General features: G+C 59.7%; 102 protein-coding genes and 1 pseudogene (2 of these 103 running past the window's edge). 23 read left to right on the top strand and 80 right to left on the bottom strand.

The genetic code is table 11. The features are described from left to right. Together AB4N80_RS25720 and greB are read left to right on the top strand one after the other, a co-directional pair. Nucleotides 1-2,166, top strand: partial view of an ABC transporter permease gene (locus AB4N80_RS25720; RefSeq protein WP_460079502.1) — the 3' portion only. It extends 339 nt beyond the left edge of the window; only the last 2,166 of its 2,505 coding nucleotides appear in the window; the start codon falls outside the window, past its left edge; its stop codon occupies nucleotides 2,164-2,166. 34 nt (nucleotides 2,167-2,200) lie between these two features. Next, a complete protein-coding gene (gene greB / locus AB4N80_RS25725; protein WP_003199337.1) occupies nucleotides 2,201-2,698 on the top strand; it encodes a transcription elongation factor GreB in 498 nt (165 codons plus the stop codon). 7 nt (nucleotides 2,699-2,705) lie between these two features. Here the strand turns inward: greB and AB4N80_RS25730 are convergent, their stop codons facing one another. The 4 genes from AB4N80_RS25730 to AB4N80_RS25745 all read right to left on the bottom strand — a co-directional run bounded on the left by AB4N80_RS25730 (nucleotide 2,706) and on the right by AB4N80_RS25745 (nucleotide 6,201). Beyond that, nucleotides 2,706-3,014, bottom strand: a complete 309-nt coding sequence (locus tag AB4N80_RS25730) for a class I SAM-dependent methyltransferase (RefSeq protein WP_122568553.1) — start codon at nucleotides 3,012-3,014, stop codon at nucleotides 2,706-2,708. Nucleotides 3,015-3,803: 789 nt separating this feature from the next. Next, a complete protein-coding gene (locus AB4N80_RS25735; protein WP_163006873.1) occupies nucleotides 3,804-3,968 on the bottom strand; it encodes a hypothetical protein in 165 nt (54 codons plus the stop codon). Nucleotides 3,969-4,243: 275 nt separating this feature from the next. Beyond that, nucleotides 4,244-4,678 carry a DoxX family protein gene (locus AB4N80_RS25740; RefSeq protein WP_305483037.1) on the bottom strand — a complete coding sequence of 145 codons (435 nt, stop codon included), beginning with the start codon at nucleotides 4,676-4,678 and terminating at the stop codon, nucleotides 4,244-4,246. A 101-nt stretch (nucleotides 4,679-4,779) separates the two neighbouring features. Further along, a complete protein-coding gene (locus AB4N80_RS25745; RefSeq protein ID WP_122568914.1) occupies nucleotides 4,780-6,201 on the bottom strand; it encodes an MltF family protein in 1,422 nt (473 codons plus the stop codon). Between the two features lie 235 nt (nucleotides 6,202-6,436). Here AB4N80_RS25745 and AB4N80_RS25750 point away from each other — a divergent pair, with 235 nt between their 5' ends. The 3 genes from AB4N80_RS25750 to AB4N80_RS25760 all read left to right on the top strand — a co-directional run bounded on the left by AB4N80_RS25750 (nucleotide 6,437) and on the right by AB4N80_RS25760 (nucleotide 9,653). Next, nucleotides 6,437-7,246: a TatD family hydrolase gene (locus AB4N80_RS25750; protein ID WP_354336110.1), complete on the top strand. Its 810-nt coding sequence runs from the start codon at nucleotides 6,437-6,439 to the stop codon at nucleotides 7,244-7,246. A gap of 279 nt (nucleotides 7,247-7,525) precedes the next feature. Then, nucleotides 7,526-9,007 carry a methyl-accepting chemotaxis protein gene (locus AB4N80_RS25755; RefSeq protein ID WP_354336112.1) on the top strand — a complete coding sequence of 494 codons (1,482 nt, stop codon included), beginning with the start codon at nucleotides 7,526-7,528 and terminating at the stop codon, nucleotides 9,005-9,007. Between the two features lie 271 nt (nucleotides 9,008-9,278). Next, complete coding sequence (locus AB4N80_RS25760; protein ID WP_122568918.1) at nucleotides 9,279-9,653, top strand: terminase; 375 nt, start codon at nucleotides 9,279-9,281, stop codon at nucleotides 9,651-9,653. A gap of 8 nt (nucleotides 9,654-9,661) precedes the next feature. Here AB4N80_RS25760 and AB4N80_RS25765 read toward each other — a convergent pair whose 3' ends face one another. The 3 genes from AB4N80_RS25765 to AB4N80_RS25775 all read right to left on the bottom strand — a co-directional run bounded on the left by AB4N80_RS25765 (nucleotide 9,662) and on the right by AB4N80_RS25775 (nucleotide 11,876). Further along, a complete protein-coding gene (locus AB4N80_RS25765) occupies nucleotides 9,662-10,459 on the bottom strand; it encodes an acyl-CoA thioesterase (protein ID WP_305483036.1) in 798 nt (265 codons plus the stop codon). Nucleotides 10,460-10,718: 259 nt separating this feature from the next. Next, nucleotides 10,719-11,480: a CHAD domain-containing protein gene (locus AB4N80_RS25770; protein ID WP_122568920.1), complete on the bottom strand. Its 762-nt coding sequence runs from the start codon at nucleotides 11,478-11,480 to the stop codon at nucleotides 10,719-10,721. Nucleotides 11,481-11,585: 105 nt separating this feature from the next. Beyond that, entirely contained in the window at nucleotides 11,586-11,876 is a 291-nt protein-coding gene (locus AB4N80_RS25775; protein WP_122568921.1) for a hypothetical protein, read from the bottom strand. Nucleotides 11,877-12,083: 207 nt separating this feature from the next. Between AB4N80_RS25775 and AB4N80_RS25780 the strand changes: the two genes are divergently transcribed. Continuing rightward, complete coding sequence (locus AB4N80_RS25780) at nucleotides 12,084-13,121, top strand: patatin-like phospholipase family protein (protein ID WP_060738563.1); 1,038 nt, start codon at nucleotides 12,084-12,086, stop codon at nucleotides 13,119-13,121. A 181-nt stretch (nucleotides 13,122-13,302) separates the two neighbouring features. Here the strand turns inward: AB4N80_RS25780 and AB4N80_RS25785 are convergent, their stop codons facing one another. The 6 genes from AB4N80_RS25785 to kdpF all read right to left on the bottom strand — a co-directional run bounded on the left by AB4N80_RS25785 (nucleotide 13,303) and on the right by kdpF (nucleotide 21,404). Then, entirely contained in the window at nucleotides 13,303-14,001 is a 699-nt protein-coding gene (locus AB4N80_RS25785; protein ID WP_122568922.1) for a response regulator, read from the bottom strand. A 78-nt stretch (nucleotides 14,002-14,079) separates the two neighbouring features. Beyond that, a complete protein-coding gene (locus tag AB4N80_RS25790) occupies nucleotides 14,080-16,731 on the bottom strand; it encodes a DUF4118 domain-containing protein (protein ID WP_122568923.1) in 2,652 nt (883 codons plus the stop codon). 131 nt (nucleotides 16,732-16,862) lie between these two features. Further along, complete coding sequence (gene kdpC, locus AB4N80_RS25795) at nucleotides 16,863-17,408, bottom strand: potassium-transporting ATPase subunit KdpC (protein ID WP_354336116.1); 546 nt, start codon at nucleotides 17,406-17,408, stop codon at nucleotides 16,863-16,865. 138 nt (nucleotides 17,409-17,546) lie between these two features. After that, a complete protein-coding gene (kdpB, locus tag AB4N80_RS25800) occupies nucleotides 17,547-19,601 on the bottom strand; it encodes a potassium-transporting ATPase subunit KdpB (protein WP_305483034.1) in 2,055 nt (684 codons plus the stop codon). A 10-nt stretch (nucleotides 19,602-19,611) separates the two neighbouring features. Next, nucleotides 19,612-21,306 (bottom strand): potassium-transporting ATPase subunit KdpA, encoded by a 1,695-nt coding sequence (kdpA, locus tag AB4N80_RS25805; RefSeq protein ID WP_460079514.1) that lies wholly within the window; start codon nucleotides 21,304-21,306, stop codon nucleotides 19,612-19,614. 8 nt (nucleotides 21,307-21,314) lie between these two features. Beyond that, nucleotides 21,315-21,404: a K(+)-transporting ATPase subunit F gene (gene kdpF, locus AB4N80_RS25810; protein ID WP_003218754.1), complete on the bottom strand. Its 90-nt coding sequence runs from the start codon at nucleotides 21,402-21,404 to the stop codon at nucleotides 21,315-21,317. Between the two features lie 417 nt (nucleotides 21,405-21,821). On the opposite strand from kdpF, the gene eat reads away from it, so the two are divergent. Both eat and AB4N80_RS25820 read left to right on the top strand, forming a co-directional pair. Then, complete coding sequence (eat, locus tag AB4N80_RS25815; RefSeq protein WP_122568926.1) at nucleotides 21,822-23,186, top strand: ethanolamine permease; 1,365 nt, start codon at nucleotides 21,822-21,824, stop codon at nucleotides 23,184-23,186. A 120-nt stretch (nucleotides 23,187-23,306) separates the two neighbouring features. Continuing rightward, the gene (locus AB4N80_RS25820; RefSeq protein WP_003183831.1) at nucleotides 23,307-23,474 is read left to right on the top strand and encodes a DUF2897 family protein; all 168 of its coding nucleotides are present in this window, start codon (nucleotides 23,307-23,309) and stop codon (nucleotides 23,472-23,474) included. A 182-nt stretch (nucleotides 23,475-23,656) separates the two neighbouring features. Here AB4N80_RS25820 and AB4N80_RS25825 read toward each other — a convergent pair whose 3' ends face one another. The 27 genes and pseudogenes from AB4N80_RS25825 to mtnA all read right to left on the bottom strand — a co-directional run bounded on the left by AB4N80_RS25825 (nucleotide 23,657) and on the right by mtnA (nucleotide 56,848). Then, complete coding sequence (locus AB4N80_RS25825; RefSeq protein WP_305470303.1) at nucleotides 23,657-24,508, bottom strand: urea carboxylase-associated family protein; 852 nt, start codon at nucleotides 24,506-24,508, stop codon at nucleotides 23,657-23,659. Nucleotides 24,509-24,523: 15 nt separating this feature from the next. Next, nucleotides 24,524-25,174, bottom strand: a complete 651-nt coding sequence (locus tag AB4N80_RS25830; protein ID WP_460079517.1) for a GntR family transcriptional regulator — start codon at nucleotides 25,172-25,174, stop codon at nucleotides 24,524-24,526. A 153-nt stretch (nucleotides 25,175-25,327) separates the two neighbouring features. Beyond that, nucleotides 25,328-25,663, bottom strand: coding sequence for a ComEA family DNA-binding protein (locus AB4N80_RS25835; protein WP_460079520.1), 336 nt, complete (start codon nucleotides 25,661-25,663; stop codon nucleotides 25,328-25,330). A gap of 113 nt (nucleotides 25,664-25,776) precedes the next feature. Beyond that, complete coding sequence (locus AB4N80_RS25840) at nucleotides 25,777-27,771, bottom strand: polysaccharide biosynthesis protein (RefSeq protein WP_460083164.1); 1,995 nt, start codon at nucleotides 27,769-27,771, stop codon at nucleotides 25,777-25,779. A gap of 107 nt (nucleotides 27,772-27,878) precedes the next feature. After that, nucleotides 27,879-28,901 (bottom strand): MraY family glycosyltransferase, encoded by a 1,023-nt coding sequence (locus AB4N80_RS25845; RefSeq protein WP_460079523.1) that lies wholly within the window; start codon nucleotides 28,899-28,901, stop codon nucleotides 27,879-27,881. Continuing rightward, nucleotides 28,898-29,869: a UDP-glucose 4-epimerase family protein gene (locus AB4N80_RS25850; protein ID WP_460079525.1), complete on the bottom strand. Its 972-nt coding sequence runs from the start codon at nucleotides 29,867-29,869 to the stop codon at nucleotides 28,898-28,900. The genes AB4N80_RS25845 and AB4N80_RS25850 overlap by 4 nt, the downstream gene beginning before the upstream one ends. Nucleotides 29,870-29,979: 110 nt before the next feature. Then, nucleotides 29,980-31,088, bottom strand: a pseudogene (locus AB4N80_RS25855) (glycosyltransferase family 4 protein). Further along, nucleotides 31,085-31,720 carry an acetyltransferase gene (locus tag AB4N80_RS25860; RefSeq protein WP_460079528.1) on the bottom strand — a complete coding sequence of 212 codons (636 nt, stop codon included), beginning with the start codon at nucleotides 31,718-31,720 and terminating at the stop codon, nucleotides 31,085-31,087. The pseudogene AB4N80_RS25855 and the gene AB4N80_RS25860 overlap by 4 nt, the downstream one beginning before the upstream one ends. A 14-nt stretch (nucleotides 31,721-31,734) precedes the next feature. Next, nucleotides 31,735-33,363 carry a glycosyltransferase gene (locus AB4N80_RS25865; protein ID WP_460090363.1) on the bottom strand — a complete coding sequence of 543 codons (1,629 nt, stop codon included), beginning with the start codon at nucleotides 33,361-33,363 and terminating at the stop codon, nucleotides 31,735-31,737. Then, nucleotides 33,360-35,543 (bottom strand): glycosyltransferase, encoded by a 2,184-nt coding sequence (locus AB4N80_RS25870; protein WP_460079534.1) that lies wholly within the window; start codon nucleotides 35,541-35,543, stop codon nucleotides 33,360-33,362. Before AB4N80_RS25870 ends, AB4N80_RS25865 begins: the two co-directional genes overlap by 4 nt. 98 nt (nucleotides 35,544-35,641) lie before the next feature. Continuing rightward, a complete protein-coding gene (locus AB4N80_RS25875) occupies nucleotides 35,642-36,394 on the bottom strand; it encodes an ABC transporter ATP-binding protein (RefSeq protein WP_460079537.1) in 753 nt (250 codons plus the stop codon). Beyond that, a complete protein-coding gene (locus tag AB4N80_RS25880; RefSeq protein ID WP_460090361.1) occupies nucleotides 36,391-37,074 on the bottom strand; it encodes an ABC transporter permease in 684 nt (227 codons plus the stop codon). Before AB4N80_RS25880 ends, AB4N80_RS25875 begins: the two co-directional genes overlap by 4 nt. A 207-nt stretch (nucleotides 37,075-37,281) precedes the next feature. Next, nucleotides 37,282-38,367, bottom strand: coding sequence for a DegT/DnrJ/EryC1/StrS family aminotransferase (locus AB4N80_RS25885; protein ID WP_460079542.1), 1,086 nt, complete (start codon nucleotides 38,365-38,367; stop codon nucleotides 37,282-37,284). Between the two features lie 11 nt (nucleotides 38,368-38,378). Next, nucleotides 38,379-39,473 (bottom strand): GDP-mannose 4,6-dehydratase, encoded by a 1,095-nt coding sequence (gmd, locus tag AB4N80_RS25890; protein ID WP_460079547.1) that lies wholly within the window; start codon nucleotides 39,471-39,473, stop codon nucleotides 38,379-38,381. 97 nt (nucleotides 39,474-39,570) lie between these two features. Then, on the bottom strand, nucleotides 39,571-40,944 hold the full coding sequence (locus tag AB4N80_RS25895) for a phosphohexomutase domain-containing protein (RefSeq protein ID WP_460079550.1): 1,374 nt from the start codon (nucleotides 40,942-40,944) through the stop codon (nucleotides 39,571-39,573). Between the two features lie 149 nt (nucleotides 40,945-41,093). Next, nucleotides 41,094-42,536: a mannose-1-phosphate guanylyltransferase/mannose-6-phosphate isomerase gene (locus AB4N80_RS25900; RefSeq protein WP_460079553.1), complete on the bottom strand. Its 1,443-nt coding sequence runs from the start codon at nucleotides 42,534-42,536 to the stop codon at nucleotides 41,094-41,096. 584 nt (nucleotides 42,537-43,120) lie between these two features. Continuing rightward, nucleotides 43,121-43,360 carry a lipopolysaccharide assembly protein LapA domain-containing protein gene (locus AB4N80_RS25905; protein ID WP_460079555.1) on the bottom strand — a complete coding sequence of 80 codons (240 nt, stop codon included), beginning with the start codon at nucleotides 43,358-43,360 and terminating at the stop codon, nucleotides 43,121-43,123. A 24-nt stretch (nucleotides 43,361-43,384) separates the two neighbouring features. After that, nucleotides 43,385-43,681: an integration host factor subunit beta gene (gene ihfB / locus AB4N80_RS25910; protein WP_460079557.1), complete on the bottom strand. Its 297-nt coding sequence runs from the start codon at nucleotides 43,679-43,681 to the stop codon at nucleotides 43,385-43,387. Between the two features lie 146 nt (nucleotides 43,682-43,827). Then, complete coding sequence (locus AB4N80_RS25915; RefSeq protein WP_460079560.1) at nucleotides 43,828-44,106, bottom strand: hypothetical protein; 279 nt, start codon at nucleotides 44,104-44,106, stop codon at nucleotides 43,828-43,830. A 225-nt stretch (nucleotides 44,107-44,331) separates the two neighbouring features. Continuing rightward, nucleotides 44,332-46,023, bottom strand: coding sequence for a 30S ribosomal protein S1 (gene rpsA, locus AB4N80_RS25920; protein WP_053120388.1), 1,692 nt, complete (start codon nucleotides 46,021-46,023; stop codon nucleotides 44,332-44,334). A 119-nt stretch (nucleotides 46,024-46,142) separates the two neighbouring features. Then, nucleotides 46,143-46,832: a (d)CMP kinase gene (gene cmk, locus AB4N80_RS25925; RefSeq protein WP_122568957.1), complete on the bottom strand. Its 690-nt coding sequence runs from the start codon at nucleotides 46,830-46,832 to the stop codon at nucleotides 46,143-46,145. Continuing rightward, nucleotides 46,829-49,036, bottom strand: coding sequence for a bifunctional prephenate dehydrogenase/3-phosphoshikimate 1-carboxyvinyltransferase (locus AB4N80_RS25930; RefSeq protein WP_122568958.1), 2,208 nt, complete (start codon nucleotides 49,034-49,036; stop codon nucleotides 46,829-46,831). Before AB4N80_RS25930 ends, cmk begins: the two co-directional genes overlap by 4 nt. A 28-nt stretch (nucleotides 49,037-49,064) precedes the next feature. Further along, complete coding sequence (gene hisC / locus AB4N80_RS25935) at nucleotides 49,065-50,177, bottom strand: histidinol-phosphate transaminase (RefSeq protein ID WP_122568959.1); 1,113 nt, start codon at nucleotides 50,175-50,177, stop codon at nucleotides 49,065-49,067. Nucleotides 50,178-50,190: 13 nt separating this feature from the next. Then, nucleotides 50,191-51,285, bottom strand: a complete 1,095-nt coding sequence (gene pheA, locus AB4N80_RS25940; protein ID WP_003199233.1) for a prephenate dehydratase — start codon at nucleotides 51,283-51,285, stop codon at nucleotides 50,191-50,193. Continuing rightward, nucleotides 51,285-52,370: a 3-phosphoserine/phosphohydroxythreonine transaminase gene (gene serC, locus AB4N80_RS25945; RefSeq protein ID WP_122568960.1), complete on the bottom strand. Its 1,086-nt coding sequence runs from the start codon at nucleotides 52,368-52,370 to the stop codon at nucleotides 51,285-51,287. The genes pheA and serC overlap by 1 nt, the downstream gene beginning before the upstream one ends. A 289-nt stretch (nucleotides 52,371-52,659) precedes the next feature. Beyond that, nucleotides 52,660-55,323 (bottom strand): DNA gyrase subunit A, encoded by a 2,664-nt coding sequence (gene gyrA, locus AB4N80_RS25950; RefSeq protein WP_305470278.1) that lies wholly within the window; start codon nucleotides 55,321-55,323, stop codon nucleotides 52,660-52,662. Between the two features lie 448 nt (nucleotides 55,324-55,771). Continuing rightward, on the bottom strand, nucleotides 55,772-56,848 hold the full coding sequence (gene mtnA / locus AB4N80_RS25955; protein WP_354336136.1) for an S-methyl-5-thioribose-1-phosphate isomerase: 1,077 nt from the start codon (nucleotides 56,846-56,848) through the stop codon (nucleotides 55,772-55,774). A 106-nt stretch (nucleotides 56,849-56,954) separates the two neighbouring features. Between mtnA and AB4N80_RS25960 the strand changes: the two genes are divergently transcribed. The 5 genes from AB4N80_RS25960 to AB4N80_RS25980 all read left to right on the top strand — a co-directional run bounded on the left by AB4N80_RS25960 (nucleotide 56,955) and on the right by AB4N80_RS25980 (nucleotide 61,966). Further along, nucleotides 56,955-58,286, top strand: coding sequence for a TRZ/ATZ family hydrolase (locus tag AB4N80_RS25960; RefSeq protein ID WP_122568963.1), 1,332 nt, complete (start codon nucleotides 56,955-56,957; stop codon nucleotides 58,284-58,286). Between the two features lie 63 nt (nucleotides 58,287-58,349). Next, nucleotides 58,350-59,048 (top strand): bifunctional 2-polyprenyl-6-hydroxyphenol methylase/3-demethylubiquinol 3-O-methyltransferase UbiG, encoded by a 699-nt coding sequence (gene ubiG / locus AB4N80_RS25965; RefSeq protein ID WP_060738595.1) that lies wholly within the window; start codon nucleotides 58,350-58,352, stop codon nucleotides 59,046-59,048. A 4-nt stretch (nucleotides 59,049-59,052) separates the two neighbouring features. Next, nucleotides 59,053-59,724, top strand: a complete 672-nt coding sequence (gene mupP, locus AB4N80_RS25970) for an N-acetylmuramic acid 6-phosphate phosphatase MupP (RefSeq protein WP_122568964.1) — start codon at nucleotides 59,053-59,055, stop codon at nucleotides 59,722-59,724. Nucleotides 59,725-59,944: 220 nt separating this feature from the next. Next, nucleotides 59,945-60,685, top strand: coding sequence for a YciK family oxidoreductase (locus AB4N80_RS25975; RefSeq protein ID WP_122568965.1), 741 nt, complete (start codon nucleotides 59,945-59,947; stop codon nucleotides 60,683-60,685). 354 nt (nucleotides 60,686-61,039) lie between these two features. Beyond that, nucleotides 61,040-61,966, top strand: a complete 927-nt coding sequence (locus AB4N80_RS25980; protein WP_122568966.1) for a GGDEF domain-containing protein — start codon at nucleotides 61,040-61,042, stop codon at nucleotides 61,964-61,966. Nucleotides 61,967-62,247: 281 nt separating this feature from the next. Here the strand turns inward: AB4N80_RS25980 and AB4N80_RS25985 are convergent, their stop codons facing one another. The 7 genes from AB4N80_RS25985 to AB4N80_RS26015 form a co-directional block, all read right to left on the bottom strand. Further along, nucleotides 62,248-63,018, bottom strand: coding sequence for a TenA family transcriptional regulator (locus AB4N80_RS25985; RefSeq protein ID WP_436278734.1), 771 nt, complete (start codon nucleotides 63,016-63,018; stop codon nucleotides 62,248-62,250). A 77-nt stretch (nucleotides 63,019-63,095) separates the two neighbouring features. Then, a complete protein-coding gene (locus tag AB4N80_RS25990; protein ID WP_122568968.1) occupies nucleotides 63,096-65,555 on the bottom strand; it encodes an EAL domain-containing protein in 2,460 nt (819 codons plus the stop codon). Between the two features lie 190 nt (nucleotides 65,556-65,745). Further along, nucleotides 65,746-67,572, bottom strand: a complete 1,827-nt coding sequence (locus AB4N80_RS25995) for an ABC transporter ATP-binding protein (RefSeq protein WP_305470274.1) — start codon at nucleotides 67,570-67,572, stop codon at nucleotides 65,746-65,748. After that, entirely contained in the window at nucleotides 67,565-68,167 is a 603-nt protein-coding gene (locus tag AB4N80_RS26000) for a DsbA family protein (RefSeq protein ID WP_174553541.1), read from the bottom strand. Before AB4N80_RS26000 ends, AB4N80_RS25995 begins: the two co-directional genes overlap by 8 nt. A gap of 36 nt (nucleotides 68,168-68,203) precedes the next feature. Continuing rightward, complete coding sequence (trhO, locus tag AB4N80_RS26005) at nucleotides 68,204-69,145, bottom strand: oxygen-dependent tRNA uridine(34) hydroxylase TrhO (protein ID WP_122568971.1); 942 nt, start codon at nucleotides 69,143-69,145, stop codon at nucleotides 68,204-68,206. Between the two features lie 317 nt (nucleotides 69,146-69,462). After that, nucleotides 69,463-69,762, bottom strand: a complete 300-nt coding sequence (locus tag AB4N80_RS26010) for a BolA family protein (protein WP_305470273.1) — start codon at nucleotides 69,760-69,762, stop codon at nucleotides 69,463-69,465. Between the two features lie 12 nt (nucleotides 69,763-69,774). After that, nucleotides 69,775-70,296 carry a DUF2059 domain-containing protein gene (locus AB4N80_RS26015; protein ID WP_122568974.1) on the bottom strand — a complete coding sequence of 174 codons (522 nt, stop codon included), beginning with the start codon at nucleotides 70,294-70,296 and terminating at the stop codon, nucleotides 69,775-69,777. A 202-nt stretch (nucleotides 70,297-70,498) separates the two neighbouring features. Between AB4N80_RS26015 and AB4N80_RS26020 the strand changes: the two genes are divergently transcribed. Further along, nucleotides 70,499-71,893 (top strand): class II fumarate hydratase, encoded by a 1,395-nt coding sequence (locus tag AB4N80_RS26020; RefSeq protein WP_354336140.1) that lies wholly within the window; start codon nucleotides 70,499-70,501, stop codon nucleotides 71,891-71,893. Nucleotides 71,894-72,037: 144 nt separating this feature from the next. Here AB4N80_RS26020 and AB4N80_RS26025 read toward each other — a convergent pair whose 3' ends face one another. Further along, nucleotides 72,038-73,000 carry a DMT family transporter gene (locus tag AB4N80_RS26025; RefSeq protein ID WP_176688396.1) on the bottom strand — a complete coding sequence of 321 codons (963 nt, stop codon included), beginning with the start codon at nucleotides 72,998-73,000 and terminating at the stop codon, nucleotides 72,038-72,040. 191 nt (nucleotides 73,001-73,191) lie between these two features. Between AB4N80_RS26025 and AB4N80_RS26030 the strand changes: the two genes are divergently transcribed. Next, nucleotides 73,192-73,389, top strand: coding sequence for a DUF6316 family protein (locus AB4N80_RS26030; protein ID WP_122568977.1), 198 nt, complete (start codon nucleotides 73,192-73,194; stop codon nucleotides 73,387-73,389). Nucleotides 73,390-73,589: 200 nt separating this feature from the next. On the opposite strand, the gene AB4N80_RS26035 is transcribed toward AB4N80_RS26030, so the two are convergent. Then, the gene (locus tag AB4N80_RS26035; protein WP_122568978.1) at nucleotides 73,590-74,774 is read right to left on the bottom strand and encodes a thiolase family protein; all 1,185 of its coding nucleotides are present in this window, start codon (nucleotides 74,772-74,774) and stop codon (nucleotides 73,590-73,592) included. A gap of 103 nt (nucleotides 74,775-74,877) precedes the next feature. Next, nucleotides 74,878-76,392, bottom strand: coding sequence for a polyphosphate:AMP phosphotransferase (gene pap / locus AB4N80_RS26040; protein ID WP_122568979.1), 1,515 nt, complete (start codon nucleotides 76,390-76,392; stop codon nucleotides 74,878-74,880). Nucleotides 76,393-76,543: 151 nt separating this feature from the next. Between pap and mnmC the strand changes: the two genes are divergently transcribed. The 5 genes from mnmC (at nucleotide 76,544) to AB4N80_RS26065 (ending at nucleotide 84,130) form a co-directional block, all read left to right on the top strand. Beyond that, on the top strand, nucleotides 76,544-78,526 hold the full coding sequence (gene mnmC, locus AB4N80_RS26045) for a bifunctional tRNA (5-methylaminomethyl-2-thiouridine)(34)-methyltransferase MnmC2/FAD-dependent 5-carboxymethylaminomethyl-2-thiouridine(34) oxidoreductase MnmC1 (RefSeq protein ID WP_354336143.1): 1,983 nt from the start codon (nucleotides 76,544-76,546) through the stop codon (nucleotides 78,524-78,526). 281 nt (nucleotides 78,527-78,807) lie between these two features. Next, the gene (locus AB4N80_RS26050; protein ID WP_122568981.1) at nucleotides 78,808-80,580 is read left to right on the top strand and encodes an N-acetylglutaminylglutamine amidotransferase; all 1,773 of its coding nucleotides are present in this window, start codon (nucleotides 78,808-78,810) and stop codon (nucleotides 80,578-80,580) included. 3 nt (nucleotides 80,581-80,583) lie between these two features. Continuing rightward, nucleotides 80,584-82,329: an N-acetylglutaminylglutamine synthetase gene (gene ngg, locus AB4N80_RS26055; protein ID WP_122568982.1), complete on the top strand. Its 1,746-nt coding sequence runs from the start codon at nucleotides 80,584-80,586 to the stop codon at nucleotides 82,327-82,329. A gap of 200 nt (nucleotides 82,330-82,529) precedes the next feature. Continuing rightward, nucleotides 82,530-83,720: an osmoprotectant NAGGN system M42 family peptidase gene (locus AB4N80_RS26060; RefSeq protein ID WP_060738614.1), complete on the top strand. Its 1,191-nt coding sequence runs from the start codon at nucleotides 82,530-82,532 to the stop codon at nucleotides 83,718-83,720. Nucleotides 83,721-83,902: 182 nt separating this feature from the next. Continuing rightward, complete coding sequence (locus tag AB4N80_RS26065) at nucleotides 83,903-84,130, top strand: YheU family protein (protein WP_003199186.1); 228 nt, start codon at nucleotides 83,903-83,905, stop codon at nucleotides 84,128-84,130. Here the strand turns inward: AB4N80_RS26065 and csrA are convergent. The 3 genes from csrA to AB4N80_RS26080 all read right to left on the bottom strand — a co-directional run bounded on the left by csrA (nucleotide 84,119) and on the right by AB4N80_RS26080 (nucleotide 85,676). Beyond that, a complete protein-coding gene (csrA, locus tag AB4N80_RS26070) occupies nucleotides 84,119-84,319 on the bottom strand; it encodes a carbon storage regulator CsrA (RefSeq protein WP_060738615.1) in 201 nt (66 codons plus the stop codon). The two genes, AB4N80_RS26065 and csrA, sit on opposite strands and share 12 nt — an antisense overlap. 151 nt (nucleotides 84,320-84,470) lie before the next feature. Further along, on the bottom strand, nucleotides 84,471-84,803 hold the full coding sequence (locus AB4N80_RS26075; RefSeq protein WP_122569070.1) for a YnfA family protein: 333 nt from the start codon (nucleotides 84,801-84,803) through the stop codon (nucleotides 84,471-84,473). A gap of 57 nt (nucleotides 84,804-84,860) precedes the next feature. After that, nucleotides 84,861-85,676 carry an SDR family oxidoreductase gene (locus tag AB4N80_RS26080; RefSeq protein ID WP_122568983.1) on the bottom strand — a complete coding sequence of 272 codons (816 nt, stop codon included), beginning with the start codon at nucleotides 85,674-85,676 and terminating at the stop codon, nucleotides 84,861-84,863. 229 nt (nucleotides 85,677-85,905) lie between these two features. Between AB4N80_RS26080 and AB4N80_RS26085 the strand changes: the two genes are divergently transcribed. Next, nucleotides 85,906-86,058, top strand: a complete 153-nt coding sequence (locus AB4N80_RS26085) for a DUF3309 family protein (RefSeq protein WP_003183939.1) — start codon at nucleotides 85,906-85,908, stop codon at nucleotides 86,056-86,058. Between the two features lie 62 nt (nucleotides 86,059-86,120). Here AB4N80_RS26085 and AB4N80_RS26090 read toward each other — a convergent pair whose 3' ends face one another. The 11 genes from AB4N80_RS26090 to ccmA form a co-directional block, all read right to left on the bottom strand. After that, a complete protein-coding gene (locus AB4N80_RS26090; RefSeq protein WP_122568984.1) occupies nucleotides 86,121-88,214 on the bottom strand; it encodes an LTA synthase family protein in 2,094 nt (697 codons plus the stop codon). Nucleotides 88,215-88,599: 385 nt separating this feature from the next. Further along, nucleotides 88,600-89,007, bottom strand: a complete 408-nt coding sequence (locus AB4N80_RS26095) for a hypothetical protein (protein WP_460079587.1) — start codon at nucleotides 89,005-89,007, stop codon at nucleotides 88,600-88,602. Between the two features lie 14 nt (nucleotides 89,008-89,021). Then, a complete protein-coding gene (ccmI, locus tag AB4N80_RS26100) occupies nucleotides 89,022-90,224 on the bottom strand; it encodes a c-type cytochrome biogenesis protein CcmI (protein ID WP_122568986.1) in 1,203 nt (400 codons plus the stop codon). Beyond that, complete coding sequence (locus AB4N80_RS26105; protein WP_122568987.1) at nucleotides 90,217-90,690, bottom strand: cytochrome c-type biogenesis protein; 474 nt, start codon at nucleotides 90,688-90,690, stop codon at nucleotides 90,217-90,219. Before AB4N80_RS26105 ends, ccmI begins: the two co-directional genes overlap by 8 nt. Beyond that, complete coding sequence (locus AB4N80_RS26110; protein ID WP_072408483.1) at nucleotides 90,687-91,223, bottom strand: DsbE family thiol:disulfide interchange protein; 537 nt, start codon at nucleotides 91,221-91,223, stop codon at nucleotides 90,687-90,689. The genes AB4N80_RS26105 and AB4N80_RS26110 overlap by 4 nt, the downstream gene beginning before the upstream one ends. After that, the gene (locus AB4N80_RS26115) at nucleotides 91,220-93,208 is read right to left on the bottom strand and encodes a heme lyase CcmF/NrfE family subunit (RefSeq protein WP_122568988.1); all 1,989 of its coding nucleotides are present in this window, start codon (nucleotides 93,206-93,208) and stop codon (nucleotides 91,220-91,222) included. The genes AB4N80_RS26110 and AB4N80_RS26115 overlap by 4 nt, the downstream gene beginning before the upstream one ends. A gap of 3 nt (nucleotides 93,209-93,211) precedes the next feature. After that, the gene (gene ccmE / locus AB4N80_RS26120; protein ID WP_057448504.1) at nucleotides 93,212-93,667 is read right to left on the bottom strand and encodes a cytochrome c maturation protein CcmE; all 456 of its coding nucleotides are present in this window, start codon (nucleotides 93,665-93,667) and stop codon (nucleotides 93,212-93,214) included. Further along, on the bottom strand, nucleotides 93,664-93,840 hold the full coding sequence (gene ccmD, locus AB4N80_RS26125) for a heme exporter protein CcmD (RefSeq protein WP_122568989.1): 177 nt from the start codon (nucleotides 93,838-93,840) through the stop codon (nucleotides 93,664-93,666). Before ccmD ends, ccmE begins: the two co-directional genes overlap by 4 nt. After that, nucleotides 93,837-94,592: a heme ABC transporter permease gene (locus AB4N80_RS26130; RefSeq protein WP_122568990.1), complete on the bottom strand. Its 756-nt coding sequence runs from the start codon at nucleotides 94,590-94,592 to the stop codon at nucleotides 93,837-93,839. Before AB4N80_RS26130 ends, ccmD begins: the two co-directional genes overlap by 4 nt. Nucleotides 94,593-94,686: 94 nt before the next feature. Beyond that, nucleotides 94,687-95,355 (bottom strand): heme exporter protein CcmB, encoded by a 669-nt coding sequence (ccmB, locus tag AB4N80_RS26135; RefSeq protein ID WP_003183957.1) that lies wholly within the window; start codon nucleotides 95,353-95,355, stop codon nucleotides 94,687-94,689. Continuing rightward, nucleotides 95,352-95,987 carry a cytochrome c biogenesis heme-transporting ATPase CcmA gene (gene ccmA, locus AB4N80_RS26140; protein ID WP_122568991.1) on the bottom strand — a complete coding sequence of 212 codons (636 nt, stop codon included), beginning with the start codon at nucleotides 95,985-95,987 and terminating at the stop codon, nucleotides 95,352-95,354. Before ccmA ends, ccmB begins: the two co-directional genes overlap by 4 nt. A gap of 199 nt (nucleotides 95,988-96,186) precedes the next feature. On the opposite strand from ccmA, the gene fliK reads away from it, so the two are divergent. Continuing rightward, nucleotides 96,187-97,758: a flagellar hook-length control protein FliK gene (gene fliK, locus AB4N80_RS26145; RefSeq protein ID WP_460079597.1), complete on the top strand. Its 1,572-nt coding sequence runs from the start codon at nucleotides 96,187-96,189 to the stop codon at nucleotides 97,756-97,758. Next, complete coding sequence (locus AB4N80_RS26150; protein WP_122568993.1) at nucleotides 97,755-98,084, top strand: EscU/YscU/HrcU family type III secretion system export apparatus switch protein; 330 nt, start codon at nucleotides 97,755-97,757, stop codon at nucleotides 98,082-98,084. The genes fliK and AB4N80_RS26150 overlap by 4 nt, the downstream gene beginning before the upstream one ends. A gap of 748 nt (nucleotides 98,085-98,832) precedes the next feature. On the opposite strand, the gene AB4N80_RS26155 is transcribed toward AB4N80_RS26150, so the two are convergent. The 16 genes from AB4N80_RS26155 to flhB all read right to left on the bottom strand — a co-directional run. Further along, nucleotides 98,833-99,228 carry a DUF2802 domain-containing protein gene (locus AB4N80_RS26155; protein ID WP_003183966.1) on the bottom strand — a complete coding sequence of 132 codons (396 nt, stop codon included), beginning with the start codon at nucleotides 99,226-99,228 and terminating at the stop codon, nucleotides 98,833-98,835. Between the two features lies 1 nt (nucleotide 99,229). Further along, a complete protein-coding gene (locus AB4N80_RS26160; RefSeq protein ID WP_003199144.1) occupies nucleotides 99,230-99,715 on the bottom strand; it encodes a chemotaxis protein CheW in 486 nt (161 codons plus the stop codon). A gap of 72 nt (nucleotides 99,716-99,787) precedes the next feature. Next, nucleotides 99,788-100,663: a CheW domain-containing protein gene (locus tag AB4N80_RS26165; protein ID WP_122568994.1), complete on the bottom strand. Its 876-nt coding sequence runs from the start codon at nucleotides 100,661-100,663 to the stop codon at nucleotides 99,788-99,790. A 96-nt stretch (nucleotides 100,664-100,759) separates the two neighbouring features. Continuing rightward, a complete protein-coding gene (locus tag AB4N80_RS26170; protein ID WP_122568995.1) occupies nucleotides 100,760-101,551 on the bottom strand; it encodes a ParA family protein in 792 nt (263 codons plus the stop codon). Between the two features lie 49 nt (nucleotides 101,552-101,600). Next, on the bottom strand, nucleotides 101,601-102,485 hold the full coding sequence (gene motD, locus AB4N80_RS26175) for a flagellar motor protein MotD (protein WP_122568996.1): 885 nt from the start codon (nucleotides 102,483-102,485) through the stop codon (nucleotides 101,601-101,603). A gap of 15 nt (nucleotides 102,486-102,500) precedes the next feature. Continuing rightward, nucleotides 102,501-103,241 carry a flagellar motor protein gene (locus tag AB4N80_RS26180; protein ID WP_122568997.1) on the bottom strand — a complete coding sequence of 247 codons (741 nt, stop codon included), beginning with the start codon at nucleotides 103,239-103,241 and terminating at the stop codon, nucleotides 102,501-102,503. Next, on the bottom strand, nucleotides 103,241-104,368 hold the full coding sequence (locus AB4N80_RS26185) for a protein-glutamate methylesterase/protein-glutamine glutaminase (protein WP_122568998.1): 1,128 nt from the start codon (nucleotides 104,366-104,368) through the stop codon (nucleotides 103,241-103,243). Before AB4N80_RS26185 ends, AB4N80_RS26180 begins: the two co-directional genes overlap by 1 nt. A 48-nt stretch (nucleotides 104,369-104,416) precedes the next feature. Beyond that, nucleotides 104,417-106,663 carry a chemotaxis protein CheA gene (locus AB4N80_RS26190; protein ID WP_122568999.1) on the bottom strand — a complete coding sequence of 749 codons (2,247 nt, stop codon included), beginning with the start codon at nucleotides 106,661-106,663 and terminating at the stop codon, nucleotides 104,417-104,419. 30 nt (nucleotides 106,664-106,693) lie between these two features. Further along, the gene (locus AB4N80_RS26195; RefSeq protein WP_060738635.1) at nucleotides 106,694-107,479 is read right to left on the bottom strand and encodes a protein phosphatase CheZ; all 786 of its coding nucleotides are present in this window, start codon (nucleotides 107,477-107,479) and stop codon (nucleotides 106,694-106,696) included. Nucleotides 107,480-107,497: 18 nt separating this feature from the next. Next, entirely contained in the window at nucleotides 107,498-107,869 is a 372-nt protein-coding gene (locus AB4N80_RS26200; RefSeq protein ID WP_064378627.1) for a chemotaxis response regulator CheY, read from the bottom strand. Between the two features lie 166 nt (nucleotides 107,870-108,035). Beyond that, complete coding sequence (gene fliA, locus AB4N80_RS26205) at nucleotides 108,036-108,779, bottom strand: RNA polymerase sigma factor FliA (RefSeq protein WP_003184000.1); 744 nt, start codon at nucleotides 108,777-108,779, stop codon at nucleotides 108,036-108,038. After that, a complete protein-coding gene (fleN, locus tag AB4N80_RS26210; protein WP_003184001.1) occupies nucleotides 108,776-109,606 on the bottom strand; it encodes a flagellar synthesis regulator FleN in 831 nt (276 codons plus the stop codon). Before fleN ends, fliA begins: the two co-directional genes overlap by 4 nt. A 115-nt stretch (nucleotides 109,607-109,721) precedes the next feature. Continuing rightward, on the bottom strand, nucleotides 109,722-111,071 hold the full coding sequence (gene flhF, locus AB4N80_RS26215) for a flagellar biosynthesis protein FlhF (RefSeq protein WP_122569000.1): 1,350 nt from the start codon (nucleotides 111,069-111,071) through the stop codon (nucleotides 109,722-109,724). An 11-nt stretch (nucleotides 111,072-111,082) separates the two neighbouring features. Beyond that, nucleotides 111,083-113,212: a flagellar biosynthesis protein FlhA gene (gene flhA, locus AB4N80_RS26220; RefSeq protein ID WP_122569071.1), complete on the bottom strand. Its 2,130-nt coding sequence runs from the start codon at nucleotides 113,210-113,212 to the stop codon at nucleotides 111,083-111,085. A 609-nt stretch (nucleotides 113,213-113,821) separates the two neighbouring features. After that, the gene (locus AB4N80_RS26225) at nucleotides 113,822-114,505 is read right to left on the bottom strand and encodes a hypothetical protein (protein ID WP_122569002.1); all 684 of its coding nucleotides are present in this window, start codon (nucleotides 114,503-114,505) and stop codon (nucleotides 113,822-113,824) included. 176 nt (nucleotides 114,506-114,681) lie between these two features. After that, a protein-coding gene (gene flhB, locus AB4N80_RS26230; RefSeq protein ID WP_122569003.1) for a flagellar biosynthesis protein FlhB crosses the window boundary here: on the bottom strand, nucleotides 114,682-115,343 show its 3' portion. 475 nt of this gene lie beyond the right edge of the window; only the last 662 of its 1,137 coding nucleotides appear in the window; the start codon falls outside the window, past its right edge; it ends in the stop codon at nucleotides 114,682-114,684.

Here is a 115,343-nt window from a genome sequence, read left to right on the forward strand (position 1 = left end):
GATGACAACTACCCTCTGCGCGGAGAGCTGAAAAGCACCCCCGCCCCATTCGCGCCGGAAGAAACCGGCGGACGTCCGAACCCTGGCGAGGCCTGGGTCGAGGCACGCCTGCTGACGGCACTGGACCTGAAGATCGGCGACAGCATCGACGTTGGCAACCAGACCCTGCGGTTGGCCCGAGTGCTGACGTATGAGCCGGATCGCGCCGGCAACTTCTACAGCCTCACCCCGCGAGTGCTGATCAACCTCAAGGACCTGGAGGCCACCGGCGTGGTGCAACCGGGCAGCCGTGTCAGCTATCGCGACCTGTGGCGCGGCCCGGCGCCGGCCCTGCAGACCTATCGCGATCTGGTCAAGCCTGGCCTTGAACCCAACCAGCGCCTGCAGGATGCCCGCGACGGCAACCGCCAGATCGGCGGCGCACTGGGCAAGGCCGAGCGCTACCTGAACATGGCCAGCCTGGTGGCGGTGCTCCTGTCCGGTGTCGCTGTCGCGCTCTCGGCCAACCGCTTTGCCACTCGACGCTTCGATGCCAGTGCGCTGCTGCGTTGCCTGGGCCTGTCACGCCGAGAAACCATGGTGCTGTTCAGTCTGCAATTGACGGTGCTGGGCCTGCTCGCCAGTATCAGTGGTGCCCTGCTCGGCTGGGTCGCCCAACTGGGTCTGTTCGCCCTGCTGCATGACTTGCTGCCGACCACCGTTCCGCCGGGCGGCCTGCTGCCGGCGATTGCCGGGATCGGCACCGGGCTGGTGGCGCTGGCGGGGTTCGCCCTGCCGCCACTGGCTGCGCTGGGGCGAGTGCCGCCATTGCGCGTGCTGCGCCGGGACATGCTGCCGATCCCCTCCAGTTCCTGGGTGATCTACGGTGCGGCACTGGGTGCCTTGGGCCTGATCATGTGGCGCCTGAGCCTGGACCTGGTCCTGACCTTCGCCTTGTTGGGTGGTGGCGTCGTTGCCGCGCTGGTGCTCGGCGGCTTGTTGTTGCTGCTGCTCCAGAGCCTGCGTCGCCTGCTGGCCCGCGCCGCCCTGCCCTGGCGACTGGGCCTCGGCCAACTGCTGCGCCATCCGTTGGCGGCGGCCGGCCAGGCCCTGGCGTTCGGCCTGATCCTGCTGTCCATGGCATTGATCGCGCTGCTGCGCGGTGAATTGCTGGACACCTGGCAAAACCAGTTGCCCAAAAACGCGCCGAACTATTTCGCCCTGAACATCCTGCCCAACGACAAGCAGGCCTTCACCGACAAGCTGCTGGCACTGTCGGCGCAATCGGCCCCGCTCTACCCTGTGGTCCCCGGACGTCTGATCAGCATCAATGGCGAACCGGCCAAGGAGTTCGTCACCAAGGATTCAGCGGGTGACCGGGCGCTACAACGCGACCTGAGCCTGACCTGGGCCGCGGACCTGCCGGCGGGCAACGTCGTCACCGCCGGGACCTGGTGGCCGCAGCAACCTCCGGACGATGTCCCGGGGGTTTCGGTGGAAGGCAAAGTGGCCGAGAACCTCAAGATCAAGTTGGGCGACCGCCTGGTCTTCAATGTCGGCGGCGTCAACCGTGAAGCGAAGGTCACCAGCCTGCGGGAAATCAACTGGGACAATTTCCAGCCCAACTTCTTCATGATCTTCCAGCCCGGCACACTGAAGGACTTACCGGCGACCTACCTCACCAGCTTCTACCTGGCGCCGGGCCACGACCAACAGATCGTCGACCTGTCCCGGGACTTTCCGGCGGTGACGATCCTGCAAGTCGAGGCCCTGCTCGAACAACTGCGCAGCATCCTGGCCCAGGTGACCCTGGCCGTGGAATACGTGTTGCTGTTTGTGCTGGCGGCGGGGATGGCGGTGCTGTTTTCCGGCCTGCAGGCGACCCTCGACGAACGGATTCGCCAAGGCGCGCTGTTGCGCGCACTGGGCGCCGAACGGCCCCTGCTGGTCAAGGCCCGGCGCATCGAGTTCGGCCTGCTGGGCGCGGTCAGTGGCCTGCTCGCGGCCCTGGGTTCAGAGCTGGTGAGCCTGGTGCTTTACCGGTACGCCTTCGACCTGCCCTGGCATCCGCATCCATGGCTGTTGGTATTGCCGCTGCTGGGGGCTTTGTTGATCGGCGCAGCCGGGGTGTTCGGCACCCGTCGGGCGCTCAACGCCAGCCCGCTGACAGTATTGCGCGAGGGTTGATAGACTCCCGGCTTCGCTATCACAAGAAGTTGCCATGAGCCGTTATCGCCCACCCCGCACTGCCGGCACCGCGCTGATCACCCCCGAGGGTGAAGCGCGGATGCGTGCTGAATTCCATGAGCTGTGGCACGTGCGCCGTCCCCAGGTGACCCAGGCGGTCAGCGAGGCGGCGGCCCAGGGTGATCGTTCGGAAAATGCCGAATACACCTATGGCAAGAAAATGCTGCGGGAAATCGACAGTCGCGTGCGCTTCCTCACCAAGCGCCTTGAGGCGCTCAAAGTGGTCAGTGAAAAACCCAGCGATCCGAACAAGGTGTATTTCGGTGCCTGGGTCACGGTCGAAGATGAGGACGGCAAGGAATCACGCTACCGCATCGTCGGCCCGGACGAGCTGGACCTGAAACAGAACCTGATCAGCATCGACTCGCCGTTGGCCAGGGCACTGATCGGCAAGGCCCTGGACGCCGAGGTCAGCGTCCAGACGCCCACAGGCGAGAAACGGGTCTACATCGTCGACATCGCGTATCCGTAATCGCGCCTCAGCGGCGCGTGATCAAGCCTTGCCGTGCGACACGGGTCAGGTGCCGGATTATTTCAGGAGCGTCCGCTGCGCTGGGGGACTGGATGACAGCCAGGTCGAAGCTGTCATTGGCAAAACGCGCCAGTGACTCACCGTCTTCGACAAACTGGATCAGGAATGCAGCAGGCCCGTGGTTGCGACGCGGCCAGCCGTCGAGGTAACGCAAGAGTGTTGGCTGGTGAGTGCCGCCCAGGAGAATTTTCGGGTTGCGTTGCACAAGGTTCGCCGTGATTGGCGCAAGACGTACAAGGGGACTGGGTGCGTTCATTGTGTCGTGTCTCTGCCTCAAAAGTCTGCATGGCAGGTGAGAGGCAACACCGAACCAGCGCTTTAGCGGTATTTCGAAGCCGTGTCTTTTCGGCTTCTATCGGCGACTTGATGAGTCACCTGGCGCCCCGCAAGTAGCTGTTTAAATCGGCGCATGAGCGGCATCCTAGAGAAGCTGACTGGCCAGTGTCAAGAATCACTTCCCATAAAAAAGGCCGCGCAAGACGGTAATGCTGTTTTCTGATTATCTGTTCCGAGAGGTGTGAGTTGGTGTGTATATCCGTTATTTAGGTAACGGCTACTTAGGGTTCCGCTCTTACAGCGGGTCACTTTTGGAAAAGCGCCAAAAGTAACCAAAAGCGCTTTGCCCCACCACTCGGTGCCTCGCTTAGGCTCGGCATGCCCGAACGAAGGCATTGCTCCGTGGGCCCGCCGCGAAGGGCCATCCATGGCCCAGCGCGGCTATCCCGGCATCCATGCCGGGATGCCCACTGCGCAATGCCTGCGTTCGGCCAGCGTGGTTTAACGGGGCGTCCAGATCAAAAGCAAAGCAAAAGCGGGGCTCATGCCGGCATCTATGTGGCTGAACCACCGCCATCGCGAGCAAGCTCGCTCCCACACTGGATCTCCGGTGAACACAAATTTATGTCCGACACAGAACCACTGTGGGAGCGAGCTTGCTCGCGAAGAGGCCGGCACATCCAACATCTTCATTGGCTGACACTCCGCTTTCGCGAGCAAGCCCGCTCCCACAGGAGAAATGCGGTTTCACCCAGAACCAGGTCGGCTATCAGGCCGCCTCGCGGTGGACGTTGATCTCGGGCGCCCCGTTAACCACGCTGGCTGAACGAAGGTGTTGCGTAGTGGGCACCTCGGCATGGATGCCGAGGTAGCCGCGCTGGGCCATGGATGGCCCTTCGCGACGGCCCACGGAGCAATGCCTTCGTTCAGGCATACCGAGCCTAGGCGAGGCTCCGAGTGGTGGGGCAGAAGCGTTTTGGTTACTTTTGACTGGGCCGGCTTCCGGGCTCTTCAAAAAGTGACCCGCTGTAAAAGCGGAACCCTAAGTAGCCGTTACGCAAAAAATGGATATACACACCAAAGCAACCCGTCACCGAACACTCTCAAAAAAACCAAAAAAAACGGCGCTTCCCATTTCTGAAAGAAGCACCGTTTTTCCTAAGTGAACAGCTTTACGTACAAGACAAGCCTCAGGTTCAAATCGAGCAATCAACCTGCGATGGCGCGATCGACCGACAGCTTGCCCGCCCCTTCGATCAGCACGGCAATACTGCCCGCCAGCAACGCCAGGGCGAACTCATAACCATTGTTGGCCATGAACAAGCCGTTACCGATGTGCACGGAGAAAATCGCCACCAGCGACACAAGCGCCAGGCCCAGCGCCGCAGGACGCGCCAGCAGACCGATGATCAGCGCCAGCCCAGCGAAAAACTCGGTACCGCCCGCCAATGTCGCCATCACATAGCCCGGGGTCAGGCCGATGCTTTCCATCCACTGCGCCGTGCCTGCCAGGCCGTAGCCACCGAACAGGCCAAAGAGTTTCTGCGCGCCATGGGCGGCAAATATGACACCGACGGCGATGCGCAGGACAGTCAAGCCATAGCCGGCGCGGGTGAACAGGACTTTGTTGATGAAAGTGCTCATAAGGTCATTCCTTGGGAGTAGTAGGGAGTTGGCCGCTATATTAATCAATAAAATTCATGTTAAAAGCGGAAAAAATCCGTAATACCAATCAATTTATTCGATCACTTACGCAATGCAACCTTTTGCTCCTTCGGTTCCAAGGACTCCCGTTCACGATCAAATGCCAGGTAGTACTTATTCACACTATTAACATAGCTGACGGCGCCCATTCCCACCTGCTCCATGGCAATACGCTCAACCTGGAAAAACCATTGGTTGGGGTTCAGTCCCCGCCGCCGGGCCTCGGCTCGCATGCCTTGGACGCGCTCGGGGCCCATGTTGTAGGCCGCCAGGACGAAGGCCATGCGTTCGCGCTCATTGAGCTTGGGGCTGGCAAAGAACTTGCGGCGGATGAGGGCCAGGTACTTGGCGCCGGCCTGCACATTGGCGTCCAGGTTCTGGATGTTATTGACCCCGACCCGCTGGGCCGCCGCCGGGGTGATCTGCATCAGGCCGGTGGGGCCTGAGCCGCTCCGGGCATTGGGTTGCAGGGCTGACTCCTTGAAGGCCAGGGCCGCCAGGTTGAGCCAATCCATGCCCTGGGCATCGGCGTGTTTTTGCAGCACCGGGCGCAGTTTTTCCAGGCGTTGGCGATTGGCCCGGGCCAGCGGATAGTGGACCTGGTACAAACGCCGATAGATACGCAGGAAGGCCGCGTCCTGGTTGGAGGGCACCTTATAGGTCGCCAGGAATCGGTCGATGCTCGCCCGCAGCATGGCGGCGTCACGGCGAACGAACCAATACTCGTCACCCGGTTCGCCAATCAACACCTGACGGTCGAAGCGCAGTTTGGGCAGGATCTTGCCCCAGCGCTCGGCGATGGGTTGCTCGACGATGGTCAAATGGAAAATCCCGCCCTGGACCATCTCCAGGACATCCTCCACAGCCAGGGAGGGATCGACCCATTCGACCTTCACCGGCGGCAACTTGAGCAGCGCCAGCTTCTGGTTGATCTGGCTCACGGCATCCCCCGCCGCACTGCCATTGGGCAGGGCCAGGGTCTTGCCGGAAAGTTGCTCCACGCGCGTGTAGCGCTTCTCGCCCTTGATGCCCACCAACAGCAAAGGCACGTCGGTACGGATCGGATTGCTGGCGCTGACGGCATGGCCGGCCTGGGGCTCGAGCAGCTCACCCGGTGCGACGAGGTCGCCCTCCCCGCGCTGCAAGGCACCGAGCAGTTGGTCCTTGGCTTTGGGAATGATCTTGAGGGTGATTTCCTGGCCGTCACGGGCGTGGCCGTTGAGGTATTGCTCGAAGGCGCGCAACCGATGGTATTCGACGCCAATGGGTTGCCCCTGGACTTCACCGGAGCTGTTGCGGCTCTGGTTGACCAGCACCTTCAACACACGGCTGCCGCGGATCTGCGCCAGGTCGCGCACCGTGCCCGGCGCCACGGCCTGCACCGGCCCGGGCAGCCGCGCTTCGGCCGGCATCGGCAACAGCAGCGAACAACACAACAGTAACAATACCTGGGGACGTGTCATCCACTCTCCGGAAGGAATACTGCCGACCGCCTCCGTGAAAAACGAGGCTGAGTCGACAGAAACAGAGCGCCTGAGACGCTGAAAAAGTGCGGAAGACTGGCACAGTGATGGCTGTTATACCAACCCGATGTGTCTCGCGGCCTTAACAGACAGCCTCAACTCGTTGTAGTTCTTGGCTTTTCTTATAAATCTACAGCTCTGATATGCTTTCCGGCCTTTGGGCCGAGGTAGCACCATGCAACTCATCGATATCGGCGTCAACCTGACCAACCCCAGTTTCGCCGACAAACACCAGGCGGTGCTTGAGCGCGCCTATGCATCCGGGGTCTGCCAACTGGTCTTGACCGGCACCAGCATCGAGGGCAGTGAACAGGCCCTGCAATTGTGCCAACAGCTCGACGACACTGGAGAACGGCTGTTTTCCACCGCCGGCATTCACCCTCACAGCGCCAGCGAGTGGACAGCCGACAGCGCCCGGCACCTCAAGGATCTGCTGATGCACAGCCGCGTGCGTGCGGTGGGGGAATGCGGACTGGATTTCAACCGCGACTTCTCTCCACGTCCCCAGCAGGAAAAGGTCCTGGAGGAACACCTCGCCCTGGCGGTTCAGTTGCAATTACCGGTCTTCCTGCATGAACGCGACGCCGACCAGCGCTTGCTGGACATCCTTCGGGAATTTCGCGATCACTTGCCAGCGGCCGTGGTGCACTGCTTCACCGGTGAAAAAAAGGCGCTGTTCAGCTACCTCGATCTCGACCTGCATATTGGTATCACCGGCTGGATCTGCGACGAACGCCGGGGCACGCACCTGCACCCGTTGGTGCGCGAAATACCCTGTGGTCGGCTGATGCTCGAAAGCGACGCGCCGTACCTGCTGCCCCGCACGCTACGGCCAAAACCCAAGAATGGGCGCAACGAGCCGGCCTACCTGACGGAGGTTCTGCGTGAAGTGGCCTTGCACCGGGGCGAAACCCAGGAGGATCTGGCAGCTCACAGCAGCGCCTGCGCCCGGGCGTTTTTTGGATTGCCCGTCATTTCCGAATAAACACACATGCCCTGTGGGAGCGGGCTTGCTCGCGAATGCGTTGAGTCAGTCACTGTTGTATTTGCTGATCCACCGCATTCGCGAGCAAGCCCGCTCCCACAAGGGATCTGGTTGTCTGTGGGTCCACACCAAAAACCAGGATCGGTGTTATCCGTTTGCTCCCATCAAAACCTCGAGATCGACGTTGTCTGTTGACCCACATCAAAATCCCGGCGCCTGAATAGCGGCAGAATAATGGCACCTTGCCAATGCTGTTTCCGCTATCAGAGAAAACCTTCCATGGGTGCCTGGCTTAGCAATATCTCGTTGAAATACAAATTCTGGGCGGTCAATGCGGTCGCCTTTATCACCACCTTGCTGCTGGTGCTCTACGCCGTGCATCTCGAACAGCAGGCGCGCAACCACGCAGCCCAGGCGAACGCCCAGGCCCAGGCACAGGTGCTCGATGCCTGGCCTGTCGGACAACCTTTGCCCAAGGCCGACAACCTCTTGGCGTTCCAGCGCGACCAGATCCCGATGCTCCACGAACAACCGTTGTCTTCGCTGGTGCAGGCCGAGGGCTGGGTCGAACTCGATGCAGGGCCGCTGCTGGGCGACAATCCGCTGGTGGGCGCCCAAGTGATCCGTCGAGGTGACGGCCAGCAAATCGCGGTGCTGGCCCATGGTGCAAGCCTGGGCCAAGTGTTCGGTGAACGCTTCAGCCAATACGCCGTGGCGGTATTCGTGTTGATGCTGGCGATGTTGGGCGCGTCGCAGCTGTTGATCCGCTTTTTGCTCAGCCAACTCAACACCCTTAAAGACGTGATGCTGCATGTGGAAAAAACCGGTGATTTGTCCGCCCGCGTGCCCCTGGCCTGCAAGGACGAGGTGGGCCAGATGGCGGCAGCGTTCAACGCCATGCAGGCCGGTTATCAACGGGTGGTCGACACCGTAGCCAGCACTGCCCGGCAGTTGGACAGTGGTGCGGCGCGCCTGGCGTCGAGCATGAACGATGTGCGCCACGGCATGCTCGGCCAGCAAAGCGAAACCGATCAGGCAGCCACGGCGATCAACGAGATGTCTGCCACTGTCTATCACATCGCCCAGCACGCCGGCGCCACCCGCGACCTGTCGAAAACCGCCGACACCCTGGCCGGCAACGGCCACGAAGTGGTCGGCCGGGTGCAGCAGTCGATCACCGGGTTGTCGTCGGGGGTGCAGCAGACTGCCGAAATGATCCAGCGCCTGGCCGAAGACAGTCAGAAGATCAACGGCGTGGTCAATGTGATCCACAGCATCGCCGAGCAAACCAATCTGCTGGCCCTGAACGCCGCCATCGAAGCCGCGCGGGCCGGGGAAATGGGCCGGGGGTTTGCCGTGGTGGCCGACGAGGTGCGCAACCTGGCCAAGCGGGTACAGGCCTCCACGGATGAAATCACCACCATGGTTTCGGCCTTGCAAGCCGGGACTCGGGACGCGGTGGACTTCATGCAGGAGAGTTCGCTCAAGGCCGACGATTGCGTGCAACAGGCCCGCGAGGCCGGCGACGCGCTGGCCCAGATCACCGCAGCGGTGGCGCAAATGCGCGAGAGCAACACCCAGATCGCTGTCGCGGCCGAGCAGCAAAGCCACGTCGCCGAGGAAATGAACCGGGCGGTGGTGAGTATTCGCGACGTGACCGAAAACACCGTGCGCCAGACCGTCGACTCAGCCACCACCAGCCATGAACTGGCGACGTTGGCGGGGGAGTTGAGCAAGGCGATTGGGCAGTTGAAACTGTAGAGCGCTGGCTTGCCTGACTCCCTGTGGTGAGGAAACTCCCTCTGTGGGAGCAAGGCTTGCCCGCGATGGAGGCACCTCGGTTCACCAAAGACCGTATTGCGCCTATCGCGGGCAAGCCTTGCTCCCACAACCTTGCTCCCACAAACAAGTCCCCTCGCCACAACAGCAAAACTGTATGGCCACCTATCGCCTCGATAGCCAACCGCCATTCGCCGCCCCGCCCGCCCGGACCTATCCTTGGATTATTCGGTTTCGTTCAAGGAATAGCATCATGGGCAAACGTCACCCCAATCTTCCAGCCTGGCAATGGCGCGCCTACCCCGACAATCATCGCCACCCCACCAACCTGGTGTTGCACCTGATTGCCGTGCCGCTGTTCATCATCGCGTTTCTGCTGATTGTGTCGGGGGTGTTCAGCTTGAGCCTGGGCGATGTCGCCATCGGCATCATCGGCCTGCTCGCGGCGCTCGGCTTGCAGCGTCACGGACACAGCCTGGAGGCCCAGGCCTCCGAACCGTTCAGCGATCGCAAGGATGCCGTGTCACGCCTGCTGGTGGAGCAGTTCCTGACTTTTCCACGGTTCTTTCTCAGCGGTGGCTGGTGGCGCGCCTGGCGCGATCGCCATCGTCACAACCGTAAACCTTAACCAAAGCCTTATCCGAAAATAGTGACCGTCTGCCGGCTCAGGGCGATCAAGCGGCCATCGGCACTCCAGAACTTCGCGGCGACATGGCCGTAGCCGTCCTGGGCATGCTCGATCTCGGCCAGGTACTTGCACCAGTCCAGCGTCGTGAGGTCCAGCAGCGGCTGGACGAACTCGATGGTCCACGTGAGCGTACTGCCCGGGGCCATTTGCGAGAGGTGCGGCAACAAGGCCGGGGGCCAGGCGTCCACCAAAGCCAGGATATGGCTTTCGTTCAGCGGCTCCTCCCGCACGTCACCGCGCAAGCGCACCCAGCCGCCCATGCTCCGGGATTTATTACCACTGAACGGCAAGCCGCCGACGCTCCAGCACAGCGCCAAGTGGCGCATGAACTCCGGGGTCATGCCCTTGACGTAAGGCATTTCCTGGCATTGCTCCACGCTCTTGAATTCCGGCGCGGGGTCGGCCTGCACCGCCACCACGGACGAGCGCGAAGCGCCGAAACTGCCTTGCACCACGGTCACCACTTGGCCGTTCTGCACCGCCCGTCCCAACACTTGGCTCACCGCCTTGCCTTCGCGCAACACGTCGACTTCGAAACTGACAGGCACGTCGGCTTCGACCGGGCCGACAAAGGTGATCGCCAACGAACGCACCGGGCGATCTGCCGGCACCTGGGCACGCATCGCCTCATATTGCAGCGCCGCCACCAACCCGCCAAAACTGGCCCGACCCTGGCCCCATTCAGGCGCGATAGTCACCGCACCTGGCTGCCGGCGTACAGCATCGATCAAATCGGAAAAGCGCATGACAACCTCGAAAACGGGGAAAAGGATGAAGGGATCTTAACCAGACCGGGCTGACGGCACAGGGCTTATTCCGGCCAAAGAGGCTGACAGAAAAGCCGAGGATCTTGAATTCCCCAATCCCCTGTGGGAGCGAGCTTGCTCGCGATAGCGGTGTATCAGTCAATCCGTATGCAAGCTGAACCACCGTCATAGCGAGCAAGCTCGCTCCCACAGGGGGAAGTCCCACAAGGGGAAATCCCACAGAGGGAATGGGACGGGTTCAGGCTTTTTCGAAGCAACTGGCAATCAGCTTGTCGAGCACCTTGTCGGACTTGGCCTCGGCCTTCTCCATCGTGGCGTGCCAGGTGGGCACACACGCTTGCAGATCGGTTTCTTCCTTGGCCCTGGCCAGCCATTGCCAGCAATCGTGCCAGTCGCCCAGCGCGCCCTGGGCGGACTTGAGCCGGGGCATGGCGGCCTCAGGCAGGCGGTCGAGCTCAGGGTAAGCTTCGATGGCGTAGCGCACGCGCTTGATCAGCAGGCGCAACCGGTGGCGGTCATGGGCCGGATCACGCAGGGCTTCATCGAGCTTTTTCCATTGTTTGTCCAGGCGTTTTTCGATGCGTTTGCGCAAACTCTTCAGCAGCCCCTCACGCTGGGCGGCGCGAATGAAGCGCGGGAAGGCATCGAGGATCATCAGCAACTGGGCCAGTTCGACACTCGCGGCCACGGCGGGATAGGCATCGGCCATTTGCAGTTGGCGTCGCCGCGCCGCCTCGGCCTGGCCATGTTGTTCAAGGTAAGCAGCCAACACTTCCCGGTCACGCAAAGGCGTGGTCAGGGTGCCCACCGCCGAAGCCGCCGTTTCCAGTTGTTCGACACCGGGCAACCCACGCAGTGGACGCAGCAGGCTGCGTAAACGGCGTACCGTGGTCCGTAGGTCATGCAGCGCTTCGCTGTCGGTGTGGGCATTCAAGCGGGCCTGACAGGCCAACAGGCGGACTTCCAGGCCCACTATGCGGGCCACCAGCCGATCGATCATGGACGTACTCCGTACACAGCGTTGAGCGTCAAGCCGCAAGCTACCCGTGAAAAACGATTCTGCGCCCTTCCCTTGTAGCTTGCACCTGATTGCTTGTCGCTGTCTTTATCGTCCCGCGCGGGATTCGCGGATGTAGAAACGTGCCTTCTCGGCTTTCTTGGAGCAGCCTTCGAACGCTTCGAATTGCTGCTGGGTCTTGGCACCCGTCAGCAGGGACAGGGCCTTGGAGTAGCTAACGGTGCCGGCAAAACCTTCGGCCTTGGCCAGGTCCAGTTCACGCCAGGCACTGTCGAGTTGGCTGCCGCAGCTGTCACGGTAAGCGGTTTTACCTGCGCAACCGGCCAGGGCCAAAACCATCAAAGATGCCACCAAGGGCAGGCGGATCCGGGCTTTCATCAATAACACCTCAGGTCAGGTCAACAGTCGTGCTGTTAAGACGGTGGCAACGGCGAAAAGTGCCTTGCTTGACCGCGTAAATTCAAGTGTGGGCGAGCATACGCAAATGCCGCCGCAGCGTGTCAAAAAACGACGCCTGCGCTACAAGGATTGAGCCGAGCCGTCGATAAGTGCATTGTTGAAGTCTGTTCGACAAGAGGCCGGGTCATGACAAAACGTGTCGCATTGGTATTGGGCTCGGGTGGCGCCCGGGGCTATGCCCATATCGGGGTGATCGAAGAAATCGAACGACGTGGCTACGACATTGCCTGCATCGCCGGTTGTTCCATGGGGGCTGTGGTGGGTGGGATCTATGCGGCAGGCAAGCTTGAGGAGTACCGCAACTGGATCGAAAGCCTGGATTATCTGGATGTCCTGCGCCTGGTAGACGTCAGTTTTCGCCTGGGGGCGATCCGCGGCGAGAAGGTCTTCGGGCAGATCCGCAAGATCGTCGGCGAACTCAACATTGAAGAGTTGCGCATCCCCTACACCGCCGTCGCGACCGACCTGACCAACCAGCAGGAAATCTGGTTCCAGGAAGGTTGCCTGCATCAGGCAATGCGTGCGTCGGCGGCGATTCCCAGCCTGTTCACGCCGGTGATGCAAGGCAACCGCATGCTGGTGGATGGCGGCCTGCTCAATCCCTTGCCGATCGTGCCGGTGGTGTCGAGCCATTGCGACTTGATCATCGCGGTCAACCTCAACGCCACCAACCAGAAACAGTACCGATTACCGGTGATCCCGCGCCCCGCCGCGTTCAGGCGTCGCTTCGACACCCTGGTCAGCTCCCTGGGCTCGCGCCTGCCGTTTCGCCGCAAACAGGCCGAGCAATTGCTGCTGCTGGAACAGGAAGCCTTGAAGGCCGAGGCCGCCGACATCAATCCGTGGATCGACTCGGCCGAGCCCGAAGGCCAACAACCAGCTGCCGCGCCGGAGAACGAAGGCGCGCCGAAATCCGCCACCGGCTCGTTCATCATCGATAACGTCGGCCCGGCGTCGTTGCTGGACTTGATCAACCAGAGCTTCGAAGTGATGCAGACCTCGCTGGCCCAGTACAAGATCGCCGGTTACCCGCCGGATGTGCTGATCAACGTGCCAAAACGAGTGTGCCGGTTTTTCGAGTTCTACAAGGCGCCGGAGTTGATCGCGTTGGGACGGGAGATTGCCAGCGATACCCTGGATCGGTATGAGCGTGAACAGAACTGAATGTGATCGCAGGCCTCCTGTGGCGAGGGGATTTATCCCCGTTGGGCTGCGAAGCAGCCCTAAAACCTGAACACTCGGTGTGTCAGGTAAAAATCATGCCTGAAGCTTTTTTGGGGCTGCTTCGCAGCCCAGCGGGGATAAATCCCCTCGCCACAACAGTGCTTGGCTTGGAGTTTTGTGGCTAAACAGCACCCTCCCCCAACAACCGATACCCCACCCCCGCCTCGGTCACAATGAACCGCGGCCGGGTCGGGTCGTCGGCCAGTTTCTGACGCAGGTGACCGACCACGATCCGCAAGTAATGACTGTCTTCGGTGTGGGTCGGACCCCAGATGTCCTTGAGCAATTGCTGCTGGGTGATGACCCGTCCCGGGTGCCGCGCCAGTTGCGCCAAGACCGCGTACTCCTTGCGGGTCAGGGCCACTTCGGTGTCGTCCAGCAGCACCCGTCGATAGGCCAGGTCCACCGTCAACGGGCCGAACTTCAGCGCGGCTTCCTGTGGTTCGCCGGCCGGGGCCTGGCGTAGCAAGGCGCGGATGCGGGCGAGGAATTCCTGGATGCCGAACGGCTTGGTCACGTAATCGTTGGCGCCGTTGTCCAGCGCCTCGACTTTCTGCGCTTCGCTGGCCCGCACCGAGAGCACCAGCACCGGCACCGTCGACCATTGGCGAAACTCGCGCAACACCTGCTGGCCGTCCATGTCCGGCAGGCCCAGGTCGAGCACCAGCAGATCGGGCTTGTTCAGCGCCGCCTGGGCCAGCCCTTCGGCGCCGGTGCCGGCTTCCAGCACCTTGTAGCCTTGGGAGCTCAGGCTGATGCGCAGGAATTTGCGGATCTGCGGTTCGTCATCGATGACCAAAAGGGTCGCGGTCTGGCTCATGGGGCTCGTTCGTTGCAATCAAGTGGAAAGGCAAGCAGGTGGCAAGCTGCGGGTAACAGAAGAGTATCTCAGCCAGGCTCAGGCTTCATCGTCCATGCCCGGTTGCGCCTGCAACGGCAGGTGCAACGTGATGCAGGTGCCGCGTCCGTCGAGACCTTCGGCCACACTGATGCGCCCGCCGTGGGCACCGACCATGCCCTGGCAGATCGCCAATCCCAACCCTGTGCCCTGCCCGCCTCGATCACCGCGTGCGGCGGTGTAGAACATATCGAAGATTTTCTCCCGCTCCTCTTCAGGGATCCCGGGCCCTTCGTCGGCCACGGCAAAAAACACCTCATTGTCTGTCGCCCCGGCGCTCAGCAGCAGGCGTCCTTGGGCCGGCGAGAAGCGCGCCGCGTTCTCCAACACGTTCACCAGGGCCTGTTCGATCAGCGCCGCATGGACATACAGCAGAGGCAATTCAGCGGGCACCTCGACACTGAGCGCCAGGGGTGCCAACACTGCGCGCAGGCGGTTCAGCGCGCTGCCGACGATGTCGGCCGGGGCCACCCAGTCCCGCGCCAGCTTCAGCGCACCGTGGCCCAGGCGAGTCATGTCCAGCAGGTTCTGAATGTAACGATCCAGCCGCTCGGCTTCATCGCGGGTGCCTTCGAGCAGTTCGCGACGATCGGCCAGTGGGATCGCCTCCCCCAGCGCCAGCAGGCTGTCGATGCTGCCACGCATGGCGGTCAGCGGCGTGCGCAGGTCGTGGGACACGGAAGCCAGCAAAGCGCTGCGCAGTTGTTCGGTTTCACCGTGCAGACGCGCCGCTTCCAGGTCCTGGGCCAGTTGCGCCCGGGCCAGCGCCTGGGCCAATGGCTGACTGAGGGCCGCCAGCAAACGGCGGCGCTGGCCACTCAGGGGCTGGCCTTCTTTCGGGCATACACCCAACAAGGCCAGCGGCCCGCCCTCCGCCGACAACGGCCACCACCACCAACGCCCGGAGGGCAGTGTCCCGGTGCCGGCGCCGGCCGGCTGGTCGTGCTGCCAGGACCAGTCGGCCGCCGCGCGCTCGGCCTCGGTGAAGGTCAGCGGCTCACCGCTCTCGACTTTCCAACCGCCCTGGCCGTCGCGGTTGAGCAGGCACAGTTGCAAGTCGTGCCAACCGTTGAGGTGCTGCGCGGCGGCGCTGATCACCGCCTGGCGGTCGGTGGCGGCAGTAAGTTTGCGGGACAGATCGAGCAGTTCACCGGTTTCCTGCTGGGTGTCGCGCAGGGCCTGCAACTGGCGGCGCTGGCGGGCGGCCAAGTTACCGGTCAGGGCGGCCATGAGCAGGAAAAACACCAGCGTCAGAACGTCTTCTTCGCGTTGGATGGTCAGGGAGAAATTCGGCGGGATGAACAAGAAGTCATAGGCCAGGAACGACAGCGCCGCGCAGGCCAGCGCCGGGCCGAGGCTGCTGCGTACGGCCACCAGCAACACCGCCATCAGGAACACCAGGGATATATTGGGCAACGCCAACAGCCCCGAGACTCCCCAGGCCAATGCACTGGCCGCCGCGGTCGCCAACAACGCCAGCACATAATCGAACCCGGTCTGGACGGCGCTTGAACGCACGCGGGCGGGACGCGGTTGCTCATCGCTGTCCAACACGTTGATCTCCAGGCCCCGGGCATCACGCAGTAAACGCGAAGCGAGGCCGCCGCCAAACAGCCGTCGGCGCAAACGTGGCCGGGACTGGCCCACCAGCACCAGCGTGGCGCGACGTTCGCTGGCATGTTGGATCAGCGTCCTGGCCACTTCGCCGGCCCGCAGCAGCACCACTTCACCGCCGAGGCGTTCAGCCAGTTGCTGGGCACTCTGCAAACGCTGGCGCGAGGCCTCGTCACGGGCGCTGCCGTTGTCCACGTGCACCAGGCTCCAGGGCAGATGCCGACGTTGGGCGACGCGGCTGGCATGGCGCACCAGGCGTTCAGCCTGCACGTCACCGTCCACCCCCACCAACAAGCGTCCGCGCACCGCCGGCGCAGCCTGGCCCAGTTGTCGATAGCCCTGGGTCAGGTCATTGTCGACCTGGGCGGCGGCGGTCTGCATCGCCAGCTCACGCAACGCGGTCAAATTGGTCTGGGAGAAAAACGCATCGATCGCCGCCCGGGCCTGTTCCGGCACGTAGACCTTGCCATCGCGCAGCCGCTCCAGCAGCTCACGGGGTGGCAGGTCGATCAGCAGCAGTTCATCGGCCTCCTGCAGGACCCAGTCCGGCAACGTCTCGCGCACCTGCACGCCGGTGATGCCCCGCACTTGGTCGTTAAGGCTTTCCAGATGCTGGACATTGACGGTGGTGTAGACGTCGATGCCCGCCGCGAGCAGGTCCTGGATGTCCTGCCAGCGTTTGGCATGGCGGCTGCCGGGGGCGTTGCTGTGGGCCAGTTCGTCCACCAGAACCAGGCTCGGCCGGGCGGCGAGCAGGCCGTCGAGGTCCATTTCCTCGAGCATCACGCCGCGATACTCCGAGCGCACCAACGGCTGCTGCGCCAGGCCGCCGAGCAGCGCTTCGGTTTCGCTGCGACCGTGGGTCTCCACCACCCCGGCGACGACCTTCACGCCTTGGCGCAGTTGGGTGTGAGCCGCTTGCAGCATGGCGTAGGTCTTGCCGACACCCGGGGCCGCGCCCAGAAAGACCTTGAGCCGGCCACGGCCGTTGCGGGGCAGATTGGCTAACAGTGCGTCGGCGCGGCCGGAGTCGCTCATGTTGGGGGAGTCTCTTATTCAGATTGTTCGAACACCCTGTGGGAGCGAGCTTGCTCGCGATAGCGGCAGGCCAGCCAACCTTGATGGTGACTGATGTACCCCTATCGCGAGCAAGCTCGCTCCCACAGGTTTTACAGTTTTTCCAGGGCCAGATTCAGCGCCAGCACATTCACCACCGGTGGGCCCACCAGGGGTTGCTCGGTGTTGGCATCGAGCAATTGCTGCAAGGTCGAGGCCGGCAGGTTGCGCGCGGCGGCGACACGCGCCAGTTGATAGGCAATTGCCGCCGGAGGCAAGTGCGGATCCAGCCCGCTGGCGGAGGTGGTCAGCGATGCCAGCGGCACCGGGCCCTGACCGGGCACCTGGAGTTTGCGGGCGTCATCGATCACCCGTGTGGCCAGGGCCGGATTGCTCGGGGATAAATTGCTGGCACCGCTGGCGACCGTGGCGAAGGCACCGGCCGATGGCCGTGGATGAAACCAGGCATCGCCGGTGAAATCCTGGGCGATCAGCGTCGAGCCACGGACCTTGCCGGCGGCATCGACGATCAGGCTTCCGTTAGCCTGGGCGGGAAAGGCGACTTGCGCCACGCCGGTGACTACCAGTGGGTAGGCGACACCGGTGATCAGGGTCATCAGTAATAGCAGGCTCAAGGCCGGGCGAATCAGAGTGGACATTTCAAAATCCTCGAATTGAAGTAAATCCTGGGAATCGCCTTGTGGGAGCAAAACTTGCTCGCGATGCAGACACTTCGATCCCAGGCAGACCGCGTCATCGTTCATCGCGGGCAAGCCTTGCTCCCACAAATGGTGAACTCAAACCAGGTGCAACGCCGTCAGCAACATATCGATCGCCTTGATCCCCACGAACGGCACCACGATCCCGCCCAGGCCATAGATCAACAGATTGCGCCGCAATAACGCCGCCGCGCTTGCCGCGTGCACGCGCACGCCACGCAAGGCCAAGGGAATCAACACGACGATGATCAGGGCATTGAAGACAATGGCCGACAAAATCGCACTCTGCGGGCTGCTCAGGTGCATCACGTTCAACACGCCGAGCTGTGGATAAATCGACGCGAACAGCGCCGGCAGGATCGCGAAGTACTTGGCGATGTCGTTGGCAATGGAAAAAGTGGTCAACGCCCCACGGGTCACCAACAACTCCTTGCCGATCTGCACCACATCGAGCAATTTGGTCGGGTCGCTGTCGAGGTCGACCATGTTGGCCGCCTCCCGCGCCGCCTGGGTGCCGTCGTTCATCGCCATGCCGACATCGGCCTGGGCCAAGGCCGGAGCGTCGTTGGCGCCGTCGCCGCACATAGCCACCAGCCGACCGTCATTTTGCTCGTGACGGATACGCGCCAGTTTCTTCTCCGGCGTGGCCTCCGCCAGCACGTCGTCGACACCGGCCTCGGCGGCAATCGCAGCGGCAGTCAACGGGTTGTCGCCGGTGACCATCACCGTGCGGATCCCCAGCTTGCGCAGCTCGGCAAAACGCTCACGGATGCCGGGCTTGACCACGTCCTTGAGATGGATAGCGCCGAGCAGCTTGCCATCCACGCACACCAGCAACGGCGTACCGCCGCTCTGGGCGATCTTGTCGACCTCCCGCGCCAGTGCCGATGGCAATTCATTGCGTGCAAGGCCGATGAAATCCAGCAACGAATCCACGGCCCCCTTGCGGTAGATGCGCCCCTGATAGTCGACCCCGGACAAACGGGTTTCGGCACTGAACGGCACGGCCGTCAGCGCGTCGACGCCGGGCTCGGGCAGTGAATGCAAACCTCGCAGGTACTCGACGATGGACTTGCCCTCGGCGGTGTCATCGGCCAACGAGGCAAACAGTGCGCCTTCGGCCAGTTCCTTGGCACTCACGCCGGGGGCGGCATAGACCGCCGTGCAGCGGCGATTGCCAAAGGTGATGGTGCCGGTCTTGTCCAGCATCAACACATGCACGTCCCCCGCCGCCTCGACCGCGCGACCGGATTTGGCAATCACGTTCAGGCGCACCAACCGATCCATCCCGGCGATGCCGATGGCCGACAGCAGCCCGCCGATGGTGGTGGGAATCAAGGTGACCAGCAGTGCCACCAGAAACACCAGTGGCAGGCTGGCATTGGCGAAATGGGCGAACGGTTGCAGCGTCACCACCACCATCAGGAAGATCAGCGTCAGGCCGATCAACAGGATATCCAGCGCCACCTCGTTCGGCGTTTTCTGGCGCTTGGCACCTTCCACCAAAGCGATCATGCGATCCAGAGTGGACTCGCCAGGATTGCTGGTGATGCGTATCAGCAACCAGTCGGAGACCAACCGCGTATTGCCGGTGACGGCCGAGCGATCGCCGCCGGACTCACGAATGACCGGGGCCGACTCGCCGGTGATCGCCGCCTCGTTGACCGCGGCGATGCCTTCGATCACTTCGCCATCGCCGGGAATCATGTCGCCGGCCTCGACGCGCACCACATCGCCTTTGCGCAGACGGGTGGCGGGGATGATTTCAAAGCCGCTGGCAGTCTGGCGACGTGCGTTGAGGCCTTCGCTGCCGGCCTTGAGACTGTCGGCCCGGGCCTTGCCGCGCCCTTCGGCCAAGGCTTCGGCGAAGTTGGCGAACAGCACGGTGAACCACAGCCACAACGCAATTTGCGCGGCGACGAAGGTCGGCACCGTACTGTCGGGAATGAAGCACAAGACCGTAGTGAGGATCGCGGTCAATTCCACCACCAGCATCACCGGTGCACGGTGCAGTTGGCGAGGATCGAGCTTGACGAACGCTTGCACCAACGCTGGCCGCCAGAGGGCCGACAGGTGGGTCTTCGGTTGTTCCGGCGCCTTGGCGGCGACGGTTTTGCTCATCGGCATATTCATCATCAGATCCTCAGAAGCCCATGCTCAAATGTTCGGCAATCGGCCCCAGCGCCAGGGTCGGCAGGAAGGTCAAGCCACCCACCAGCAGGATGGTCATGGTCAACAGGGTCACGAACAGCGGGCCGTGGGTGGGAAAGCTGTTCTGGCCAATCGGCGCGGTTTTCTTCAAGGCCAGGCTGCCGGCCAACGCCAGCACCGGCAGGATGTAGCCGAACCGGCCAATCAACATGCCCAGGCCCAGCATCAAGTTGTGGAAAGGTGTGTTGGCGCCGAACCCGGCGAATGCCGAACCGTTGTTCGCACCCGCCGAGGTGTAGGCGTACAACAACTGGCTGAAACCGTGGGCACCCGGGTTGCTCACCGCTGCGGCGGGCCCGGGCAGGCTGGCGGCGACGGCACCCAGCACCAACACACTGACGGGCATCACCAGCAGGGTTGCCACCAACAGTTGCACCTCGCGGGCGCCCAGCTTCTTGCCCAGGTATTCCGGGGTGCGACCGATCATCAAGCCGGCCAGGAACACGGCGATCAACACGTTCAACAGCATCCCGTAGAGCCCGGCCCCGACGCCGCCGAAGATCACCTCGCCGACCATCATGTTCACCAGCGACACCATGCCGCTGAGCGGGTTGAGGCTGTCGTGCATGGCGTTGACCGAGCCGTTGGACGCTGCCGTGGTGGTCACCGACCACAGCACCGTGGCGGTGGTGCCAAAGCGGGTTTCCTTGCCTTCCAGCGGCGCGGTCTGTTCGACGGCCGCGTCGTTCAAGGCCGGGTTGGGTTGGTATTCGGCCCACAGTGACGTGGCGCCGCCGATCAGGAACAGCGCCAGCATGCAGGCAATGATCGCGCGGCTCTGGCGCAGGTCCTTGACGTAATGACCGAAGGTGAACACCAGCGCGGCGGGGATCAGGATGATCGACGCGACCTCGAACAGGTTGCTCCAGGCCGTCGGGTTTTCGAACGGGTGCGCCGAGTTGACGCCGAAGAAACCGCCGCCGTTGGTGCCCAGTTGCTTGATCGCGATCTGGCTGGCGGCCGGCCCCAGAGGAATGACCTGGTCGGCACCCTGCAGCGTGACCCCATGCACATAGTGCGCGAAGGTTTGGGGCACGCCCTGCCAGACCAGGAATAACGCCAGCAGCAGGCACAGCGGCAACAATCCGTAGAGGGTGGCGCGAGTCATGTCGACCCAGAAGTTGCCCAGCGTTGCGGCGGACTTGCGCCCGATGCCGCGACACAACGCCACCAACACCGCCAGGCCGGTGGCGGCGCTGACGAAGTTCTGCACGGTCAGGCCGACCATCTGGCTCAGGTAGCTCAGGGACGCTTCACCGCTGTAGGACTGCCAGTTGGTGTTGGTCATGAAACTCACGGCCGTGTTGAAGGCCTGGGTCCACTCCATGCCGGGCAGTTGCTCGGTATTGAGGGGCAAATGTCCCTGCAGCAGCAAAATCGCAAACAGCAACACAAAACCCGCCAGGTTGAAGGCGAGCAAGGCCAGGGTGTATTTCTGCCAGCTCTGCTCAGCGGCGGGATCGACACCGGCCAGGCGATAGCAACCGCGCTCCAGCGGGCCGAGGATCGGCGAAAGCCAAGTGCGCTGGCCTTCCATCACCCGATAGTAAAAACGCCCCAGAAACGGTGCGGGAATCAGCACCAGGGCGAAAAAGCCGAGGATCAACCCGTAGTCATAACCGTGCATAGCCGCTCCTAGTTCCGATCGGCGCGCAACAGCGCAACCAGCAGATAGATGAACAGCGCCACTGCCAGCAGCAGCGACACCCCGTCCAGAACACTCATGGGATTTCTCCGTGATACGGCGTCGTGCCGTGTATGGAGTGATTGTCGACAGGGAGGCTGTAAAGGAACGAGATCGAGAGAGGGGTTGGGGGATAAAGAAACTGTAAAAAAGAACTTATGGCGTTGTTATGGCGGCGATCGGGAGGGCCTCTTCGCGAGCAAGCCCGCTCCCACACTGGACTTGCGGTGAGCAGTCGATTTCACGCACACCACAAATCCAGTGTGGGAGCGGGCTTGCTCGCGAAGGCGGCATCATCAGCGCCAACGCCCTCAACTGGCGCACAACAGGGGCACATCAAGCGAGGAACATCCTCGATACGACACGATTTCACCCATTACGACCGCCCCCGCCACACTGGCACGCCCACTGCACTGCCCTCCCCCAGCGCTTTTGCTATGGATCGAGGGGAGCCACCGATGAACACACAACTCAAACCTACCCTGGGCACCCTGCATTTATGGGGCATTGCCGTCGGCCTGGTGATTTCCGGCGAGTATTTCGGCTGGAGCTATGGCTGGGGCGTGGCCGGGACGCTGGGTTTCCTGGTGACCTCCTTCATGGTGGCGGCCATGTACACCTGCTTCATTTTCAGTTTCACCGAGCTGACCACCGCCATTCCCCATGCCGGAGGGCCGTTTGCCTACAGCCGTCGTGCCTTCGGCGAGAAAGGCGGGTTAATTGCAGGGCTGGCGACGCTGATAGAATTCGTCTTCGCGCCGCCGGCCATTGCCCTGGCCATCGGCGCCTACCTGAACGTGCAGTTCCCGGCCCTGGACCCGAAACACGCCGCGGTCGGCGCCTATATCGTGTTCATGGGCCTGAACATCCTCGGGGTCAAACTGGCGGCGACGTTCGAGCTGATTGTCTGCGTCTTGGCAGTGGCCGAACTGCTGGTGTTCATGGGCGTCGTGGCCCCGGCGTTCAGTTTCAGCAGCTTCGCCCTGAACGGCTGGGCCGGTTCCGATGTATTCGGCGCCCCAGCCATTGCCGGCATGTTCGCCGCGATTCCTTTCGCCATCTGGTTCTTCCTGGCCATCGAAGGCGCGGCCATGGCCGCCGAAGAAGCCAAGGACCCGAAACGCACGATTCCCAAGGCCTATATCAGCGGCATCCTGACCCTGGTGTTCCTGGCGATGGGCGTCATGTTCATGGCCGGCGGCGTCGGCGATTGGCGCACCCTGTCGAACATCAACGATCCGCTGCCCCAAGCCATGAAAACCGTGGTCGGCGAAAGCTCCGGCTGGCTGCACATGTTGGTATGGATCGGCCTGTTCGGCCTGGTGGCGAGCTTCCATGGCATCATCCTCGGCTACTCGCGGCAGTTCTTCGCCCTGGCCCGCGCCGGCTACCTGCCCGCCTCCCTGGCCAAACTGTCCCGCTTCCAGACCCCGCACCGGGCCATCATCGCCGGAGGACTGATCGGCATTGCCGCGATCTACAGCGACGGCCTGATCAACCTCGGCGGCATGACCCTAACCGCCGCGATGATCACCATGGCCGTATTCGGCGCCATCGTCATGTACATCATGAGCATGCTCAGCCTGTTCAAACTGCGCAAAACCGAACCCAACCTGGAGCGCACCTTCCGCGCACCGGGCTATCCGATCGTGCCCGGCATCGCCCTGGTGCTGGCGCTGGTGTGCCTGGTAGCGATGGCCTGGTTCAACGCGCTGATCGGGCTGATCTTCCTCGCCTTCATGGCGGTGGGCTTCGTCTACTTCATCCTCACCGCCCAACTGCGTGCAGACGCGCCCGCCGATGCAATGCTGACCGGGCTTTGAGGTGAAGCCGGCCGAACGGGCGTAGTATTGAACCACTGCGAACAACCTTCGCTCATAAGTGGTAGGTGCGATGGATCGGCGAAATGTTCGTCCGTCCATCGCCCCCTCAAGGAGAGCCCTATGCCCTGGTATGCCTGGTTGATTCTGATTGTTGCAATCGGCTCGATCGTTGGTGGTCTGATGATGCTGCGCGACACCGCCAACAAGGTCGAATTGACGGACGAACAGCGCAAGCGTGTTGCCGAGCGCAATGCGGAAATGGATGCGAAGGAGGCCAAGGATCGTTGAGCTATGACCTGTCCCGGCTACATAGTGCTTTTGTGGCGAGGGAGCTTGCTCCCGCTGGGGCGCGAAGCGGCCCTGAACCTGCTGGCGCGGAGTGTCAGGCTAATCGGGTTTTAGCCGTTGGGGCTGCTACGCAGCCCAGCGGGAGCAAGCTCCCTCGCCACAAAAAGCCCGCGCCTTCGGCTTCACTTTTCCCAATCCGCCTTGGCAATATGCAAGCCATGCAACCCCTTGTACGCCGCCCGCTCAGGCTGGCTCCAGCCTTTCAACAATGAATCCTCCAACCGATAGATCTCCACCCCCAGCGGACGACAGACGCTGAGAGGATCCTGCGCATCCGGCCCCCACATCGCCAGCGACAGATCACCACCCGGGCAAGTGGACAGTGCACACAACAGATCAATCTCGGCAAAAAATTCCAGGTAATCACCCTTCTGCGCCGGACAAGCTTTCATGAAGTACATATCGTCATGATTGAGCCCCGTGCACTGGAAAATATTCAGCACGTCATGCACATCGAACTCCGTCAGGCCGTGGGGCAACACGGCACGGGTCAGGTTCGAGTGGCAATGGTGGTGGAAATCCTCCCCGGTGAGCATCTTGTTCACATACGGATCACAGCGCGTCCCCAGCAGATCGTGCAATCGTCCGCCATGCTCGTCGATACCGTAACCGGCCAGACTGTCATCGGTGATGGTCACCAAGGGCCGCAGGAATGGCAGGTTCGACCACAACCGATCGTGGGTGCTGACATGAGCGCCCTGAAGCTGGCGTGTGCGCGCTGCCCACAGGCGTTCCCGAGGATCGTGGGCGTTCCAGACGTTGAAGTCCCCCACCTGTGGACCCACCGGGGTGGTGACGCGGAACACATGGCCAGCGGGTACGTGCCAAGCGCGACCGGTGCGGATGGGTACCTCGAACTGTTCGATCAGGGTGCGTTTGTTTTGCTGGGAGCGGATGCGGTCGTAGAAGGGTTTGTCCACCTGCAGGGCTGAACCTTTGCTGACCTGGTAGGCGGCTGGGTAGTCTTTGTACATGGCGCGGGTCCTTGATCAGTGGTGGGTGGGAGTTAGCAGTTGCAGAAGCAGATGCTCGGAATCATCGAGGTAAAGGCTCATGGCTTCGTGGGCCGCAAGCTTGTCACCTTCGGCCAGCCAATCATGGATGCACCGGTCACGGGCCAGCCACGGCGCCTGAAAACGCGCCTCATCAGGCGCTGAGCTAAACACCAGGCGCAGTTGTGCAACCACATTGGTGAAAAACTCATCAAGTAATGGACTGCGCATCAATCCGACGATGTGCTGATGAAAGGCCAGGCCATGGGTACCGACTGAACGCCAGTCCTCACGCTCGCGAGCCAAATCCGCATCTTCGAGGGCTTCGAACATCCGGTCTGATTGATACTCACGCAATGGTTGGCTACCCAAGATGGCTTGCAGCTCCAAGGTGCGACGGACCTTGAACAAATCTCGCACGTCATTCACACCTAACCTGCGGACCATCACCCCTTTGTTACGCACGTAACGGGTTAAGCCTTCCTGGCCTAGACGGTGTAGCGCCTCGCGGATGGTGTTGCGTGAGGCGTTGTAGGCCGAGACCAGGTTGTTCTCTATCAGGGCCATGCCTGGTAGCAGGCGGCCGCCGATGATGTCGGCTCGTAGCTCCAGGGTGATCTGGTCGGCGAGGGAGAGTGTGTTGGCCATAGAAGGGATATCTCAGATTGTTGAACAATCGGCTGGCTGTAGATAATCATTATTGATGCCAACAGCCGGAACGTTTACAGAGTTCGTCCAAAGTTTGCCTCCGCCAGACGGCAAAAAGGCCAGTCAATTTGACCGGCCTTCTTAATTACAAACTCAATTCACTTCCAGCTTGTCACGGTTCCTGTCCAGAATCGCCTTGCCGATCCCCTTGACCTCCAACAATTCCTCCACCGAAGAGAACGGCCCATTAGTCTCTCGATACGCAACAATTGCTTCGGCCTTGCCCTTGCCTATCCCAGACAACTCGCGCTGCAGTGTTGCAGCGTCTGCGCCGTTCAAATCCACCTTGGTACTCTGCGTTTTGGCTGGCTGCTCCAACACCTGCGACGTAGCGACAGACTCGGACTTGACCGCAGGGGCGGCGATAGCAGCAATCGAGGCGCTGGTGAGAAAGGCAAAAATCAGAGAGTAGAAATAGCCTGTACGCATAAGTGACGCTCCATGAAATCGTTAGAGAAAAGCAGCTTTTCCGAAGCTGCCTCTCAAACCTAGGCGATGATGGAGGGGTGTCAAAAATGTGTGCGTTACAGTATGTGTAACAATCAAGGGTCGAGGCGGCGCTGCTGATAGATCCAGTCGACGATTTCCCCATCCGGAGAGTAGCCACTGACTGTGCTCCTAAGCAGCTGTCGGACTCTTGCGTAATCATCGCAATCGATGGCAGCGAGCAGCTCAGACAGGCTGTTCTTGAGCACATCCCAAGGCAGATGATCTTCATTGGCACTCATGATCATCGGATGCTGCGTCGCGACGACGTTGTCGCCTATCAGCAACTCTTCGTAAAGCTTCTCGCCTGGACGCAGACCTGTGAACTTAATGGAAATGTCGCCGTGGGGGTTCTTCTCTGAACGAATACTCAAACCAGACAAGTGAATCATTTTTTCCGCCAGCTGGACGATCTTCACCGGTTCGCCCATGTCCAGCACGAACACATCGCCACCCTGCCCCATGGATCCAGCCTGAATCACTAATTGCGCGGCTTCAGGGATAGTCATGAAGTAACGGGTAATTTTCGGGTGCGTGACCGTCAATGGCCCACCGGACTTGATCTGCCTATGGAACAACGGAATCACCGAACCAGACGATCCCAATACATTGCCAAAACGCACCATGGTGAAACGGGTTTTATTGACCCGGGACACATTGGCCTTGTCGCCAAACAGTACCGGGGCGATTTCACGACTAAGGGCCTGGAGGGTCAACTCCGCCAGACGCTTGGTGCTGCCCATAATGTTAGTAGGACGTACGGCTTTATCGGTGGAGATCAACACGAAGTTGGCAACACCTGACTGCAATGCAGCCTGAGCGGTATTCAACGTGCCAATGACATTGTTGAGCACACCTTCGGCAATATTGTGTTCAACCATGGGCACATGCTTATAAGCGGCCGCGTGATAAACGGTATCCACGCGCCAGGTCTTCATCACATCGAGCAGTTTATGCGGATGACGGATGGAACCGAGAATGGGCAACAACTTGACCGACACCGACTCACGGCTGCCGCGCTGTTCCAACTCCGACAGGATGCTGTAGAGGTTGAACTCACTGTGCTCGAACAGCAGAAGCGTAGTCGGGCCAAGAGAGAAGATCTGCCGGCACAGCTCCGAACCGATCGACCCGCCAGCACCGGTGACCATCACGGTCTTGCCTTTGATACAGCGTTCAAGTAAATCAGCCTGGGCTGGCACGGCATCACGACCTAGCAAGTCAGCGATGTCCACTTCCTGAATGTCTTCGACCTTGACCCTACCGCTAGCCAGATCGGTGAAATTCGGGACACTTCGTACGTGAAGCGGGAATTCCTCCAGTAGATTGAGAATTTCCCGACGGCGTGCGCGGGTCGATGAGGGTAGGGCCAGGAGGATTTCCTGGGCGCCGGTGACATCGATCATCTGCTGGATGTGTTTGGGTTTGTAGACTTGGAGACCTGAAATGGAGCGATCAGAGATGCTAGGATCGTCGTCAATGAATGCCACTGGACGCATCACTCGTCCCATGCGCAATGCAGCAACCAATTGGTTGCCTGCCACACCTGCGCCGTAGATGGCGACTTTGGTAAGACCGTCGTCGCGGTTGGTGAACGGTACATGCTGAGCCGCGGTGAACCAGTCGCCCATGAAATATTGACGCATGCACAAGCGCAGACCACCGATGATGACGAGGCTTAGCCACCAGTAGTTGAAAACGATGGAGCGTGGTACCACCGTCTCGTGATTGCTGTACCAGTAGACAACGACAGCCAGGATAAGCGACGAAAGGCTGACAGCTTTGATAATGGCGATAAGGGCGTCGTTACCGAAATAGCGCATTACGGCACGGTACATGCCAAAACGTATGAACAAGGGAATAGCAACAATCGGAGCACAGGCGAAGAGCCAGAAATGGACTCTCAAGGGGTTGTACATATCGTCCAGGCCCAGACGCACGATAAACGCTAGCCACAGGGCGATCCAGACCAGCATGATGTCCGTAGCGACCTGAATTAACCTTTTTCGACGCCGAGGGAGCCCCACCAGATACGTTCTGATTTTCTCCATAAGCCCTTCAGACACCTTAGTCCCTCCCTCTCCGCCGCCCCTAGACCTGAACCCCAAGGGTACTCCCACGGCCACCCTAAACCAAATGACAGAATGGTAGTTTAGTTTTATACCGCTGAATCTTCCTGATTTCCGGCATTGAATTTTATGGCCACAACGACCAGTGGTACATAAGCCAAAATGACTCCCAAGGCTCCATCCAGCCCAAAACGCGTCACGCATACGGCTATTGGCAACAGCCAGAGTACATTGATCGCACCAACAGCGATGGTGACCGGTAAATGCTTACCAAAGCGACGTGAAGCAAATTGGTAGGCATGACTGCGATGCGCTTCATAGACTTTCTCTCCCCTAAACAAACGGCGAAACAGCGTAAATGTTGCATCAACGATGAATACCCCAAGCAAAATCAACCACGCCCATAGCATAGGCGCACTCTCCCATGCAGCCTGCAGAGAAAGTCCCCCCAGCACGAGGCCAAGAAATCCGCTGCCGGCGTCGCCCATGAAAATTTTCGCTGGGGGGAAATTCCAATAAAGGAAACCTGCCACGGAAGCGGCAAGCAATAACGGCGCCCAAATCAAGCCATCCAAACCCGCCAACCAATAAAGCAGACAGGCTCCCAAGCACGCACATATCGCTTCTACACTCGCAATGCCGTCGATGCCGTCCATGAAGTTGTAAAGATTAATTAACCACACTAAATAAAAAACTGTCAGTACGTGACCTGTCCAGCCCATATCGACATAGCCGCCAAATAGAGAGACTGCAGGTAAACCGCCCGTCCAGCCCAACAGCCAGGCCGCCGCCGCAAAATGCCCCAACAGACGCCAGCGTGCGGCGATATGTTCGTGGTCGTCCATAAATCCAATAACTGCGATTGTTGTGCCCGCAACGGTCATACCGAGAAGGTTGGCTAATGTAATCTCGCCCACATAGAACAAAAGACCTAACGCAAAAAGAAAAGCTACGACAATGGCAGCCCCACCACCTCGGGGCGTAGGAGCCGAGTGGGAACTTCGAGCATTGGGGACATCTATCAAGCGATTAGATAAAGCATAATTACGCAGTCGTGAAGTCAGAAAAAAAACAATACCGGCAATTACCGGAATAAACCACGCATAAGTCATAATTTTCGACAGTCCAAAAAATGCTGTGCCGTAAGATTCAAACCACGATCAAGACTGACAGGAGGAGTCCAACCCAACAACCGTCGATTTTTACTAATATCCACTTGCAAAGAGCCAAAAAGTCGCTGAGCCAAGGCTTGCTGGCCAAGCATAATTGCCACCCTGTTCATTAACCAAACCGGTACGGGCAACAGACGTGCCGGTCTTCCCAGATGCCTAGCAAGCTTACGCAATAACTCAGAAGTAGAAACATCATCGCCGTCACTCGCCAGAAATATTTGGTTGGCCGCTGCAGGATGATCAAGGCAGGTCACTACGAAATCTACAAGATTATCCAGAAAAATCAGACTACGACGATTTCGAATAGCACCAAAGGGCAGCGGAATACCTTTAGCAAGCCAGCGCATCATGCTCAGAAAATTGGCTTTTACACCGGGTCCATAAATAAGGACGGGACGAATAACCACTATTTCCATATCAGTATCTGTCGCAAGCGCCTTCAAACCCTGCTCTGCTTCAAACTTCGAGATACCATATGGATCATTGGGAGCCGGGACGGCGTCCGCAGTGTAGGGTTCCCCCGTCAATGTCACTTCTCCGTTAACCTTGATGGAACTGATAAAGATGAAGCGTTTGACTCCCGCGACGGCGGCTCGCCGAGCAAGATTCAACGTTCCCTCGACGTTCACTTTGCGAAATGCAGCAAGGGCATCAGTATCCTGTTCGTGCATCACGTGAACTCTTGCAGCGGCATGCACCACAATGTCTACGTTATTGATTACATCCCAGCTATTTTGTCCATCGATATCGGAAATCTTTACGGCCTGCACCCTCCCCTCGGGCAGATCCTCGCCAAGCACTCTGAGAGGCACAATTAGACTAAATTCCTCCATTAATGCAAGACGCTGGACAATAGCTTTCCCTAAAAAACCGGAACCACCAGTAACTAGAATAGACTTGGGGATCATCGTGGACTCGATATATGTAAAGCAGGCATAACAAAAGCAGCTGATGGTTAAATAGCCAATGAATCCTACCTAAAAGGCCACACGCCTATCATATTCGGCCCCCTTTCGATTCACTTCAATAACGAACTATACACTTCCGCATAAGAGTCAACCATTCGTTCTGCTGTAAATACCTGTTCAAAACGCAACGCTGCTCTGCGACCCATAGCTCTACTCTCCTCAGGATTTTCCCATAGTGCAATCATTGCCTGCGCCAACGCATCAGAATCACAGGGAGGTACGACCAATCCCGTCTCACCGCTAATATTTATATAGGTTGTGCCAGTACCTATCTCGCAAGAGATAAGAGGCTTGCCAAACATCGCAGCCTCAAGAAGTGAAATACCAAACGCTTCAGACCGAAGGTGAGAAGGAAAAACCAAACCATAGCACAACATCAATAACGCAGCTTTATCAACATCGGGCAAACCACCCAGAAAGTGAACATTGGAAAGACCTAATCTTTTGGCCTTAGCCTTTAACTCGGTCTCCATAGGCCCCTGCCCCAAAATAGCGATCGGAAATCGAGCGGTACAAGCCGCTTCAAGCAAATAATCCAATCCCTTGTAGTAGCGCAAAGCACCTATAAAAAGAAAAAACCGTGAGCCGAGTTTTGCTTTCCAATAGCTCAATTTTTCCGGAGAAACATCTGGATAGGTATTCCTATCTAGACCAATCGGAATAACCGATACTTTATCCTTAAATTTTTGGAGTGTCCGACTACTTTCTACGTACTTAGGCGATGAGGCAATAATACGATCTACACTGCCCAAAAAGCCGTGCATCAAAGGCTGATAAAACTTCAGAAGCATTTTCTGCTTAACAATATCCGAGTGATAACTAACAACCGTCGGCTTACGCATACGCGAAGCAAAATGAACTAGATCCATGAATGGCCATGGAAAATGATAGTTTATAATATCAGCTTCATTAGCCAACTCGGCAAAGTCATTAAAGACCGATAACGAAAAGCCAGTGGACGCCAAATGCAAATCCAGCTTTGACGTATGAGCCAAGTGCTCACCAACTTTTACGTTGCGCGCCCCCCTTGCGCACTCAGAGACAATACTTGCGCAGTAATTCCATGTTCTCTTCCTCCCTCCGCAAGCTGAAAAATAACTTGTTCAACCCCGCCCATGGTTTGCGGATAATAGGTTTTAAAGAAATGGAGAACTTTCAATTTTCTGCTTTCCCTATCACTTTTTTTGCCGGTACCCCTACATAAACTCCCGGCCTCTCTATGTCACGATGCGCGCAAGCTCCTGCGCCCAACGTTACATCATCACAAATTTTGATTCCATCGATAACAGTAGCACCAGCGCCAATGAAACAAAAACTCCCTACACGAGATCTTCCTGCTACAGCCGCTTTTATAGAAATATGAGTAAAATCATCTATGACGCACTCATGCTCAACAATGGCTCCGGTATTTACAATACATCCAACTCCCACAAAGGCCATAGGACCAACATGAGCGTGATGTGCTACAAACGTTCCAAGACCAATTTTTGCGCCAGTACCTATCGTAGCTGTTGGCGAGATGAGCGTAGCCAAAGGCCAGCCACGCCCCGTTACCCAATCACATTGCGTTTGCCGACTAAGTCCATCGCCCGAAGCCGGTATGACAGACCACCCTTCTGGCAACTCTTCATCCCAGCTTCGTAGTACAGAAAACTCACCAAAAGCTTCATTTTGGCGAGCGTTGCTGTCTATAAAGCGAAGTTGCTTTATGCCTGATGCCAAAGCAACATCAGCCACTGCACGAGCATGGCCACCAAAGCCGAGGATGAGTAAACCAGATAGAGCAGTCATATGCCTCATTCCTGTTAAGTAATTTCCAGGCTTGAAATTCTGTCCAGTAAATCAATATGTTCGTTTACAACATCCGTCCAATTACGCTGAGAGAGAACTTCATAAACCTTCTTCTGAACAGCGAGCAACTCGTCACGATTCAGAATACCCCATTGAATTCGGTCGGCGATGTCCTTAAAATCATATGGATCAAAAAAGGTTAATTTTTGCAAATCTGAGCCTACCAAGACTTCTTCGGTGACAGGGATACGAGCCATGACAACAGGCGTTGCAACAGACAGCGCCTCACTGAAAGTAAACGGGCATCCTCCTTCACTTAAGCTCGGGTTCACAGCTAAATCTGCCAACTTATAACACGCGGCCAACTCTTGAACGGTCAATCCATGCACGCAAAGAACATCATTCTCCAGATAATTATCTCGAATAAATTCCTTGACCACCGAAAAACCATCAGCATGCCCCGTCAATATCAATTTATGGCGGATAAAATTATTATTAAGAAGATATTTGTAAGCCCTTAGCAACGAAATCACATTTTTATTAGGCCGAAACTGACTAGCATAAAAAATAAATTTCGCATCATTGTTGGCAAAGGTCGATGAATATGAATAATTTGACGCCTTTTTCAACACACGTTTGAAAAGAGTTTTGCAATAATTTTTAGAGGTAATTTCTACATCCGAGAAACCATTGACAGTTACCCAGTTACTTAGATCATTAGGCGCGTGATAAACCACTGAAACATTCGAGGGTTTTACAGCATACCTTTCGACAAGCGTCTCCCATTTAACACCTTTACTATAAGTGACAAAATGGTGTCCACCATGAATTGCTGCCTCAACTCGTTCATAGACTTGAAGGAACCGCTCTCCACCTACTTCTGAAAAACCGATAGGAAAATCTGAAAGAACTACATCGGGTACACACATCAAGCGAGGAGCTTGAATTTTATTAAACTCCGGCCAAAAAGCTGTTGGGCAGTACCACGCCTTTACATCAGTCATTTTGTCAATGAGTTGCTGCATACGATCAGACTCGACTCGCTCCAACCCACGATACAAACGAAGTACAAATGCGTCCTCCTTGGGGGCACCCAAGGCTGCACGCAGGCGGTTGACATTCCTCATTGCCGGTCTTAAAGCGCGACGCAAAACAATTTTAAATTTCAACAAAATAGCATATATCGGAATAAGGATCAGCAACGGACTTAATAGAGCAATCGATAAAAATAGAGCCATCGCCTCGCCCCCCAATCGAATTACCCCGCCATAGGAGTCGAGAGAAACCAGACGATCCTCGAAATGACTTATCAGTTTCATTTTCCAAAAAAATAACTTTTTCGCAAGTCTTTGCCTAATAGTCAGACCTTTCAGTTTTTTTCTTTTTGTAACATAGGCCTCGTAAATCCGCAGGATCATAGGAGAATTTGGAGGGGAAACAACTTCAAACAAATTCTGCTGGACACCCTCACTCAGAAAAAGGTCTTGAAGCGCTTGTTTTGACCAGCTCGGACAAACCAAAGTAAACTTTACATCATCTCGTCCAGCTGCGCCCTTAAGAAATGCAGCAAGATATCTGCCTAGGCCTTCATTTCGGAGGTCCACTCCTGGAGCGTATGCCAAGTAGATTCCAAACTTTTTCATAAGCACTCCCGTACGACCTGCCAATAGACGTTCGCCAATTTTTCTACACTTTGTTCGCCTAGCACTTCACCTGGCGGCAGAATATCGCGACGTTCTAAATGTGTAAGCTCCATTTCTTTAAGCTGACTTGCCATGTGCTTTGGCTGGTCAGATTTCATCCAATTTAAATTCAGGGAGAATTGTTGATCGATTTCCCTCATGGAAGGATAATCACTGCTTAACGAAGGGATGCCCAGACCGGCAGCTTCAATAACGCTAAAAGTACCGTTATCTATTGCCCCCGCATGCCACAAAAATGCGGCGCTGGCCAACATACTTTGATAATTTCGATCCGGCAACTCACCTAAAAGCTTAATGTTTTTCTTTAACAACCTACTTTGCCCTAGCAAAGTGGCTAACGGTTTAAGATGTGGCACAGAACTTTTAAACAAATCCTTGGTATTGACACCCGTAATCCTACACTCCAATGCACCATCTAGCTCTTCATAATAAAACTTCAATGCTTTCAAAGCATTAACATGGTTCTTGTGTATTGCAGCGTTAGTTGTCCATAGAAAATAATTTGCGCTTTCGGGACGCCCACCTTTCAAGCGAGAAAAATCAGGAGCAAGCATCGGTAACTTAAATACTTTATCAGCTGTAATCCCAGCATAACTTAGAGCGTCTTGTTTAGTAAATTCAGTCGTCACCAAAATTTTTGATGCGGACCTCGCGGCATCTAAATACGATTGATCGGCACCGAATGGAAGTATTGGTACATATCGCTGAAGGTAGTCATAAATCATAAGTACCGACGGCCGCATTGGTAATAATGGTGCCTCCAGACGATCCGATACCACGAACCAAATATCGCAATCCTGAAGATGGTTTATACCATCATCGACAACCATATATCGGTTGCCTTTAGGTTCCCAGCCTTCGTGACCAGCATAACGCATAGCTCTCCGAGCCGTTGCTGCATCTAACGACTTCCAATTAAATGGACGTATTTTTATCTCATCTAAAAGATCCGTAAACTCTTCAGAGGAATAACTCTCAGGTCGATCTAAGTGGAGAAAAACAATATCAGCGGGTTCACCCGCTTCACGACTGCCATGACATAAAGCATTTGCTAATAATTTAGCGCCTCGTAGGCTTCCGCCTCTATATTCGACAGGAACAATGACTGCAATTCTCTTACGTCGAACGGGACGACTAATGCTTTCTTTTTTTACTGATTCAAGTTCTGTAAGTACTTTTTTGAATCCATTTTGCCAAGCCTGCTCGCAGTTTTTTGCTTTCATCGGCTCAAGCAAAATCAATTGGGATTCACGGATGCTCCTTATAAGCTTTTGATCGCCAACCATCAGTTGCTTTGCTTTAACTCTCGCTTCCGCAACTGTCTTGCAACGGCCAGGTAAACCTATCCCCCCCATTTTATCAAGCATACCTCCCGCCATAAATAACAAAGGCATGCCCGCGCGAATCGCCTCAAAGGGATGATAATGAATATGATTGGGTTCGGTAGAATGATAAAACATCACTCTATGCTGTCTCATATTATATTCATGTTCTTCACCAGAAACAAAGCCGAGAACATTTATATCAGGCACCGCAACAGGCTGCGCCCCACCTATCGTATACCCGATATCCGAAAAGTCACGTACGAAGTCTTTATAGATAGTTTCGAAATAGGGGGACGTACCGATTCGAGGACAAACGAAAAGAACCTTCCTAATTCCGCCCTCCCAGAGCTCGGGGGTAGCATCTCCCTTCAAACCTACAGGAAGAAAACAATCCCGACTGGCTAAAAAATTTTGCTCAGAATCTTTCAAATGCGCATAGCCCGCTCCAAACCAAAAACGCGAGCCAATAGACTTTATATTCCGAACCAGCGCTTCACCGGCCTCTTCATAAAGCAACTGCGAATAAGTATAGCCTTTCGAAAGGCCAAAAACCCGAAGTATAATGGCACCGTTGAAGTGGCGCACTGCACTATGGATTTGAAGTGGAAAGAATCCAATAATTGCAACATCAAAGTAGAGATTGGCAATTCGCCAAGCTTCCTCACTCGGACTGGAATACCAATCCTGCGCATTAAGAATATCCAATTCCGATTTCGGTATCGTTAACCCGGCATCAAAACTAGAGTCAACACTCGCTGAAAGATTCCCCTCGTCATAAGGAAAGCTTTTTGGCATGAATATCTCATTCACTCCCAACGCATTCAGCTGGTCAACTTCGAATTTTCGTAATGTGGTATGGTTAAGCAACCATAGGACTCTTAGCGTCTTCAAAATTAATCTAGTCCATTTATAGCTTTATATTCAGCTACAGCTTTATCACATGCCCCATCAAAGACCAAGACACCATGATGAAACACCAGCCCTCGGTTGCATATAGAACGTAACGCACCAAAATCGTGTGTTGCCAAAACTAAAATTTCCGCTTGCTCAATAAGGCTTGTAATACGCTCTTTGGCCTTTGCCATGAAATTTGCATCACCTGCACCAATCACCTCATCAAGAAGTAGAATATCCCCACCCACCGTAGTAGAGATCGCGAAAGCCAACCTGACTTGCATGCCCGCAGAATAGGTTTTTATCGGGTAGTCGATAAACTCACCCAGCCCTGCGAAATCAACGATTTCGTCTGCCTTTTCACGCATAAATCGAGGGGAAAGGCCTAACAACAATCCACGGTACAGGATATTTTCCCTGCCCGTCGCGTCTGGCTCAAAACCGAGACTCAAATCAAATAAAGAACGAACCTGGCCCTCAACCTTAAGAACGCCACTCGAAACCGGATAAAGCCCGGCAACTGTTTTCAGAAAGGTACTTTTTCCTGCTCCGTTGTGTCCGAGCAAGCCAACACGCTCACCACTTTTTATTTCAACGCTGATATTTTTCAGTGCGTGGATATCCGCCACATTTGAACTATTTGTTCTCCTGCTAAACACACTAGCCATCAGAGACTTTAGCGAACGCTCCTTATAGGCAACCGATGCATAATGAAGATTAACATTCTCAAGTAAAATTCGATTATTTTTCATAGATAAAAAATCACTTTCCGCTCAGCCTTGCTGCCAATGATGATAGCCAATGCGCCAAAGAAAATCGCAGTACCAATACTGAATGCGTAGTTTTGCCACGTCGGCCAGTCGCCCTGAAGCAACGGTGCACGTATCAATTGCAGCAGATGATATATCGGATTGTAATCGACCAACGCATGAAGCCCACCATTCTTGAACATTTTGGCTTCAAAATATACGGGAGAGATAAACCATAACGACTGCATCACTAACCCTAACGCATGCGGAATGTCGCGAAACCGGGTACTGACATAAGACAATAATGTAGACACAGGCCAAGCGATGAGTGCAAGAATGGGAAAGAGAGTAAATGAAGCCAACCAACTCCAACCAATATTTTGAGGAAGGACGACGGCAACCCATCCATATAGAGAGATACTGGCCAACATCAAAACAATGGCGCTACCAACCACGGTTCTAAGCGTATATATTGCCAAAGGATGGTTACATTGCTTGATATAAGCATCCGCTTGAACAAACGACAATGAACCTGCAACTGTATTAGCAGAAATATACTCCCAAACTATGATTCCGGAGAGGATATAAGGCGCATAGGTAACAATGTCTGTATTAAAAAGCTTGCTGAACACCAACGTCAACAGTAAGGTCAACCCTAGCGGTTGGATAATTGACCACGTCATCCCAAAAAAGGATCTCCTCCATCTTGATCTAAGATCAGCGAGAGAAAGGTGAATCCAAAAGTACCGCGCAGCCCAAACACGAGAAAAATAAGAAAACATCACTTCACCTGAGTAATATATTAAATTCAAAAATTCAGCCCAAACTTGATTTTCTGAATTTCACTTGGCAATCGGGGGTTGAATTCTCAACCCCCGATTGCCTGCATTTTATTCGGCGAAGTAGCCTCGAATCTCGTCAGCTACCCGCTGCACCTCTTCGCGGCTCAGTGTCGGATAACTCGGAAGGTTCATCCCTCGGGAGCTAAGGTCCTGCGCTACCGGAAAGGTTTCCTCCGTCTTGCAATGCGGCAAGTTATGAGCGGGAGCGAACAGAGGGCGTGTCTCAATGCCCTTGTTCTTCAAATGATCACGCAATGCCTGACGCTGACTCGGATCATCCAACAGTACCGAACACATCCAGTAGGAGTGACGGGTACCTGGCTGCTCTGCGTGCATCTGCAGAGGAAGCCCCTCAAGCGCTTCGCGATACCAATCCGCGACCTGCCGCTTAAGAGTGATAATTTCGTCTGCACGTTCCAACTGGGCAAGGCCGATAGCTGCGCAGATGTTGGTCATTCGATAGTTGAACGCCAGCTCGTCATGCCAGTACTCGCGAGTCTTGGACACACCCTGGCTTTTTAGGTGACAGGCTCTTTCGTGAATGTCCTTGTTTTTGGACACCACCATTCCACCTTCACCAGTGGTAATGGTCTTGTTTCCAAAAAAGCTGAATGTAGCGACGTCACCAAAAGTACCTACATGCTGACCTTTGTACAGAGAGCCAAAGGCTTCTGCACAGTCTTCAATCAGCAGAAGGTTGTGCTCTTTACACAGAGCAACGACTTCATCCATGTCACACGCCAGACCGTACAAGTGCACGACCATAACGGCTTTGGTTTTAGGCGTTATGCGGCTGCGGATATCTGGAACGCTGACGTTCCAGGTATCAGCCCGCGATTCAGCGTATACGACACTGGCCCCGGTTTGCATGATGGTGTTGACCGACGCCACGTAAGTGAGCGTTGGAACGATCACCTCATCGCCAGGCCCAAGCCCCAAAGCGGCCATTGCCAAGTGCAGGGCAACAGTACCATTGCTCACCGTGGTCGCATGCTCGGCACCGATGTATCGGGCAAACTCGCTCTCAAAGCGGGAGATAAATTCTCCGCGAGAGGAAATCCAGGTCGAATCAAGACACTGGTTTACATATTCCTTTTCGCGTCCGCCCAGAAAGGGCTGATATACCGGAATCATCACAGCCCCCTTTACTCTTGACCCTTGAAGTATTTAAAGCCGTGTTCAGCGACCAGTTTGTCACGCTTGGCTTCATTCATATCTTCACGCATCATTTCTTCTACCAACTCTTTGAAGGAGGTAGTTGGTACCCAGCCTAACTTGGCCTTGGCTTTGCTTGGGTCACCCAACAGCGTCTCTACTTCGGCTGGACGGAAATAACGCGGATCGACGGCAACGATACATTTGTTAGTGGCGATGTCGTAACCTTTCTCGTCTACACCCGTGCCTTCCCAACGAATCTCGATACCGATTTCCTTCGCTGCAACCTCAACAAACTCTCGAACCGAATGCTGCTCACCGGTCGCGATCACGAAGTCTTCCGGCGTTTCTTGTTGCAGCATAAGCCATTGCATTTCCACATAATCACGAGCATGCCCCCAGTCGCGCAGGGCATCCATATTCCCGAGGTACAGGCAATCTTGCAGGTCGACCTTGATACGTGCCAAGGCGCGAGTAATCTTGCGGGTTACGAAGGTTTCACCGCGGATGGGCGATTCGTGATTAAAGAGAATACCGTTGCAGGCATACATGCCATAAGACTCGCGGTAGTTCACAGTGATCCAGTACGCGTACATCTTGGCGACGGCATATGGGGAGCGGGGATAGAAAGGCGTGGTTTCTTTCTGGGGAATTTCCTGCACCAGACCATAAAGCTCGGAGGTGGATGCTTGGTAAAATTTGGTCTTCTTCTCGAGACCGGCAATTCGGATGGCTTCCAGAATGCGCAATGTACCCATGGCATCAGTGTCAGCAGTATATTCTGGTGATTCGAAGGAGACAGCCACGTGGCTTTGCGCACCGAGGTTGTAAACTTCATCTGGTTGTACTTCCTGCACGATGCGAATCAAGCTGCTCGAATCAGTCAGGTCGCCATAGTGCAGATTCAGATCGTAGCCTTTCTTATGGGGGTCATGATAAAGATGGTCAATACGGTGAGTATTGAACAAGGAGGCACGGCGCTTGATACCGTGAACCGAATAACCTTTCTTGAGCAGGAACTCAGCAAGGTAAGCACCATCCTGACCAGTAATCCCTGTAATCAACGCTACTTTCTTGTCGCTCATTTTCTCACCAATTAAATTAATCAATCGAACAGTGGTTCTCTACTAGAGAGTCAACTTATTGCTGTCCCTCACCTTCTCTGGAAGTGAGAACCGTTTGTCATTCCATATATCTACTGTTCAGCAATTCCTCAATTTCTTTGACTTTCAACGCTACTAGCGCTGGATTTTTTCTACTTTCCACATTTAATCTCAACAAAGGTTCTGTGTTCGAACCTCGGAGATTAAATCGCCAGTCCGGAAACTCCAGACCGACTCCATCGGTTTGATCAAGATGAGGCCCTTGAGGTAAATAATGTGCCAGGACCTCCTCCAGCGCTGCAGCCACATCATTCACTCGATAGTTGATTTCACCGCTGCATGGATAGGCGGCTACGCGCTCATCAACAAGCTGGGCTAAGTTTTTTCCCGACGCGGACATCAATGCGGTCACCAGCAACCAAGGAATCATCCCGCTGTCACAATAGGCGAAATCCCGGAAGTAATGATGAGCGCTCATCTCACCGCCGTAGATCGCATCCTCCAGACGCATGCGCTCTTTTATGAAAGCGTGACCGGTCTTGCATTGCACTGAAACACCACCGGCCAATCGAACCTGATCGATCGTGTTCCAGGTCAACCTAGGATCGTGGATGATCCTGGAGCCGGGATTGTTCTTGAGCAGCATTTCTGCCAGCAGACCAACCAGGTAATAACCTTCGATGAAACGGCCTTGCTGGTCGAAAAAGAAGCAACGATCGAAGTCCCCATCCCACGCAATCCCCAAATCGCAGCCGTTTGCCAACAACGCTTGCCGTGTCAGCGTGCGGTTCTCTGGAAGAAGAGGATTGGGCACACCGTTGGGGAAATGACCATCTGGCTCGGCGTTGATAATCACCCATTCGAATGGCAACTTGTTGACCAATTTCTGCAACACGGGGCCGGCAGCACCATTGCCCGGATCAGCGAGTATTTTCAGAGGCTTGAGATCCGCCACATTGACGTAACTCAGAAGATGCTCGATGTAGGCGGTCTTATCCAGTTCGAATCGAACTTCTCCGGGGCTCACAGCCAAGGCTCCCAAATCACCACTTTCCACTCGGTGGCGTATGGCATTGAGCCCTGTGTCGCCACTGATCGGCCGAGATTCAGACTTTACAAGCTTCATCCCGTTATAACCCTTGGGATTGTGACTGGCAGTGATCATCACTCCGCCGTCCGCCTTGAACGCATTGGTTGCAAAGTAGACTTCTTCAGTTCCGCACAACCCGATATCAATGACATTTGCGCCCGCCTCCAGCAATCCACGCTTCATCGCCTCTGCGAGCATCGGGCTTTCGAGTCGCATATCACGCCCAAGCACAATGCTTTTGCCTTGCAACTCGGTAACCATGGCCCGACCTATCCGGTAAGCCACATCTGCATTGAGATCAGACGGCACCTGACCACGAATGTCATAGGCTTTGAAACACTGGGTATTGATCGGGGTATTCATACCGCTCTCTTGCTGAGGTATGTGGAGGCAAGGCCGATTTAACGGTGCCGCGCGCTGGTCACGTTGGAAATGAATCAGAACCAGGCCGAATACAAAAAACCTGGCTGGTGGAAACCTTACTGACCTGATTAAGCAATGCCAAAGTACTGTCAACCATCGACGCGACCGTAATTATCTTCGAAACGAACGATATCGTCCTCGCCGAGATAGTCGCCACTTTGCACTTCAATCATCACCAGATCTATGACGCCCGGGTTCATCAAACGGTGCTGATGACCAGCACGAATAAAGGTGGACTCGTTGGTGTTCAACATAAATTCCTGCTGGTCGTTGATCACCTTAGCCATCCCGCTGACGACGATCCAGTGTTCGCTTCTGTGGTGGTGCATCTGCAAGGACAGTGAAGCCTTGGGTTTGACCACGATACGTTTGATCTTGAAGCGCTCGCCGTTTTCCAGGGTTGTGTAAGTCCCCCAAGGGCGATGCACGGTACGGTGGAGCAAATGAACCGTGTGACTAGCCGCTTTAAGCTGATTGACAATATGTTTAACGTCTTGGGCATGATCTTTGTGAGCGATCATCACCGCGTCCGGGGTATCAATGACCAGCAAGTCTTCAACCCCTACCAGGGCAGTCAGCCGATCTTCACTGTTTACGTAGTTGTTGCGGGAATTGTGGGACAACACCTCGCCTTCAAAACGATTGCCGTTCTCATCTGGTTCGGTCAGCTCACTGACGGCGTTCCAAGAACCGATGTCGCTCCAACCGATATCGCAAGGGATCGTCACTACTTTGGAGGAGCGCTCCATCAACGCGTAATCGATGGAGATGTTCGGAACCTCTGCAAATGTGTCAGAGTCCAGTGCCAGGCAACGATATTTGTCTGATTTGGTGAGGCGCGAATTTTCAATGGTTTTACTGACGGCCACCATCACATCCGGGGCGTGCTGGCGAAACTCCTCCAGCACAGTGCCAACTCGGAAACAGAACATCCCGGAGTTCCAATAGTAGTTGCCCGCACTGACGTAACCCTCAGCGGTTTCAAGATTGGGCTTTTCGACGAAACGCGTAACCTTCAGCCCACCCAGTAGAGGCGCATCTTTCTGCGCTTCGATATACCCAAACCCTGTTTCGGGATAGGTCGGCTGAATACCAAAGGTTACCAGCAGGCCTTCGGCAGCAAGCGTCATCGCATTGGCTACTGCAGCAGCAAACGCCTTTTCATCTTTTATCAGGTGGTCGGCCGCCAGCACGAGCATTTGGGCGTCAGGGCCATGCGTGGCTTCGAGCTGAAGCGCCGCGGCAGCGACGGCGGCAGCTGTATTACGTCCGAAAGGCTCAAGGATGAAACCTTGCGAATGTTTGAGCGTATTGACCGCACCGTACTCGTCTTCGGTCTTGAACAGGAGTTCCCGGTTGGTCACCGTGAGAACCTCTACAACACCTTCCAGACGCGACGCACGAAGGAAAGTTTTCTGGATTAGATTCTGGCCATCTGGCAGATCCATAAATGGCTTTGGATGGGCCTCTCGAGAAACGGGCCACAACCGGCTACCCACTCCGCCAGACAAAATTACGGGTATCAGTTCCATGCTCTAATCCTTAATCCCCTTTCTGGTAAATGCATTCAGAAAGCGGGCTCAGTTATGTTTCCAATCATTTTCTGCATCACCATCGATGCACATGTTGCGTGATTAGCTTCACGCCCCAACCGATCCGCCCTATCGCGTCATCGTATTTCGGCCCATCCGGTCATCGGAGGACCTCAGCAAAGAGGTATCGCGGAAAAAAAACAATGGTGGGAAACCAGCTTCAATGGTTCTAAACGAGCTGAATTTCCTATCGGTCATTTTACATGCAGCGCCGGAAATTAATACTCATGCGCCATATAGATATAGAAAATCGCTGGGAAAACATAAAGAGACGCCATCAAAACAGCATCACCCTTCTACAACACTTGCCCCAGGGTCCCGGCTTGAGCTGAGCGCTTGAAGGGTCATCTAAAACGCAAGTCTGTTGCCGGCAAAACGCAAGCGCCCTCTAAACTGACCATAGAAAATATTGGTAGCAAGAGTCTTCGCGACGTAATGAAGCGTGTGCCGCCCCGTCGAACCAGGAAGTTCGACGCACCTCAGCTTGATACAGCACTGACTGGAGCAGGTACTCGCAATAGAGATCAGACAAGACGCTTTCGCGATGCCCGTGACATACGTCCCAACAGCCAACCCAGTAACGGACCGATCAACATTCCTATCAGCAGCGCCGCAACAGTGATGACCGATACAGGCAACTGTGGCCCCGTCCACCCCAAAAACAACAAGGAAACCGGCTGCTGGTTTTCCAGGACAAAAGTTAGAATAATCAAAATCACCAGCAGTACAAACACCGCGAGCAGGACGCGCTTGAGATTACGCATGGACCATTCCTTGTGTGGTGCCCGTCAAACCCCCTCCTCCCCATCTTCATTCACGCGATCGCGAAGTTCTTTCCCCGGTTTGAAATGCGGGACGAATTTCCCGTCGAGGCTGACAGACTGACCTGTTTTTGGATTGCGGCCTACCCGTGGGGCACGGTAGTGCAGGGAGAAGCTGCCGAAACCGCGGATCTCGATACGATCGCCCGTAGCCAGGCATTGGGACATCTGCTCAAGCATGGTCTTGATAGCCAGTTCCACATCCTTGGATGAGAGCAGCCCTTGATGGGTGACAATACGTTCGATCAACTCCGACTTCGTCATATTTTTCCCTTCTTTTTCAAGCAGCTAGGAAAATCGCTTGAAAAGGTTTTAGCATGGTCGAAGGGATTTGAACAGCCCAAGTATTGACATTCTTCATCATTCACCTGCAGCTCCTCCCACCCAGATAGCGGGGGACTTTCCTCAAGCTATCGACAGATGACCAGCATCGTTCGGGTCAGATAACCTGCGGGGTTGAATCCAAAGGGGTATTGGTCCTCGTCCTTCGCATCGTCGGACCGGGTAATGACCTTGTAGCCCGCCCCCTTACACTCCCTCGCAGCCCGCTTATGGCACTTCTCCCATCCGGAACCCAGCCCAGAGCAGTCAACCTCGATACCGCTGACACCACGCACAGCGTGGGTCTTGGCGCTTGTAGAGCAAGCCGTCAGAACCAAGACAATCAACGCCAGAAAAAGCTTGTTCATTAAGATCCTTTAGGTAGAGAGCCTGGACCCATTACTTACACAAGCCGGAGCCCCTGAATAGATTATTGATCTACTTCACGAAAGAGACAGTCAGGTGGAGGAGTTGGTTTCGCATCTTGCCTAATGATCGCAAATCGGCAGCGTTTACGGGTGTCGGAAAATTCTGAAATCGCAGGCACAAAAAAGGGCGACCGAAGTCGCCCTTTTTCTATGGTCTGACAGAACTCAGTTCTGTTTTTCCATTTGTGCACGCAGCAGGTCGCCCAGAGTGGTAGGACCAGCAGCAATGTCAGCGGCTGGCTTGTCGCGCAGGCTCTGGATTGCTTCTTTCTCTTCAGCATCGTCTTTCGACTTGATGGAGAGCTGGATTACGCGGCTCTTGCGGTCAACGCTGATGATCTTGGCTTCTACTTCTTCGCCTTCTTTCAGAACGTTGCGCGCGTCTTCAACGCGGTCACGGCTGATTTCGGAGGCTTTCAGAGTCGCTTCGATATCGTCGGCCAGGGTGATGATGGCGCCTTTAGCGTCAACTTCTTTCACGATGCCCTTAACGATTGCGCCTTTGTCGTTCTCTTGAACGTACTCGGAGAACGGATCGCTTTCCAGTTGCTTGATACCCAGGGAGATACGCTCGCGCTCTGGGTCAACCGACAGGATAACGGTGTCCAGCTCGTCGCCCTTCTTGAAACGGCGTACGGCTTCTTCGCCCACTTCGTTCCAGGAGATGTCGGACAGGTGAACCAGGCCGTCGATGCCGCCGTCCAGACCAATGAAGATACCGAAATCGGTGATCGACTTGATGGTGCCGGAGATTTTATCGCCCTTGTTGAACTGGCCAGAGAAGTCTTCCCATGGGTTGGACTTGCACTGCTTGATGCCGAGGGAGATACGACGACGCTCTTCGTCGATGTCCAGAACCATGACTTCCACTTCGTCGCCGACTTGAACGACTTTCGAAGGGTGGATGTTCTTGTTGGTCCAGTCCATTTCCGAAACGTGTACCAGGCCTTCAACGCCTTCTTCCAGCTCAGCGAAGCAGCCGTAGTCGGTGAGGTTGGTAACACGAGCGGTGACGCGGGTGCCTTCTGGGTAACGGGCTTTGATAGCAACCCATGGATCTTCACCCAGTTGCTTGAGGCCCAGGGAAACACGATTGCGCTCGCGATCGTACTTCAGAACCTTGACATCGATCTCGTCGCCAACGTTGACGATTTCCGAAGGATGCTTGATACGCTTCCAGGCCATGTCGGTGATGTGCAGCAGGCCATCGACGCCACCCAGATCGACGAATGCGCCGTAATCGGTGAGGTTCTTGACGATACCCTTGACCTGTTGGCCTTCCTGCAGCGATTCCAGCAGAGCTTCACGCTCGGCGGAGTTCTCGGCTTCCAGGACACTGCGACGGGAAACGACAACGTTGTTGCGCTTCTGGTCCAGCTTGATGACCTTGAATTCCAGCTCTTTGCCTTCCAGGTGCGTGGTGTCGCGCACTGGACGGACGTCAACCAGGGAACCTGGCAGGAACGCACGGATGCCGTTAACGTCGACAGTGAAGCCGCCTTTAACCTTACCGTTGATAACGCCCTTGACCACTTCCTCAGCTGCGAAGGCCGCTTCCAGAACGATCCAGCATTCAGCACGCTTGGCTTTTTCACGGGACAGCTTGGTTTCACCAAAGCCGTCTTCAACCGAGTCCAGCGCAACGTGAACTTCGTCACCGACGTTGATGTTCAGTTCGCCAGCGTCGTTGTAGAACTGCTCAAGCGGGATCAGCGCTTCAGACTTCAGACCAGCGTGAACGGTTACCCAGCGAGCCTGGTAATCGATATCAACGATAACGCCGGTGATGATGGAGCCTGCCTGAAGGTTCAGGGTTTTCAAGCTTTCTTCAAAGAGTTCCGCAAAGCTTTCGCTCATTTTAATTCCTGTTGATTAGGGCGAAGTAAACGCCCATCTCCACACCCCAGACGGTGTGGGTTAGTTTCATATAAAAGAAGCGCCGCAGGACTATGACTGGTCCCCTGCGGAGCTTCCTGTCACCCGGCGATATCGCGAAGCGCGATCTCGCTCATGATGCGTTGCAACACCTGATCAATGGACAACTCCGTGGAATCCAGCTGTATCGCATCGGCCGCCGGCTTTAGCGGGGCTACTGCGCGCTGGGTGTCACGCTCGTCGCGTGCACGGATCTCATCTAGCAGACTCGACAGACTAACATCCTCGCCTTTGCCCTTCAACTGCAAATATCGGCGGCGCGCCCGCTCCTCGGCGCTGGCAGTGAGGAAGATCTTCAGCGGCGCGTCGGGGAACACCACCGTGCCCATGTCGCGGCCATCAGCCACCAGCCCCGGCGGCTCCTGGAATGCACGTTGGCGTTGCAGCAAGGCTTCGCGCACCGCTGGCAGCGCGGCGACCTGGGAGGCCCCGGCGCCCACGCTTTCGGTACGGATGACGTCGCTGACTTCGTCGCCTTCCAGGATGATGCGCTGGAGCTGACCGTCGGTTGCCGCAATGAACTGCACGTCCAGATGAGCCGCCAGCGCCTTGAGCAATTCTTCATTGGTCAGGTCGACGCCATGGTTGGCGGCGGCGAACGCCAGCAGACGGTACAAGGCACCCGAATCGAGCAGGTTCCAGCCCAGCTGTTTGGCCAGGATCCCGGCGACAGTGCCCTTGCCTGAACCGCTTGGGCCATCGATGGTGATGACCGGTGCCTTGATGTTCACGACTGTGCCTCTTGTGCTACTCGGATACCGACCTGCGCGCACAGCGCCAGGAAGTTCGGGAACGACGTCGCGACGTTGGCGCAATCATGGATGCGAATCGGCGCGCTGGCGCGCAAAGACGCAACACTGAAAGCCATGGCGATGCGGTGATCACCGTGACCATGGACTTCGCCGCCGCCGATCTGGCCGCCGTCGATGATGATGCCGTCCGGCGTTGGCTGGCACTTGACACCCAAGGCCAACAAGCCGTCCGCCATCACCTGGATGCGATCCGATTCCTTGACCCGCAGCTCTTCGGCGCCGGTCAGCACGGTGCGCCCTTCTGCACAGGCGGCCGCCACGAACAACACCGGGAACTCGTCGATGGCCAGCGGAACCAGCGCCTCTGGAATCTCGATACCCTTGAGTTTAGCCGCTCGTACGCGCAGGTCGGCTACGGGTTCGCCGCCAACTTCACGTTGGTTTTCCAGAGTAATGTCAGCGCCCATCAGGCGCAGGATGTCGATCACACCGGTGCGGGTCGGGTTGATGCCGACGTGCTCGAGCACCAGGTCGGAGCCTTCGGCGATCGAGGCGGCCACCAGGAAGAACGCCGACGATGAGATATCGCCCGGCACTTCGATATGGGTCGCAGTCAGCTTACTGCCAGACTCGACCGACGCCGTGGCGCCATCCACCGTGACCGGGTAGCCGAAGCCGCGCAGCATGCGCTCGGTGTGGTCGCGGGTCGGGGCAGGTTCGGTGACGGTGGTCTTGCCTTCGGCGTAGAGACCGGCCAGCAGCAGGCAGGATTTCACCTGGGCGCTGGCCATTGGCATGGTGTAGGTCAGGCCCTTGAGCTTGTTGCCACCACGGATGGTCATCGGCGGACGACCATCGGCAGCCGTCTCGATGACCGCGCCCATTTCCCGCAACGGGTTGGCGACGCGATTCATCGGGCGCTTGGACAGCGAGGCGTCACCGGTCAAGGTGCTGTCGAAGTCCTGCGCTGCCAACAAGCCGGACAACAGGCGCATCGAGGTCCCGGAGTTACCCAGGTAGATCGGCCCCGGGGCGGGCTTGAGGCCGTGCAGGCCGACACCATGGATGGTCACGCGACCGTGGTGCGGACCTTCGATGACCACCCCCATGTCGCGAAACGCTTGCAGCGTCGCCAGGGCGTCTTCGCCCTCGAGGAAACCTTCCACCTCGGTCACGCCGTCGGCCAGGGAGCCGAGCATGATCGAACGATGGGAAATCGATTTATCGCCCGGTACACGAATACGCCCACTCAGGGAGCCACCAGGTTGTGCCAGGAAAATCAGATCGTTGGAGTTCATAGCGTCCACATAGGCCCGACGGGCCAGGATTTTACTGAAATGCTCGCGGGCCACCCTGGCGCGTGTGAAAACGCCCAGCAATTGGTGCCCGTCCCCTGCATCGACCGCGTCGCGCAAGGCGTCGAGGTCGCTGCGAAATGTATCGAGTGTGCGCAAGACAGCTTCGCGGTTGGCGAGGAAGATGTCGTGCCACATGACCGGGTCGCTTCCGGCGATTCTCGTGAAATCGCGGAAACCGCCGGCAGCGTAACGGAAGATCTCAAGATTTTCATTGCGTTTGGCCAACGAATCCACCAGGCCGAACGCCAACAGGTGCGGCAGATGGCTGGTAGCCGCCAACACTTCATCGTGACGCTCTACCTGCATGTGCTCGACATCGGCGCCCAGTTCGCGCCACAAACGGTCCACCACCGCCAGCGCAGCCGGGTCGGTCTGCTCCAGCGGAGTCAATATCACTTTGTGACGACGAAACAGTTCCGCATTGGAGGCTTCCACCCCGCTCTGCTCGGAACCGGCAATCGGATGGCCGGGCACAAAGCGCGCCGGCATCCCGCCGAAAGCCTCGGTGGCGGCGCGCACGACGTTGCCCTTGGCACTACCGACGTCGGTCAGGATCGCTTGCCCCAAACTCATGGTCGCCAGGCGCGCCAGCAGTTTTTCCATGGCCAGGATCGGCACCGCCAGCTGGATCACGTCCGCGCCTTGGCAAGCAATCGCCAGGTCATCCTCGCAGCGATCGACCACACCCAGCTCCACCGCCAGCTTGCGCGACTGCGGATCCAGGTCGACACCGACCACCTCGCGGCACAGGCCGCTTTCACGCAAGCCCTTGGCAAACGAACCGCCAATCAACCCCAGGCCGACCACTACCAGGCGACCGATCATAGGGGCAACAGGTTGCAGTGAAGTGACATCAACCACGAGCCAGAACCTTGCTCAACGCCTCAAGGAAACGGCTGTTTTCCGCTGGCAGGCCGATGGTGATGCGCAGGTGGTTCGGCATGCCGTAATTGGCCACCGGACGCACAATCACACCTTCGCGCAACAGCCCCTGATACACCGGCGCGGCGACACGCCCCAGGTCGACACAGATGAAGTTGCCTTTGGATGGAATCCAGCCTAAGCCCAGCTCACGCAGCCCGGCTTCCAACTGCTCCATGCCGGCCGCGTTGAGGCGACGGCTTTCAGCCAGGTAGGCTTCATCCTGCAAGGCCGCACAGGCGGCGGCCAGGGCGAAGCTGTTGACGTTGAACGGCTGGCGCACGCGATTCAGCACATCGGCCACCACCGCGGTGGACAAGCCGTAGCCGACCCGCAGCGAAGCCAGGCCATAGGCTTTGGAGAACGTGCGCGAAACCAGCAGGTTCGGGTAGGCGGCGAGGAAATCCAGGCCATCGGGCAAATCGCTGCCTTCGGCGTATTCGATGTAGGCCTCGTCCAGCACCACCAACACGTGCGCGGGCACGTCTTGAAGGAAGTCATCCAGGGCCTGGGCATCGAACCAGGTGCCGGTCGGGTTGTTCGGGTTGGCAATGAAGACCACGCGGGTGTTGGCGTCGATAGCCGCCAACATGGCCGGCAGGTCATGCCCCCAGTCCTTGGCCGGAACCACATGGGCATCCGCGCCGACGGCCTGGGTCGCGATCGGGTAGACCGCGAACGCGTGCTCGCTGAACACCGCGTTGAGACCTGGCGCCAGGTACGCACGGGCGACCAACTCAAGAATGTCGTTGGAACCGTTGCCCAGCGTCACTTGGTTCAGCTCGACGCCACAGCGCTCGGCCAGCAGGCTCTTCAGTGCAAAGCCGTTGCCATCGGGGTAACGGGTCAGCTCGGCCAGTTCGTCGCGGATCGCCGCCAGCGCCTTGGGGCTCGCGCCCAACGGGTTTTCGTTGCTCGCCAACTTGACGATGCTGGCCGGATCCAGGTCCAGCTCACGGGCCAGTTCGTCCACGGGCTTGCCCGGGACGTAAGGCGAGAGTTGTTGCACGCCTGGCTGAGCCAGAGCGAGGAAGTTGCCACTCATTTGCTATCCGCCCTTAAAGAACTGCCTTGGGGTAGGAACCCAGCACCTTGAGTGCCACTGCTTCCTGACTGATTTTTTCCAGCACACCTTTTACCAGCGGATCGCGGTGGTGGCCGACGAAATCGATGAAGAACACGTAGGTCCATTTACCGCTGCGCGACGGACGGGTCTCGATCCGCGTCAGGTCGATACCGTTGTCATGGAACGGCACCAGCAGCTCATGGAGCGCGCCGGGCTTGTTGCTCATGGACACGATGATCGAGGTCTTGTCGTCGCCGGTTGGCGGGACTTCCTGGCTGCCGATCATCAGGAACCGCGTGGAGTTGTCCGGGCGATCCTCGATTTTTTCCGCCAGGCGCGTCAGCCCGTAGAGGCCAGCCGCCATGTCGCCGGCAATCGCCGCCGAGTTCCACTCACCCTTGACCCGCTTGGCCGCCTCGGCGTTGCTCGAGACCGCCACGCGCTCGACGTTCGGGTAATGGGCGTCCAGCCACTTGCGGCACTGGGCCAACGACTGGGCGTGGGAATAGATCCGGCTGATGCTGTCGGTCTTGGTGTTCTCGCCCACCAGCAGGTGGTGGTGGATGCGCAGCTCGACTTCGCCACAGATCACCATGTCGTGCTCGAGGAAGCTGTCCAGCGTGTGGTTGACCGCGCCTTCGGTGGAGTTCTCCACCGGCACCACGCCAAAATTCACCGCGCCGGCGGCGACTTCACGGAACACTTCGTCGATGGCCGCCATCGGCTTGCTGATCACGGCGTGACCGAAGTGCTTCATGGCGGCTGCCTGGGTAAACGTGCCTTCCGGCCCCAGGTAGGCGACTTTCAGCGGCTGCTCGAGGGCCAGGCACGACGACATGATTTCGCGGAACAAGCGCGCCATCTCTTCGTTGCCCAGCGGCCCCTTGTTGCGCTCCATGACACGCTTGAGTACCTGCGCTTCACGCTCGGGGCGATAGAACACCGGCACCTCGCCTTCAGCCAGGGAGGCCATCTTCACCCGGGCGACTTCCTGGGCGCAGCGCGCGCGCTCGCTGATCAGCTCCAGGACTTTTTCGTCCAGGGCGTCGATGCGCAGGCGCAGCGCTTTGAGTTCTTGCTCAGACATCAGCCATGTTCCTTCTCGAACTCTGCCATGTAGGCGATCAACGCATTGACGGCGTTGATGTCGACGGCGTTGTAGATGGAGGCGCGCATGCCACCGACCGAACGGTGACCCTTGAGGTTCAGCAGGCCACGCTCGTCGGCACCGGCCAGGAACGGCTTGTCGAGACGGTCGTCGGCCAGGCGGAACGGCACGTTCATCCACGAGCGATCAGTCTTGTTGATCGGGTTGCTGTAGAGGCCACTGGCGTCAATAAAGTCATACAGCGTGCGCTGCTTCACTTCGTTGAGCTTGCCGATGGCTTCGACACCGCCCTGCTCTTTCAACCATTCGAACACCAGGCCGGACAGGTACCAGGCCAGGGTCGGCGGGGTGTTGTACATCGAGCCGTTGTCGGCCGCGACCTTGTAGTTGAGCATGGTCGGGCACAGGGAACGGGCGCGACCCAGCAGGTCTTCACGAATGATGCTGACCAGGATGCCGCTTGGGCCGATGTTCTTCTGGGCACCCGCGTAGATCATGCCGAAACGGGAGATATCCACAGGGCGCGAGAGGATGTCCGAGGACATGTCGGCCACCAAGGGCACGTCGCCGGTTTCCGGGATCCAGTTGAATTCCAGGCCACCGATGGTTTCGTTCGGCGCGTAGTGCACGTACGCCGCATCCTTGGACAGTTCCCACTCGTTCTGGCCGGGAATCGCGAAGTAGTCGTAGGGCTTGGCGGTGGCCGCCACGTTGACCTGCCCGTAGCGCGAAGCTTCTTCAATGGCTTTCTGCGACCAGATGCCGGTGTCGATGTAGTCGGCCTTGCCGTTTTCCGGCAGCAGGTTCAACGGGATCTGGGCGAACTGCTGGCTGGCGCCACCTTGCAGGAACAGCACCTTGTAATTGGACGGGATGTTCAGCAGATCACGCAGGTCCTGCTCGGCCTTGGTGGCAATGGACACGAACTCATCGCTGCGATGGCTCATTTCCATGACCGACAGGCCCTTGCCGTGCCAGTCGAGAAGTTCGCCCTGGGCACGCTTCAGGACCGCCTCAGGAAGCGCCGCCGGGCCGGCACAGAAGTTATAGGCTCTCTTGCTCACATCCAATCTCGCTCTGATCTGGTGGTTCACGCAATTAATACGGTATCAGGTGGTGCGCATTGTGGACCTAGGGCGGGCGAGCAAAGGTGTGGGAGCAAGGCTTGCCCGCGATAGCAGACTGTCATCCAACATTGATGTTGACTGGTCTACCGCCATCGCGGGCAAGCCTTGCTCCCACAAGCCTTGCTCCCACACAAGCCTTGCTCTCACAAAGCTGCAATTTGATACGAAATTTCAAAAGGAACAAACAACAAGGGGGCGAATTTTCATCCGCCCCCTGCGTGTCCGCTTAGTCCTGCGGTTCTTCTTCGTCTGCGGCAGCGTCGAGCGGTTGGTCACCGACAGCGTCGTCGACATCGGCACCCAGGGTGCCGTCGAACGCCACGCCGTCCTCGCCTTCCAACTCCTCGCCTTCAACCTCCGACGGCTCCTGGACCCGCTCAAGCCCGACCAGCGTTTCGTCGCTGGCCAGTTTGATCAGCGTCACGCCTTGGGTGTTACGACCCAGGCTCGACACTTCGGCGACTCGCGTGCGCACCAGGGTGCCCTGGTCGGAGATCAACATGATCTCCTCGCCATCGAGCACCTGGACAGCACCGACCAGGCGGCCGTTACGGTCGTTGCTGACCATGGCGATCACGCCCTGGCCGCCACGCTTGTACTCAGGGAACTCGCTGATGGCCGTGCGTTTGCCATAACCACGGGCCGAAGCGGTGAGGATCTGGCTGCCTTCTTCGGGGATCAGCATGGAAATCAGCTTCTGGCCTTCCGGCAGGCGCATGCCGCGCACGCCGCGGGCGGTACGGCCCATGGCGCGAACGTCGGATTCCTTGAAGCGAGTGACCTTGCCACCGTCGGAGAACAGCATGACCTCACGCTCGCCGTCGGTGATGGCGGCGGAAATCAGCACGTCGCCTTCGTCCAGCTCCAGGGCGATCAGGCCGACGCTACGCTGGCGGCTGAAGGATTCCAGAGGGGTCTTCTTCACGGTGCCCTTGGCGGTGGCCATGAAGATGAAGTGACCTTCGGTGTATTCCTCCACCGGCAGCATGGTGGTGATGTATTCATCACTGTCCAGCGGCAGCAGGTTGACCAACGGACGACCGCGAGCCGCACGGGACGCCTCAGGGATTTCATAGGTCTTGAGCCAGTACACCTTGCCTTTGCTGGAGAACAGCAACAGCGTGGTGTGACTGTTGGCGACCAGCAGGTGAGCGATGTAGTCCTCATCCTTGACGCCGGTCGCCGACTTGCCTTTGCCGCCGCGACGCTGGGCCTGGTAGGCAGCCAGCGGCTGGGTCTTGGCGTAGCCGCCGTGGGAAATGGTCACCACGCGCTCTTCTTCCGGGATCATGTCACCCAGGGTCAGGTCCAGGCGCGCATCGAGGATTTCGGTGCGGCGCACGTCGCCGTATTCGGCGCGGATCACTTCCAGTTCTTCGCGGATCACTTCCATCAGGCGCGTGGCACTGTTGAGGATGCGGATCAGCTCACCGATCTGGTTGAGGATCTCCTGGTACTCGGCCAGCAGCTTCTCGTGCTCCAGGCCGGTCAGGCGGTGCAGGCGCAGTTCCAGGATGGCTTGCGCCTGTTCCGGGGACAGGAAGTACTTGCCTTCGCGCAGGCCGTATTGCGGATCGAGGTTCTCAGGACGGCACGAATCGGCACCAGCGCGCTCGACCATGGCCACCACCGCCGTGGACTCCCAAGGCGTGCTGATCAGCGCTTCCTTGGCTTCCGACGGCGTTGGCGAGGCCTTGATCAAGGCGATCACCGGGTCGATGTTCGACAGGGCGACGGCCTGGCCTTCGAGAATGTGACCACGCTCGCGGGCCTTGCGCAGTTCGAATACGGTACGGCGGGTGACCACTTCGCGACGGTGACGCACGAAGGCTTCCAGCAGGTCCTTGAGGTTCAGGATCCGCGGACGGCCGTCGATCAGCGCAACGATGTTGATGCCGAACACGCTTTGCAGCTGGGTCTGGGCGTAGAGGTTGTTGAGGATCACCTCAGGCACTTCGCCACGGCGCAGCTCGATCACGACGCGCATGCCGTCCTTGTCGGACTCATCACGCAGCTCGGTGATGCCTTCGAGCTTCTTCTCTTTCACCAGCTCGGCGATCTTCTCGATCAAGCGGGCCTTGTTCAGCTGGTACGGCAGTTCGGTGATGACGATCTGCTGGCGGCCGCCGACCTTGTCGATGTCTTCGACGGTCGAGCGAGCGCGCATGTAAATGCGGCCACGGCCGGTACGGTAGGCTTCGATGATGCCAGCGCGACCGTTGATGATCGCAGCGGTCGGGAAGTCCGGACCGGGGATGTATTGCATCAGCTCATCGACGGTCAGCTCGGGATTGTCGATGAGGGCCAGGCAACCGTCGATGACTTCACCGAGGTTGTGCGGCGGGATGTTGGTCGCCATGCCCACGGCGATACCGCTGGAGCCGTTGACCAGCAGGTTCGGGATACGGGTCGGCATGACCGCCGGGATCATTTCGGTGCCGTCGTAGTTCGGCACCCAGTCCACGGTTTCCTTGTGCAGGTCGGCCAGCAGTTCGTGGGCCAGCTTGGTCATGCGCACTTCGGTGTATCGCATGGCCGCGGCGTTGTCGCCGTCCACCGAACCGAAGTTGCCCTGGCCGTCTACCAGCAGATAGCGCAGGGAGAATGGCTGTGCCATACGAACGATGGTGTCGTACACGGCAGTGTCGCCGTGGGGGTGATACTTACCGATCACGTCGCCGACGACACGGGCGGATTTCTTGTACGGCTTGTTGAAGTCGTTGCCCAGCTCGCTCATCGCGAACAGCACGCGCCGGTGCACGGGCTTCAAGCCATCGCGCGCATCCGGCAGCGCCCGCCCGACGATTACGCTCATTGCGTAGTCGAGGTAGGACTGTTTCAGCTCGTCTTCGATATTGACCGGGAGGATTTCTTTGGCCAGTTCGCCCATGAGAAGCCTGATTCCTTTTTCTGGTGAAACCTCGTCACATCCAGATGGGACGAACGAAGCTCGCCGCTGCAGAACAAGTGCCGTGCAGCGACTTACGACAAATCAACGAGTTATGCCATGGATCTGCGCAGTAAAGGCCACCTCGCGAGGCAGCCCTGGAAACCGCCGGATGTTATCACAAGAGCCGCCACGCACCTATCCCCCAGATGCGCATGGTGCGTAGTTAGTTGACCGGTGACAGGCTGATATGGGACCAGAGGGGCTTAGAAGCGCTGCGGATGGAGATTCAGGGGTCAAATGCAAGGGATTTGTTGCCTTTAAGGACCTCATCGCGAGCAAGCTGACTCCCACAGGGGAATTTTTGTATGCCTGAGACTTCGGACACAACACAAATCCAGTGTGGGAGCGAGCTTGCTCGCGAAGGCGATGGATCAGACACCCCAAATCTTCAGTGCAACCGCTTACGGCACATCAACTGCGCAAGCTTCGCGGTGTCTGGACGCTCGATGATGCCCTTTTCCGTGACGATAACGTCGATCAAATCCGCCGGGGTGACATCGAAGACCGGGTTGAAGGCGTCCACCTCCAGACCGAGCCCCTTGCCGTCGATTTCCAGCAGTTCGCGCCCGTCGCACTCCTGCGCCGGAATGTCATCGCCGCTGGCCAGGCTCATGTCGATGGTCGAACTCGGCGCCACGACCATGAAGCGCACGCCATGGTGCATGGCACAGACCGCCAATTGATAAGTGCCGATCTTGTTCGCCACATCGCCATTGGCGGCGATGCAGTCGGCACCGACGATCACCCAGGTCACCCCCTTGGTCTTCATGATGTGGGCAGCGGCGGAATCGGCGTTGAGGGTCACCGGGATGCCCTCACGGGCCAGTTCCCACGCGGTCAGGCGCGAGCCTTGCAGCCACGGCCGGGTTTCGTCGGCATAGACGCGCTCCACCATGCCTTCGATATACGCCCCCCGGATGACCCCCAAGGCCGTACCGAAACCGCCGGTGGCCAGGGCGCCGGTGTTGCAATGGGTGAGGATGGCCTGGGCGTTGCCCTGGTGCTTGCGGATCAGGTCGACGCCCAACTGGGCCATGGTCAGGTTGGCTTCGCGATCACTTTCGTGGATCGCGATGGCTTCGGCCTCAAGCACCGCCAACGGCTCGGCCTGTTCTTTCAAGCGCCCCAGCCGGTCGCGCATCCGATCCAGCGCCCAGAAAAGATTCGCCGCCGTCGGCCGGGCCTCACTCAGCAAGGCAAAGTCGGCTTCCAGGGCCGCTTGCCATTCGCCGCCCTCGGCGATCCTGGCCCGCGCCGCCAGCACCACGCCATACGCCGCACTGATGCCGATGACCGGCGCGCCGCGCACGGCCATCGAGCCAATGGCCTCGGCCACATCGGCGACACGGGTGCAGGCGATCCAGTTCTCCTCGAACGGCAAGATACGCTGGTCCAGCAGGTACAGGACGCCATCACGCCAATCGATGGCCTTCACCTTCTCCGCAGCCAATAGTCGATCGCGCATCCTTCACCCCGTACTCATGAACAAAAGCCGCCGATTATAGCGATCCCTCCGCGAAGACGCTCGGGTATACTTCGCCATCCTTTATACCCCATGGAACCGTTCCACGATGCCCAAGCCTGCCGTTGCGCTCGACTTATTATTGCTGCCGACCTGGTTGGTGCCTGTCGAACCCGCCGGTGTAGTGCTCAAGGACCATGGCCTGGGCATTCGCGACGGTTGCATCGTGTTCATCGGTCCCCGGGCAGAAGCCCTGAAGTGTGACGCCACCGAAGTCCGTGAGCTCCCCGGCATGCTGCTCAGCCCCGGCCTGATAAACGCCCACGGCCACGCGGCCATGACCCTGTTTCGCGGCCTGGCCGACGACCTGCCCTTGATGACCTGGCTGGAACAGCACATCTGGCCGGCTGAAGCCAAATGGGTCGATGAAGATTTCGTCCGCGATGGCACCGACCTGGCAATCGCCGAGCAGATCAAGGGCGGCATCACCTGCTTCTCCGACATGTATTTCTACCCCAAGGTCGCCAGCGAGCGCGTGCACGACAGCGGGATTCGTGCGCAAATCGCCATTCCGATCCTCGATTTCCCGATTCCCGGTGCCGCCAGCGCCGACGACGCCATTCGTCAGGGCATCGAATTATTTGGCGATCTCAAGCACCACCCACGGATCAAAGTCGCATTCGGTCCGCACGCGCCCTACACGGTGGGCGATGAGAACCTGGAGAAAATTCGCGTAATCGCCGAGGAACTGGACGCGGCTATTCATATGCATGTTCACGAAACCGCCTTCGAAGTGCAGCAGGCTGTGGATAACACCGCTGAGCGACCCATGGCTCGCCTCGGGCGCCTTGGCCTGCTGGGGCCACGCTTCCAGGCCGTGCACATGACTCAAATCAGCGACGAAGACCAGGCCTTGCTGGTAGAAAGCAATTGCAGCGTGATCCACTGTCCGGAATCGAACCTGAAGCTGGCCAGCGGTTTCTGCCCGGTGGAACGCCTGTGGCAGGCCGGCGTCAATGTCGCCCTCGGCACCGACGGTGCGGCGAGCAACAACGACTTGGACCTGCTCGGCGAAACCCGCACCGCCGCCCTGCTGGCCAAGGCCGTCGCAGGTTCGGCCACGGCCCTGGATGCCCATCGGGCGCTGCGCATGGCCACGCTCAACGGCGCCCGGGCGCTGGGCATCGAAGCGACCGTCGGCTCCCTGGAAGTCGGCAAGGCCGCCGACCTGGTGGCCTTTGACCTGTCGGGCCTGGCCCAGCAGCCGATCTACGACCCGGTGTCGCAGTTGATCTACGCCACTGGCCGCGATTGCGTCAAACACCTGTGGGTAGGCGGCAAGCCATTACTGGAAGATGGCCGACTGACCCGCATGGACGAACCGACACTGATCGCCACGGCCCAGGCCTGGGGTCGCCGCATCAGCGGCCATAACGAATAACCGCGCCCCTTGAGCCACGGCTCGGGGCACCTGATTTTTCAAGCTTTTCGAGGATCTGCACATATGAGCAACGTCGACCACGCCGAAATCGCCAAATTCGAAGCCCTGGCCCATCGCTGGTGGGACCGTGAAAGCGAATTCAAACCGCTGCACGACATCAACCCGCTGCGGGTCAACTGGATTGACGAGCGGGTCAATCTGGCCGGCAAGAAGGTCCTCGACGTCGGTTGCGGCGGCGGCATCCTCAGTGAAGCCATGGCCCAGCGCGGCGCGACGGTTATGGGCATCGACATGGGCGAAGCGCCGCTGGCGGTGGCGCAGCTGCATCAGCTGGAATCGGGCGTCAGCGTGGAATACCGGCAGATCACCGCCGAAGCCCTGGCCGAAGAAATGCCCGGCCAATTCGACGTGGTCACCTGCCTGGAAATGCTCGAACACGTGCCGGACCCGTCCTCGGTCATCCGCGCTTGCTTTAGCATGGTCAAGCCGGGCGGCCAAGTGTTCTTCTCCACCATCAACCGCAACCCGAAGGCCTACCTGTTCGCCATCATCGGTGCCGAATACATCATGAAGCTGTTGCCACGGGGCACCCACGACTTCAAGAAATTCATCCGCCCTTCCGAACTGGGCGCCTGGAGCCGTGCGGCCGGGCTGACCGTCAAGGACATCATTGGCCTGACCTACAACCCGCTGACCAAGCACTACAAGCTGGCCGCCGACGTTGACGTCAACTACATGATCCAGACCCTGCGCGAGGAGTAAGTCGATGCGTCTCAAAGCGGTTCTCTTCGACATGGACGGCACGCTGCTCGACACCGCGCCGGATTTCATCGCCATCTGCCAGGCCATGCGCGCCGACCGTGGCTTGCCACCGATGAACACCCAGCACATTCGCGACGAGATTTCCGGCGGCGCCCGGGCGATGGTCGCGGTGACCTTTTCCATGGACCCGGAATCACCGGGGTTCGAGGACCTGCGCCAGGAATTCCTCGACCGCTACCTCAAGGGTTGCGCGGTCCACAGCCACCTGTTCGACGGCATGGCCGAGGTGCTGGCCGATATCGAGGCGGCCAACCTGATCTGGGGCGTGGTTACCAACAAGCCGGTGCGTTTCGCCGAACCGATCATGCAGCAACTGGGCCTGGCCGAGCGTTCGAAAGTGCTGATCTGCCCTGACCACGTGAAAAACAGCAAGCCGGACCCGGAACCGCTGACCCTGGCGTGCAAGCTGCTCGACCTGGACCCGGCCAGCGTGCTGTTCGTGGGTGATGACCTGCGGGACATCGAGTCTGGCCGTAGCGCCGGCACCAAGACCTGCGCGGTGACCTACGGCTACATTCACCCGGACGACAACCCCAGGCACTGGGGCGCGGATGCGGTGATCGACCACCCGGCGGCGCTGCGCGAGGTGCTGGATAACGCGTTGTGCGGTTGCTGAGCTGATTGTTGTGGTGAAGGGATTTATGTGGGAGCAAGGCTTGCCCGCGATGAAGGCGATGCGGTCTTTCAGAAATCGAGGCGCCTGTTTCGCGAGCAAGCTTTGCTCCCACAGCTTGCTCCCACATCACGGGGATAAATCCCTCGCCACAAAAAGCTCGTTCGCCATGAGCGCTGTGCGCCACCAACCCCGTGCCGCTTTATTTTGTTGAGGTTCTTTTATGTTTGATTATTCCGCCCGCCCCGACCTGCTCAATGGCCGGGTGATCCTGGTCACCGGTGCCGGTCGCGGGATCGGTGCCGCTGCGGCGAAAGCCTACGCCGCCCACGGTGCCACCGTGCTGCTGCTGGGCAAGACCGAAGCCAACCTGACCCAGGTCTACGATGAAATCGAAGCGGCCGGTCATCCGCAGCCGGCGGTGATCCCGTTCAACCTGGAAACCGCGCTGCCGCATCAATACGACGAACTGGCGGCGATGATCGAAACCGAGTTCGGACACCTGGACGGCTTGCTGCACAACGCCTCGATCATCGGCCCGCGTACGCCACTGGAGCAATTGTCCGGTGAAAACTTCATGCGCGTGATGCACGTCAACGTCAACGCGATGTTCATGCTCACCAGCACCTTGCTGCCCCTGCTCAAGCTGTCCAAGGATGCGTCCGTGGTGTTCACCTCCAGCAGCGTCGGCCGCAAGGGTCGGGCCTACTGGGGCGCCTATGGCGTGTCCAAGTTCGCCACCGAGGGGCTGATGCAGACCCTGGCCGACGAAGTCGATACCGTCGCCGCCGTGCGCGCCAACAGCATCAACCCCGGCGCCACCCGCACCAGCATGCGCGCCCAGGCCTATCCGGGAGAAAACCCGCTCAACAATCCGACGCCCGAAGCGATCATGCCGGTCTACCTGTACCTCATGGGCCCGGACAGCACCGGCGTCAACGGTCAGGCATTCAACGCGCAATAGTGAACCGAGGCCAGCATCGCGACGATTTACCGTCGCGATGCTGGCCTTCGTCGACGCCAAACCAGGCGAACCGCCAAGTCCACGTCGCCCCTGCTTCCGTGACTCGCTATCAATTCATTGATTTCTAATCGGTTTTTACGCAAGTGAACCGAATGGCACGACTTTCGCTCTAACCTCTTCAAACATGCCATCTTTGGCAGGTGACGGACGTTGAGACGAGACTTATGCCTGCCATGTAAAGCGGACTAAACTCAAATCAGTTGTCCTACGGGACTGAAGGACCAGTACGACGCGCAGCCCAAAGCCGCCACACCCAACCTGTCGGGACGATTTAGCTTAGGGGCTAACGCCATTATGAAAACGCCCACCCAGATCAACGCGATCGACTTCGACAGCGCCAAATTGCAGCGCCTGGGCCTCGCCCAGCCATCGCCGCTCGCGGCACGCTCCGTCAGTCTGTCGCAATTGCGCCAGCAACTGAGCCAGCAACTGCAGACCAGCCTGGAGCCACAGCGCATCCTGGGCCTGTTTTTCCGCGAAATTCAGCGACTGGTGCCCCTGGATGCGTTGGCCTATCAGCACAAAGCCAGTGACCTGCGCCTGGAATTTGGGCAACGCGGGCATCACACCCTCAGCTATAACCTGAGCCATGAAGGCGAACACCTGGGTGAACTGGTATTCCGCCGTAACCAACGTTTTACCGAGGCGGAACAGAGCGATCTCGAGTCCGTGATGTCGACGCTGTTGTATCCACTGCGCAATGCGCTGCTCTACCGCGCCGCGACCCAAAGCGCCCTGCGCGATCCGCTGACCGGTACCGGCAACCGCATCGCCATGGACCAGACCCTGATGCGGGAAATCGACATGGCCAAGCGTCATTCGCAACCCTTGTCGGTGCTGATGCTCGATATCGACCATTTCAAGCGCATCAATGACAGCCATGGTCACGGCATTGGCGACGAAGTGCTCAAGGCCGTGGCCGAGTCGATCAAGAGCCAACTGCGCAATGTGGACATGGTGTTCAGGTTCGGCGGTGAAGAATTTCTGATCCTGCTGGCCAATACCAGCCGGGATGCGGCGGCCATGGTGGGTGAACGGCTGCGTTATGCCGCCCAGGCCCAGGATTATTTCGCCGCAGGCACAAGGATCGAACTGACGGTCAGCCTGGGGTGCGCCACCCTGTTACCGGGGGAATCCTCGGAAAGCCTGCTACGCAGGGCCGACAGCGCGCTGTACGTGGCCAAGCGCGAAGGCCGCAATCGACTGGCGATGGCCGGCTGAAACAACGAGAGGATGTAAGAACACCGACATCCTTGTGGGAGCGGGCTTGCTCGCGAAAGCGGTGGGTCAGCCTATGAATATATTGAATGCACCGAAGCCTTCGCGAGCAAGCCCACTCCCACAAAGTCTTGCGGCGACCAGAAGCCAGCGCTCATCCAAAACAACTGTGGGAGCGAGCTTGCTCGCGATAGCGGCCTGGCAGTCAACCTCCCCGTCGACTGTCAGACCTCTTCGCGAGCAGGCTCGCTCCCACAGGTTGTGGCTATCTGTAGCGGTAGTAATCAGCTCCCGGCCAATGCCAGACGCTCACGGGGGGATGAAGACTTACTCACCGTCTCCGCCTGTTCCAGCTGCATGCAACGCTCCAGGAACAGATACATGTAGTCATAGCTCTTGCACACGGCCTGGCGCAGCTCCGTTTGCAGGGCCTTGCTCGGGTTCATCCCCGCCAGCGTACAGATGATTTCCAAGGCTTCCCAAGGATGGGCATCGTCGTACTGGGCATGCATCTTCAGCCATTTCATGGCGCGCTTGCGGTCTTCCTCGGCGAAAGCAGCCGCATAGACACCGTTGGAACACACCAGCGCCGACCACTCTCCCGTGGCACCCTCGATGGCATAGTTGGTCGCGGCGATGGCCACGATCAACGCGTCCGAGGAACTGGTGTGCCAGCACCAGTGGCTCAAGGCATGAAGCTCAGGCGGTACTTGCTGGGCTTGCAGGTCTTCCAGGGTCACGCCATGGGCGGCGCTCCAGTTGACCCAGTAGTCAGCATGGTTGAGTTCGACACGAATGTTGCGCATCAGCCAGCGACGCGCCATGTCCTCGCCAGGGTGGCGGGCAAAGCGGGTCTTGGTGAGGTTCTGTGCCATGTATAAAGCGAACTGTTCGACGACCGGCCAACCACCAATGAGGTAGTGGCGCATGGTCTTGGCGCTGAGCTTGTTGTCGCGCATGCGCTGATACAGTTCGTGTTCGACAACCCGGCGCTTGCTCTCGCTGCAATCGGTAATGAGCTGTTGTGCCCATTTCGGATAGCTTGTGGCGTCCATGAGCGGGCCTGTTCGGTTGAATGTGTCGATCACTGTCGGGCTCCTTTTGATTGTGATTTTTTCGGATCAACAAGAGTTCAGCGGAACGTGCCGGGGGCCTTGAATAACAACGGCTGGGGCCTGGCCGGCCGACATTGCAACGTGTCGCAGGTAAACAATTGCGGGCGTTCGATCACATACCCTTGAGCGTAGTCCACCCCTATCTCCAGCAATGCCTGCTCGATCTGGGCAGTTTCTACAAACTCGGCAATCGTGCGCTTACCCATGACGTGACCGATGTGATTGATCACTTCGACCATTGCACGGTTAATCGGGTCGTCCAGCATATCCTTTACGAAACTCCCGTCGATCTTCAGGAAGTCTACAGGTAAATGTTTCAGGTAAGCGAATGAAGACATTCCGGCGCAAAAGTCATCCAGCGAGAAATAACATCCCAAGCTCTTGAGTTCATTGATAAAGCGGATCGCACTGCCCAAATTCGAAATAGCGCTGGTCTCTGTAATTTCAAAACAAATCATTTCCGGCGGAATCGAGTAGGCGGCGAACTGTTTACGCAGGAAGTCGAGGAACGCCTGATCTCCTATAGTTGTGCCTGACAGATTAATCGCACACATCGCCATGGGTCCCTGTCGCGATTCATTCAGGCATTGGCGGATGATCTTGAAGACATTTTCCACCACCCAACGGTCCAGGGAGGTCATCAGGCCGTAGCGTTCCGCCGCGGGAATGAAGCTGTCCGGCAGGATCATGCGCCCGGCTTCGTCATGCAGGCGCAACAGGATTTCAATGTGTCCGCCACCATGATCGCCCGGGCCCAGCGCGGCGATTTCCTGGGCATACAGACAGAAGCGATTTTCCTCCAGGGCCATGTGCAAGCGCTGCACCCAGGCCATCTCACCAAAACGCAGGGACAACTCCGAGTCGTCGGCATGATAGACCTGGACCCGGTTGCGCCCCTTTTCCTTGGCCATATAACAGGCCATGTCGGCGGCCCGCAGGGACGCCTCCAGGGTCGTCGGGGTCTGGGCGATATGCACCAGGCCGATGCTCACGGTGGTCACGAACGGCCGGCCCTTCCAGACAAAGTGCAGGTTCTGCACGGTCTGGCGCAGCCCTTCGGCGATCTTTTCCGCCGCCTCCGGCGAGCAGTTCTCCAGCAGGATCCCAAACTCATCGCCGCCCAGTCGGGCCAAGGTGTCATTTTCCCGCAGCCCCGATTGCAGCAAGGCGCAAATGTGCCGCAACAATTCGTCACCCGCCGCATGGCCGCAGGTATCGTTGACCAGCTTGAACTGGTCCAGGTCGAGAAACATCAAGGCATGGCGCCCGACCTGACGAGTGAGGTTGTGCAAGGCCTGCTCGAGGCGATATTCAAATTCCCGGCGGTTGGCCAGGCCGGTCAGGGCGTCATGGGTGGCCTGCCACGACAGGTTGGCGATGTATTGCCGCTCCTGGGTCATGTCATGCAGCACCAGCACGGCGCCGCTGACTTTGCCAGCATGGCGGATCGGCGCGCCCACCAGGGTGACCGAGACGGTGCTGCCATCCAGGCGCTGGATCAGTTTCGAATGTTCGCTGGCGCCACTGAGCCGACCGCTGAGAATGTGCTCGATCAGGGTCAGGCCCTCGGCCTGGGCGTTGTCATCGAGCAAATTGAACAGCGCGGCCAAGGGTAAGCCCGTGGCGTGGTCGGCCTTCCAATGGGTCATCGCTTCGGCGGCGGGGTTCATGTAGGCGATGGCCCCCTCCACGTCGGTGGTGATTACCCCATCGCCGATGGATTGCAGGGTGATTTGCGCCCGCTCTTTCTCCACCTGCAGCGCATTGGCGAACACCTGTCGCTGGGTCAGCAACTTATGGGTCCGCAACAGCGCCAGGACGATCAATCCCAAGGCCGTGGCGAAGTTGGTCACCAGCAAAAGCCGCAGGATGAAACGCGAGCCCTCGCCCAATGCGTCACTGAATGCCTTGGCAGCCGGCGTCACGGAATCGTTGATCGCAAAGATCTGGGCCTTCCAGCCGCGGACATCCAGCTCCGATGCCTGGCCTGCGGTAATGCTGCCGTGCATCTGCCGGGCGACGTTATTGAGTTCGATCAGATAGCCGTCGCCCACCGTCCAGAGATCGATGGCCTCTTCCAGGTAACTGAAGTGACGAAAGTTCAGATAAAGCCAGATCAGGCTGGACACATCGTCCGGGTGATTGCCGCCCTTGAGGATACCGGCCCGTGCCGCGTCCAGGTCCGGCGGTTCACGGTCCAGCGCCACCCGCAGTTCGTGGCCGCCCTCGGGAACGGCGATGGCTTGCTGAAATTTGCGGAAAATCGCTTCGTCGCGGCTGTCGGCGTAGAGGTTGAGGTAATAGATGGCGTCTTTCTGGCCCTTGGACCAGAGACTCTCCCCCGCCACATAGCCGCGAACCGCGGACAGCACGTAAAGGCTGACGCCGCCCAGCAATGCCTGAAATAGCACAACGGCAATAAAGGGCCAGACGATGCCCAGCAGCCGTGGTGTTCCGAGAGTCTGCTTTTGCTTCATGAGGTCCCTTGCACAGGTATTGCCGGACGAACACCCGCCAGAATTCCGCTCCTGACTCAACAGCCTAGGCTAGTTTTCGACCCTTCGAATGAATGGATGAACAGATCGACAGACTTTGCGTGGAGTTTGGAAAAGTCGGCGGGTTTGCCTGCTTTTTTTCCGATACTAAACACAGAAAACCGCGGGAAACTCAAGGCTGCTGTATCTGTTGCAAATGACCGTAGAGACGAGCGTACAGGCCCCCCTCGGCAATCAACTGCAAATGGTCGCCGTCTTCGGCGATTTGCCCACCGTCGAACACCAATACCCGATCGGCCTGCTTCACCGCCGAGAGCCGGTGGGCGATGATCAAAGTGGTCCGCGCACTCAAAAAACGCGCCAGGGCCTGGTGAAGGTTGTACTCGGTGGCCGCGTCCAGGGCCGAGGTGGCTTCGTCGAGAATCACCACCCGTGGGTTGGCCAATACCATGCGGGCGATGGCCAGCCGTTGGCGCTGCCCGCCGGACAAACGCACCCCGGAACGCCCAACTACGCTTTCCAGGCCCTGGGGCAACGCCCGTACCGTGGCGTCGAGCTGGGCGATTTCCAATGCCCGCCAGCAGTCGTCGTCGCTGCACTCACGGCCCATGGCGAGGTTGGCCCGTACCGTGTCGTTGAACAGCGCCGGATGTTGTAACACCACTGCCACATTTTCCCGGATGGTTTCCAGGCCAATCTCCTGCTGCGTGGCGCCACCGAAACGAATGCTGCCCGACTGCGGCGTGTACAGCCCCAGTAACAACTGCACCAAGGTGCTCTTGCCGCCGCCACTGGCCCCGACGATAGCGACTTTCTCGCCCGGCGAGATGGACAGGTTCAACTGGTCGAGCACCAGTTCCTCGCCGTAACCGAAACTCAACCCCTGGATCTCGATGCCCACGGTGTCACGGCCCTTGAACGGATCGACGACGCCCGTGTATTGAGGCTCGTCAGCCCGGGCCAGCAGTTCATTGATCCGGTTCAAGGCCCCGCCGGCAGCGTAATAGGCGTACTGCAGGTTCAACAGTTGCTCGACCGGACCGATCATGAACCAGAGGTAGCTGAACACCGCCAGCATCTGGCCGATGGACAGGTCGGAAAACACCACGGTGAGCATGGCCGCCGCGCGAAAAATATCGATGCCGAACTGGAACAGCAAACCACTGGCGCGGTTCGACGCGTCGGTTTTCCACTGTGAATTCACGGCGTAATCGCGGACCTCCTTGGCACGCATCCCCAAGCGGCCAAGGAAATAACCCTGGCGGTTGCCGGCGCGCACTTCCTGGATGGCATCCAGGGTTTCGGTCAAGGCCTGGGTGAAGCGCGAGGTGCTGTCGTTCTCCAGTTTCTTCAGGTGTTTGACCCGCTTGCCCAGCTGTACCGTGGCGTAGATCACCAACGGGTTGAACAGCAGGATCAGCAGTGCCAGTTCCCAATGCATCCACACCAGAATCCCGGCAGTGCCCACCAGAGTCAGCATTGCCACCAGGAAACGGCTGAGGGTCTCGCCGATGAATTTGTCGAGGGTGTCCAAGTCAGTGACCAGGTGGGCCGCCACGGTGCCGCTGCCCAGGCTTTCGTACTCGCCCAGGGAGATTCGCTTGAGGCGTTCGATCAAGCGGATGCGAATGCGATAGACAATGTCCTTGGCCAACCTGGCGAACAACCGCGCCTGCACTACGTTGAACAGCAAGGCGCCACAGCGCAGGGTCAGAGTCGCCAGCAACATCAGCCCGATATAGCCGGCTGCGCTCTGCCACGCCGTTGGCAAGGCATGGTTCATGACTTTCAGGGCAGCATCGCCGTGGCCCAGCAGGACTTCGTCCACCAGCAATGGCAACAGCAACGGAATCGGCACGCTGCACAGCGTCGCCAGCACGGCCACGCCGTTGGCGATCCACAGGGCTTTTTTATGCTTGAGGGCCAGGCGACGGATTTCCGCCCAGCTCAACCGATCAATGCGCCGCGAGGCCGATGGGTCTGGCGGCCGCTCAGGCACAGGCCGCGCGCTCCAGCCAGCGGCCAAGCAACGGCGACAACTGGCTCAGGGGCTGGTAGCCGTTGGTCAGCAAGGCCAACTGGCCATCACGCTCGGCCAACAGCGTGGGGAACCCGGCAATGCCCAAGTCCTGTACCCAGGTGAAATCCGCCGCAGTGGCCGCATGTTGGTCGGCGCGGTCGAAGGCTGCGGCGAACTCGATGCGGGGCAGCCCGGCCTGTTCGGCCAGTTCCACCAGGACGCTGGCGTGGGTGACGTCGCGACCTTGCACATAAAAGGCCTGTTGGATCAGTTTCACCAGCTTCCAGGCCAGGTCCGGGGCCAGGCTGCGAGCCGTCACCAATGCCCGGCAGGCAGGCTCGGTGTCGTAGACGAAACCGTCCGGCAACGCGCCTTCCAGCTTGAAGGGCTGGCCGGTGGCCTGGGTCACGGCCTGCCAGTGCTCAAGAATGTAGCGCCGGGTGGTCGGCTCCAGCGCCGAACCGCTGCCGGTGCGCAAACCACCCACCACCAGGTGCAACTCCACCCCCGCGGCCTGAGCCTGCTCGACCAATGCCTCGGCCACTGGCGCAAAGCCCCAGCACCACGAACACATCGGGTCCATCACATAGAGCAGGCGTGGCGTCATGGTTCAAGCCTCGGAAGATGTCTGCTTGTAGTTGTAGCCGATCGGGTGCGGCATGTTGCGCGCCTTGGCCAACTCGATCTGCTTCTGCCGGTCGATGGCGCTGCGCCGGGTTTTCTCGCTCAGCTTATCCCAGCAATGCGGGCAACTGATGCCAGGCACGTAGTGCTCCGAAGCGCGGTCTTCTACGCTCACCGGGGTACGACAAGCATGACATTGATCGTAGTCCCCTTCGGTGAGGTCGTGGCGAACGGTCACGCGGTTATCGAACACGAAGCAGTCGCCGCGCCACTTGGTTTCTTCCTGAGGCACCTCTTCGAGGTATTTCAGGATGCCACCCTTGAGGTGATAGACCTCGTCGAAACCCTGGCCGAGCATGTAGCTGGAGGCTTTTTCACAGCGAATGCCACCGGTGCAGAACATCGCGACTTTCTTGTGCTTGGCCGGGTCGAAGTGGGCCTTGATGTACTCGGGGAACTCGCGAAAGCTGGTGGTCTTGGGGTCGATGGCGCCTTCGAAGGTGCCGATGGACACTTCGTAATCGTTGCGAGTGTCGATCAACAGCACTTCCGGGTCACTGATCAGTGCGTTCCAGTCCTGCGGCTCGACGTAAGTACCGACTTGCTTGTTCGGGTCCACGCCTTCGACGCCGAGGGTGACGATTTCTTTCTTGAGCTTGACCTTGGTGCGGTAGAACGGCTGCTCATCGCAATACGACTCTTTATGGTCGATGTCGATCATGCGCGGATCGTTCTTGAGCCAGGCCAGCAGGCCGTCGATGCCTTCGCGGGTGCCGGAAACCGTGCCGTTGATGCCTTCTTCGGCGATCAGCAACGTGCCTTTGATGCCGTTGTCGAGCATGGCCTTGAGCAGGGGCTCACGCAGCTCGACGTAATCTTCCAGGGTGACGAACTTATACAGTGCCGCCACGACAATGGGTTGTGTCATGGGTGTTTCTCCAGGTGGCTACCCTCGCAAAGGGTGAACCGGATGCGAAAAAAAACGCGCCGGGTGAGCGGCGCGTTGCGGATTCTAACAAAAAACAGGGGGTTGCAGACAGCGATTGCTGTGGGCCACAGTACTGTGAGGATCACTCTGTGGGAGCAAGGCTTGCCCGCGATAAAGTTGACGCGGTCTCTCAAAAACCGAGGTGTCTGCATCGCGAGCAAGCTTTGCTCCCACAGCGCCTGGCTCCCATAGCAGCTTTGCTCCCATAGCAGCCTTGCTCCCACAGACTCAAGGTTTTGCCATCCACAGCAGCCCGCTCAGTGCTTGCTACCACCGGCACAGGTCGGCGAAGCCGGGGCCGCGTCGATCTGCGCCCACTCTGCGGGCGTATAGGTGTGCAGCGCCAACGCATGAAATTCGCCCATCAGCTCGCCCAGCGTGCCATAGACCTTCTGGTGACGCTTGACGCGATTGAGCCCTTCGAACTGCTGGCTGACCACCACGGCCTTGAAGTGGGTCTGCAGGCCACGGCTGTGCATGTGGCTTTCATCCAGCACTTGCAAGTGCTCGGGCTGCAACAGCCCAAGCGTTGATTCGATGCGTTGTTGCATGCTCATACCGGGCTCCGCTTACGGCTTTTTCTTGGCTGGGGCAGCGGCTTTTGGCTCGAGCTCGGCCGTCATGTCCGCCAGCAGCTTGTTGACCACCGGCACCGCGCTTTCAAGCTTGGCCTGGGTCAGTTGGGCCGATTGCTGGGTCAGCTGCGGCATTTTTTCCAGGACTTTCTTGCCCAATGGCGATTGGTAGAAAGCGACCAGGTCCTTGAGCTCCGACTCGTTGAAGTTGCTGGTGTAGAGCTTGACCATGTCCGGCTTGAGCTTGTTCCAGCCGATAGCTTGATCCAGTGCGGCATTGGCCTTGGCCTGGTAGGTTTCCAGGGTGGCTTTTTTCGACGCAGGGGCCTTGGTCTGTTCAAAGCGCTGGGCAAACATCTGCTGCACTTGCATGTACACCGGAGTACCCAGTTTGTCAGCGTGCGCCAGGGTCAGGAACGCTTCGGCGCTGGCGTTGTGGCTGGCGGTATCGGCGAAAACAGGGCCGCTGGCACACACCAGAGCAACTGCGGTACAGATGGCACGAAGACGGGTCATCGAGTTTCCTTTCATTACAGGCGAGGTAGAACCCCAAGGGCGACCATTCTGCGCCTAAAAAACGCCGGGCCTCAACCCCGATGGCTGTCGGGTCCGATTGACGGGCCGAACCCACCGTTCCTGGATTGAGCGATGATTGAGGGAACCGGTGCCGCCCATCTGGGCCTAAACTGCGCATTCAGCCTTTCAGGAGTTTGACCCGATGAGCCGTATCGAAACCGACAGCCTTGGCCAGGTTGAAGTCCCGGACGACGCCTACTGGGGCGCCCAGACGCAGCGTTCCATGATCAACTTCGCCATTGGCAACGAGCGTATGCCGCTGTCGGTGTTGCACGCCTTGGCACTGATCAAGAAGGCCGCCGCGCGGGTCAATGACCGCAATGGTGACCTTCCCGCCGACATCGCCCGCCTGATTGAACAGGCCGCCGACGAAGTGCTCGACGGTCAGCACGACGAGCAGTTCCCGCTGGTGGTCTGGCAGACCGGCAGCGGGACCCAGAGCAACATGAACGTCAACGAGGTCATCGCCGGGCGCGCCAACGAACTGGCCGGCAACCCCCGCGGCGGCAAGAGCCCGGTGCACCCCAACGACCACGTCAACCGCTCGCAGAGTTCCAACGACTGCTTCCCCACCGCGATGCACATCGCCGCCGTCCAGGCCGTCCAGCAGCAATTGCTGCCGGCCATCGGCGAGTTGTCCGGCGGGCTGGCAGAATTGGCGGCGCGCCACATGAAACTGGTCAAGACCGGCCGTACCCACATGATGGATGCCACGCCGATCACCTTTGGCCAGGAATTGTCGGCGTTCATTGCCCAGCTCGATTACGCCGAACGGGCAATCCGCGCCGCGCTACCGGCGGTCTGCGAGCTGGCCCAGGGCGGCACGGCGGTGGGCACCGGGCTCAATTCACCCCATGGTTTTGGCGAAGCGATTGCCGCTGAACTGGCGGCACTCTCCGGCCTGCCCTTCGTCACCGCACCGAACAAGTTCGCGGCGTTGGCCGGTCATGAGCCCCTGACCGCCCTGTCCGGCGCGCTGAAAACCCTCGCGGTGACTCTGATGAAAATCGCCAACGACCTGCGCCTGCTGGGCTCCGGGCCACGGGCCGGGTTCGCCGAGGTGAAATTGCCGGCCAATGAACCGGGCAGTTCGATCATGCCCGGCAAGGTCAACCCGACCCAATGCGAAGCCCTGTCGATGCTGGCCTGCCAGGTCATGGGCAACGACGTGACCATCGGTTTTGCCGCCAGCCAGGGGCATTTGCAGTTGAACGTGTTCAAACCGGTGATCATCCACAACCTGCTGCAATCGATTCGCCTGTTGGCCGATGGCTGCAGCAACTTCCAGCATCACTGCATCGCCGGACTCGAGCCGGATGCCGAGCAGATGGCCGCGCATCTGGAGCGTGGGTTGATGCTGGTGACCGCGCTGAACCCGCACATCGGCTACGACAAGTCGGCGGAAATCGCCAAGAAAGCCTATGGCGAAGGGCTGACCCTGCGTGAGGCGGCGTTGCAGCTGGGGTACCTGACCGATGAAGAGTTCGATGCCTGGGTGAGGCCGGAGAATATGCTGGAGGCGGGTAGCCAGGGCTGAGCCTGCATCCCATGGAGATCAAATGTGGGAGCGAGCTTGCTCGCGATAGGGCCGGGCGACTCAACATCTTCATCGACTGTCAGGCCGCCATCGCGAGCAAGCTCGCTCCCACAATAGTTTTGTGTCAGGCAGCGCGCTGCGTTGTTAACGCTCTACCGCCAAACGCTCGCGCCGGGCCTTGAGCCCGGCGATCAACGAGGGCCCCAGGGCGACCAGCGCCGAACCCAGCACCACCAGCACCGCCCCGCCATAGCCCAGCAGGTTGATCTGCTCGGCATGGACATAATCAGGCCACCACCAGGCCGCCATCGCCACCGCGGCGAAGGTCACCAGCGGCGTGATCGCCAGGGTCGCACTGACCCGCGACGCTTCCCAATGAGCCAGGGCTTCGGCAAACGCGCCATAGGCAATCAGGGTGTTGAGGCAGCAAGCGAGCAACAACCAGCCTTGCAACGGGCTCAGTTGCAACGCCTCCAACGGATGCACCCAGGGCGTGAGCAGCAGCGCGCAGAACAGGTAGATCACCATCATCACCTGCAACGAATTCCACACCGTCAACAATTGCTTCTGGCCCAGGGCATAGAACGTCCAGACCGTCGACGCCAGCAACACCATCAGCACCCCGGCGGTGTAGTCGCTCAGGGACGTCAGCAACTCCCCCAGGCGCTGGTTGAAAAACAGCGTGAAACCGATCAGCAGCACCAGCAGGCCGATGCCCTGCCCCACGCTGAACCGCTCCTTGAACACAAACAGGCTGGCGACCAGCAACATGATCGGCCCCATCTGCACCACCAGTTGCGCCGTGCCGGGGCTCAAGCGGTTCAGACCCATCAGGTACAACACATAGTTGCCCACCAGCCCAAGCACCGCCATCGCCACCAGCCAGCCGCCGCGAGGGCCGAGCACCTTGCGACTGGGCAGGCGCCGGGTCGCCGCCAAATAAATGAACAGCAAACCGCCGGACACCAGCAAGCGAAACCAGGTCACGGTGACCGGGTCCATCACTTGCAGCACTTGCTTGAGCTTGATCGGCAGAATTCCCCAAAGCAGGGCAGTCAACAGGGCAAGGAACAAGCCGTAGACCCAGCGACCGGACGATATGTGCATGCAACCCTCGAAGCCCTAGACAAAGAACGCCCATTCTAGGCGTCAATCGCCCAGCAACACAGGAACAGTTGGGGATAAATTGACCGGGTACGGACATGGCACATGGCCGCCTATCGGTTCGCCAAGCAGCCGTCCACGCCAGCCTCTAAACTTCACTCAACCTGATCCCGTCGCCTCTTCTGGAGCCCCCCATGCTCGGCCAACGCGCCCAGGACCTCGCCCCTGCGATGGTCTTTCCCAGTGACCGGATTTGCCGGATAAACGGCGAATTTTACTTCAATACCCGGGAGGGCACCCAGGAAGGGCCGTTCGCCAGTCGCGAGGAGGCGTTGCGGGAGGTGGAAGCCTATGTACAGCGAATGCTGCAACTGACTCAGGTTGCCAGCTAAGTCAAACCCATGGCTGGCGCCGCGCTCCTGCGGCGAGGGGATTTATCTGTGGGAGCAAGGCCCTGTGGGAGCAACGCTTGCTCGCGATGCAGACACCTCGGTTTGAGAGACCGCATCAACTTCATCGCGGGCAAGCCTTGCTCCCACAGAGATAAGTCACCTCGCCACAAATAATCATCTTGCTAACTGTCAGCGCACGGTTATCTCACCGCCTCAAACAACCCCGTCGCCCCCATCCCGCCGCCCACGCACATGGTCACAATGCCGTAGCGCAGATCGCGCCGCTGCAGCTCACGCACCAGATGCCCCACCTGCCGCGAGCCAGTCATGCCGAACGGATGGCCGATGGAGATCGAGCCACCGTTGACGTTGTATTTCTGCGGATCGATTTCCAGCCGGTTGCGGCTGTACAGGCACTGGGAAGCAAACGCCTCGTTGAGTTCCCACAGGTCGATATCGGCGATCTGCAGGCCCTTGGCCTTGAGCAGCTTGGGCACCGAAAACACCGGGCCGATGCCCATTTCGTCCGGCTCGCAACCGGCAACGGTGAAGCCACGGAAAAACGCCTTGGGCTTGAGCCCCAGCGCCAGGGCTTTTTCCAGGCTCATCACCAAGGTCATCGAGGCCCCGTCGGACAACTGCGACGAATTGCCCGCCGTCACCGAACCGTCTTCGGCGAACACGGGCTTCAGGCCGGCCAGGCTTTCATAGGTGGTGTCCGGGCGGTTGCAATCGTCGCGGTCGACCACACCGTCGAGGATCTGCACGGCGCCAGTGTGCTTGTCCTCGACCCGGTACTTGACCGCCATCGGCACGATTTCGTCATCGAACAGCCCGGCCGCCTGGGCCTTGGCCGTGCGTTGCTGGCTTTGCAAGGCGTAGCGATCCTGCTCCTCGCGGCTGACCTGGTAACGGCGGGCAACGATCTCGGCCGTCTGGCCCATGGGAAAATAAATCCCGGGCACCTGCTCCTTGAGCAGCGGGTTGATCAGGTTGTCGGTGTTGACGCTTTTCATCGTCAGACTGATGGATTCCACACCGCCCGCCACGATGATGTCGCTGCAACCGGACGCGATCTGGTTGGCGGCAATGGCAATGGCTTGCAGGCCCGAGGAACAGAAGCGGTTGAGGGTCATGCCAGCGGTGCCGATGCCCAATTGCGAGAGCACCGCCACGTTGCGCCCGATGTTGTAGCCCTGGGCGCCTTCATTGGACCCGGCCCCGACGATGCAGTCCTCGACACTGGCCGGGTTGATGTCGTTGCGTGCCAGCAAGGCGTTGACGCAATGGGCCGCCATGTCATCCGGACGGGTCATGTTGAACTTGCCACGAAAGGACTTGGCCAGGCCGGTCCGTACGCTGTCGACGATCACCACTTCACGCATGGCTGTACCTCATTGTTGTAGTCGGTTGAGAGTGGATCGAGCATAGATCCACTGGATAACCGACCGCGACAATCATTCACCTCGCGTATGCGCGCCCATCGCCCTAGCGCTTCTTCTTGCGAGCCTGTCTTGCACTCCGTTCGAAAGCCGCCTCCAGCGCCTGGTTGAGGGTACGCAACACCTTGACCCGCGCCCAGCGCTTGTCGTTGGCCTCCACCAAGGTCCAGGGGGAAATCTCGGTGCTGGTGCGGTCGACCATGTCGCACACCGCAGCGCGATAGGCATCCCACTTGTCGCGGTTACGCCAATCATCCTCGGTGATCTTGAAACGCTTGAACGGGATGTCCTCGCGCTCCTGGAAACGCTCCAGCTGGGTTTCCTTGTCGATGGCCAGCCAGAACTTGACCACCACCACGCCGGCATCGGCGAGCTGTTCCTCGAAATCGTTGATTTCACCGTAGGCCCGCAGCCAGTCGGCCTGGCTGCAAAACCCCTCGACGCGCTCCACCAGCACCCGGCCGTACCAGGAGCGGTCGAACATGGTGAACTTGCCGCGCGCGGGGATATGCCGCCAGAACCGCCACATGTAGGGGTGGGCGCGTTCTTCTTCCGTGGGTGCGGCAATCGGCACGATGCTGTATTGGCGCGGGTCCAGGGCCGCCGTGACCCGCCGGATCGCCCCGCCCTTGCCCGCCGCGTCATTGCCTTCGAACACCGCCACCAAGGCATGCTGGCGCATGCGTTTGTCCCGCAACAGCCCGGCGAAGCGCGCCTGCTCGGTGATCAGTTGTTCTTCGTAGTCGGCCTTGTCCAGGCGCCGGGTCATGTCCAGGCTGTCGAGCAAGGTGATCTGGCCATCCAACTCGGGCAGCGGCGCCACGCTGACCTTCTGCGGCCTGATCTTCGACCGGTCCAGGGCCTGGCGCAAGCCGTCGAGCAGGATCCGCCCGACGGTGAGGCTGCGGTAACAACTGTCCACGCCTTCGATCACATGCCACGGCGCGTAATCACGGCTGGTGCGGCGCAGCACGCGCTCGCCGTATTTGACGAACTTGTCATAGGTCTGGGACTGCTGCCAATCCAGCGGGCTGATGCGCCAGCTGTGCAGCGGGTCATCCTTGAGCCCCTTGAGCCGGGCCTTCATCTGTTTCTTGGACAGGTGGAACCAGAACTTGAAGATCAGCGCGCCTTCATCGCAAAGCATTTTTTCCAGGCGCTCGGCCCCGGCGATCGCCTGGTCGAGCCGCGGGTCCTTGAACTCGCCATGGACCCGGCCTTGCAGCATCTGGCTGTACCAGTTGCCGAAGAAAATCCCCATGCGCCCCTTGGCCGGCAGCATCCGCCAATAGCGCCACGCGGGAGGCCGCGCCAGTTCCTCGTCGGTCTGCTGGTCGAAGGTGCGCACTTCGATCAGCCGCGGGTCCATCCACTCGTTGAGCAGCTTCACCGTCTCGCCCTTGCCCGCGCCCTCGATGCCGTTGATCAACACGATGACCGGAAACCGGCCCTGCTGCTGCAACTCGAACTGCGCTTCCAGCAGCGCTTCACGCAGGGCCGGTACTTCGGCCTCAAAGGTGTCTTTATCGATGACGTGACCGATTTCAGCGGATTCGAACATGGACAGCTCCTTCCAGGGATTGGGGCAAGACTAGCGGATTGGATGCGGCCCTGTGCAGCAGATTCCCATCAGATGCGTGGGTTGTTGCGATGGGTCAAGCATGCCGATACCGATCGGCTAGAATGCCCCCTCAGTTTTGACCGAGCCTGCCATGACGCCCATCCAGCAACACGCCCTACTCGACTGGGACGACCAGGGGCGCCCGCGCTCGCGGGTGTTCGACGATGTGTATTTTTCCGACCAGTCGGGCCTGGACGAAACCCGTTATGTGTTTCTTGAGCAGAACAACCTGGCCGAGCGTTTCGCTGCGCTGGCCGATGACGGGCGGCTGGTGATCGGCGAAACCGGGTTTGGCACCGGCCTGAATTTTCTCTGCGCCTGGCAGCTGTTCGAGCAGTGCGCCCCCGTTGGGGCGCGGCTGCATTTTGTCAGCGTCGAAAAGTACCCCTTGAGCCCCCAGGACCTGCGCCGGGCGCTGGCCTTGTGGCCACAGCTCAACCTTCAGGCCGAGCAATTGCTTGCGCAATACGTGGCGATCCATCAGGGTTTCCAGCGCCTGGTCCTCGCCAATGGACGAGTGACGCTGACCCTGTTGATCGGCGATGCCCTGGAGCAGTTGCCGCAGCTGGACGGGCAGATCGACGCCTGGTTCCTGGACGGTTTCGCACCGGCCCGAAACCCCGAGATGTGGACCGCCGAGCTGTTCGCCGAACTGGCCCGGCTGGCCGCACCCGGCGCCACCCTCAGCACCTTCACCAGCACCGGTTGGGTCCGCCGATTGCTGAACGCGGCAGGCTTCAAGATGAAACGCACACCGGGCATCGGCCACAAATGGGAAATCCTGCGCGGCGTGTTTCTTGGCTGGCCGGAGCAGACACCCGCGCCGTCCCCGGCAAAACCCTGGTACGCCCGCCCCTTGCCACCCACCGGCGAGCGCCGGGCCCTGGTGATCGGCGGCGGCCTGGCCGGCTGTGCCAGCGCCGCTAGCCTCGCCGCCCGTGGCTGGCAGGTGACGCTGCTGGAGCGCCATGCCGGGTTGGCTGAGGAAGCGTCCGGCAACCCCCAGGGCGTGCTGTACCTCAAGTTGTCGGCCCACGGCACCGCGCTGTCGCAGATGATCCTCAGCGGCTTCGGCTACACCCGCCGCGTGCTGGAGCAACTGCAACGCGGCGTCGATTGGGATGCCTGTGGCGTCTTGCAGCTGGCCTTCAACAGCAAAGAGGCCGAGCGTCAGGCGCAATTGGCCGAGGCGTTCCCGACGGATTTACTGCACACCCTGGATCAGTCCGAAGCCCAGGTTCGATCCGGCATCGGCTTGGCCTGTGGTGGCTTGTTTTATCCCGAAGGCGGTTGGGTGCATCCGCCGGCGCTGTGTCGCTGGCAAGCTTCGGGGCCGGCGATTGATGTACAACCCCATCATGACGTGCTGCACCTGCGTCGCGTCGACGGCCAATGGCAGGCGTGGGACGGCGAACGCTGCCTGGCCAGCGCTCCGGTGGCGATCCTCGCCAGTGCGGCCGAGATCAAACGCTTCGAACCGGCCGCCGACTTGCCGCTCAAGCGCATTCGCGGGCAGATCACCCGTCTGGCGCAAACCAGTCGCAGCCAGAGCCTGGCGACGGTGGTCTGCGCCGAAGGTTATGTGGCGCCGCCACGGCTGGGCGAACACACCCTGGGCGCCAGCTTCGATTTCAACAGCGACGACCTGACCCCCACCGCCGCCGAGCACGCCGGCAACCTGCAGATGCTCGAAGAGATCTCCCAAGACTTGGTGCAGCGCCTGAACGCCCACACCCTGGACCCGGAGCACCTCGAAGGCCGCGCGGCGTTCCGTTGCACTAGCCCCGATTACCTGCCTATTGTCGGGCCGTTGGCCGACCGCCAGACCTTTATCGAAGCCTATGCGGCCCTGGGCAAGGACGCCCGCCAAGTACCGGACGCCCCCTGCCCGTGGCTCGACGGTCTGTACATCAACAGTGGCCACGGTTCCCGAGGCCTGATCACCGCGCCCCTGTCAGGCGAACTGATCGCCGCCTGGCTGGACAATGAACCCCTGCCACTGCCCCGCAGCGTGGCCGAGGCCTGCCACCCGAACCGGTTTGCGTTGCGGGCATTGATTCGGGGTAAGGCCTAGCGCAGCTGGATGGCTCATCCCAAATCCAGTGGGAGCTCAGCTTGCTCGCGATGGCGATGTGTCAGCCTACCAAGATGCCAGCTGATCCACCGCCAATCGCGAGCAAGCTGAGCTCCCACAGGTTTGCCTATCTTTGAATCCCGTGGCAGACCAGCCCCATGGGCCGGCTTATAACGCATCGGTCTAAAACTCACAGCAATCCCCCCGGTCAGTTTCAGGGTGCACGCCATTTCGGCCTGCGTTGCTTGACCCCTCCCCAACGGAAAAACCGGTAAGGACTTATGTGCGGATTAGCTGGAGAGTTACGTTTTGATCAACAACCTGCGGACCTTGCGGCCGTAGAGCGAATCACCCATCACTTGGCCCCTCGCGGCCCTGATGCCTGGGGTTTTCATAGCCAGGGGCCGATTGCCCTGGGCCATCGGCGCCTGAAAATCATGGACCTGTCGGACGGCTCGGCCCAGCCGATGATCGACAACCAACTGGGCCTGTCCCTGGCCTTCAACGGCGCGATCTACAACTACCCGGAACTGCGCGCCGAGCTCGAAGCCCTGGGCTACACCTTCTATTCCGGTGGCGACACCGAAGTGCTGCTCAAGGGCTACCACGCCTGGGGCGAAGCGCTGCTGCCCAAGCTCAACGGCATGTTCGCGTTCGCCATCTGGGAGCGTGACGCCAAGCGGCTGTTCATCGCCCGTGACCGCCTCGGCGTCAAGCCGCTGTACCTCTCGCGCACTGGCCAGCGGCTACGCTTCGCCTCGGCATTGCCGGCGCTGCTCAAGGGCGGCGACATCAACCCGATGCTCGACCCGGTGGCCCTCAACCATTACCTGAATTTCCACGCGGTGGTCCCGGCGCCCCGCACCTTGCTGGCCGGTGTTGAAAAACTGCCGCCCGCCACCTGGATGCGCATCGAAGCCGACGGCACCACCGAGCAGAAAACCTGGTGGACCCTGCCCTACGGCCCTCGGGCCGACGAACAGCACCTGAACCTGGAAGACTGGATCGACCGCGTGCTCGACAGCACCCGTGAAGCCGTCGCCATTCGTCAGCGCGCCGCCGTGGATGTCGGCGTGCTGCTGTCCGGCGGCGTCGATTCAAGCATGTTGGTCGGTCTGTTGCGGGAGGTGGGCGTGGAAGACCTGTCCACGTTCTCCATCGGTTTCCAGGATGCCGGCGGCGAGCGCGGTGACGAGTTCCAGTATTCGGACCTGATCGCCAAGCACTACGACACCCGCCACCACCAACTGCGCATCGACGAAAAAGAGATCATCGAGCAACTGCCCGCGGCGTTCCGCGCCATGAGCGAGCCGATGGTCAGCCACGACTGCATCGCCTTCTACCTGCTGTCGCGGGAAGTGGCCAAGCATTGCAAAGTCGTGCAAAGCGGCCAGGGCGCCGACGAGCTGTTCGCCGGTTACCACTGGTACCCGCAGGTCGATGGCGCCAGCGATCCTTACGCGGCTTATCGCGCTGCGTTCTTCGACCGCAGCTATGAAGAATATGCCGCTACCGTGCAGCCCAACTGGCTGACGGCCAATGACGCGGCCGGCGACTTCGTCAAGGAACATTTCGCCCAGCCTGGGGCCGATGCCGCGGTAGACAAGGCCCTGCGCCTGGACAGCACCGTGATGCTGGTGGATGACCCGGTCAAGCGCGTCGACAACATGACCATGGCCTGGGGCCTGGAAGCACGCACGCCGTTCCTCGACTACCGCCTGGTGGAGCTTTCGGCCCGGGTTCCGGCGAAGTTCAAGCTGCCCGATGGTGGCAAGCAGGTGCTCAAGGAAGCCGCCCGACGGGTGATCCCCAGCGAGGTGATCGACCGCAAGAAAGGCTATTTCCCGGTGCCGGGCCTCAAGCACCTGGAAGGCGACACCCTCGCCTGGGTCCGCGAGCTGCTGCTGGATCCGAGCCAGGATCGCGGCCTGTTCAACCCGGCCATGCTCGACCGCCTGCTCACCGACCCCAACGGCCAGCTCACGCCGTTGCGCGGTTCGCGGCTGTGGCAACTGGCCGCGCTGAACCTGTGGCTCAGCGAGCAAGGAATCTGATCGATGAAACCTCATGCAACCGTTCACAATCAACGCCTCTTGCGCGGCCAGACGCCTTCTTACGAACGCCTGCAGGCACGCCTGGCCGAAGACGGCAGCGAATTGGGCGCCGACCCGATCGCGGTGCATTGCGGCTGGGGCCGACTGCTGATCGGCCACACCTTCCCGGACCCGGCGAGCCTGGCCCAGGAACTGCTCAACGAACAACCCGGTGAACGCGACATTGCCTTGTACGTGGCCGCGCCCCAGCAAGTGCTGGGGTTGGAGCCGGCGCAACTGTTCCTCGATCCGTCCGACACCTTGCGCCTGTGGTTCAGCGACTATCGCCAGTCCACCCGGGTGTTTCGCGGTTTCCGGATTCGCCGGGCCCAAAGCGAGACCGACTGGCAGGCCATCAACCAGCTCTACCAGGCCCGGGGCATGCTGCCCATCGACCCGCTGCGACTGACCCCGCGTCACGAGGGCGGGCCGGTCTACTGGCTGGCCGAAGACGACGACACCGGTACGGTGATCGGCAGCGTCATGGGCCTGAATCATCAGAAGGCCTTCAACGACCCGGAGAACGGCAGCAGCCTCTGGTGCCTGGCCGTCGACCCGCAATGCCCACGGCCCGGTGTGGGCGAAGTGCTGGTGCGTCACCTCATCGAGCATTTCATGAGCCGTGGCTTGAGTTACCTCGACCTGTCGGTGCTGCATGACAATCGCCAGGCGAAAAACCTCTACGCCAAACTCGGCTTTCGCAACCTCTCGACCTTCGCCATCAAACGCAAGAACGGCATCAACCAGCCGTTGTTCCTCGGGCCGGGACCCGAGGCGCAGTTCAATCCTTATGCGCGGATCATTGTCGAAGAAGCTCACCGTCGAGGCATCGAAGTGCAGGTGGACGATGCCGAGGCCGGCTTGTTCACCCTGGTCCATGGCAGCCGCCGGGTGCGCTGCCGCGAATCCTTGAGCGACCTGACCAGCGCCATCAGCATGACCTTGTGCCAGAACAAAAGCCTGACCCACAAGGTGTTGAAAAACGCCGGCCTGAACCTGCCGGCCCAACAGTTGGTGGGCAATGCCGATGACAATCTGGCGTTCCTCGATGAGCACGAACGGGTGGTGGTCAAGCCGCTGGACGGGGAACAGGGCCAAGGCGTGGCGGTGGATCTGCGCACCATCGAGGAAGTGCAGAGCGCCATCGAAACGGCTCGGCAGTTCGATAGCCAGGTGTTGCTGGAAAGCTTCCACGAAGGGCTGGACCTGCGCATCCTGGTGATCGGCTTTGAAGTGGTGGCAGCGGCGATCCGGCGTCCGGCGGAGGTGATCGGCGACGGTCGGCACACCATTGGCGCGTTGATCGAAGCCCAGAGCCGCCGACGGCAGGCCGCCACGGGCGGCGAAAGCAAGATCCCGATGGATGCCGAGACCCTGCGCACACTTAACGCGGCGGGCTTCGACTACGACAGCGTGCTGCCTGCCGGGGAACACCTGTTCGTCCGGCGGACGGCGAACCTGCATACCGGCGGCGTGCTGGAGGATGTCACCGCCATCCTGCATCCGACCCTCGTCGATGCGGCGGTGCGCGCCGCGCGGGCGCTGGACATTCCCATGGTCGGCCTCGACCTGCTGGTGCCAGCGGCCGATCAGCCCGAGTACGTGTTCATCGAAGCCAACGAACGCGCCGGCCTGGCCAACCACGAACCCCAGCCCACCGCCGAGCGTTTTGTGGATTTGTTGTTTCCCCATAGCCAGGCGGTGGCCTAGTAGAGATGCAGTGCCTGATCTGGCCCCATCGCGAGCAAGCTCGCTCCCACATGGGATTGCTGGTGTCTACAAATTCTGTGTTCACCGCAGGACCTCTGTGGGAGCGAGCTTGCTCGCGATGAGGCCTGTTCAGGCACCGTCACTCAACAGTCGGACACACTCATCGAAACCATCGATGTGCTCAACCATCAGGAGTTTCCATGATCAGTAAAATTCCAGAACCGGATCTCGAATACCTGCAGAAAGTCCTGCTGGAAATGCTCGCCATTCCCAGCCCGACCGGCTTTACCGACACTATCGTGCGCTACGTCGCCGAGCGGCTCGAGGAGCTGGGTATCGCGTTCGAAATGACCCGTCGCGGCACGATCCGCGCCACGCTCAAGGGCCGCAAGAGCAGCCCCGACCGGGCCGTGTCGGCACACTTGGATACCATCGGCGCCGCAGTGCGGGCCATCAAGGACAACGGGCGCCTGACCTTGGCCCCGGTGGGTTGCTGGTCCAGCCGGTTTGCCGAAGGCAGTCGGGTCAGCCTGTTCACCGACACCGGCGTGATTCGTGGCAGCGTGTTGCCATTGATGGCGTCCGGGCACGCGTTCAACACCGCAGTGGATGAAATGCCCATCAGTTGGGACCACATCGAATTGCGCCTGGACGCCTATTGCGCCACCCGTGCCGATTGCGAAACCCTGGGGGTGGGCATCGGCGATTACGTCGCTTTCGATCCCCTGCCGGAATTCACCGAAAGCGGCCACATCAGCGCCCGGCACCTGGACGACAAGGCCGGGGTCGCGGCGCTGCTGGCGGCGCTCAAGGCGATTGTCGACAGCGGCGAAGAGCTGCTGATCGATTGTCACCCGCTGTTCACCATCACCGAGGAAACCGGCAGCGGCGCCGCGGCCGCGCTGCCCTGGGACGTCAGCGAATTCGTCGGCATCGATATCGCACCCGTCGCCCCCGGCCAGCACTCGAGCGAGCATTCAGTCAGCGTGGCGATGCAGGACTCCGGAGGCCCCTACGACTATCACCTGTCGCGGCACTTGCTGAAACTGGCCAAGGAAAACGACATCTCGGCACGCCGCGACCTGTTCCGCTACTACTTCAGCGACGCGCATTCGGCCATCACCGCCGGCCACGATATCCGTACCGCCCTGCTCGCCTTCGGCTGCGACGCCACCCATGGCTACGAACGCACCCACATCGACAGTCTGGCCGCCCTCAGCCGCCTGCTCGGCGCCTACATCCTCAGCCCACCGGTATTCGCCAGCGACGCGCAACCGGCCCAAGGCTCCCTGGACCGCTTCAGTCACCAGATCGAGCACGATGCACAGATGGAAAGCGATACCCGGGTGCCGTCGGTGGATAGCCTGGTGGGGCAGCGGTCGGATAGCTGATCCAGCCTTTCACTGCCTGGAATATCGCCATCGCGAGCAAGCTCGCTCCCACAGGGCTCCACTGAAGCCGTGTGGGAGCGAGCTTGCTCGCGATGAGGCCCGGACAAACAACCGCAAAACCCAGGCTAGCCGCAAAAGCCCATTGGCCGTAGCATCGCCCCATTGTCTAGCCGAGGTACCCCATGCTCATCCCCCACGACCAACTCGAAGTCGACACGCTCACTCGCCTGATCGAGGATTTCGTGACCCGCGACGGCACCGACAACGGTGACGACACGCCCCTGGAAACGCGGGTTCTACGGGTCCGGCAAGCGCTGACCAAAGGCCAGGCGCTGATTGTCTTCGACCCCGAAAGCGAACAGTGCCAACTGATGCTCAAGCACGACGTGCCCAAGCACCTATTCGACTGAACACGCCTTGCGGGCGGCGTGGGCCTTTTTCCTCTGGATCTTTTCATAGATTTCGGAGCGATGGACATCGACGTGCCGTGGCGCTTCCACGCCAAAACGCACGGTGGTGCCGCTGACCGACAGCACACGGACGGAAATATCGTCACCGATGGAAATCAACTCACCCACAGCGCGGCTTAATACGAGCATGGTTCTTGTCCTTAAGAATGTCTGGACCCTGACCATGCCCGGCCTGCTTTCCGTTCTCAAGACACCGGCGAGAATTCAGTAAGGCCCTACAAGCAAAGTTCTTGCGACTGAAGGAAACTTCCTGCAAAACCCTGCCGGAGCGTAGGTTATTTCAGGACGCCGAGAACCGCGGGCCGAATAGAATCACGCTCGCCCCCAACACGCAAAGCGCCACGCCAACCCAGTCGGAACCCAGTGGCCGGACCCGCTCCACCACGGCCAGCCAGCCGATCGAGGCAATGATATAGATACCGCCATAGGCGGCGTAGGCGCGCCCGGCGTACGTTGCTTCGATGCGGGTCAGCAACAGGGCGAACAATGTCAGACTGAGCAACGCCGGGGCGATCCACCAGGCGCTCTTGCCCTGGCGCAGCCACATCCAGAAGGCGTAGCACCCGGCGATTTCAAACAGCGCGGCGAGAAAAAACCACAGGTAATTGAGCATGCAGATGTCCATCAGGAAGGCCGAATGGCGCCATCCTGAGGACATCGAGCAGCCAGGTCAATTCAGGTTCTGCCGGGCCTTGGCGCGCATCTTGTCGGCCATGGCAGTCATTTCGTCGTACAGCAATTGTGGGTTTTTCTGCTTGAGGGCCCACGCCATGCGCCCCTGTTCATGGGGCAGGATCAGGAACTGACCCTCGGCGACCTTCTGATAGATGTAGTCGGCAATGTCGGCGGCGCTGATCGGTGAGCTTTCCAGCAACTTGCCCACCTGGGCTTTCATGGCCGGGGTCGGGCCACGGAAGGAGTCCAGCAGATTGGTCTGGAAGAACGACGGGCACACCACGTGTATGCCGACTTCCTGCTGCGCCAGTTCCACCAGCAGGCTTTCCGACAACGCCACGACGCCCGCCTTGGCCACGTTGTAGTTGCTCATGGCCGGCCCCTGCATCAAGGCGGCCATGGAGGCGATGTTGATGATCTTGCCGCGGCTTTTTTCCAGCAGCGGCAGGAACGCCTTGCACCCCTTGACAACGCCCATCAGGTTGATCGCAATCTGCCAGTCCCAATCCTCCAGGGAGAGTTCACTGAAGAACCCGCCCGAGGCAACGCCGGCATTGTTGACGATGACATCGATGCCGCCGAGTTTTTCTTCGCAAGCCTGGGCAAACGCCGTCAATTGGCTGTAGTCGCGCACATCACAACGCTGGATGAAGCCGTCACCACCGGCAGCGCGCACCAACTTGAGCGTTTCCACAAGGCCTGGCTCGCTGACATCCGATAAGGCCAACTGCCAGCCCTCGCGGGCCCAGCGCAGCGCGATTTCGCGACCCAAGCCGGAGCCGGCGCCAGTGATCATCATGCGATTTTGCATAGCAAACAGCCTTGTTCCGGGAGAGATAGGCCGAGTGTAGCGAAGGCGCCTGCCGGACCCACGCTCCATCAGATTGCTGAATGGCAAGGGCAAACCGCAGACGCTATAAAAACTTTGAATTTTTTACCGGACGTTACGGTCGGACATATTAAGCCGCCCGGATTTAACGCATGCGTGCTGGTAGTTGGAAGTTGCATCACTCCAAAACTGACCAATAAGGAAATCTACAATGGGCACAATACTTATCATCATCCTGATCCTCCTGCTGATCGGTGGTCTTCCGGTCTTCCCGCACTCCAGAAGTTGGGGTTACGGTCCGTCCGGTATCATTGGTGTAGTGTTGGTGGTGCTGTTGGTCCTGCTATTACTGGGCAAGATATAAACCACTAAGTAAGCGCAAAAAAAAGAGGCCTTTGCAGGCCTCTTTTTTATGCTCGCCGTTTATCAGTCCGGCTTGCCGTCAACGACGCCGGCGGTGTTATCCAGCAGGCTTTTGGTCGCGGTTTGCAGGAACGATTCAAGCTTGAGTTTCATCTCGGCAGTGTCCGGTGCATCCGGGATGATTTGCGCATGGGGGTTGGTGCCCAGTTCATAGCGGTACATCTTCGGCGGCATTTCCTTTTCCTTCGGCAGGACCAGGATTTTGTCGTCGCGAATGATCGCCGTCGTCTGTTCACTGCCCGACGGCTTGATCACGCCAAAACCGGTGTCGCCTTCCGGCAGGTTCAACAGGTCCCGGCCCCAGCACTGGTTCCGTACCTGCCCACCAAGGCGACCCATGATGGTCGGCACGATGTCGACCTGGGTACCCACGGTGTGGCTGCGCTGGCCGAATTTTTCCTGGATGCCCGGGCCGATCAACAGCATCGGCACGTTGAAACGGCCCAGGTCCATTTCGGTGATCTGGCGCTCATTGCCAAAGCCATGGTCACCCACCACCACGAACAGGGTTTCCTTGAAGTAAGGCTCCTTGCGGGCTTTCTCGAAGAACTGGCCCAGCGCCCAGTCGGCGTAGCGCATGGCCGTCAAGTGTTCGTTCAGGCTGCCACGGTCGGTGACCGGCTCCACCGGCAATGGTGTCGGCAACGCATAGGGCGTGTGGTTGGACAGGGTTTGCAACAAGGCATAGAACGGCTTGCCGTTCTCCCGCGCCTTGAGCTCGATCAGGCCACGGTCGAACATGTCCTGGTCGGACACGCCCCAGGTCGGATCGGAAAACACCGGGTTCACGAAGTCGTTACGCCCGATGAAGTTGGTCATGCCCTGGCTGCTGAAGAACCCCGACTGGTTGTCCCAGGCGAAATCGCCGTTGTAGACATACACATCGTCGTAGTCACGGGCGCTGAGCAGTTGCGGCAAGCCCGACAGCTTGTGGCTGCCCTCCGGCGTCTGCATCAGGTATTCGAAACCCGGCAGGTTCGGGAAGCACGCCATGGTGGCGAACATGCCCTGGTGGGTGTGGGTGCCGTTGGAGAAGAAACGGTCGAACAGCAGGCCTTCCTTGGACAGTTTGTCCAGGTAAGGCGTGATGTTGCCCGGCGCGCCCAGGGCGCCCACCGAGTGACCGGCCATGCTTTCCATGAGGATCACGACCACGTTCTTGATCGGCAGGGTCTTGTCCGCCGGCGGCGTGTAGTCGCGGCGCACGGCGGCTGTCTCGGTGTCCACGAGTTTGTCGTCAGGCATCACCAGCATGTCACGCACGGTCTGCTGTGCCAGCGGTTGCTCGAGGGTCGCTTTCCAGATGTTGTCACGGTCTTCGGACATCCGACTCTTGGCCGCCGCCACCAGCGACAACGTGCCATTGAGGCCCAACTGGTTGGCGAAGTTCGAATCGGTGGTGTAGACGTCCCCCCAACGCAGCGGCGGACCTTGACGCAGGGTGCCACGCGCAGCGGCCACGGCCACCAGCAGGCAAACCATGAACACCGCGACACGCCCGTACCACGGCGCGATCTGCCGGGTGCCGATAGTGCCGCCACTGAACGGCCCACGGGGACGAGTGGCGCGGTCGGCGCCCTTGAACGCCAGGGCCAGGATGAGGGTGCCGCCGACCCAGGCCAGCAGGTAGCGCACCACCGGGAAACCGTACCAGAGCATGCTCATCACGGTTTTCGGGTCTTCCTTGACATACTGGAAGACCAGGCCGTTGAGGCGCTGGTGGAATTCACGATAGAAGTCCATCTCCATCAAGCCGAGGAACAGCGCGATGCTGGAGGTGACGGTCAGCCAGAAACGAAAAAAACCGCGGGCCGCCATGGCCCTTGCGCTGAACAACGCCAGCAGCAACGGGATGCAGAGGTAGACCACCAGGCGCAAGTCGAAGCGCAGGCCGTTGGCGAATGCTTCAACGAACGTCGAGGCCGGGGTGTCGAGAATCATCTCGCGGTTGTAGACCAGCAGCGCCACGCGCACCAGGCTTAACATGACCATCATCACCAGGGCACAAAGCAACGTGTAGGCCAGGTGCGATTTGACGGTCGGTTGCAGCAGGCGATGCGTAGTGCGCTGCTGACTCAGGGCGTCCGGGATTGCCATGTCGTTTAAGGACCCTATTGGAGTTAAGTGACAAAAGAGAAACAACGGCGCGCCCTCTATTGGCCAAAGCCTGGCCCGGGGCTTGCGCGAGTGCGCAAATGTTGCACGAACGGCTATGGCATTGCCATTAAATAACCGGCGGCGATATGAGCGCGGGGGATTGTCCGCAAGATTTAGTGAAAATTTCGTTCAAAGAATATCCGGAAACACAAAAAAGCCCGGCCGGTTGATGAAGTTGAGCCGAACGCCAGTGTGGCAAAAGGATTTATCTGTGGGAGCAAAGCTTGCTCGCGAAACAGGCGCCTCGATTTCTGAAAGACCGCATCGCCTTTATCGCGAGCAAGCTTTGCTCCCACGGATGCCCTCTGGCTCCAGGGGCCTGTGCTTAGTGGAATTGCCGCCCCAAGCCTGCCGGTACGCCTTCGATGGTGGTGTCTTCCCATGGGCCAGTCGGGCTGACGGAACGGCTCCAACCGTTGTTCCAGCGGTAATAGGTCCGCTGGCGATAGAACGTGTTCGTCTGGTTGTCCAGCACATAGACCCCCAGCTTGGCGTCCCAATGGCTGTTGCCCCCCGGTGGCGGGGCGAAACTGGCGGAGGTGCGCGGCAGCGGCTTGGACGGTTTGTTCGGGATGACCGGCTTGCCTGGCGGGGTGGACGGGGTCGGCTTGGTGGTCGGGGTCGACGGTGGAATGGGTGGCAGCGGCGCCGAAGGCTCCGGCGGACGCTGGACCGCACAAGCGCTCAGGCCCATGACGAGCGTGAGCAGGGTGATACGAGCGATGGCGGTCATGGTGCGAATTCCTGTTATTTGTCCGGGCTGTCGATGGTCAATTGCTGTTGCGCCGTGGTGCTGCTCGCCAGGGGCTGGCTGCGGCCGATCCACTCACCCGCGGTCGGCTGACCGGCCCGGGAGATACGCGCCATCAGTTGGACTTCGGGGAAGTTCGACAGTTTCAACTGCGGCATCATGGCGTCCGCGTCGCTCAGTTCTACCGTGACTGGCAGATCGGCCACCGTCAGGCGTTTGGCGGCCAACGGTGCCGGCGGACCGGAAACGGCGCGGGCGAAGATGAACACGCTGTCGCCCGGCTGCACCTTGGCCTTGAGGGCCGGCGCCAGGTCGACGCGGACCTTGAGCAGGGCTCCGGTCTTGGCCACCGGGGCCTGGGCGACTTTGCCGCCGCTGGCTTGCAGCTTCTCGGTGGCACGGGTAATGCCGCCCTGCAGCGCCTCACGGGATTTGTCACCTTCCGGCAGTTGCGCGAGCAAGCGCCCCCAGTAATCGATCGCGTCCTGATAGCGCTCGCCTTCAAACGCGGCGATGCCCAACAGACCGAGGCTGGTGACTTCCTTCGAATCGAGCTTCAGCGCTTCGTCGGTCAAGGCCTGGACTTTATCCGACCATTTCTTGCCATCGGCGAAATACTGCGCCTGGGCCCACTGGCCCAGCAGTTCCGGTTGGCGACCGGCGACCGCCACGGTGCGTTCGAAGATCTTCGCCGCATCCGCCGGGCGATCCTGGGCCATGTAGGTGCGGCCGAGAAAATACAGGCCCTCGGCATTATCCGGCTGCGCCGCCACCGCGCGCTCCAGGCGCAGGGTCATCTCTTCCATCGACTGCGGCGCCTGGGCGAATTCACGGGTCAGTTCGACCTTGTCACTGGCACCGAAATGCAGGTACAGCGCCAGGCCCAACACTGGCACCAGCACGGCGGCGAGCAACGGCAACGGCTTGCCCAACCGGGACTCGCGCGGCACATCGGCGCCCTCGGTGTCGGCGAGCAGCTCACGGGCGGCTTCGGCGCGACCGGTGTCCAGTTGCGCGGCGTTGAGCACGCCCTCCTCCCGCTCGGCCTGCAACTCGGCGACACGTTCCTGGTACAGCGCCACGTTAAGCGCGGTCCGGTCCTCCTCGCGTTGAGCGCGACGACCACGCAGTACAGGGATCAACAGAAAACTCAGGGCAACCAGAAGAAGCAGACCTGCGGCGAGCCAGAAATCAATCATGCTTGGTTTTATCCAACAGTTGGTCGAGGCGCTGGCGCTCTTCGACAGAAAGCGTGTCCGGGGCGGCCGTGCGCTGGACCCGGCGCCGACGGACGATCACCGCGATGAGCACGAAACCACCAAGCAACAGCCCGGCGGGGCCGAACCAGAGCAGCGCGGTCTTGGAGGACAGGGCGGGGTTGTAGCGCACGAACTCACCGTAGCGATCGACCATGAAGTCGATGATCTGCTGGTTGTCCTTGCCCTCGCCGAGCATGCGAAAGATTTCCTTGCGCAGGTCGGCGGCAATCGGGGCGTTGGAGTCGGCGATGTCCTGGTTCTGGCACTTGGGGCAGCGCAGTTCCTTGGTCAGTTCGCGAAACCGCTCGCGCTCGCCATCGTTGGCAAATTCGTAGGTGTCGATGGCGGCCTGCGCCACACCGACCAGGCTCAAACCGAGGATGGCGGCGGCTAACCAGCGCTTCATGGCTTGGCCTCGTCCACCAGGGCCTGGTACTTGGCGGCCAACTTCTCGCGCCAGACCTGTTCGTCGATCACACCGACGAACTTGTCGCGGATCACGCCCTTGGCATCGATGAAGAAGGTTTCCGGTGCGCCATAAACACCCAGGTTCAGGCCCAGGGAGCCGTCTTCGTCACGAATGTCCAATTGATACGGATTGTGGAACTCGGCCAGCCACTTCAAGGCATCGGCATTGACGTCCTTGTAATTGACGCCGTAAATCACCACGCCGTTCTGGGCCAGCTTGTTCAGCACCGGGTGCTCGACCCGGCAGGAGATGCACCAGGTGCCCCATACGTTGACCAGCGCCGGCTTGCCCAGCAGGTCGGCGCGGGTCAGGGTCTTGTCACCTTGCACCGAGGGCAGGGAAAACTCCGGGAACGGCTTGCCGATCATCGCCGAAGGCAATTCGCTCGGGTTCAAATACAGCCCCCGGTACAAAAACACCGCCATCAACAGGAACAGCGCCAGCGGCAACACCATCAACCAACGTTTCATGCAGTGGCTCCCGTCACGCCCAGGGCTTCACGCACCCGGTTTTTCACCTTGACTCGATAACGCCGATCCAGCGCCGCCAGCATCCCACCCAGGCCGGTGAGCAAGCCACCGAACCAGATCCAGCGCACGAACGGCTTGACGTGGACCCGCACCGCCCACGCGCCATCACCCAGGGATTCGCCCAGCGCCACGTAGAGGTCGCGGGTGAAACCGGCATCGATCCCGGCTTCGGTCATGACCGAGTTCTGCACGGTGTAGAGGCGTTTTTCCGGATGCAGTACGGTGATTTCCTGACCGTTGCGAATGACCCGTACGGTGCCCTTGTCGGACGTGAAATTCGGCCCCTCGAAATGTTTGGCGCCCTCGAACACGAACTGGTAGCCCCCCAGGTCCATGGACTCGCCCGGCGCCAGGCGCAGGTCACGCTCGGCGCTGTTCTGGCTGGACAGCACCACGCCCAACGCGCAGACAGCGATGCCCAGGTGAGCGATCTGCATGCCCCAGTAACTGCGGGTCAGGGTCGGCAGGCCTTTGATCAGGCCTTTGTGGCGGGTCTTGTCGAAGATGTCCCGGACACCGGCCAGCAACACCCAGGCCGCCAGCACGAACGTCGCCAGCACCGCCCAGTTGAAGTCGCCATAGGCCACGCCGGCCACCACGGCCAGGGCGGCCGTGCCCAGCAGCACCGGGGTCAACATGCCCAGCAGCCACTTGACCGGAGTGTCTTTCCAGCGCACCAGCATACCGATGGCCATCACCACCATCAGGATCGCCATCAGCGGGATGAACAACGCGTTGAAGTACGGCGGGCCGACCGACAGCTTGGCGCCGGACAGCGCATCGAGCACCAGCGGGTACAACGTCCCCAGCAGGATCATCGACGCGGCCACCACCAGCACCAGGTTGTTGCCCAGCAGCAGGGTTTCCCGTGACCAGAGGTTGAAGCCGACCTGGCTCTTGACCACCGGCGCACGCAGGGCGAACAGCGTCAGCGAACCACCGACGACGAACAGCAGGAACATCAGGATGAACACCCCACGCTCAGGGTCCGAGGCGAAGGCATGCACCGAGGTCAGCACGCCGGAACGCACCAGGAACGTTCCCAGCAGGCTCAGGGAGAACGCCGCGATGGCCAGCAGCACGGTCCAGCTCTTGAACACCCCGCGCTTTTCCGTGACGGCCAGGGAGTGGATCAGCGCCGTGCCCACCAACCAGGGCATGAACGAGGCGTTTTCCACCGGGTCCCAGAACCACCAGCCGCCCCAACCGAGTTCGTAGTAGGCCCACCACGAACCGAGGGTGATGCCGATGCCGAGGAAGGCCCAGGCGACGATGGTCCACGGGCGCGACCAGCGTGCCCACGCGGCGTCGAGGCGACCGCCAAGCAACGCAGCGATGGCGAAGGCGAAGGCCACGGAAAAACCGACGTAGCCCATGTAGAGCATCGGCGGGTGAACGATCAGGCCGATGTCTTGCAGCAATGGGTTGAGGTCGCGACCATCCATCGGCATCTGCGGCAGGATGCGCTTGAACGGGTTGGACGTGACGATCAGGAACAGCAGGAAACCGGTGCTGATCATGCCCATCACCGCCAGCACACGGGCCAGCATCACCTGAGGCAACTGCCGGGAAAACACCGAGACCGCGAAGGTCCAGCCGGCAAGGATCAACGCCCAAAGCAACAGCGAGCCTTCGTGGGCGCCCCACACGGCGCTGAACTTGTAGTACCAGGGCAAGGCGCTGTTGGAGTTGCTGGCGACGTACTCCACGGAAAAGTCGTCGGCCATGAACGCATAGGTCAGGCAACCAAAGGCGAACAGCATGAAGGCGAACTGCCCCCACGCCGCCGGCTGGGCCAGGCTCATCCACAAGCGGTCGCCGCGCCAGGCCCCGAGCAAAGGCACCACGGCCTGTACCAGGGAGAAACACAGGGCCAGGATCATCGCCAGGTGGCCCAACTCGGGAATAAAGATGCCGGTAGTCATCGATCAGCCCTCCTTCACGGGAGCGGGCGCCGACTGGCCGCTGTCTTTCAGGGCCTTGGTCACTTCCGGCGGCATGTATTTTTCGTCGTGCTTGGCCAGCACTTCGTCGGCCACCACCACGCCATCGGCGTTGAGCTTGCCCAAGGCGACGATGCCCTGCCCTTCGCGGAACAGGTCCGGGAGGATGCCGCGATAGGTGATGGTCACGGTCTTGCTGAAGTCGGTGACATTGAATTTAACGTCCAGCGAATCCCCGGAACGCACCAGCGAGCCTTTTTCCACCATGCCGCCAGCGCGGATACGCGTGTCTTTCGGCGCTTCGCCGTTGGCGATCTGGGTCGGGGTGTAGAACAGATTGATGTTCTGCTGCAGGGCGCTCAGGGCCAGGGCGACCGCGGCACCGACACCCACCAGGATCGCCAGAATGATGACAAGACGTTTTTTGCGAAGCGGATTCACTGACCGTTCTCCCGGCGCAGACGACGCGCCTCTTGTTGCAGATACCGCTTGCGGGCCAGGATCGGCACCGCCACGTTGAGGCCCAGCACCGCCAGGCAAATGCCATAGGCGGACCAGACATACAGGCCATGATGGCCCATGGCGAGGAAATCGCCGAATGAAGCGAAACTCATCGAGCGGCCTCCAGGCTGTTCTGCACTTCGGCCTTCACCCAACTTGCCCGGGACTCGCGCTTGAGCACTTCCAGGCGCATGCGCAGCAATAGCACCGTGCCGAAGAAACAGTAGAAGCCCAGCACCGTCAGCAACAGCGGCAGCCACATTTCGACGGGCATCGCCGGTTTTTCGGTGAGGGTGAACGTCGCGCCCTGGTGCAGGGTGTTCCACCACTCCACCGAGTACTTGATGATCGGGATGTTGATCACGCCGACAATCGCCAGCACCGCGCAGGCCTTGGCGGCACTGTCACGATTGCTGATGGCGTTGCCCAGCGCAATAAGACCGAAGTACAGGAACAGCAGGATCAGCATCGACGTCAGTCGCGCATCCCAGACCCACCACGAACCCCAGGTCGGCTTGCCCCAGATGGCCCCGGTGACCAGCGCCACGGCGGTCATCCAGGCGCCGATGGGCGCGGCGCATTGCAGGGCCACGTCGGCCAGCTTCATCTTCCACACCAGCCCGACCACGCCGCAGATCGCCAACATCACGTAGACCGACTGGGCCAGCATCGCCGTGGGCACATGGATATAGATGATGCGGAAGCTGTTGCCCTGCTGGTAATCCGGCGGCGCGAAAGCCAGGCCCCAGACCAGGCCGGTGCCGATCAGCAACAGGGCGGCGACGCTCAACCAGGGCAGCATCTTGCCGCTGATGCCGTAGAACCACTTGGGTGAGCCGAGCTTATGAAACCAGGTCCAGTTCATTGCAGTTTCCATCACGGTTGCGGCTCGTCATCACGAGCCGCCAGGTCTGCCTTAACTTCCGCAGAAGTGGTCAATTCTTGACCAGGCCTCATTATTATTCGCCGACGCTGATCTTCAGGCCAGCGGCTATTGCAAAGGGTGTCAGGGTTATCGCCAGGGCGGTCAGGCTCCCAAGCCACAGCAGATAACCGGTCGCGGGCATGCCTTGCAACGCCGCTTGCAAGGCACCACTGCCCAGGATCAGCACCGGGATATACAAGGGCAGGATCAGCAGCGCCAACAACAGGCCACCGCGCTTCAAGCCCACCGTCAACGCCGCGCCCACCGCACCGAGCAGGCTCAGCACCGGCGTGCCCAGCAGCAGCGACACCAGCAGCACCGGCATGCACGCGGCGGGCAAGCCCAGCATCATCGCCAGCAGCGGCGAGAGCAGTACCAGTGCCAGCCCGGAAAAAACCCAGTGTGCCAGTACCTTGGCCAAAACCAGAAGGGCCAGGGGGTGCGACGAAAGGACCCACTGTTCCAGTGAACCATCTTCGAAATCACTGCGGAAAAGCCCGTCCAGCGAGAGCAGGACCGATAAAAGCGCAGCCACCCAGACCAGTCCCGGGGACAAGGTTTGCAACAATTGAGTCTCCGGACCGACCGCCAATGGGAACAACGCGATGACGATCGCGAAGAACACCAGCGGATTGGCCAATTCGGCCGGACGACGAAAGAGCAGGCGCGCCTCGCGGGCCAGCAACAGGCCAAACACACTCATACGGCCCAGTTCCCCAGATCGATGTTGCGATAACCGGACGGCATCCGCGCCAGCGTGTGGTGGGTGGTCAAGAGCACCGTGCCGCCGTTTTCACAGTGCCGGGCCAGGTGTTCCTCGAGCTGCGCGACGCCCTGCTTGTCCAGGGCGGTGAACGGCTCGTCAAGAATCCACAGCGGTGGGCTGTCCAGATACAGGCGCGCCAGGGCCACGCGGCGTTGCTGGCCGGCGGACAGGGTGTGGCTCGGCACATCCTCGAAGCCGCGCAGCCCAACCGCCGCCAACGCCTGCCAGATCGCCTCGCGCCCGGCGGGCGTATGCAGCGCGCAGAGCCAACTGAGGTTTTCTTCGGGGGTCAGCAAATCCTTGATCCCGGCGGCATGACCGATCCAGAGCAGGTTACGGGCCAGTTCGCTGCGCTGGCTGTGCAAGGGCTGGCCATTGAGCAACACTTGGCCTGTGGTGGGCTGCATCAACCCGGCGAGCAGACGCAGCAGGCTGGTCTTGCCGCTGCCGTTGGGACCACTGATCTGCACCATGTCGCCAGGCGAGAGTCTCAATTCGAGATTTTCGAAAAGCAGCCGCAAGTCTCGCTCACAGGCGAGGCCAACGGTTTGCAAGAGAGGACTGGTCAAGGGATCGCGGGCCTTATACGGTTCAAGTCGGCGGTGCAGCGGCCGTTAAAGAGGTGCAGCATAGATGCTTTGACGGCCTGTTCCACAGAGCTGCGTCAAACAATTGCAAGGTTTTCGCCACTCCCTGAAAGACGGGCGGCATTATACATGTGATGCCCTACTCTAAAGAGGGCTTATTTTCCCAGGGTAAAGACCGCAGATGACAGGCGACATCAACATCCTGCCGCTGCCCCAGGCCACGGCAACGACGCGTATGCCAGCGGTGACGGGCGAGCTGCTTAAACTGCTGGCACCGGCCGCAGGGCTGATCGGCCCCGGCCAGACCGCCCAGGCCGAAGTGCTGTCGCTCAAGCAGGCCGACCAGACTTTCCAGCTGCTGCTCAAGGTCACCCTGGAGAGCGGTCGCCAGACCACCGTGCAAGCCACCAGCACCCAGCCATTGCCCCAGGGCACCAGCCTGGCCGTAACCCAACCGTCCCCCAGCAACCTGACGATTGCCGTGCAACAGGCCGTTGCCTCCAGCGTCGCCACCTTGACGCGCATCGACACCGCGCAGATGCCGGTCGGCACGTTGCTGCAAGGCAAGGTGTTGACCAGCCAGCCGTTGCCATCGTTACCCGGGCAGCCGGCGGTCTATCGGTCGTTGGTGAGCCTGCTCAATACCGCCCAGGCCGGCAGTACCCTGGACATCGACAGCCCCCAACCGCTGCGCATCGGCACACTCTTGAGCGCCCAGGTGCAAGATGCCCAAACGTTGAAATTCGTGCCCCTGAGCAACCGCCAGGAGCAATTGGCGGTGAGCCAGCAACTGGTCACCCAGGTGAGCCGCCAGGGCTCCCTGGACAGCCTGGTCACCGCCCTGCAAAACCTGCCGGTCACCGATGACACTGGCGCCGAGCTGCGTGCCGCGGTGACTCGCTTGCTGGCTGGCCTGCCGGATGTCCAGCAACTGAGCACGCCCAAGGGCTTGGCCCAGGCCATGGTCGCCAGCGGTGTGTTCCTGGAAAGCAAATTGCTCGCCGGACAGCCACCGAGCCTGGCGCCGGACATGAAAGGCGACCTGCTGAAACTGATCGCCCAACTGACACCGGCCCTGCCCGCCTCCACCAACCTCAGCGCCATCATTGCCGCCAATACGCTGGCCCAGACCCTGCCGAGTTTCGTCCGTAGTGCCTTGGGGATGCTCGGTCAGGTCAGCGCCAAGCCGCAACCCACCAGTTTTCCGCTGCCCTCGCGCCTGCTGAAAGAGCAGAACGAAGAAGGCGATCTGGAGCAACTGCTGCGCCTGGCCGCCGCTGCCGTGTCGCGCCTGCAAAGCCATCAGTTGTCGAGCCTGGAACAGACCGGCCTGACCGACGACGGTCGGTTGATGAGCACCTGGCAGTTGGAGATCCCGATGCGCAACCTGCAGGACATCGTGCCGCTGCAGGTCAAGTTCCAGCGCGAGGAAACCCCGCCCCGGGAACAACCCGACGAACGCCGAGAGGAACGCGAGCCGAAACAGCAGCTCTGGCGGGTCGAGCTGGCGTTTGATATGGAACCGCTCGGTCCGCTGCAGATTCAAGCCCAGTTGCTCAGCGGCAGCCTGTCCAGCCAATTGTGGGCAGAACGGCCGTACACCGCGAGCCTGATCGAAAGCAACCTGACAGCACTGCGCGAGCGCCTGGTGACCTGTGGCCTGAACGTCGGCGACCTGGACTGCCACCTCGGCACCCCGCCCCAAGGGCCCAAGACTCGCCTGGAACAACGCTGGGTGGATGAAACCGCATGACAACCCACACCGAACCCCGCCAGGCCATCGCCCTCAAGTACGACGGCCACCACGCCCCGACCCTCACCGCCAAGGGCGACGACGCCCTGGCCGAGGAAATCCTGCGGATCGCCCGGGACAGTGAAGTACCGATCTATGAAAATGCCGAACTGGTGAAGCTGCTGGCACGGATGGAATTGGGGGACAGCATCCCGGAAGAGCTGTACCGCACGATTGCCGAGATTATCGCGTTTGCCTGGAACCTCAAGGGCAAGTTCCCCCAAGGCCACGACCCGAATGCGCCGAGCGTCGAAAAGGATGTGACCGACCGCGGCGATGATTACTGATCACAGCCACAAGAGCGGTGTGTTGGCTGGAACGATCAGTGTGTGAACGCCAGAAAAACCTGTGGGAGCGAGCTTGCTCGCGATGGGGCCCTGTCAGCCGACATTTATATCGACTGACACACCGCTATCGCGAGCAAGCTCGCTCCCACATGGGATCTCTGCGGCAAAGCGCGGGCAATCGTGGCGAGGGAGCTTGCTCCCGCTCGGCTGCGCAGCAGCCGCAAAAACGGGCGATACGGTCTGCCTGGAGGAATGCCGGGGCCTGCTGCGCAGGCCAGCGGGAGCAAGCTCCCTCGCCACAGGGGTTATATGTGGCTGGAACGATCAGTGTGAACACCTGAAAAACCTGTGGGAGCGAGCTTGCTCGCGATGGGGTCCTGTCAGTCAACATGGATATCGACTGACACACCGCTATCGCGAGCAAGCTCGCTCCCACATGGGATCTCTGCGGCAAAGCGCGGGCAATCGTGGCTAGGGAGCTTGCTCCCGCTCGGCTGCACAGCAGCCGCAAAAACGGGCGATACGGTCTGCCTGGAGGAATGCCGGGGCCTGCTGCGCAGGCCAGCGGGTGCAAGCTCCCTCGCCACAGGGGCGGTGCATTGACTGGAATGATCAATCTGCAAGCACCAGAAAAACCTGTGGGAGCGAGCTTGCTCGCGATGGGGCCCTGTCAGCCAACATTAATATCGACTGACACACCGCTATCGCGAGCAAGCTCGCTCCCACAATTGGATCGGGATGAAAGCGATCAGCCGCCCTTATGCAGCTTGCTCATCAACTCCGCCTCGGCCTGGGTCAGGCCGCAGGCTTGGGTCAGTTCGTCGACGCTGGCGCCCATGCCCACCAGGCGAGCGGCCTGGGCGAAGGACAGGCTGGAGGGGTCGCGCTGTTCCAGTTGGGCGAGTTTATCCGGCAACGGCGCGACCACAGCACGCAGCTCATGGAGCGCTTCGCCCATGCGCACGGTGCCGTTCTGGTAATCGTCGACGCGCTTGGCCAGGTCCTTGATGCGCTGATCGCGCAGCGCATCGCCCTGGGCCTGCTGAGCGGCGATCTGCCGCTGGCCACGTATGTATGCCAAGAACATCGCCAGCGTGCCTGCCCAGAAAAGGAACAGGACAATGACTGCTACCTCAAGAATCAAATCAGATACTCTCCAGTTCCGACCACTCTTCTTCGCTCATCATCTTGTCCAGTTCAACCAGAATCAGCAACTCGTTGTTCTTGTTGCACACGCCCTGAATAAACTTGGCGGACTCTTCGTTACCCACGTTCGGCGCCGTCTCGATTTCCGACTGGCGCAGATAAACCACTTCGGCGACGCTGTCGACCATGATGCCAACCACTTGCTTGTCGGCCTCAATGATGACGATCCGGGTATTGTCGCTGATCTCGGCGTTCATCAAGCCGAAGCGCTGACGGGTATCGATCACGGTGACCACGTTGCCACGCAAGTTGATGATGCCCAGCACATAGCTGGGTGCACCCGGTACCGGAGCGATCTCGGTATAGCGCAGCACTTCCTGAACGCGCATCACGTTGATGCCGTAGGTTTCGTTATCGAGCTTGAAGGTCACCCATTGCAGAATCGGATCTTCAGAACCCTTTTGAGACGACGCCTTATCATTCATACCCTGACCCCTCGAAAAACCGCCTGTGGCGGCGTGTACTCTGTCCGGCGACGCTGTGCGCCGCCGGTTGTCTTATTTCGGTTTCTGAACCGGCTTCTTGCTGCCGCCCAGGTGTTTTGCCCCGCCGCTGGCGATCAACTCCGCCAGCTCGGAAACGTCCAGCAAGGCGCACATGTGCTCGATCACCGTACCGGCCAGCCATGGCCGTTGCCCTCGATGGCTGCGCCACTTGATCTCGTTCGGATCCAGGCGCAGCGAACGGCTGACCTGGTGCACCGCCAACCCCCACTCATAACCTTGCACCGAAATCACGTACTGCAGGCCTTGGCGAAAATCATCGCGATAACGGTCCGGCATCACCCAGCGTGCCGTATCCAGTACCTTCAGGTTGCCCGCCTGGCTCGGCAGGATCCCGAGGAACCATTCCGGCTGGCCGAACAACGGCGTCAGTTCCTGCCCGGCCAGGGAATAAATCGATCCCAGGCACACCAGCGGCACCGCCAGGGTCAACCCGGCCACATCGAACAACAAACACTCGAACGGCTCGGCAGCCCAGGCCGGACGGTCGTCGCCCGGCACCGGTGGCGGTGGGTTGCTCGGCGGCAAGTGGACTTCCACCACCGGCGTCACCAGCCCTTGCAGCAACGGGGCAACGGTCGAGACCGGCGCCAGGATCGGCGCAGAAGCCTCCATTACCGCCAGTTGAGGCTTGATGAACGGTGCTTCGACCGCCGCGGCCACCACTGATTTCTGTGCGTCACGGGCCTGCTCTTCGAGCACGGCCGCTTGAAATTCATCCAGCACACCCTCGGCTTCGACATGTTCGGGCAACGCCTCGATCACGTTTGGCAGTGGTGTCAATTCTTCGGTCGCTTCCTGCAATAGCCCATCCAGATAGGACTGCAGGGCCATTTGCGGACGCGAGGTTGTCTTTATTGGGCGGCTCATAGGAACAGTGCGCCACTTGAAGAGGTTATCGGCATGAATGCGGCAGGACTTGAGCGTTCGCAAGCGAACACACTGCCAGTGGAAAGCCTCGTCACCTTAAGCCACCTGCTGCGAAACAAGCTGTTGGGCCAGCAGATGCTTGAGTAGTGCTCGGTAGGCCAGCACGCCACGGCTCTTGCCATCGAATTGCGAAGGGGTCACACCGGCGCGGCTGGCATCCCGCAGGCGGGTGTCGACGGGGATATAGCCTTGCCAGATGTCCTCCGGGTACATGTCCCGCAACACACGCAGGGTCCCCAAGGACGCCTGGGTGCGACGGTCGAACAGTGTCGGCACGATGTTGAAGGCCAGTGTCTGTTTGCGCGAGCGATTGACCATCGCCAGTGTATTGACCATGCGTTCCAGGCCCTTGACCGCCAAATGCTCGGTCTGCACGGGAATCACCAGTTGCTGACTGGCGGCCAACGCATTGACCATCAGCAGCCCCAGCAACGGCGGGCTGTCGATGATCGCGTAATCGAAATCCTGCCACAGCTGCGCCAGACTCTTGGCGATCACCAGGCCCAAGCCGCTCTGCCCGGGCGACTGTCGCTCCAGGGTGGCCAGGGCGGTGCTCGACGGCAACAGGGAAATCCGCTCGTCGCTGGTGGACAACAGCAATTGCCCTGGCAGGCCCTCGGGCACAACGCCCTTGTGCAGGAACAGGTCGAAGTTGCTGTGCTCCAGGCTATCGGGATCGTAGCCGAAATAGCTGGTCATCGAGCCATGGGGGTCCAGGTCGACGATGACCACGCGCTTGCCCGCCTCGGCCAGCAACCCGGCTAAAGCGATGGAAGATGTGGTCTTGCCCACACCACCTTTTTGATTGGCGACTGCCCAGACTCTCATTCGGATCGTTCCTCCCGGCCGAAACAGGCTCGACCGAGAAATAGCTCGGTTATAAAGCGGGTGACGGAGAATTGACGGCACTCTGTCTTCCCGGCGACTTGACCGGAGCCGGTGCAGTTTGTGTGCCAGCCCGCTTCAATGCCGCATCCGGGGTTGCATGGGCCGTACCGGTACCGGTCAGGCTACGACGTACATCGAGGTTACGCGACACCACCAGCACCACCCGCCGGTTGCGCGCACGCCCCTCGGCCGTGGCGTTGTTGGCCACCGGCTGGAACTCACCGTAGCCCACCGAGGCCAGGCGACCGGGGTTCACGCCCTGCATCGCCAGCATGCGCACAATGCTCGCCGAACGGGCCGAGGACAGTTCCCAGTTGGTCGGGTATTGCGCGGTACGGATCGGCTGGTCGTCCGTGAAGCCTTCGACATGGATCGGGTTGTCGAAGGGTTTGAGGATCGCCGCGACCTTATCGATGATGTTGAACGCCATGTCGCTGGGCATGGCGTCGCCGCTGCCGAACAACAGGCTGGAATTGAGTTCGATCTCGACCCACAGCTCGTTGCCGCGCACGGTCATCTGGTTGGAGCTGATCAGGTCACCGAACGCCGCGCTGATGTCGTCGGCGATGCTTTTCAACGGATCGCTGCTGCCGGCGATACCGGCGTCGACCTGCTCGCTGTCCTTGACCAAGGGCTTGGCCGGTGTGGTGGTCTTGGGCCGCTCCTCACCGATAGGGATCGGCTTGAGGGCCCGGTCGGAATCGGTGAAGACCCCGATCAACGCCTCGGAAATGACTTTGTACTTGCCTTCGTTGACCGACGAAATCGAATACATGACCACGAAAAAAGCGAACAGCAGCGTGATGAAGTCGGCGTAGGAAACGAGCCAGCGTTCATGGTTGACGTGTTCTTCACGATGCCTGCGACGTGCCATGCTCCATACCCCCCATCAGTCCATGAAGCCCTGGAGCTTCAACTCAATGGAGCGCGGGTTTTCACCTTCGGCGATCGACAGGATCCCTTCCAGCAACATTTCGCGATAGCGCGACTGACGCAACGCGATGGACTTGAGCTTGGCCGCGATGGGCAGCAGCACCAGGTTGGCACTCGCCACGCCGTAGATCGTGGCGACGAACGCCACGGCGATACCGCTGCCCAGTTGCGACGGATCGGCCAGGTTGCCCATCACATGGATCAGGCCCATCACGGCACCGATGATGCCGATGGTCGGCGCGTAGCCGCCCATGCTTTCGAAGACTTTGGCCGCTTCGATGTCGCGGCTTTCCTGGGTGTAGAAATCCACTTCCAGGATGCTGCGGATGGCCTCCGGCTCGGCGCCGTCCACCAGCAATTGCAGGCCTTTGCGCGAGTAACTGTCAGGTTCGGCGTCAGCCACCCCTTCCAGACCCAGCAAGCCTTCCTTGCGAGCGGTCAGGCTCCAGTTCACGACGCGGTCGATACCACCGGCAAGGTCGACACGGGGCGGGAACAGAATCCAGATCAGCACCTGCATGGCCCGCTTGAAAGCGCTCATGGGAGACTGCAGCAGCGCCGCGCCAACGGTGCCACCGATCACGATCAACGCCGCCGGGCCGTTGGCCAGCGCGCCCAGGTGACCGCCTTCCAGATAATTGCCGCCAATGATGGCGACGAACGCCATGATGATGCCAATCAGGCTGAGCACATCCATTACAGGCAGGCCTCGACCAGGTGTCTACCGATGTCGTCCAACCCATACACTGCGTCGGCAAGATCGGCTTTGACGATCGCCATCGGCATGCCGTAGATCACGCAACTGGCTTCGTCCTGGGCCCAGATCGCACTGCCGCCCTGCTTGAGCAGCCGTGCGCCTTCGCGACCGTCGGCACCCATGCCGGTGAGAACCACCGCCAGAACTTTGTCACCGTAGGACTTGGCCGCGGAACCAAAGGTAATATCCACGCAAGGCTTGTAGTTCAGGCGCTCGTCGCCCGGCAGGATTTTCACCGCGCCGCGACCGTCGATCATCATCTGCTTGCCACCCGGCGCCAGCAAGGCCAGGCCCGGACGCAGGATGTCGCCATCCTCGGCTTCCTTGACGTTGATGTTGCACAGCTTGTCCAGACGCTCGGCAAACGCCTTGGTAAACGCCGCGGGCATGTGCTGGATCAACACGATGGGAGCCGGGAAGTTGGCCGGCAACTGGGTCAGGACCCGTTGCAGCGCCACCGGGCCGCCCGTGGACGTGCCGATGGCAACCAGCTTGTAGGCTTTGCGCTTGGGGGCCGGCGACGAGGCACTGGCAGGTGCCGAACGCGTCGGCGCAGGGGCCGGGGCGCTGCGTACAGGTGCCGGATTGAAGCTGCTCGATGCCGTCGGCGTCGGGCTTGGCGCCGCAACCGGGGCTGGCGCCGGTGCGCTGTAGGCACCGACACGGCGATTGCTGCGGGAAATGCTGTGGACCTTTTCGCACAGCAACTGCCGGACCTTGTCGGGGTTGCGCGAAATGTCTTCGAAATTCTTCGGCAGGAAATCCACCGCCCCGGCGTCCAGCGCATCGAGAGTCACCCGGGCGCCTTCGTGGGTCAGGGACGAGAACATCAAGACCGGGGTCGGGCAGCGCTGCATGATATGCCGCACGGCCGTGATGCCATCCATCATCGGCATCTCGTAGTCCATGGTGATCACGTCCGGCTTGAGTGCCAGGGCCTGATCGATCGCCTCTTTGCCATTAGTCGCGGTACCGACGACCTGAATACTCGTGTCCGCCGAAAGAATTTCCGAGACACGGCGACGGAAAAACCCCGAATCGTCCACCACCAGGACTTTAACTACCATAAACACTCCGTTAGACGAGGCGCGGCCCTGGGCCACGCCCCTCCAGAATCAAATACGCCGGGCGGCGTAACGCTTGAGCATGCTTGGCACATCGAGAATCAACGCGATGCGGCCGTCGCCGGTGATGGTGGCGCCGGACATGCCCGGTGTGCCCTGGAGCATCTTGCCCAACGGCTTGATGACCACTTCTTCCTGGCCCACCAACTGGTCGACGACGAAGCCGATCCGCTGGGTGCCCACCGAAAGGATCACCACATGGCCTTCGCCCTGCTCCACATGAGCCGCGGAGCTGACCAGCCAGCGCTTGAGGTAGAACAGCGGCAATGCCTTGTCCCGTACGATCACCACTTCCTGGCCGTCCACCACGTTGGTGCGCGACAGGTCGAGGTGGAAGATCTCGTTGACGTTGACCAGCGGGAAGGCGAAGGCCTGGTTGCCCAGCATCACCATCAGGGTCGGCATGATCGCCAGGGTCAACGGAACCTTGATGACGATCTTCGAGCCCAGGCCCTTGGTCGAGTAGATATTGATCGAGCCGTTGAGCTGGGAAATCTTGGTTTTCACCACATCCATGCCCACACCACGGCCCGACACGTCGGAAATCTCGGTTTTGGTCGAGAACCCCGGGGCGAAGATCAGGTTGTAGCACTCGGATTCGCTCAGACGGTCAGCCGCATCCTTGTCCATCACACCGCGTTTCACCGCGATGGCACGCAGTACATTCGGGTCCATGCCTTTGCCGTCGTCGGAGATCGACAGCAGGATGTGGTCGCCCTCCTGCTCGGCGGCCAGGATCACCTTGCCGCTGCGGACCTTGCCCGAGGCTTCGCGCTCTTCCGGCGACTCGATGCCGTGGTCGACCGCGTTGCGCACCAAGTGGACCAGCGGGTCGGCCAGGGCTTCGACAAGGTTCTTGTCGAGGTCGGTCTCTTCACCCACCAGTTCCAGGTTGATTTCTTTCTTGAGCTGGCGAGCCAGATCGCGAACCAGGCGCGGGAAGCGCCCGAAGACTTTCTTGATCGGCTGCATGCGGGTCTTCATGACCGCGGTCTGCAGGTCTGCCGTGACCACGTCGAGGTTCGACACGGCTTTGGACATGGCTTCGTCCTGGCTGTTGAGGCCCAGGCGCACCAGTCGGTTACGCACCAGCACCAGTTCGCCGACCATGTTCATGATCTCGTCCAGGCGTGCGGTGTCGACTCGAACGGTGGTCTCGGCTTCGCTGGCTGGTTTTTCCGCTGGCGCCGCCGCCGGAGCACGGGCGGGTGCCGGGGCAGCAGCGGCAGGCTTGGCGGGCTCGGCCTTGGGCTCCGGTGCCTTGGCAGCGGGTTTGGGCGCAGCCTTGGCCGCTGGCGCAACGGTAGCGGGCGCAGCGGCAGCCGTACCGACTTCGCTGAACTTACCCTTGCCATGCAGCTCATCGAGCAGCGATTCGAATTCCTGGTCGCTGATCAGGTCGCTACCCGCGGCAGCGGCGGCGGGCTTGGCCGGCGTCGGTGCCGAAGCGATGGCCGAATCCAGCGCGTCAACGGCAAAGGTGCCCTTGCCATGCAACTGGTCGAGCAAAGCTTCGAATTCATCATCGGTGATGTCCGAGCTGTCGCCCGCCGCTTTCGGGGCGGCCGGGGCCGCCGGCGGAACGACCGCATCCGGCGCGAACTGGCCCTTGCCGTGAAGCTGGTCGAGCAGCGACTCGAACTCGGCGTCGGTGATTTCATCGCTGGCCGCCCCACCGGCGGCTTGCGCAGCAGGTGCAGCCGGAGCGGCTGGTGCCTCGGCCTGGGCCTTGACGGTATTCAGGGAGTCCAGCAGCTGTTCGAATTCGTTATCGGTGATGTCGCCCGATTCTTCGGCGACCGGCTCTTCAACCACCGCCTCGACAATCGGCGCCGCTTCGTCAGCCGATTGCGGCTCGGCCAGGCGCGATAGCGCGGCAAGCAGCTCGGGGGTGGCAGCCGTGATCGGCGAGCGCTCACGCACTTCACTGAACATGCTGTTGACCGCATCCAGCGCTTCGAGCACCACGTCCATCAGTTCCGAATCCACGCGGCGCTCACCCTTGCGCAGGATATCGAACACGTTTTCGGCAATGTGGCAGCACTCCACCAGCTCGTTGAGCTGGAGGAAGCCGGCGCCTCCTTTTACAGTGTGGAAACCGCGAAAAATTGCATTGAGCAGATCCGCATCATCAGGTCGGCTTTCCAGCTCGACCAGCTGTTCGGACAGTTGCTCTAGAATCTCGCCGGCCTCAACCAGGAAATCCTGAAGGATCTCTTCATCGGCGCCGAAGCTCATTAATGGCTGCTCCTAAAACAGGGCTAAAACTCAGAATCCAAGGCTGGACAGCAAATCGTCCACATCGTCCTGACCGGACATAACGTCTTCTCTTTTATCGGCATGAATTTGCGGACCTTCACCCTGAGAGAGATGTTTTTGTGGATCTTTTTCAGCAAGCATCGCTTCACGGTCGTGTTCGATGCCTGCAAAGCGGTCGACCTGGCTGGCCATCAACACCAGTTTGAGCAGGTTGCTTTCCACTTCGGTGACCAACTGGGTCACACGCTTGATCACCTGGCCGGTCAGGTCTTGATAGTCCTGGGCCAGCAGAATGTCGTTGAGGTTGCTTGCCACGGCGCGGTTCTCGGTGCTGCTGCGCGTCAGGAAACCGTCGACCCGACGGGCCAGCTCCCGAAACTCTTCAGCACCGACTTCGCGACGCATGAACCGGCCCCAGTCGGTGCTCAAGGCCTGGGCTTCTTCACTCAGGCCGTTGACCAGCGGCGTTGCGCTTTCCACCAGGTCCATGGTGCGGTTCGCCGCGGCCTCGGTCAGCTTGACCACATACCCCAGGCGCTCGGTGGCGTCGGTGATCTGCGAGACTTCCTCGGCCTGCGGCATGTGCGGGTCGATCTGGAAATTGACAATCGCGCTGTGCAGTTCACGCGTGAGCTTGCCCACTTCCTGATACAGACCGCGGTCACGGGTCTGGTTGAGCTCATGGATCATTTGAACCGCATCGCCAAAGCGACCTTTTTCAAGGCTGTCGACCAGTTCGCGGGCATGTTTTTTCAGGGTCGATTCGAAATCGCCCATTGAAGATTCGTTGTCCATAGCTCCCCCGTGGCGCCGTTAACCGATGCGTTCGAAGATTTTTTCGATCTTCTCTTTCAACGCCTGGGCCGTGAAGGGTTTGACCACATAGCCGTTTACACCGGCCTGGGCCGCTTCGATGATCTGCTCGCGCTTGGCTTCGGCAGTGACCATCAGCACCGGAAGATGCTTGAGCTTTTCGTCGGCGCGCACATGGCGCAACAAGTCGATACCGGTCATGCCGGGCATGTTCCAGTCAGTCACCAGAAAGTCGATGCTCCCGCTGTTGAGGACCGGAATGGCTGTGACGCCATCATCCGCCTCGACCGTGTTGGTGAACCCAAGGTCACGCAACAGGTTTTTTATGATCCGCCGCATCGTTGAGAAGTCATCAACGATGAGGATTTTCATGTTCTTGTCCAATTCGACCTCCAAGCAGTCTTAAACGCGCCCAGCACCTGGACGCGCCATTTCAATCAATCCGGCACAACACTCGACAACGGTCCGGAGCACAACGGATGGAGACTGGCGCAGTACCTGCCAGGCCAGCCTCGTCGCAGTGTCCCCACACTGCCTGTCAACGCGCTCGCCACTCCCCCAAACGCCCCCGCAAACGGGCCGCGCACTGGCTGTGTAACTGGCTGACCCGCGATTCGCTGACCCCCAGGACCTCACCGATTTCCTTGAGGTTCAGCTCTTCGTCGTAGTACAGCGCCAAGACCAGTCGCTCACGCTCCGGCAAATTGGCAATCGCATCCGCCAGCGCGCTCTGGAAACGTTCATCTTCCAGGTCACGCGATGGCTCCATGTGAGCACTCGCGCCATCCTCGTGCAGCCCTTCGTGTTCGCCGTCCTGCAGCAGGTCGTCGAAACTGAACAGGCGGCTGCCCAAGGTATCGTTCAAAATCCCGTAATAATCATCGAGACTTAACTGGAGTTCGGCAGCAACTTCGTGATCTTTAGCGTCACGCCCGGTTTTCGCTTCAATTGCCCGAATCGCGTCACTGACCATGCGGGTATTGCGGTGCACCGAACGCGGCGCCCAATCGCCCTTGCGGACTTCATCGAGCATCGCCCCGCGAATGCGAATACCGGCATAGGTCTCGAAACTGGCGCCTTTGCTGGCGTCGTATTTGTTCGACACTTCAAGCAGGCCGATCATGCCGGCCTGGATCAAGTCCTCGACCTGGACACTGGCCGGCAACCGCGCCAGCAAGTGGTAGGCGATACGCTTGACCAGTGGCGCATAACGCTCGATCAATTCGTATTGGGCGTCCCGTGCCGATTTTTTGTAGAGATGGTTGTAACCGCTGGCTGTCATAGCACGGGCCCTGCTGTTTGTTGCACAAGACGTTCGACGAAAAACTCCAGATGCCCGCGAGGATTGGCCGGCAATGGCCAGGTATCGACCTTCTGGGCGATCGCCTTGAACGCCAGCGCGCATTTGGAACGTGGAAAGGCTTCATAGACGGCACGTTGCTTCTGGACGGCCTTGCGCACGCTTTCGTCGTAAGGCACCGCGCCGACGTATTGCAGGGCGACGTCCAGGAAGCGATCGGTGACCTTGGTCAACTTGGCGAACAGGTTGCGTCCTTCCTGCGGGCTCTGGGCCATGTTGGCCAGGACGCGGAAGCGGTTCATGCCATAGTCGCGGTTCAGCAGTTTGATCAGGGCGTAGGCGTCGGTGATGGACGTCGGTTCGTCGCAGACCACCAGCAGCACTTCCTGGGCGGCGCGCACGAAACTGACGACCGAGTCGCCAATGCCAGCCGCGGTATCGATCACCAGCACATCGAGGTTGTCGCCGATGTCGCTGAAAGCCTGGATCAGGCCCGCGTGTTGGGCTGGGGTCAGGTGAACCATGCTCTGGGTGCCGGAGGCAGCCGGCACGATACGAATCCCGCCTGGCCCCTGCAACAGCACGTCGCGCAGTTCGCAGCGGCCTTCGATCACGTCCGCCAGGGTGCGTTTGGGGGTAAGCCCCAGCAGCACGTCGACGTTCGCCAGGCCCAGGTCGGCGTCCAGCAGCATGACCCGTCGGCCAAGCTCTGCAAGAGCCAGGGACAAGTTCACTGACACGTTAGTCTTCCCGACGCCACCTTTGCCGCCGGTCACCGCGATCACCTGTACGGGATGCATGCTGCCCATGTTCGTTCTTTACCTTGTCTTCTTAGACGGAGGCCACATTACTGGCTGCGCGTTCGCATAAGGAACAATGCATGGCAGACCATCGATGTAGGTACAAAAAATATTCATGATTACCTCAGCCGACCTGCTTGCTCGGGCTGTGGTAGATGTCAGCGAACATGTCAGCCATGGCTTCTTCGCTGGGTTCTTCCTGCATTTGCACACTCACGGCACGACTGACCAGTTGATGACGGCGCGGCAGATGCAAATCATCCGGGATCCGCGGCCCATCGGTCAGGTAGGCCACCGGCAGTTCATGACCGATCGCCAGGCTCAACACCTCGCCCAGGCTTGCCGTTTCGTCCAGCTTAGTCAGGATGCAGCCGGCCAGTCCGCAGCGTTTGTAGCTGTGGTATGCGGCGGTTAGAACCTGTTTCTGGCTGGTGGTTGCCAACACGAGATAATTTTTTGACTTGATACCGCGTCCGGCCAGGCTTTCGAGCTGCATGCGCAGGGCTGGATCGCTGGCTTGCAGGCCCGCGGTATCGATCAGCACAACGCGTTTGCGCAGCAAAGGCTCCAGCGCCTGGGCCAGGGATTGGCCCGGATCCACATGGGTCACCGACACATTGAGGATCCGGCCCAGGGTCTTGAGTTGTTCCTGGGCACCGATGCGGAAACTGTCCATGCTCACCAGGGCGATGCTCTGGGCGCCGTACTTGAGTACATAACGGGCGGCGAGCTTGGCCAGGGTGGTGGTCTTGCCCATGCCGGCAGGACCGACCATGGCAATCACTCCGCCCTCTTCCAGTGGCTCGACTTCCGGCGTGGAGATCATCCGCGCCAGGTGCGCCAGCAACATGCGCCAAGCCTGGCGCGGTTCTTCGATACCATTGATCAGCGCCAGCAGGTCCCGGGACAACGGGCCGGACAGGCCGATGCGTTGCAGGCGACGCCACAGGTTGGCCTGGGCCGGACGGCTGCCTTGCAGCTGGTTCCAGGCCAGGGAGCCGAGCTGGACTTCCATCAGCTCGCGCAGGCTGTTGAGTTCAAAGCGCATTGAGTCCAGGGCGCGCGGATCGACCCCGCGGACAGGCGCGGCGGGAGCCGGTTCCGGACGACGCGGTTCGGCCTGGGCCTGCTCCATTAGCGGTTCGGCGGCGGTCAAGGGCAGGCCGGCGGTCAGCGGCTGACCGGCGAACAATTGACGATTGGTGCCCGCGGCACCCTCGCCTTCGCTGCTGCGCAGGCTCAGTTCGGCCTGGGCGCTGGCGATGCGCGATTGGGTCTTGCGCAGCTCATCTTCGAGCTCCATGTTCGGAACCCGCGGGGCCAGCGCAGACAGTTTGTAATCCAGGGCCGCCGTCAGCTCGACACCGCCGGCGATACGACGGTTGCCAATGATGGCTGCTTCAGCGCCCAGCTCGTCACGAACCAGTTTCATGGCCTGACGCATGTCGGCGGCGAAAAAACGCTTCACTTGCATAAACCACTACCTCAGCCGTTGGGCCCTACTGTCGCAACGATGGTCACTTGCTTGTTGTCCGGTATTTCCTGGTACGCCAGCACATGCAGCCCCGGGACCGCGAGGCGCCCGAATCGCGAGAGCATCGCGCGAATCGGACCGGCCACCAGCAGGATCACCGGTTGGCCTTGCATCTCTTGCCGCTGGGCTGCTTCGATCAGCGAACGCTGCAGCTTCTCGGCCATGCTTGGCTCCAGCAGGACACCCTCTTCCGAGCCTTGTCCTGCCTTCTGCAGACTATTGAGCAATATCTGTTCCAACCTTGGCTCCAAGGTGATCACAGGCAGCTCAGACTCAGTGCCTACAATGCTTTGGACGATTGCGCGGGACACGCCGACCCGAACCGCAGCCACCAAGGCGGCGGTATCTTGACTCTTGGCGGCGTTGTTGGCGATGGCCTCGGCGATACTGCGTATGTCGCGCACGGGCACTTGTTCGGCCAGCAGCGCCTGCAGCACCTTGAGCAACTGCGACAAGGAAACCACGCCTGGCACCAGCTCTTCGGCCAGCTTCGGCGAGCCTTTGGCCAGTACTTGCAGGAGTTGCTGGACTTCTTCGTGGCCAATCAGCTCACTGGAGTGCTTGTACAGGATCTGGTTCAAGTGGGTCGCCACCACGGTACTGGCGTCCACCACGGTATAACCGAGGGACTGGGCCTGGGCCCGCTGGCTGATTTCGATCCACACCGCTTCCAGGCCGAAAGCCGGATCCTTGGCGGTGATGCCGCTGAGGCTGCCGTAGACCTGGCCGGGGTTGATCGCCAATTCGCGGTCGGGATAGATCTCGGCTTCGGCCAGGATCACCCCCATCAAGGTCAGGCGATAGGCGCTCGGCGCCAGGTCGAGGTTGTCGCGGATATGCACGGTAGGCATCAGGAAGCCCAAGTCCTGGGAGAGCTTCTTGCGCACCCCCTTGATCCGCGCCAGCAACTGCCCACCCTGATTGCGGTCGACCAAGGGAATCAGGCGATAGCCGACTTCCAGGCCGATCATGTCGATCGGGGTCACGTCGTCCCAGCCCAGTTCCTTGGTTTCCATGGCGCGGGCCGGCGACGGCAGCAGTTCCTGCTGGCGCTTGACCTCTTGCAGGGCCTGGACCTTCTGCACGTTCTGCTTCTTCCAGAACCAGTAGGCACCACCGGCTGCCATGGCCGCCATGCTCAGGAAGGAAAAGTGCGGCATCCCCGGCACCAGCCCCATCACCGCCATCAGGCCGGCGGCAACGGCCAGGGCCTTGGGCGAGGCAAACATCTGCCGGCCAATCTGCTTGCCCATGTCTTCGGAGCCCGAAGCACGGGTCACCATGATCGCGGCGGCTGTGGATAACAACAGTGATGGCAATTGCGCCACCAAACCGTCACCGATGGTCAGCAGGGCATAAACCTTGCCGGCATCGCCGAAGGTCAAGCCATGCTGGAAGATACCGACGGCCATGCCGCCGATCAGGTTGATGAACAGGATCAGCAGGCCGGCGATGGCGTCACCGCGCACGAATTTGCTGGCACCGTCCATGGAACCGTAGAACTCGGCCTCTTGGGCCACCTCCAGGCGGCGCAGCTTGGCCTGGCTCTGGTCGATCAGGCCGGCGTTGAGGTCGGCGTCGATCGCCATCTGCTTGCCGGGCATCGCATCGAGGGTGAAACGCGCGCTCACCTCGGAAATCCGCCCGGCGCCCTTGGTCACCACGACGAAGTTGATGATCATCAAAATGGCGAAGACCACGATACCGACCACGTAGTTACCGCCGATCACCACCTCGCCGAAGGCCTGGATCACCTTACCGGCAGCCTCATGCCCCTCGTGACCGTGGATCATCACGACTCGGGTGGACGCTACGTTCAGCGCCAGACGCATGAGCGTCGCCACCAGCAGAATGGTCGGGAACACCGCGAAGTCCAACGGCCGCAGGGCATAGATGCACACCAGCAGCACGACGATCGACAGGGCGATGTTGAACGTGAAGAACACGTCCAGCAGAAACGGCGGCACCGGCAGCATCATCATGGCGAGCATGACCAGCAGCAAGATCGGCACGCCCAGATTGCCCCGGCTGAGGTCGGCTGCATTGCTGCGCGCGGTGCTGAGTAACTGAGAACGATCCACCAATAATCCCCGTGCCTGTGAAGCAAACTTTTGACGCCCGGAGGGGGCGCAGGCGGGGTATTGCAAGAAGCCTTCCAACTTTTGTCGACGGCTGAAATAGAGGGGCTGAAGCGAATTTAACCCTGTGGGAGCGAGCTTGCTCGCGATAGCGATTTGTCAGTCAACATCTGTATCGACTGGATAATCGCAATCGCGAGCACGCTCGCTCCCACAGATAATGCTGCTCACTTAAAACAAACGACGAACCTGTGGCGAGGGAGCTTGCTCCCGCTGGGCCCCGTAGCGGCCCCGAAACCAGCCAAATGCGCAGCATCAGACATACCGCAGCCCCTGTGTTATGGCGGTCGCTGCGCAACCGAGCGGGAGCAAGCTCCCTCGCCACGGGGCCTGTCGCTTTCCAGGTAAACCTAACAGTTCTGCTAGTTTCCCCCTGCATCCGAACTTCGATAATCCCACGGAACCTCACCCGAACGAGGCCAATACCTGGGCCACGGCCAGGTACAGACCTTCGGGGATTTTCTGGTCGAGTAGTAAACCGATCGCGTCTGCGCCGCGGATTCGAGCAGCGCCACCTCATTAGCATTCATTCGGCTCGACGCACCCGGTGACTCACTCCGCTGTCAGTATCTGCTCCGATGTGATCGGGCCGAAAGCCAATTTCCAGCCCTTGACGTAACGCGTCCCCCTGTACATTTGCACACCCTCCACTTCAAGCTGTTCCTGGCTGGCGTACATGAACGCCACCTTCGAATCCGGCGCCTTGATGTCGGGCAACGAGGCTTCGGAGAGGCTGACCTCGTGGCTCTCCATCACAGTGAGTGCCCATTGAAACCGGATGAGCGGAAGATCCGCGATCGTGATGAGCCGCTTGGGATCTTCCCAGCGAAAATCGCTGCGCGCCGCAAGTCTCAATTTCCCGTCAAGGGGCTGGAAAATCGGCTTGTGATAACGCCGCTCCAGGCCCCCGCTCGACCACCCATCAAAGTAACTGTCAGGCCGGGTGAAGATACGGAACAGCGCCTCGTTGCTATCGATCCTGCCAGCCTGGCCAGCGAAGTAATCGAAGGAAGTGTGATAGGCCAGGCCGTCCAACTCAGGCCGAATGGCATTGGTCGCAACCTCCAGGTAATTCGGCACGTACTTGTTCGCCGCGTCTTTGAAGCGCGCAAACTCAAGCATCAGATCAAACGTGAACGCACAAGCGATGGCCCGTTCGCCGACATTGGCCTCGACCGCTCCCGACACAAAGTTCAGTTCCATGCCTCCAAGCTTTTTGTATTCGCGAATTGTCATGTCATGCCCCTGGGTTGAGTGAGCCTCCAGGAGCATTACATTGATAGGGGAAACGGCTGTCTACTGTCAGGTCTGACAGGTACAGGGGCTACTAGGCACTCGTTACAAGCCGGGAGGCAGCCTTCGGCCCGCCCCACCAGCGACATCAACGCCAGTGCTCTCTACGCCAGACTGACTCAGGAATCACGCCGCAAATCCGGCGGAATCGGCAGATCCTTGAGCGGTTCGGGGCGTTTGCCCTTGCCGGCGCGGTGCTGGCGGATCTGGTAGACGTAGGCCAATACCTGGGCCACGGCCAGGTACAGGCCGCCAGGGATTTCCTGGTCGAGTTCGGTGGAGTAGTAAATCGATCGCGCCAGTGCCGGGGACTCGAGCAGCATCACCTCGTTGGCCACGGCGATTTCACGGATCTTCAGTGCCAGGAAGTCACTGCCCTTGGCCAGCAACACCGGCGCGTTGCCTTTTTCGGGGTCGTACTTGAGGGCGACGGCGTAGTGGGTCGGGTTGGTGATGACCACATCGGCGTCGGGGATCGCCGCCATCATCCGCCGCTGGGAGACCTCGCGCTGCAATTGACGAATGCGCTGCTTGACCTCCGGCTTACCCTCCGCGTCCTTGTGCTCGTCGCGCACTTCCTGCTTGGTCATCAGCAGTTTCTGCTTGCTTTGATACAGCTGGATCGGCACGTCGATGGCGGCAATCAGGATCAGGCCGCAAGCCATCCACAACGTACTCCAGCCCACCAACTGCACGCTGTGGATAATCGCCTGCTCCAGCGGTTCGTGAGCAATGCGCAGCAAATCGTCGATATCGGCCTGCAGCACCGTCAGCGCGACGA

It is taken from the genome of Pseudomonas sp. H3_A02 (assembly GCF_054671965.1).

Coding starts and splice junctions, on each gene's coding strand:
- greB (WP_003199337.1), top strand. CDS start 2,201: ATGAGCCGTTATCGCCCACCCCGCACTGCCGGCACCGCGCTGATCACC.
- AB4N80_RS25730 (WP_122568553.1), bottom strand. CDS start 3,014: ATGAACGCACCCAGTCCCCTTGTACGTCTTGCGCCAATCACGGCGAAC.
- AB4N80_RS25735 (WP_163006873.1), bottom strand. CDS start 3,968: ATGCCTGAACGAAGGCATTGCTCCGTGGGCCGTCGCGAAGGGCCATCC.
- AB4N80_RS25740 (WP_305483037.1), bottom strand. CDS start 4,678: ATGAGCACTTTCATCAACAAAGTCCTGTTCACCCGCGCCGGCTATGGC.
- AB4N80_RS25745 (WP_122568914.1), bottom strand. CDS start 6,201: ATGACACGTCCCCAGGTATTGTTACTGTTGTGTTGTTCGCTGCTGTTG.
- AB4N80_RS25750 (WP_354336110.1), top strand. CDS start 6,437: ATGCAACTCATCGATATCGGCGTCAACCTGACCAACCCCAGTTTCGCC.
- AB4N80_RS25755 (WP_354336112.1), top strand. CDS start 7,526: ATGGGTGCCTGGCTTAGCAATATCTCGTTGAAATACAAATTCTGGGCG.
- AB4N80_RS25760 (WP_122568918.1), top strand. CDS start 9,279: ATGGGCAAACGTCACCCCAATCTTCCAGCCTGGCAATGGCGCGCCTAC.
- AB4N80_RS25765 (WP_305483036.1), bottom strand. CDS start 10,459: ATGCGCTTTTCCGATTTGATCGATGCTGTACGCCGGCAGCCAGGTGCG.
- AB4N80_RS25770 (WP_122568920.1), bottom strand. CDS start 11,480: ATGATCGATCGGCTGGTGGCCCGCATAGTGGGCCTGGAAGTCCGCCTG.
- AB4N80_RS25775 (WP_122568921.1), bottom strand. CDS start 11,876: ATGAAAGCCCGGATCCGCCTGCCCTTGGTGGCATCTTTGATGGTTTTG.
- AB4N80_RS25780 (WP_060738563.1), top strand. CDS start 12,084: ATGACAAAACGTGTCGCATTGGTATTGGGCTCGGGTGGCGCCCGGGGC.
- AB4N80_RS25785 (WP_122568922.1), bottom strand. CDS start 14,001: ATGAGCCAGACCGCGACCCTTTTGGTCATCGATGACGAACCGCAGATC.
- AB4N80_RS25790 (WP_122568923.1), bottom strand. CDS start 16,731: ATGAGCGACTCCGGCCGCGCCGACGCACTGTTAGCCAATCTGCCCCGC.
- kdpC (WP_354336116.1), bottom strand. CDS start 17,408: ATGTCCACTCTGATTCGCCCGGCCTTGAGCCTGCTATTACTGATGACC.
- kdpB (WP_305483034.1), bottom strand. CDS start 19,601: ATGAATATGCCGATGAGCAAAACCGTCGCCGCCAAGGCGCCGGAACAA.
- kdpA (WP_460079514.1), bottom strand. CDS start 21,306: ATGCACGGTTATGACTACGGGTTGATCCTCGGCTTTTTCGCCCTGGTG.
- kdpF (WP_003218754.1), bottom strand. CDS start 21,404: ATGAGTGTTCTGGACGGGGTGTCGCTGCTGCTGGCAGTGGCGCTGTTC.
- eat (WP_122568926.1), top strand. CDS start 21,822: ATGAACACACAACTCAAACCTACCCTGGGCACCCTGCATTTATGGGGC.
- AB4N80_RS25820 (WP_003183831.1), top strand. CDS start 23,307: ATGCCCTGGTATGCCTGGTTGATTCTGATTGTTGCAATCGGCTCGATC.
- AB4N80_RS25825 (WP_305470303.1), bottom strand. CDS start 24,508: ATGTACAAAGACTACCCAGCCGCCTACCAGGTCAGCAAAGGTTCAGCC.
- AB4N80_RS25830 (WP_460079517.1), bottom strand. CDS start 25,174: ATGGCCAACACACTCTCCCTCGCCGACCAGATCACCCTGGAGCTACGA.
- AB4N80_RS25835 (WP_460079520.1), bottom strand. CDS start 25,663: ATGCGTACAGGCTATTTCTACTCTCTGATTTTTGCCTTTCTCACCAGC.
- AB4N80_RS25840 (WP_460083164.1), bottom strand. CDS start 27,771: ATGGAGAAAATCAGAACGTATCTGGTGGGGCTCCCTCGGCGTCGAAAA.
- AB4N80_RS25845 (WP_460079523.1), bottom strand. CDS start 28,901: ATGACTTATGCGTGGTTTATTCCGGTAATTGCCGGTATTGTTTTTTTT.
- AB4N80_RS25850 (WP_460079525.1), bottom strand. CDS start 29,869: ATGATCCCCAAGTCTATTCTAGTTACTGGTGGTTCCGGTTTTTTAGGG.
- AB4N80_RS25860 (WP_460079528.1), bottom strand. CDS start 31,720: ATGACTGCTCTATCTGGTTTACTCATCCTCGGCTTTGGTGGCCATGCT.
- AB4N80_RS25865 (WP_460090363.1), bottom strand. CDS start 33,363: ATGAAAAAGTTTGGAATCTACTTGGCATACGCTCCAGGAGTGGACCTC.
- AB4N80_RS25870 (WP_460079534.1), bottom strand. CDS start 35,543: ATGCCAAAAAGCTTTCCTTATGACGAGGGGAATCTTTCAGCGAGTGTT.
- AB4N80_RS25875 (WP_460079537.1), bottom strand. CDS start 36,394: ATGAAAAATAATCGAATTTTACTTGAGAATGTTAATCTTCATTATGCA.
- AB4N80_RS25880 (WP_460090361.1), bottom strand. CDS start 37,074: ATGACGTGGTCAATTATCCAACCGCTAGGGTTGACCTTACTGTTGACG.
- AB4N80_RS25885 (WP_460079542.1), bottom strand. CDS start 38,367: ATGATTCCGGTATATCAGCCCTTTCTGGGCGGACGCGAAAAGGAATAT.
- gmd (WP_460079547.1), bottom strand. CDS start 39,473: ATGAGCGACAAGAAAGTAGCGTTGATTACAGGGATTACTGGTCAGGAT.
- AB4N80_RS25895 (WP_460079550.1), bottom strand. CDS start 40,944: ATGAATACCCCGATCAATACCCAGTGTTTCAAAGCCTATGACATTCGT.
- AB4N80_RS25900 (WP_460079553.1), bottom strand. CDS start 42,536: ATGGAACTGATACCCGTAATTTTGTCTGGCGGAGTGGGTAGCCGGTTG.
- AB4N80_RS25905 (WP_460079555.1), bottom strand. CDS start 43,360: ATGCGTAATCTCAAGCGCGTCCTGCTCGCGGTGTTTGTACTGCTGGTG.
- ihfB (WP_460079557.1), bottom strand. CDS start 43,681: ATGACGAAGTCGGAGTTGATCGAACGTATTGTCACCCATCAAGGGCTG.
- AB4N80_RS25915 (WP_460079560.1), bottom strand. CDS start 44,106: ATGAACAAGCTTTTTCTGGCGTTGATTGTCTTGGTTCTGACGGCTTGC.
- rpsA (WP_053120388.1), bottom strand. CDS start 46,023: ATGAGCGAAAGCTTTGCGGAACTCTTTGAAGAAAGCTTGAAAACCCTG.
- AB4N80_RS25930 (WP_122568958.1), bottom strand. CDS start 49,036: ATGATCGGTCGCCTGGTAGTGGTCGGCCTGGGGTTGATTGGCGGTTCG.
- hisC (WP_122568959.1), bottom strand. CDS start 50,177: ATGAGTGGCAACTTCCTCGCTCTGGCTCAGCCAGGCGTGCAACAACTC.
- pheA (WP_003199233.1), bottom strand. CDS start 51,285: ATGTCTGAGCAAGAACTCAAAGCGCTGCGCCTGCGCATCGACGCCCTG.
- gyrA (WP_305470278.1), bottom strand. CDS start 55,323: ATGGGCGAACTGGCCAAAGAAATCCTCCCGGTCAATATCGAAGACGAG.
- mtnA (WP_354336136.1), bottom strand. CDS start 56,848: ATGCGCGATCGACTATTGGCTGCGGAGAAGGTGAAGGCCATCGATTGG.
- AB4N80_RS25960 (WP_122568963.1), top strand. CDS start 56,955: ATGCCCAAGCCTGCCGTTGCGCTCGACTTATTATTGCTGCCGACCTGG.
- ubiG (WP_060738595.1), top strand. CDS start 58,350: ATGAGCAACGTCGACCACGCCGAAATCGCCAAATTCGAAGCCCTGGCC.
- mupP (WP_122568964.1), top strand. CDS start 59,053: ATGCGTCTCAAAGCGGTTCTCTTCGACATGGACGGCACGCTGCTCGAC.
- AB4N80_RS25975 (WP_122568965.1), top strand. CDS start 59,945: ATGTTTGATTATTCCGCCCGCCCCGACCTGCTCAATGGCCGGGTGATC.
- AB4N80_RS25980 (WP_122568966.1), top strand. CDS start 61,040: ATGAAAACGCCCACCCAGATCAACGCGATCGACTTCGACAGCGCCAAA.
- AB4N80_RS25985 (WP_436278734.1), bottom strand. CDS start 63,018: ATGGACGCCACAAGCTATCCGAAATGGGCACAACAGCTCATTACCGAT.
- AB4N80_RS25990 (WP_122568968.1), bottom strand. CDS start 65,555: ATGAAGCAAAAGCAGACTCTCGGAACACCACGGCTGCTGGGCATCGTC.
- AB4N80_RS26000 (WP_174553541.1), bottom strand. CDS start 68,167: ATGTGTTCGTGGTGCTGGGGCTTTGCGCCAGTGGCCGAGGCATTGGTC.
- trhO (WP_122568971.1), bottom strand. CDS start 69,145: ATGACACAACCCATTGTCGTGGCGGCACTGTATAAGTTCGTCACCCTG.
- AB4N80_RS26010 (WP_305470273.1), bottom strand. CDS start 69,762: ATGAGCATGCAACAACGCATCGAATCAACGCTTGGGCTGTTGCAGCCC.
- AB4N80_RS26015 (WP_122568974.1), bottom strand. CDS start 70,296: ATGACCCGTCTTCGTGCCATCTGTACCGCAGTTGCTCTGGTGTGTGCC.
- AB4N80_RS26020 (WP_354336140.1), top strand. CDS start 70,499: ATGAGCCGTATCGAAACCGACAGCCTTGGCCAGGTTGAAGTCCCGGAC.
- AB4N80_RS26025 (WP_176688396.1), bottom strand. CDS start 73,000: ATGCACATATCGTCCGGTCGCTGGGTCTACGGCTTGTTCCTTGCCCTG.
- AB4N80_RS26030 (WP_122568977.1), top strand. CDS start 73,192: ATGCTCGGCCAACGCGCCCAGGACCTCGCCCCTGCGATGGTCTTTCCC.
- AB4N80_RS26035 (WP_122568978.1), bottom strand. CDS start 74,774: ATGCGTGAAGTGGTGATCGTCGACAGCGTACGGACCGGCCTGGCCAAG.
- pap (WP_122568979.1), bottom strand. CDS start 76,392: ATGTTCGAATCCGCTGAAATCGGTCACGTCATCGATAAAGACACCTTT.
- mnmC (WP_354336143.1), top strand. CDS start 76,544: ATGACGCCCATCCAGCAACACGCCCTACTCGACTGGGACGACCAGGGG.
- AB4N80_RS26050 (WP_122568981.1), top strand. CDS start 78,808: ATGTGCGGATTAGCTGGAGAGTTACGTTTTGATCAACAACCTGCGGAC.
- ngg (WP_122568982.1), top strand. CDS start 80,584: ATGAAACCTCATGCAACCGTTCACAATCAACGCCTCTTGCGCGGCCAG.
- AB4N80_RS26060 (WP_060738614.1), top strand. CDS start 82,530: ATGATCAGTAAAATTCCAGAACCGGATCTCGAATACCTGCAGAAAGTC.
- AB4N80_RS26065 (WP_003199186.1), top strand. CDS start 83,903: ATGCTCATCCCCCACGACCAACTCGAAGTCGACACGCTCACTCGCCTG.
- csrA (WP_060738615.1), bottom strand. CDS start 84,319: ATGCTCGTATTAAGCCGCGCTGTGGGTGAGTTGATTTCCATCGGTGAC.
- AB4N80_RS26075 (WP_122569070.1), bottom strand. CDS start 84,803: ATGCTCAATTACCTGTGGTTTTTTCTCGCCGCGCTGTTTGAAATCGCC.
- AB4N80_RS26080 (WP_122568983.1), bottom strand. CDS start 85,676: ATGCAAAATCGCATGATGATCACTGGCGCCGGCTCCGGCTTGGGTCGC.
- AB4N80_RS26085 (WP_003183939.1), top strand. CDS start 85,906: ATGGGCACAATACTTATCATCATCCTGATCCTCCTGCTGATCGGTGGT.
- AB4N80_RS26090 (WP_122568984.1), bottom strand. CDS start 88,214: ATGGCAATCCCGGACGCCCTGAGTCAGCAGCGCACTACGCATCGCCTG.
- AB4N80_RS26095 (WP_460079587.1), bottom strand. CDS start 89,007: ATGACCGCCATCGCTCGTATCACCCTGCTCACGCTCGTCATGGGCCTG.
- ccmI (WP_122568986.1), bottom strand. CDS start 90,224: ATGATTGATTTCTGGCTCGCCGCAGGTCTGCTTCTTCTGGTTGCCCTG.
- AB4N80_RS26105 (WP_122568987.1), bottom strand. CDS start 90,690: ATGAAGCGCTGGTTAGCCGCCGCCATCCTCGGTTTGAGCCTGGTCGGT.
- AB4N80_RS26110 (WP_072408483.1), bottom strand. CDS start 91,223: ATGAAACGTTGGTTGATGGTGTTGCCGCTGGCGCTGTTCCTGTTGATG.
- AB4N80_RS26115 (WP_122568988.1), bottom strand. CDS start 93,208: ATGACTACCGGCATCTTTATTCCCGAGTTGGGCCACCTGGCGATGATC.
- ccmD (WP_122568989.1), bottom strand. CDS start 93,840: ATGAGTTTCGCTTCATTCGGCGATTTCCTCGCCATGGGCCATCATGGC.
- AB4N80_RS26130 (WP_122568990.1), bottom strand. CDS start 94,592: ATGAACTGGACCTGGTTTCATAAGCTCGGCTCACCCAAGTGGTTCTAC.
- ccmB (WP_003183957.1), bottom strand. CDS start 95,355: ATGAGTGTGTTTGGCCTGTTGCTGGCCCGCGAGGCGCGCCTGCTCTTT.
- fliK (WP_460079597.1), top strand. CDS start 96,187: ATGACAGGCGACATCAACATCCTGCCGCTGCCCCAGGCCACGGCAACG.
- AB4N80_RS26150 (WP_122568993.1), top strand. CDS start 97,755: ATGACAACCCACACCGAACCCCGCCAGGCCATCGCCCTCAAGTACGAC.
- AB4N80_RS26160 (WP_003199144.1), bottom strand. CDS start 99,715: ATGAATGATAAGGCGTCGTCTCAAAAGGGTTCTGAAGATCCGATTCTG.
- AB4N80_RS26165 (WP_122568994.1), bottom strand. CDS start 100,663: ATGAGCCGCCCAATAAAGACAACCTCGCGTCCGCAAATGGCCCTGCAG.
- AB4N80_RS26170 (WP_122568995.1), bottom strand. CDS start 101,551: ATGAGAGTCTGGGCAGTCGCCAATCAAAAAGGTGGTGTGGGCAAGACC.
- motD (WP_122568996.1), bottom strand. CDS start 102,485: ATGGCACGTCGCAGGCATCGTGAAGAACACGTCAACCATGAACGCTGG.
- AB4N80_RS26180 (WP_122568997.1), bottom strand. CDS start 103,241: ATGGATGTGCTCAGCCTGATTGGCATCATCATGGCGTTCGTCGCCATC.
- AB4N80_RS26185 (WP_122568998.1), bottom strand. CDS start 104,368: ATGGTAGTTAAAGTCCTGGTGGTGGACGATTCGGGGTTTTTCCGTCGC.
- AB4N80_RS26190 (WP_122568999.1), bottom strand. CDS start 106,663: ATGAGCTTCGGCGCCGATGAAGAGATCCTTCAGGATTTCCTGGTTGAG.
- AB4N80_RS26195 (WP_060738635.1), bottom strand. CDS start 107,479: ATGGACAACGAATCTTCAATGGGCGATTTCGAATCGACCCTGAAAAAA.
- AB4N80_RS26200 (WP_064378627.1), bottom strand. CDS start 107,869: ATGAAAATCCTCATCGTTGATGACTTCTCAACGATGCGGCGGATCATA.
- fliA (WP_003184000.1), bottom strand. CDS start 108,779: ATGACAGCCAGCGGTTACAACCATCTCTACAAAAAATCGGCACGGGAC.
- fleN (WP_003184001.1), bottom strand. CDS start 109,606: ATGGGCAGCATGCATCCCGTACAGGTGATCGCGGTGACCGGCGGCAAA.
- flhF (WP_122569000.1), bottom strand. CDS start 111,071: ATGCAAGTGAAGCGTTTTTTCGCCGCCGACATGCGTCAGGCCATGAAA.
- AB4N80_RS26225 (WP_122569002.1), bottom strand. CDS start 114,505: ATGACAATTCGCGAATACAAAAAGCTTGGAGGCATGGAACTGAACTTT.